This window comes from Pseudomonas sp. FSL R10-2189, assembly GCF_009600325.1.
GTDB lineage: Bacteria > Pseudomonadota > Gammaproteobacteria > Pseudomonadales > Pseudomonadaceae > Aquipseudomonas > Aquipseudomonas helleri.
This window is the reverse complement of sequence record NZ_WIVZ01000003.1, coordinates 1-115,343: the sequence shown is the minus strand read 5'-3', so window position 1 is coordinate 115,343 and position 115,343 is coordinate 1. Positions and strand designations below refer to the sequence as shown.

96 protein-coding genes (1 of these 96 running past the window's edge) are annotated in these 115,343 nt (G+C 58.4%); 33 read left to right on the top strand and 63 right to left on the bottom strand.

The genetic code is table 11. The features are described from left to right. Together nikB and nikA are read right to left on the bottom strand one after the other, a co-directional pair. Nucleotides 1–709, bottom strand: partial view of a nickel ABC transporter permease subunit NikB gene (gene nikB / locus GHO32_RS03690; RefSeq protein WP_153333002.1) — the 5' portion only. It extends 233 nt beyond the left edge of the window; 709 of the gene's 942 nt are visible here — the first part of the coding sequence; its start codon is at nt 707–709; its stop codon lies off the left edge, out of view. Nucleotides 710–712: 3 nt separating this feature from the next. Further along, complete coding sequence (gene nikA, locus GHO32_RS03685; protein ID WP_368668373.1) at nt 713–2,287, bottom strand: nickel ABC transporter substrate-binding protein; 1,575 nt, start codon at nt 2,285–2,287, stop codon at nt 713–715. Nucleotides 2,288–2,378: 91 nt separating this feature from the next. Here nikA and nikR point away from each other — a divergent pair, with 91 nt between their 5' ends. Then, nucleotides 2,379–2,795: a nickel-responsive transcriptional regulator NikR gene (gene nikR, locus GHO32_RS03680; RefSeq protein ID WP_153333000.1), complete on the top strand. Its 417-nt coding sequence runs from the start codon at nt 2,379–2,381 to the stop codon at nt 2,793–2,795. A 7-nt stretch (nt 2,796–2,802) separates the two neighbouring features. Here the strand turns inward: nikR and GHO32_RS03675 are convergent, their stop codons facing one another. Next, a complete protein-coding gene (locus GHO32_RS03675; RefSeq protein ID WP_153332998.1) occupies nt 2,803–4,014 on the bottom strand; it encodes an MFS transporter in 1,212 nt (403 codons plus the stop codon). Nucleotides 4,015–4,563: 549 nt separating this feature from the next. Between GHO32_RS03675 and GHO32_RS03670 the strand changes: the two genes are divergently transcribed. The 3 genes from GHO32_RS03670 to GHO32_RS03660 all read left to right on the top strand — a co-directional run bounded on the left by GHO32_RS03670 (nt 4,564) and on the right by GHO32_RS03660 (nt 8,108). Beyond that, complete coding sequence (locus GHO32_RS03670) at nt 4,564–5,895, top strand: MFS transporter (protein WP_153332996.1); 1,332 nt, start codon at nt 4,564–4,566, stop codon at nt 5,893–5,895. A 124-nt stretch (nt 5,896–6,019) separates the two neighbouring features. Next, the gene (locus tag GHO32_RS03665) at nt 6,020–7,246 is read left to right on the top strand and encodes an OprD family porin (RefSeq protein ID WP_123748948.1); all 1,227 of its coding nucleotides are present in this window, start codon (nt 6,020–6,022) and stop codon (nt 7,244–7,246) included. 148 nt (nt 7,247–7,394) lie between these two features. Beyond that, nucleotides 7,395–8,108, top strand: a complete 714-nt coding sequence (locus GHO32_RS03660; RefSeq protein ID WP_048370210.1) for a GntR family transcriptional regulator — start codon at nt 7,395–7,397, stop codon at nt 8,106–8,108. Here the strand turns inward: GHO32_RS03660 and GHO32_RS03655 are convergent. Further along, the gene (locus GHO32_RS03655; RefSeq protein ID WP_153332994.1) at nt 8,105–9,055 is read right to left on the bottom strand and encodes a PDR/VanB family oxidoreductase; all 951 of its coding nucleotides are present in this window, start codon (nt 9,053–9,055) and stop codon (nt 8,105–8,107) included. The genes GHO32_RS03660 and GHO32_RS03655 overlap by 4 nt on opposite strands. Then, nucleotides 9,052–10,110, bottom strand: a complete 1,059-nt coding sequence (locus GHO32_RS03650; RefSeq protein WP_153332992.1) for an aromatic ring-hydroxylating dioxygenase subunit alpha — start codon at nt 10,108–10,110, stop codon at nt 9,052–9,054. Before GHO32_RS03650 ends, GHO32_RS03655 begins: the two co-directional genes overlap by 4 nt. Nucleotides 10,111–10,477: 367 nt before the next feature. Here GHO32_RS03650 and GHO32_RS03645 point away from each other — a divergent pair, with 367 nt between their 5' ends. Beyond that, entirely contained in the window at nt 10,478–11,668 is a 1,191-nt protein-coding gene (locus tag GHO32_RS03645) for a sugar transporter (protein ID WP_153332990.1), read from the top strand. Here GHO32_RS03645 and GHO32_RS03640 read toward each other — a convergent pair. The 5 genes from GHO32_RS03640 to GHO32_RS03620 all read right to left on the bottom strand — a co-directional run bounded on the left by GHO32_RS03640 (nt 11,665) and on the right by GHO32_RS03620 (nt 18,365). After that, complete coding sequence (locus GHO32_RS03640) at nt 11,665–12,906, bottom strand: MFS transporter (RefSeq protein WP_153332988.1); 1,242 nt, start codon at nt 12,904–12,906, stop codon at nt 11,665–11,667. The genes GHO32_RS03645 and GHO32_RS03640 overlap by 4 nt on opposite strands. A 196-nt stretch (nt 12,907–13,102) precedes the next feature. Further along, nucleotides 13,103–13,984: an alpha/beta hydrolase gene (locus tag GHO32_RS03635; RefSeq protein ID WP_153332986.1), complete on the bottom strand. Its 882-nt coding sequence runs from the start codon at nt 13,982–13,984 to the stop codon at nt 13,103–13,105. Nucleotides 13,985–14,003: 19 nt separating this feature from the next. Beyond that, the gene (locus tag GHO32_RS03630; protein ID WP_153332984.1) at nt 14,004–16,244 is read right to left on the bottom strand and encodes a TonB-dependent siderophore receptor; all 2,241 of its coding nucleotides are present in this window, start codon (nt 16,242–16,244) and stop codon (nt 14,004–14,006) included. A 73-nt stretch (nt 16,245–16,317) separates the two neighbouring features. Continuing rightward, entirely contained in the window at nt 16,318–17,667 is a 1,350-nt protein-coding gene (locus GHO32_RS03625; RefSeq protein WP_153332982.1) for a sensor histidine kinase, read from the bottom strand. Beyond that, a complete protein-coding gene (locus tag GHO32_RS03620; RefSeq protein WP_153332980.1) occupies nt 17,667–18,365 on the bottom strand; it encodes a response regulator transcription factor in 699 nt (232 codons plus the stop codon). The genes GHO32_RS03625 and GHO32_RS03620 overlap by 1 nt, the downstream gene beginning before the upstream one ends. 244 nt (nt 18,366–18,609) lie before the next feature. Between GHO32_RS03620 and GHO32_RS03615 the strand changes: the two genes are divergently transcribed. Together GHO32_RS03615 and GHO32_RS03610 are read left to right on the top strand one after the other, a co-directional pair. Further along, nucleotides 18,610–19,821: a M24 family metallopeptidase gene (locus GHO32_RS03615; RefSeq protein WP_048370226.1), complete on the top strand. Its 1,212-nt coding sequence runs from the start codon at nt 18,610–18,612 to the stop codon at nt 19,819–19,821. A gap of 148 nt (nt 19,822–19,969) precedes the next feature. Further along, nucleotides 19,970–21,310: an MFS transporter gene (locus GHO32_RS03610; RefSeq protein ID WP_153332978.1), complete on the top strand. Its 1,341-nt coding sequence runs from the start codon at nt 19,970–19,972 to the stop codon at nt 21,308–21,310. A gap of 96 nt (nt 21,311–21,406) precedes the next feature. On the opposite strand, the gene GHO32_RS03605 is transcribed toward GHO32_RS03610, so the two are convergent. Beyond that, on the bottom strand, nt 21,407–22,402 hold the full coding sequence (locus GHO32_RS03605) for a GlxA family transcriptional regulator (RefSeq protein WP_153332976.1): 996 nt from the start codon (nt 22,400–22,402) through the stop codon (nt 21,407–21,409). A 267-nt stretch (nt 22,403–22,669) separates the two neighbouring features. Here GHO32_RS03605 and GHO32_RS03600 point away from each other — a divergent pair, with 267 nt between their 5' ends. Beyond that, complete coding sequence (locus GHO32_RS03600; protein ID WP_153332974.1) at nt 22,670–24,718, top strand: c-type cytochrome; 2,049 nt, start codon at nt 22,670–22,672, stop codon at nt 24,716–24,718. 99 nt (nt 24,719–24,817) lie between these two features. Here the strand turns inward: GHO32_RS03600 and mrdA are convergent, their stop codons facing one another. Next, a complete protein-coding gene (gene mrdA / locus GHO32_RS03595; protein ID WP_048370234.1) occupies nt 24,818–26,713 on the bottom strand; it encodes a penicillin-binding protein 2 in 1,896 nt (631 codons plus the stop codon). 194 nt (nt 26,714–26,907) lie between these two features. Between mrdA and GHO32_RS03590 the strand changes: the two genes are divergently transcribed. Continuing rightward, on the top strand, nt 26,908–27,831 hold the full coding sequence (locus tag GHO32_RS03590; RefSeq protein WP_153332972.1) for a 1-aminocyclopropane-1-carboxylate deaminase/D-cysteine desulfhydrase: 924 nt from the start codon (nt 26,908–26,910) through the stop codon (nt 27,829–27,831). A 75-nt stretch (nt 27,832–27,906) separates the two neighbouring features. On the opposite strand, the gene GHO32_RS03585 is transcribed toward GHO32_RS03590, so the two are convergent. Both GHO32_RS03585 and GHO32_RS03580 read right to left on the bottom strand, forming a co-directional pair. After that, nucleotides 27,907–28,452: a cytochrome b gene (locus GHO32_RS03585; RefSeq protein WP_153332970.1), complete on the bottom strand. Its 546-nt coding sequence runs from the start codon at nt 28,450–28,452 to the stop codon at nt 27,907–27,909. A 92-nt stretch (nt 28,453–28,544) separates the two neighbouring features. Next, entirely contained in the window at nt 28,545–29,501 is a 957-nt protein-coding gene (locus GHO32_RS03580) for a DUF1853 family protein (protein ID WP_153332968.1), read from the bottom strand. 99 nt (nt 29,502–29,600) lie between these two features. On the opposite strand from GHO32_RS03580, the gene GHO32_RS03575 reads away from it, so the two are divergent. From GHO32_RS03575 to GHO32_RS26430, 10 genes are all read left to right on the top strand, one after another. After that, a complete protein-coding gene (locus GHO32_RS03575; protein WP_153332966.1) occupies nt 29,601–30,491 on the top strand; it encodes an NAD(+) kinase in 891 nt (296 codons plus the stop codon). After that, nucleotides 30,491–31,462, top strand: coding sequence for a metallophosphoesterase (locus GHO32_RS03570; protein ID WP_153332964.1), 972 nt, complete (start codon nt 30,491–30,493; stop codon nt 31,460–31,462). Before GHO32_RS03575 ends, GHO32_RS03570 begins: the two co-directional genes overlap by 1 nt. Beyond that, nucleotides 31,459–32,328 carry a rhomboid family intramembrane serine protease gene (locus tag GHO32_RS03565; protein ID WP_153332962.1) on the top strand — a complete coding sequence of 290 codons (870 nt, stop codon included), beginning with the start codon at nt 31,459–31,461 and terminating at the stop codon, nt 32,326–32,328. The genes GHO32_RS03570 and GHO32_RS03565 overlap by 4 nt, the downstream gene beginning before the upstream one ends. Before the next feature lie 101 nt (nt 32,329–32,429). Then, complete coding sequence (locus tag GHO32_RS03560) at nt 32,430–32,690, top strand: YeaC family protein (protein WP_153332960.1); 261 nt, start codon at nt 32,430–32,432, stop codon at nt 32,688–32,690. Next, nucleotides 32,687–33,517, top strand: a complete 831-nt coding sequence (locus GHO32_RS03555) for a DUF2797 domain-containing protein (RefSeq protein WP_048370248.1) — start codon at nt 32,687–32,689, stop codon at nt 33,515–33,517. Before GHO32_RS03560 ends, GHO32_RS03555 begins: the two co-directional genes overlap by 4 nt. Before the next feature lie 13 nt (nt 33,518–33,530). Further along, nucleotides 33,531–36,188: an aminopeptidase N gene (pepN, locus tag GHO32_RS03550; RefSeq protein ID WP_153332958.1), complete on the top strand. Its 2,658-nt coding sequence runs from the start codon at nt 33,531–33,533 to the stop codon at nt 36,186–36,188. Nucleotides 36,189–36,462: 274 nt separating this feature from the next. After that, nucleotides 36,463–41,133: a dermonecrotic toxin domain-containing protein gene (locus GHO32_RS03545; RefSeq protein WP_153332956.1), complete on the top strand. Its 4,671-nt coding sequence runs from the start codon at nt 36,463–36,465 to the stop codon at nt 41,131–41,133. Between the two features lie 72 nt (nt 41,134–41,205). Beyond that, a complete protein-coding gene (locus tag GHO32_RS03540; RefSeq protein ID WP_153332954.1) occupies nt 41,206–41,502 on the top strand; it encodes a DUF5629 family protein in 297 nt (98 codons plus the stop codon). Then, nucleotides 41,492–42,664, top strand: a complete 1,173-nt coding sequence (locus GHO32_RS03535; protein WP_153332951.1) for a lactonase family protein — start codon at nt 41,492–41,494, stop codon at nt 42,662–42,664. The genes GHO32_RS03540 and GHO32_RS03535 overlap by 11 nt, the downstream gene beginning before the upstream one ends. Before the next feature lie 147 nt (nt 42,665–42,811). After that, nucleotides 42,812–42,982, top strand: coding sequence for a hypothetical protein (locus tag GHO32_RS26430; protein ID WP_164488144.1), 171 nt, complete (start codon nt 42,812–42,814; stop codon nt 42,980–42,982). Nucleotides 42,983–43,022: 40 nt separating this feature from the next. Here the strand turns inward: GHO32_RS26430 and GHO32_RS03530 are convergent, their stop codons facing one another. Continuing rightward, nucleotides 43,023–43,772, bottom strand: a complete 750-nt coding sequence (locus GHO32_RS03530; protein ID WP_153332949.1) for an anti-sigma factor — start codon at nt 43,770–43,772, stop codon at nt 43,023–43,025. After that, nucleotides 43,769–44,275 (bottom strand): sigma-70 family RNA polymerase sigma factor, encoded by a 507-nt coding sequence (locus tag GHO32_RS03525; RefSeq protein ID WP_153332947.1) that lies wholly within the window; start codon nt 44,273–44,275, stop codon nt 43,769–43,771. The genes GHO32_RS03530 and GHO32_RS03525 overlap by 4 nt, the downstream gene beginning before the upstream one ends. Nucleotides 44,276–44,459: 184 nt before the next feature. Between GHO32_RS03525 and GHO32_RS03520 the strand changes: the two genes are divergently transcribed. Both GHO32_RS03520 and GHO32_RS03515 read left to right on the top strand, forming a co-directional pair. Then, complete coding sequence (locus GHO32_RS03520) at nt 44,460–45,542, top strand: catalase family peroxidase (RefSeq protein WP_153332945.1); 1,083 nt, start codon at nt 44,460–44,462, stop codon at nt 45,540–45,542. Beyond that, nucleotides 45,539–46,078 (top strand): cytochrome b, encoded by a 540-nt coding sequence (locus tag GHO32_RS03515; protein WP_153332943.1) that lies wholly within the window; start codon nt 45,539–45,541, stop codon nt 46,076–46,078. The genes GHO32_RS03520 and GHO32_RS03515 overlap by 4 nt, the downstream gene beginning before the upstream one ends. Nucleotides 46,079–46,194: 116 nt before the next feature. Here GHO32_RS03515 and GHO32_RS03510 read toward each other — a convergent pair whose 3' ends face one another. From GHO32_RS03510 to GHO32_RS03465, 10 genes are all read right to left on the bottom strand, one after another. Continuing rightward, nucleotides 46,195–46,785, bottom strand: coding sequence for a glutathione S-transferase (locus tag GHO32_RS03510; protein WP_153332941.1), 591 nt, complete (start codon nt 46,783–46,785; stop codon nt 46,195–46,197). After that, nucleotides 46,782–50,423 (bottom strand): AAA family ATPase, encoded by a 3,642-nt coding sequence (locus tag GHO32_RS03505; RefSeq protein ID WP_153338135.1) that lies wholly within the window; start codon nt 50,421–50,423, stop codon nt 46,782–46,784. Before GHO32_RS03505 ends, GHO32_RS03510 begins: the two co-directional genes overlap by 4 nt. Further along, the gene (locus tag GHO32_RS03500) at nt 50,420–51,664 is read right to left on the bottom strand and encodes an exonuclease SbcCD subunit D C-terminal domain-containing protein (protein ID WP_153332937.1); all 1,245 of its coding nucleotides are present in this window, start codon (nt 51,662–51,664) and stop codon (nt 50,420–50,422) included. The genes GHO32_RS03505 and GHO32_RS03500 overlap by 4 nt, the downstream gene beginning before the upstream one ends. A 38-nt stretch (nt 51,665–51,702) precedes the next feature. Next, entirely contained in the window at nt 51,703–53,337 is a 1,635-nt protein-coding gene (locus tag GHO32_RS03495; RefSeq protein ID WP_153332935.1) for a BatD family protein, read from the bottom strand. Next, the gene (locus GHO32_RS03490) at nt 53,334–55,073 is read right to left on the bottom strand and encodes a tetratricopeptide repeat protein (RefSeq protein WP_153332933.1); all 1,740 of its coding nucleotides are present in this window, start codon (nt 55,071–55,073) and stop codon (nt 53,334–53,336) included. The genes GHO32_RS03495 and GHO32_RS03490 overlap by 4 nt, the downstream gene beginning before the upstream one ends. After that, a complete protein-coding gene (locus tag GHO32_RS03485; RefSeq protein WP_153332931.1) occupies nt 55,070–56,146 on the bottom strand; it encodes a VWA domain-containing protein in 1,077 nt (358 codons plus the stop codon). The genes GHO32_RS03490 and GHO32_RS03485 overlap by 4 nt, the downstream gene beginning before the upstream one ends. Beyond that, a complete protein-coding gene (locus tag GHO32_RS03480; protein ID WP_153332929.1) occupies nt 56,139–56,633 on the bottom strand; it encodes a DUF4381 domain-containing protein in 495 nt (164 codons plus the stop codon). The genes GHO32_RS03485 and GHO32_RS03480 overlap by 8 nt, the downstream gene beginning before the upstream one ends. After that, complete coding sequence (locus GHO32_RS03475) at nt 56,630–57,574, bottom strand: DUF58 domain-containing protein (protein WP_153332927.1); 945 nt, start codon at nt 57,572–57,574, stop codon at nt 56,630–56,632. The genes GHO32_RS03480 and GHO32_RS03475 overlap by 4 nt, the downstream gene beginning before the upstream one ends. Nucleotides 57,575–57,576: 2 nt before the next feature. Beyond that, the gene (locus GHO32_RS03470; RefSeq protein WP_016780594.1) at nt 57,577–58,536 is read right to left on the bottom strand and encodes a MoxR family ATPase; all 960 of its coding nucleotides are present in this window, start codon (nt 58,534–58,536) and stop codon (nt 57,577–57,579) included. Between the two features lie 320 nt (nt 58,537–58,856). Next, nucleotides 58,857–59,723 carry a LysR family transcriptional regulator gene (locus tag GHO32_RS03465; RefSeq protein ID WP_153332925.1) on the bottom strand — a complete coding sequence of 289 codons (867 nt, stop codon included), beginning with the start codon at nt 59,721–59,723 and terminating at the stop codon, nt 58,857–58,859. 132 nt (nt 59,724–59,855) lie between these two features. Between GHO32_RS03465 and GHO32_RS03460 the strand changes: the two genes are divergently transcribed. Further along, on the top strand, nt 59,856–60,698 hold the full coding sequence (locus GHO32_RS03460; protein WP_153338140.1) for a DMT family transporter: 843 nt from the start codon (nt 59,856–59,858) through the stop codon (nt 60,696–60,698). On the opposite strand, the gene GHO32_RS03455 is transcribed toward GHO32_RS03460, so the two are convergent. Together GHO32_RS03455 and GHO32_RS03450 are read right to left on the bottom strand one after the other, a co-directional pair. Further along, on the bottom strand, nt 60,683–61,432 hold the full coding sequence (locus tag GHO32_RS03455) for an amidohydrolase family protein (RefSeq protein WP_153332923.1): 750 nt from the start codon (nt 61,430–61,432) through the stop codon (nt 60,683–60,685). The genes GHO32_RS03460 and GHO32_RS03455 overlap by 16 nt on opposite strands. Nucleotides 61,433–61,474: 42 nt before the next feature. Beyond that, nucleotides 61,475–61,831: a hypothetical protein gene (locus tag GHO32_RS03450; RefSeq protein ID WP_153332921.1), complete on the bottom strand. Its 357-nt coding sequence runs from the start codon at nt 61,829–61,831 to the stop codon at nt 61,475–61,477. 497 nt (nt 61,832–62,328) lie between these two features. Between GHO32_RS03450 and GHO32_RS03445 the strand changes: the two genes are divergently transcribed. Then, nucleotides 62,329–67,185: an NAD-glutamate dehydrogenase gene (locus GHO32_RS03445; protein WP_153332919.1), complete on the top strand. Its 4,857-nt coding sequence runs from the start codon at nt 62,329–62,331 to the stop codon at nt 67,183–67,185. 79 nt (nt 67,186–67,264) lie between these two features. Here GHO32_RS03445 and GHO32_RS03440 read toward each other — a convergent pair whose 3' ends face one another. Further along, entirely contained in the window at nt 67,265–67,528 is a 264-nt protein-coding gene (locus GHO32_RS03440; protein ID WP_048370290.1) for a DUF4404 family protein, read from the bottom strand. A gap of 139 nt (nt 67,529–67,667) precedes the next feature. After that, nucleotides 67,668–68,069, bottom strand: a complete 402-nt coding sequence (locus GHO32_RS03435; protein ID WP_153332917.1) for a RidA family protein — start codon at nt 68,067–68,069, stop codon at nt 67,668–67,670. Between the two features lie 245 nt (nt 68,070–68,314). On the opposite strand from GHO32_RS03435, the gene GHO32_RS03430 reads away from it, so the two are divergent. From GHO32_RS03430 to rssC, 3 genes are all read left to right on the top strand, one after another. After that, nucleotides 68,315–69,004: a VacJ family lipoprotein gene (locus GHO32_RS03430; RefSeq protein ID WP_123748986.1), complete on the top strand. Its 690-nt coding sequence runs from the start codon at nt 68,315–68,317 to the stop codon at nt 69,002–69,004. A gap of 342 nt (nt 69,005–69,346) precedes the next feature. Beyond that, a complete protein-coding gene (rssB, locus tag GHO32_RS03425; protein WP_123749523.1) occupies nt 69,347–70,531 on the top strand; it encodes a two-component system response regulator RssB in 1,185 nt (394 codons plus the stop codon). Next, nucleotides 70,528–71,010, top strand: coding sequence for an anti-sigma factor antagonist RssC (gene rssC, locus GHO32_RS03420; protein ID WP_048370295.1), 483 nt, complete (start codon nt 70,528–70,530; stop codon nt 71,008–71,010). Before rssB ends, rssC begins: the two co-directional genes overlap by 4 nt. A gap of 62 nt (nt 71,011–71,072) precedes the next feature. On the opposite strand, the gene dusA is transcribed toward rssC, so the two are convergent. After that, complete coding sequence (dusA, locus tag GHO32_RS03415) at nt 71,073–72,083, bottom strand: tRNA dihydrouridine(20/20a) synthase DusA (protein WP_153332915.1); 1,011 nt, start codon at nt 72,081–72,083, stop codon at nt 71,073–71,075. 361 nt (nt 72,084–72,444) lie between these two features. Here dusA and GHO32_RS03410 point away from each other — a divergent pair, with 361 nt between their 5' ends. Beyond that, complete coding sequence (locus tag GHO32_RS03410) at nt 72,445–72,861, top strand: phosphotransferase (protein WP_368668381.1); 417 nt, start codon at nt 72,445–72,447, stop codon at nt 72,859–72,861. A gap of 146 nt (nt 72,862–73,007) precedes the next feature. On the opposite strand, the gene GHO32_RS03405 is transcribed toward GHO32_RS03410, so the two are convergent. From GHO32_RS03405 to cho, 7 genes are all read right to left on the bottom strand, one after another. Continuing rightward, nucleotides 73,008–73,763: a molecular chaperone gene (locus GHO32_RS03405; protein ID WP_153332911.1), complete on the bottom strand. Its 756-nt coding sequence runs from the start codon at nt 73,761–73,763 to the stop codon at nt 73,008–73,010. Then, nucleotides 73,760–75,058: a fimbrial protein gene (locus GHO32_RS03400; protein WP_153332909.1), complete on the bottom strand. Its 1,299-nt coding sequence runs from the start codon at nt 75,056–75,058 to the stop codon at nt 73,760–73,762. Before GHO32_RS03400 ends, GHO32_RS03405 begins: the two co-directional genes overlap by 4 nt. A gap of 26 nt (nt 75,059–75,084) precedes the next feature. Then, on the bottom strand, nt 75,085–77,724 hold the full coding sequence (locus GHO32_RS03395; RefSeq protein WP_153332907.1) for a fimbria/pilus outer membrane usher protein: 2,640 nt from the start codon (nt 77,722–77,724) through the stop codon (nt 75,085–75,087). Nucleotides 77,725–77,743: 19 nt separating this feature from the next. Next, a complete protein-coding gene (locus GHO32_RS03390) occupies nt 77,744–78,385 on the bottom strand; it encodes a molecular chaperone (protein WP_256665466.1) in 642 nt (213 codons plus the stop codon). A gap of 172 nt (nt 78,386–78,557) precedes the next feature. Further along, a complete protein-coding gene (locus GHO32_RS03385) occupies nt 78,558–79,085 on the bottom strand; it encodes a fimbrial protein (protein ID WP_123749068.1) in 528 nt (175 codons plus the stop codon). A gap of 405 nt (nt 79,086–79,490) precedes the next feature. Further along, nucleotides 79,491–79,928 carry an acetyltransferase gene (locus GHO32_RS03380; protein WP_153332903.1) on the bottom strand — a complete coding sequence of 146 codons (438 nt, stop codon included), beginning with the start codon at nt 79,926–79,928 and terminating at the stop codon, nt 79,491–79,493. 194 nt (nt 79,929–80,122) lie between these two features. Continuing rightward, nucleotides 80,123–80,962: an excinuclease Cho gene (gene cho, locus GHO32_RS03375; protein ID WP_153332901.1), complete on the bottom strand. Its 840-nt coding sequence runs from the start codon at nt 80,960–80,962 to the stop codon at nt 80,123–80,125. A 136-nt stretch (nt 80,963–81,098) separates the two neighbouring features. Between cho and GHO32_RS03370 the strand changes: the two genes are divergently transcribed. Beyond that, a complete protein-coding gene (locus GHO32_RS03370; RefSeq protein WP_153332899.1) occupies nt 81,099–81,659 on the top strand; it encodes a nucleotidyltransferase family protein in 561 nt (186 codons plus the stop codon). 70 nt (nt 81,660–81,729) lie between these two features. Here GHO32_RS03370 and GHO32_RS03365 read toward each other — a convergent pair whose 3' ends face one another. The 9 genes from GHO32_RS03365 to GHO32_RS03325 form a co-directional block, all read right to left on the bottom strand. Continuing rightward, on the bottom strand, nt 81,730–83,139 hold the full coding sequence (locus tag GHO32_RS03365; RefSeq protein WP_153332897.1) for an amidase: 1,410 nt from the start codon (nt 83,137–83,139) through the stop codon (nt 81,730–81,732). Then, nucleotides 83,136–84,416: a Zn-dependent hydrolase gene (locus tag GHO32_RS03360; protein WP_153332895.1), complete on the bottom strand. Its 1,281-nt coding sequence runs from the start codon at nt 84,414–84,416 to the stop codon at nt 83,136–83,138. The genes GHO32_RS03365 and GHO32_RS03360 overlap by 4 nt, the downstream gene beginning before the upstream one ends. 16 nt (nt 84,417–84,432) lie before the next feature. Further along, on the bottom strand, nt 84,433–85,128 hold the full coding sequence (locus tag GHO32_RS03355) for an ABC transporter ATP-binding protein (protein ID WP_153332893.1): 696 nt from the start codon (nt 85,126–85,128) through the stop codon (nt 84,433–84,435). After that, nucleotides 85,128–85,889, bottom strand: coding sequence for an ABC transporter ATP-binding protein (locus GHO32_RS03350; RefSeq protein ID WP_153332891.1), 762 nt, complete (start codon nt 85,887–85,889; stop codon nt 85,128–85,130). The genes GHO32_RS03355 and GHO32_RS03350 overlap by 1 nt, the downstream gene beginning before the upstream one ends. After that, nucleotides 85,886–86,896, bottom strand: a complete 1,011-nt coding sequence (locus GHO32_RS03345; protein WP_153330293.1) for a branched-chain amino acid ABC transporter permease — start codon at nt 86,894–86,896, stop codon at nt 85,886–85,888. The genes GHO32_RS03350 and GHO32_RS03345 overlap by 4 nt, the downstream gene beginning before the upstream one ends. A 1-nt stretch (nt 86,897) precedes the next feature. Beyond that, complete coding sequence (locus GHO32_RS03340) at nt 86,898–87,758, bottom strand: branched-chain amino acid ABC transporter permease (RefSeq protein ID WP_048371794.1); 861 nt, start codon at nt 87,756–87,758, stop codon at nt 86,898–86,900. Between the two features lie 67 nt (nt 87,759–87,825). After that, nucleotides 87,826–89,028 (bottom strand): ABC transporter substrate-binding protein, encoded by a 1,203-nt coding sequence (locus tag GHO32_RS03335; protein ID WP_153332889.1) that lies wholly within the window; start codon nt 89,026–89,028, stop codon nt 87,826–87,828. A gap of 126 nt (nt 89,029–89,154) precedes the next feature. Then, entirely contained in the window at nt 89,155–89,925 is a 771-nt protein-coding gene (locus GHO32_RS03330; protein ID WP_153332887.1) for a FadR/GntR family transcriptional regulator, read from the bottom strand. A 190-nt stretch (nt 89,926–90,115) separates the two neighbouring features. Continuing rightward, entirely contained in the window at nt 90,116–90,823 is a 708-nt protein-coding gene (locus GHO32_RS03325; protein ID WP_048371787.1) for a murein L,D-transpeptidase catalytic domain family protein, read from the bottom strand. A 142-nt stretch (nt 90,824–90,965) separates the two neighbouring features. Here GHO32_RS03325 and GHO32_RS03320 point away from each other — a divergent pair, with 142 nt between their 5' ends. Next, nucleotides 90,966–92,522, top strand: coding sequence for a murein L,D-transpeptidase (locus GHO32_RS03320; RefSeq protein WP_153332885.1), 1,557 nt, complete (start codon nt 90,966–90,968; stop codon nt 92,520–92,522). Between the two features lie 122 nt (nt 92,523–92,644). Further along, complete coding sequence (locus tag GHO32_RS03315) at nt 92,645–93,730, top strand: nitronate monooxygenase family protein (RefSeq protein WP_153332883.1); 1,086 nt, start codon at nt 92,645–92,647, stop codon at nt 93,728–93,730. A 57-nt stretch (nt 93,731–93,787) separates the two neighbouring features. On the opposite strand, the gene GHO32_RS03310 is transcribed toward GHO32_RS03315, so the two are convergent. The 13 genes from GHO32_RS03310 to GHO32_RS03250 form a co-directional block, all read right to left on the bottom strand. Continuing rightward, nucleotides 93,788–95,395 carry a phospholipid carrier-dependent glycosyltransferase gene (locus GHO32_RS03310; protein WP_153332881.1) on the bottom strand — a complete coding sequence of 536 codons (1,608 nt, stop codon included), beginning with the start codon at nt 95,393–95,395 and terminating at the stop codon, nt 93,788–93,790. Nucleotides 95,396–95,496: 101 nt separating this feature from the next. Further along, nucleotides 95,497–96,861, bottom strand: coding sequence for a UDP-glucose/GDP-mannose dehydrogenase family protein (locus tag GHO32_RS03305; protein WP_153332879.1), 1,365 nt, complete (start codon nt 96,859–96,861; stop codon nt 95,497–95,499). Beyond that, a complete protein-coding gene (gene arnF, locus GHO32_RS03300) occupies nt 96,858–97,265 on the bottom strand; it encodes a 4-amino-4-deoxy-L-arabinose-phosphoundecaprenol flippase subunit ArnF (RefSeq protein WP_153332877.1) in 408 nt (135 codons plus the stop codon). The genes GHO32_RS03305 and arnF overlap by 4 nt, the downstream gene beginning before the upstream one ends. After that, the gene (arnE, locus tag GHO32_RS03295) at nt 97,262–97,606 is read right to left on the bottom strand and encodes a 4-amino-4-deoxy-L-arabinose-phosphoundecaprenol flippase subunit ArnE (protein WP_048371776.1); all 345 of its coding nucleotides are present in this window, start codon (nt 97,604–97,606) and stop codon (nt 97,262–97,264) included. The genes arnF and arnE overlap by 4 nt, the downstream gene beginning before the upstream one ends. Beyond that, on the bottom strand, nt 97,603–99,252 hold the full coding sequence (gene arnT, locus GHO32_RS03290; RefSeq protein WP_153332875.1) for a lipid IV(A) 4-amino-4-deoxy-L-arabinosyltransferase: 1,650 nt from the start codon (nt 99,250–99,252) through the stop codon (nt 97,603–97,605). The genes arnE and arnT overlap by 4 nt, the downstream gene beginning before the upstream one ends. Continuing rightward, a complete protein-coding gene (gene arnD, locus GHO32_RS03285) occupies nt 99,249–100,133 on the bottom strand; it encodes a 4-deoxy-4-formamido-L-arabinose-phosphoundecaprenol deformylase (protein WP_048371772.1) in 885 nt (294 codons plus the stop codon). Before arnD ends, arnT begins: the two co-directional genes overlap by 4 nt. After that, nucleotides 100,133–102,124, bottom strand: a complete 1,992-nt coding sequence (gene arnA / locus GHO32_RS03280; protein ID WP_153332873.1) for a bifunctional UDP-4-amino-4-deoxy-L-arabinose formyltransferase/UDP-glucuronic acid oxidase ArnA — start codon at nt 102,122–102,124, stop codon at nt 100,133–100,135. Before arnA ends, arnD begins: the two co-directional genes overlap by 1 nt. Nucleotides 102,125–102,126: 2 nt before the next feature. Beyond that, the gene (gene arnC / locus GHO32_RS03275) at nt 102,127–103,134 is read right to left on the bottom strand and encodes an undecaprenyl-phosphate 4-deoxy-4-formamido-L-arabinose transferase (protein WP_153442772.1); all 1,008 of its coding nucleotides are present in this window, start codon (nt 103,132–103,134) and stop codon (nt 102,127–102,129) included. A 481-nt stretch (nt 103,135–103,615) separates the two neighbouring features. Next, a complete protein-coding gene (efeO, locus tag GHO32_RS03270) occupies nt 103,616–104,440 on the bottom strand; it encodes an iron uptake system protein EfeO (RefSeq protein ID WP_153332871.1) in 825 nt (274 codons plus the stop codon). 41 nt (nt 104,441–104,481) lie between these two features. Beyond that, a complete protein-coding gene (gene efeB / locus GHO32_RS03265) occupies nt 104,482–105,801 on the bottom strand; it encodes an iron uptake transporter deferrochelatase/peroxidase subunit (RefSeq protein WP_153332869.1) in 1,320 nt (439 codons plus the stop codon). Nucleotides 105,802–105,817: 16 nt separating this feature from the next. Then, nucleotides 105,818–107,011, bottom strand: coding sequence for an iron uptake system protein EfeO (gene efeO / locus GHO32_RS03260; protein WP_153332867.1), 1,194 nt, complete (start codon nt 107,009–107,011; stop codon nt 105,818–105,820). A gap of 8 nt (nt 107,012–107,019) precedes the next feature. Further along, complete coding sequence (gene efeU, locus GHO32_RS03255; RefSeq protein ID WP_153332865.1) at nt 107,020–107,862, bottom strand: iron uptake transporter permease EfeU; 843 nt, start codon at nt 107,860–107,862, stop codon at nt 107,020–107,022. Between the two features lie 165 nt (nt 107,863–108,027). Further along, nucleotides 108,028–109,029, bottom strand: coding sequence for a DNA-binding protein (locus tag GHO32_RS03250; RefSeq protein WP_153332863.1), 1,002 nt, complete (start codon nt 109,027–109,029; stop codon nt 108,028–108,030). Between the two features lie 178 nt (nt 109,030–109,207). Between GHO32_RS03250 and GHO32_RS03245 the strand changes: the two genes are divergently transcribed. The 3 genes from GHO32_RS03245 (at nt 109,208) to ahpF (ending at nt 112,570) form a co-directional block, all read left to right on the top strand. Further along, a complete protein-coding gene (locus GHO32_RS03245; protein WP_153332861.1) occupies nt 109,208–110,146 on the top strand; it encodes a site-specific integrase in 939 nt (312 codons plus the stop codon). 172 nt (nt 110,147–110,318) lie between these two features. Further along, a complete protein-coding gene (gene ahpC, locus GHO32_RS03240) occupies nt 110,319–110,882 on the top strand; it encodes an alkyl hydroperoxide reductase subunit C (RefSeq protein WP_016780891.1) in 564 nt (187 codons plus the stop codon). 125 nt (nt 110,883–111,007) lie between these two features. Then, nucleotides 111,008–112,570: an alkyl hydroperoxide reductase subunit F gene (ahpF, locus tag GHO32_RS03235; protein ID WP_153332859.1), complete on the top strand. Its 1,563-nt coding sequence runs from the start codon at nt 111,008–111,010 to the stop codon at nt 112,568–112,570. A 109-nt stretch (nt 112,571–112,679) separates the two neighbouring features. On the opposite strand, the gene GHO32_RS03230 is transcribed toward ahpF, so the two are convergent. The 3 genes from GHO32_RS03230 to GHO32_RS03220 form a co-directional block, all read right to left on the bottom strand. Further along, a complete protein-coding gene (locus tag GHO32_RS03230) occupies nt 112,680–113,267 on the bottom strand; it encodes a TetR/AcrR family transcriptional regulator (protein WP_153332857.1) in 588 nt (195 codons plus the stop codon). 145 nt (nt 113,268–113,412) lie between these two features. Further along, nucleotides 113,413–113,934 carry a lactoylglutathione lyase gene (gene gloA / locus GHO32_RS03225; RefSeq protein ID WP_123749090.1) on the bottom strand — a complete coding sequence of 174 codons (522 nt, stop codon included), beginning with the start codon at nt 113,932–113,934 and terminating at the stop codon, nt 113,413–113,415. A gap of 371 nt (nt 113,935–114,305) precedes the next feature. Next, nucleotides 114,306–115,175 carry an HD-GYP domain-containing protein gene (locus GHO32_RS03220; RefSeq protein WP_223198360.1) on the bottom strand — a complete coding sequence of 290 codons (870 nt, stop codon included), beginning with the start codon at nt 115,173–115,175 and terminating at the stop codon, nt 114,306–114,308. Nucleotides 115,176–115,343: the final 168 nt, after the last annotated feature.

The following is a 115,343-nucleotide window of genomic DNA, read 5'->3' as shown; positions in this document are numbered from 1 at the left end:
CGGTGACCAATGGCATCCAGGCGTTGCGCAGAATATGGTCGCGCCAAACCCGGCGCTCGTTCAGGCCGCGGGCCCGGGCATAGAACACATGCCGCTGCTGGCGCACATCGAGCAGGCTGGCGCGCAGCAGGCGGGCATTGATCGACATCGACATCAGGGCAATCGCCAGCACCGGCATGATCAAGTGTTGTGGGCCGCCACGGCCCATGGGCGGCAGCCAGCCGAGCCACAGCGAGAGCAGGGCGATGAGCAAAAAAGCCAGCCAGAAGTTCGGCATCGACACCCCGATAAAAGTGATGAAACGCACCACTTGATCGGGCCAGCGACCTTTCCAGCGGGCTGCCGCCAGGCCCAGCGGAATACTCATCAGCAAGGTCACGAGCAACGCCAGACCGCCCAGTTGCAAGGTGGCGGGCAGGTAATAGAGCACGTCATCCAGTACCGGGCGCCCGGTGATATACGACGTGCCGAAATCCAGATGCACAGCGTTCCATAGCCAACTGACGTACTGCTCAACCAAAGGCCGGTCGAGGCCCAGGGCATGCCGCGCCTCGGCCAGCGCCGCGTCGGTGGGCGGGATCTGTGACAGGCGCAGGTAATCCAGCGCCGGGTCGCCATTGCCCAGGTGCAGCAGGACAAAGACGATCAACGACACCCCCAGCAACACCGGAACCAGCAGCAAAAGCCGCAAAACGATATAACGCAGCATGGCTCAAGGCTTCCCGGTGGCAGGGCGCATGGCTTCAAACGGCACGTCAAACAGCGTGCTGCCGAACTGCACGTTATCAACCCCTTTGGCGCTGACACTGATGGCTGTGAGGTACGACACCGGCAGGTACACCGCTTGGTCATGCAGCGTGGTGAGGATCTCGCGGTAACCTTCGGCACGTTTGCTTTCGTCGGTTTGCCCCAGTACCTCGGCTATGGTGTGGTCGATCTGATCCTTCATCGGCAGCCCGCGCTGGGCCATGTAATCGGCATGTCCCGGGTAGCGCATGGAGCTTACAAACGAGTGCGGATCGTACGGCGCGCCCCAGGTATCAGCGAAGATCATGCCGAAGCGGCCCTCGCGTTGGCGCTGCACCAATGAGCCTTCTTCTTCGGCGCGTAACTTGATCTCGATGCCGACCTTGGCCAGCTCACCCTGAATGATTTCTGCCAGGCTTTTTTGCAGCGCGCTGGTGCCCAGAAACACCAGTTCGGTGCTCAACGGCTGGCCGTCTTTTACCCGGACGGTTTTACCGGCAGGTATTTTCCAGCCCGCAGCGTCGAGGGCTTGCCGGGCGTGATCGGGGTCATAAGGCAAGGCTTTAAGGCCGATGTTGGCGTAGGGCATGTTGCTGGAAAACAGCGCGTCGGCACGCGGCTCAAGGCCGTGCAGCACCTTGGCGATGATGGTGTCTTTGTCTACCGCCTGATTGATGGCCTGACGTACCACCAACTCGTTCGTCGGCGCCTGTCCGGTGTTCATCGCCACCGTGCGGGTGGCCAGCGGCGCGGATATGGCGGTTTTGAAACCGGCGTCGCGTAGCCGTACAAAGGTCCCGGGGGAGATTTCGCCTTCGGCACCCTGGATCAGGTCCAGTTCGCCGGTTTGCAAGGCAATGGCGCGGCTGTCCGGGTCTGAAATCACTTTGACCAGCACTGCGCCATAGGCTGGTTTGGCTCCCCAGTAATGCTCGTTGCGCTCGAAACGGTCGTACTCGCCGCGTCGGGTTTGCGCCAACACCCACGGCCCGGTGCCGACCGATGTGCCGGGTTTGGCGTCGGGCGCGGCAAAACGCAGCGGGCGCACTTGCGCCAGCTCCATCAGGGTCGGGTAGTACGGGTGCTTGAGGTGCAACACCAGGGTGTGCTCGTCGGGGGCTTCAACGCGTTCCAGGGTCGAGACCAGCTCCATCCACTGATGGCGTTTGGCATTGGCCAAAACCGCATCCAGGTTGGCCTTGGCTGCGGCCGCATTAAACGGGCTGCCATCGCTGAACTGCACATGGTCACGCAGGGTGAAGGTGTAGGTTTTGCCGTCAGGCGAGACGCTCCAGTGTGTGGCGAGCCACGGTTCGAGCGTGCCCTCGGCGGTGTAACGCACCAAGGGCTCATACACCATGGCCTGGGCGTACATCTGGTTTGGCGAGTAGCCCCTGGGGTCCAGCGGCCCGGCATTGGTGGGCCATGAATAGGTCAGGGTCGGGGCGGCAGTGGCGCTGTAGGCCGGGATTGTGCCGGTGCTCAGGCAGGCGCCCATGATCCAGAGGGCAAGCTGTTTTTTCACACTTGACTGCTTCACACTGCGTCTCCCAATGATTGATGGCCAGTAGCCTATTCACGCGTTGGGTGTGAAGTCTATGTAAAAAGCTCATAACTGCGAGGCAAATTTAATGCAAAGGGTCACAATTTCGCTGGACGATGCCTTGCTGACCGTCATTGACGAGCGGGTTGCGGCGCACGGCTATCAAGGTCGCTCCGAAGCCATCCGGGATTTGTTGCGTGCCGGCTTGCTGGAACAGGCGGCAGGCAACCCCGAGGCGCCCTGTGTGGCGACCTTGAGTTATGTCTACGATCACGCCACGCGGGAGCTGTCCAAGCGCCTGAACAACGCGTTTCATGAACACCACGACCTGACCTTGTCGACCCTGCATGTGCACCTCGACGAGGGCAAATGCATGGAGGTCTCGGTGCTCAAGGGCGCAGTAGGGGAGGTTTCAGCGCTGGCGCGTCAGGTCATGGCCGAGCGTGGCGTGCGCCATGGCAGCGCGCAGATCATTCCGCTGGAGGCGCTCGTCGCTGAACAGTGACCCGTGATCAGGCATTGGCGCACGTGGCGGTCCGTGTGCGCCACAACAGACGGCCCGCAGTGATTGACCAGTTGCACAGCGCGATCAGCAGAATGATCGACAGCAGGGTCGGGATGCCGTAACTGACGATGATGTGCCCGGCCAGCCATGGGAAACCAAACACCCCGACAAAATACGCCAGGCTGAACAGCACCAGTGATTGCGACGTATGCCCGGCGGGTGCTTCGTTGGCGGCCAGCCCGTTGATCACTGAATAGGTCAGCCCGTAACCCACCCCAAGCGTCACCGCCGCCAGCACATAGGTTGCGCTGGAAGTGACACTGAACATGAACATCAGTACCGAGAGCACGATCATGGCGGTCAATGCACAGGCCATCCAGTACGGGTCGCGCTTGACGATAAAGCTCGCGATGAACAGTCGACAGGAAATCGCGGCGCTCATGAAGCCCAGAAAGAACAGCGAATAGTCCAGCTGATTGAGCGTCGCGTAAGAGGTTTGAAAACTCGACAATCCGCCGAAAATCGCACCGCCCAAACCGACCATGACAATCGCGAACAGCGCTTTTGAGCGCAGCACCGTTACAGCCGCACGCGGTGTGATTTTGCACACGCTGACCGGGCCGACAATTGCGCTTTGCTCCTTGATTTTCGGGCCGATCAGGACAAACGCCAGGCCGCCGAGCAAGCTGGCGACGGTGGCCGCGATAAACGCGGTTTCGACTGGGTAGCCCAGCGCTTCACTGGCCCGACCGAGCAAAGGGCCGGTGCCGATGCCGGTCATCATGCTGCCCGACAGCAGGGCAAAATATTTAACCCGGCGCGCGGGTTCGATAATCATTGCCACGATGATCGGGCCCAAGGTGTAAAACACCCCCCAACCCAGGCCCAGCAGCAACCCGAACAACAGAGCCGCGACGCCGAACGTCTGCACATTGGCGAAGCCCAGGCACGCGGCGGCCAGCAGCACGGCGCCTGCCGCAATGGATTTGGGCGCGCCGAACAGATCGGTCAGGTGCCCGGAGAAAATCACCGCAGCAAACGTGCTGACCATGGCCGCCGAAATAATCGTGCCTGCATCGGACTCACTGCCACCGTGGGCGCTGAGCATCATGGCCAACAAAAACGTTGTGCCGTACGACACGGACAACAAGTAACTGCCCAGACAAAACAGGCCGAACACGCCGTTGGAAGTGCGGGTGGCAGGTGCAGAAGATGACATGGGGGAGGGAGTCCTTGGACGGCGATTGTTATTGTGAAGTGCTTAATACCAGACTTGTCCGGCCACACAGGATCCAAACCTTTGGATCCTGAGGTCGGGATGTTCTAAACAATGGGCACAATTAACGACTGTAGGAGCGAGCTTGCCTCGCGATCTTTTGATCTTTTAAAAGATCGCGAGGCAAGCTCGCTCCTACAGAGAACGGATGGTGATCGATAATCGCACAGTAATATCGGTCATGTTGTTAGCGTCTAACTATCTGATAAATAAGCAAATATTTGTTATTTGAAAAGTTTAATAGAGACGTTTTGCCCTGTCCCGCCCCGGCCCTCATCTTGTCTATGGATCCATTAACGGGTTGACTAGCGGCCAGGTGATGTCCGGGGTCTCGCCCCTGACCGTTACCCATAAAAACTACAAAAAGGGTCTCGTCATGAAAGCCTTCGCAAGGGCAAAGAACCGCCTGGGTTCTGCATGCTTTATGCCTGTGAGTCACGCCGTGTTATGCGGCTCTTTTGCTTCGGTGATGTCCGGGCAGGAGGCACGCGCATGGCTATCGATCTGAAAACCACTGTCGACACTGGCCCGATGAGTTCTTTCCAATGGCTCGCCATCGGAATTTGCATTGTGCTCAACATGATCGACGGTTTCGATGTGCTGGTGATGGCCTTCACCGCCGCCTCGGTATCGGCCGAGTGGGCGTTGAGCGGGGCGCAAATCGGCATGCTGCTCAGCGCCGGTTTGTTCGGCATGGCCGCCGGTTCTTTGTTTATCGCTCCCTGGGCGGATCGCATCGGTCGGCGTCCATTGATCCTGCTGTGCCTGGTGGTTTCCGGCGTTGGCATGCTGCTGTCTTCGATGAGCCAGTCGCCCACTCAATTGGCGCTGCTGCGCGGCCTGACCGGGCTGGGGATTGGCGGCATTCTGGCCAGCAGTAACGTGATTGCCAGTGAGTACGCGAGCAAGCGCTGGCGCGGTCTGGCGGTGAGCTTGCAGTCCACCGGCTATGCCCTGGGCGCCACGCTGGGCGGCCTGATCGCTGTGTGGTTGTTGTCGCATTGGGGTTGGCGTTCGGTGTTTCTGTTCGGCGGCATCGTGACCTTTGCGGTTATCCCGCTGGTGCTGCTGTGGCTGCCGGAGTCGCTGGACTTTCTGCTGGCCCGTCGCCCGGCAACCGCCTTGCAACGTATCAACCGTCTGGCCCAGCGCATGGGGCTGCCGACCTTGAGCCAAATGCCGCCCGTGGTGGCGAGCGTGGCAGGCGAGGGCAAGGGCTTTACCATGCTGCTGACGCCGGCACTGCGCCGCACCACGTTGTTGATCTGGACGCTGTTCTTCCTGGTGATGTTTGGCTTCTACTTCGTGATGAGCTGGACGCCCAAGTTGCTGGTGTCTGCCGGGCTTTCTGCGCAGCAGGGCATCACCGGCGGCGTGCTGTTGAGCGTGGGCGGGATCTTTGGCGCCGCGCTGGTCGGTGGTTTGGCCTCGCGCTGGCCGCTGACACGGGTGTTGTCGCTGTTCATGCTGGTGACGGCGGGCTTGCTGGTGCTGTTTGTCGGCTCGGCCTCTTCGGTCATGGCGGCGCTGGGCCTGGGCCTGTTGATCGGGATGTTCTCCAACGGCTGCGTGGCCGGGCTGTATGCGCTGTCGCCGATCGTTTATGACGCCTCGGTGCGCACCACGGGCGTGGGCTGGGGCATCGGGATTGGCCGGATCGGCGCGATCCTGTCGCCCATCGTGGCCGGTTTTCTGCTCGATGGCGGCTGGCAACCGCTGCACTTGTACGGGGTGTTCGCCATCGTATTCGTGATCGCAGCAGGCTGTTTGTTGCTGCTCAAACCGGGCGCTCCTACCGCGCAGCCGGTGCTTTCGGCAGCCTGATTTCGGGCGCTGATTAATGCCCGGCCCTGGCCGGGCACATTCCACACCTACATCTCAACCAGAGCTGGGCGGGCTTTTTCAGCTGCGGGGAGCGGCTGCGTCCAAAAAACGGAGAACAATAATAATGAAGAACACCATTGGCTTGTTGTCGTTGACCTTGTGCGCCCCTGTCATGGCACAGGATCAAGGCTTTTTTGAAGATTCCAGCACGGATCTGCTGTTGCGCAACTACTACTTCAACCGTGACTTTCGAGACCCTGGCGCGACCAAAAGTAAGGTCGATGAGTGGGCGCAAGGCTTTATCCTCAAGTTCAGTTCGGGCTTTACCCCAGGCGTCGTCGGGTTCGGGGTGGATGGCATTGCCATGCTCGGCGTCAAGCTCGACAGCAGCCGCGAGGCCAGTGGTTCGGAGCTGCTGCCGGTGCGCAGCAATGGGCGCGCTGCAGACAATTTCAGCCGTGCCGGGGTGGCGGCAAAAATGCGCTTCTCGGCCACTGAAATCAAAGTCGGTGAGCTGATGCCGGACGTGCCGGTGTTGCGCTATGACGATGGTCGCCTGCTCCCGCAAACCTTCCGCGGGGCGATGCTGGTGTCCAAAGAAATCGAAGGGCTGGCGGTACAGGCCGGTCAATACCGCAAGGTCAGCCTGCGTAACTCTTCGGACATGCAAGAGCTGTCGACGTGGGCGGCACCGGGCGTGACGTCTGACCGTTTTAACTATGCCGGGGCAGACTATCGCTTCAACGAGCAGCGTACCCAGGTGGGTGTCTGGCATTCGCAACTCAAAGACATCTACCAGCAGAGCTACTTTAACCTGCTGCACAAGCAGCCGGTGGGTGACTGGGTACTGGGTGCCAACCTGGGCTACTTCATCGACAAGGATGACGGCAGCGCGCGCATCGGCAACGTCAGCAGCCGCACGGCGTACGGCTTGCTTTCTGCAGCGACTGGCGGGCACACGCTGTACCTCGGCTTGCAGAAAGTGAGTGGTGATACCAACTGGATGTCGGTGTACGGCAGCAGCGGGCGAACCCTGGGCAACGACATGTTCAACGGCAACTTCAGCAACGCGGACGAGCGTTCGTGGCAAGCGCGTTACGACTACAACTTTGCCGCCATGGGCGTGCCGGGCTTATTGGCAATGGTGCGATATGGTCACGGTGACAACGCCACCACCAAGCAAGGCACCAACGGTAAGGAATGGGAGCGCGATACCGAGATCGGTTACACCGTTCAAAGCGGCAGCTTCAAAAACCTCAGCCTGCGGGTCAACAACTCGACCAACCGGCGCACCTTCAACAGCGACTTTGACCAAACCCGCGTAATCATCAGCTACCCGTTGTCGATGTAATACCCCGGCACTCAACCCGCCCTGTAGGAGCGAGCTTGTCTCGCGATCTGTTGATGTTGAAAAGATCGCGAGGCAAGCTCGCTCCTACAGGGTTTTGAGGTCGATCTGGGCTACTATGTTGGCCCCCTGTTTTCTGGAAGTCGCCTGGATGAGCAAGCCCGGCCAACTGGTGCTGATTGCACTGCGCAAAATGATTGCCTCGGGCGAGCTGGCCGCAGGCGAACGTCTGATGGAAATCCCTACCGCTGAACTGTTCGGTGTCTCACGCATGCCCGTGCGCATGGCGTTTCGTACGCTGGAGCAAGAAGGCTTGCTCGTGCGTTTTGGCGGTCGCGGGTTTCAGGTGCGCTCGGTCAGTGCCAATGACATCGCCGGTGCCGTCGAGGTGCGCGGGGTGCTTGAGGGGTTAGCGGCGCGTCTGACCGCTGAGCGCGGGCTTTCGCCAGAAGGCCGGGCAGCCCTTGAGCTGTGCCTGCTGCAAGGCGACGAGCTGTTCGATAAAGGCTTTGTGACCGAAGATGACCTTGAGGCCTATCACGACCTCAACATGCGCTTTCATCAGGTGATTATTGAGGGTAGCCACAACCCGGCAATTGCCGATGCGCTGGCGCGCAATGATCATTTACCGTTTGCCTCGGTGACGGCACTGGCGGTTGATCGTAAAGACATGGCCCGCGAGTATCGACGCTTCAATTACGCGCACATGCAGCACCATTCGGTGTTCGATGCGCTGGTCAATGGCCAGGGTGCTCGCGCTGAAGCCATGATGCGCGAGCACGCCAATGCCACGTTGCGCTATGCCGAGATTTTCAGCTCGGCAGTGGCCAGTGAGCGGATGCGGGTGATTTTGCGTGCCGACTAGATATCCAGCACCAGCAGCGGCGATTTAGAGCGTGAGCAGCAGGGCGTGAACTGGTTGTTGCACGCTTGCTCCTCTTCGGTCAGGAACAGGTCGCGGTGGTCAGGTATGCCTTCCAGCACGTTGGTCAGGCAGGTGCCGCACACGCCTTGTTCGCACGACATGGGGATGTCGATGCCATGGCTTTCCAGCACCGCCACCACGGTTTTGTCGGCCGGGATCTCGATGATCTGGCCGCTGCTCGCAACTTTGACACTAAAGCTGCCATCGTGGCTGCTGTCGATGGCTGCGGCGGCGAAGTATTCGCGGTGCAAGCGGTCTTCTGCCCATCCCTGGGTGCGCGCACTGTCCAGTACGTGTTGCATAAAACCAGCCGGGCCGCACACGTAGAGATGTACATCCGGTTGCGGGTTGGCCAGCACTTGGGAGGCGTTCATGAGCGTCTCGGGTTGTTCATCAAAATGCACGAACACGCGGTCCGCGAACGCTGAGTGGCGAATGCGCTCCACAAAAGCGGCGCGGTCGCTGGAGCGGGCGCAGTAGTGCAACTCGAAATCAGCATCGCTGTGGGCCAGGCGCTCGGCCATGCACAAAATCGGCGTAATGCCGATGCCGCCTGCAAACAGCAGGCTGCGCCGGGCTTCGTGGACCAGCGGGAACAAGTTGCGTGGCTCACTGATCTGCAGGCGGTCGCCAGTATTGATCTGCTCGTGCAGGTGTTGAGACCCGCCGCGTGAGGCCGGGTCCTTGAGCACGCCAATCAGGTAGCGATGGCGTTCATCCGGGTGATTGCACAGTGAGTACTGGCGAATCAGCCCGTCGGGCAAGTGCACGTCAATGTGCGACCCTGCGCTGAAAGCGGGCAGGGGGCTTTCATCGAGACGGGCCAGTTCATAACTGCAAATCCCATGGGCTTCGGTTTTGCGCGAAACAACCTGAACTTCGATCATGGCTGGATCCTCACCACGCTTTCGGTGGGCTCACGTTCGCTGGCGATGATGCGTTCCAGGACGCGACGCGACTGCACGCCGCCCGAGTCGATATTGAGCTTGAGCAAGGCGCGATGCGGGTGATCCAGCAGGTTTTGTTGCTGGCGTTCGAGCATTTCCAGGTCTTCACTGAAAATCTTGCCCTGACCCTCACGGATCGTCGCCGTGAGCGCTTGATCCTGCGGGTTGAAGTTGCGTGCCATACCCCAGAAGTACCAGATCGAGGTGTCGGTTTCGGGGGTGATAAAGTCCACCACAATGCTTGAGGCCTTGGCCTGCGCCGGGGCGTGATAACCACCTTTGCCCGCATGGGCCACGCCGACTTCGATCAGCACATGGCTGGGGGGTGTGAAACGGCAGATCTGCCAGCGGTCCACCGGTACATCATCGGCCAGGTTGTTGCCGCGCAACGCCATGCGCCAGAACGGCGGGGCCATGATGTTTTCCATGTGCCGGGCGGTGACCACTTCGTTACCTTCGACGGTGGTCACGGGCGGGGCTTCGTCAATTTCCTTCTGGCCGATGCTGGACGCGTGCACGTAGGTTTCGTGCGTCAGGTCCATCAGGTTGTCGATCATCAGGCGGTAGTCGCAGCCGATATGAAACAGCCCGCCGCCGTAGGCCCATTCATCGCTGACGGCCCACTCCAGGTGATGGATCAAGTCGGGGTCGGCTTTGTCCTGTTCGCCAGGCCATACCCAGATAAACCCGTAGCGCTCGACCACGGCAAAGGTCTTGTTGCAGGGGAAGCCGCGAACGCGCTGGCCGGGCATCTCGACGGTCTTGCCGTCGCAACCCATCACCAGACCGTGGTAGCCGCACACCAGGTTGCCGTTGTCGACATACCCCAGCGAGAGCGGGGCACCACGATGCGGGCAAAAGTCTTCGACGGCCGCGACTTTGTTTTCCAGGCCGCGATAAAAAACCATCTTTTCACCGCAAATCTGCCGACCCAGCGGCTTGTCGGCAATTTCGTCGGGGGTGCAGGCGACGTACCACGTATTTTTTGGATACATACCAATCTCCAGATCAGGTGTTATTGCTTTTATGGATCCATTAGGCGGGATTGGTCTTGGGTGAGTCAATTTGTAATAAGTGAATAGCAGTCGTTTTAGGCGATTAACGAACACAAAATTGGGTGCGGTGTGAATTTAGTGGATCCATTGAGCGGATGCTTTGTGCTGTGGCCCCCCCGTGCGGCTAAATGTCTCGCAGGCGTCACTCGATGTTCACCGTCATACCGACAAGAACGCTATAGAATGCCGCCCCGTGTGGTTCTGGCTATGCTTCTGGCACCGGGGCGTGTTGTGTGTGCAGCGCGTGACCGCCAGTGCAGCAAAAAGAACCTGTCAGCTTCCCGAATGCGAGTAGAACACCCTATAAATGAGCAGCCATGGCGCAACACCTCAGGCAAATTGGCAACCTGTCATCGCATTGGCGCTGGCCGCCTTTGTGTTCAATACCACTGAATTTGTCCCCGTCGGCTTGCTGAGCGCCATTGGCGCCAGCTTCGACATGACCACCGCCAGCGTCGGGCTGATGCTGACGATCTACGCGTGGGTGGTCTCCCTGACCTCGCTACCGATCATGCTGCTGACGCGTAACGTCGAGCGCCGAAAGCTGCTGCTGTCGTTGTTCGGCATCTTTATCGCCAGCCACTTGCTGTCCAGCGTCGCCACCCATTTCGGCATTTTGCTGCTCAGCCGGATCGGCGTGGCCTTGTCCCATGCGCTGTTTTGGTCGATCACTGCATCCCTGGCCGTGCGCATGGCCCCGGAAGGCAAGCAGGTGCAGGCATTGGGTTTGCTCGCTACTGGCACTTCGCTGGCCATGGTCCTGGGTGTGCCGCTGGGTCGTTTGCTGGGTGAGGCGATGGGCTGGCGCACCACGTTCCTGGTGATCGCCGGGTTGGCGTCCTTGTTGGTGCTGTGGTTGTTCAAGACCTTGCCGCTGCTGCCGAGCCAGAACTCGGGATCGCTGAGAAGCTTGCCGGTATTGTTCAGGCGGCCTGCGCTGGTGGCGGTTTACGTGCTGACTGCAGTGGTGATCACGGCGCAATTCACCGCTTACAGCTACATCGAGCCGTTCGTGCAGAGCGTGGCGGGCATGAGCGGCACCATCGTGACCACCACCCTGTTGTTGTTCGGTGGTGCCGGGATCATTGGCTCGCTGTGCTTCAGCCTGTTCCACAAATACAACCCGCACCTGTTCCTGCTGATCGCCATCGGCTTGCTGGCGCTGTGCCTGCTCCTGCTGTTGCCGGCCAGTGGTTGGGTCGAGTCGTTGAGTGTCCTGAGCATTATCTGGGGCATGTCGATCATGGGCTTTGGTCTGGCCCTGCAATCGAAAGTGCTGACCCTGGCGCCGGATGCCACTGACGTGGCCATGGCGATGTTCTCGGGCATCTATAACATCGGTATCGGCGGCGGTGCGCTGCTGGGCAGTTGGGTCGGCAGCCACTTGGGGTTCTCGTACATCGGTTTGATCGGCGGCACGCTGGCCGGGCTGGCCCTGGCCGCCTACACATGGACGATGTACCGGGTTGCCCGTTCAGAAGCCGCGAATGCCCCTTAATGCGCTTGAACTGAGTGGCGGGGGCGCAGGGCGAGCATTACCGCAGCACAGCCTGCCATCAACACGCAGGTGATGATGAACACGGCGGGCATGCCGAAATGCCCGCCGACAAAACCGCCGGTCAATGGCCCGAGCACCTGGCCGATGTACTGGCAGGACGTTGAGTAGCCGAGCATGTGCCCGGCGACTTTGTCGGGCACAGCGTGGCGAATGATCGCGGCGATCCCCGGCAGTAATCCGCCCAGCGCCAACCCCATCAGAAAACGCAGCCCCACAAGCTGCCACTCATTGGTCACGAACGCCTGAGGAATCAGCAGCAGGGCGGCCACGCTCATGCATCCCGTGACGACTTTCCAGTGGCCAATGCGATCGGCCAATTTACCCACCCGCGACGCGGACAAAACGCTGGCCAGCGCGGTGGCGGACATGACCACGCCCGCCATCAGGGTGACATCCTGGGTGTGCAACTGGATCAAGTACACGGTGATGATGGGTTCAATGGACATGATCGCGAACATCATCAGGCCCGCCACGACAAACATGGTCACGACCGGGCGTTTGTCCGGGATTGCGCTCCACGCGCTAGCTGCTGTCGCTTTAGGCGTACCGGCGGCAGGCTTGTTGCGGGGCACTTCTTTCATCAGGAACAACGTGGCGAGGAAGGTGATAAAGATCAGGCCGCCGGCCAGAAAGAAGGTGTTGCGGATGCCCACCAACGGCGGGAGCAAGCCGCCAATCAGCGGCCCGGTAAGGTTACCGGCCATGATCCCCGACGCCAGCATGCCCAGCGCCCAACCCGAGCGGGCTTTAGGCGTTTGCGTGGCCACCAGGATGGTTGCCCCCGACGCGTAGCCACCGAGCAAACCGGCCAACAGCCGCAAGCCGACCAGTTGGTAGATGTTTTCAGCCAGACCAATCAATGACATGGCGATGGCCATGCCCAGGCTTGCGCGAATCAGCATCAACTTGCGCCCGTAGCGATCCCCCAGGCGGCCCCACAACGGTGCCGTCAGGGCTGCCGTCAAAAACGTTGCGCCAAAGGCGATGCCAGACCACTGCACGATAGCCGCCGGATCGCTGACCCCCAGTTGCTCGACATACAACGGCAGAAAGGGCAGCAACAGGGTCATGGCAATAATCGTGGTGAACGCGCCGAACACACTCACAGCCAGGTTGCGCTGCCAGTTGACCTCGACAGGAGCTTCATTCAGCGGGTTCGAGTGTGCTTGGCTGGTCATGGCTGTGCCCGGTGATGGAGGTCAGGTGAAGATAAACAAAGGCATGCCATAAATAAAATTCATGTTTTTTATAGAGTGGATTCCGAGTAGGAATGAGTTTGCGCATATCTCTTTGTGTAGGAGCGAGCTTGTCTCGCGATCTTTTGATCTTTTAAAAGATCGCGAGGCAAGCTCGCTCCTACGGTTTGGGGAATGGTCAGAGGGCTTGCAGCACGAAACGCAACGAGGCGGGCAGGGTTTCGCCGTGACTCATGCCCTCAAAGGAGTGGTAGTCGACGCTCAGCCCCGGCAGGCCGTTCAATTGGCTTTTGAGCGTTTGCATGCGCTGATCCGGTTGCCCGACACGCGGCCCGCGCGGGTTGCCGGGTTCGGCAGTGCCACGCATCAATAGCAGGTGCGGCTGCTGCCCCTTAAGGCGCTGTTTGAAGCCCGCATCCACGTTGATGTCGGTCCACCACAAAGACGGGCTTGCCGCGGCGTAGTGTGCAAACTCGCCCGGCCGGTTGAGCAGGGCGTGCAGCACCAACAGGCCGCCATACGAGTGGCCCCACAAGGTTTGCTGTTGCAGATTGATCGGCGCCTGGGCGGCAACCGCCGGGCGCATGCGCTCGCGCAGCAGGTCGAGGAAGACGTCAGCACCGCCGCTGGGTTGCTCGGTCAGCGGGTCTGTTTGCCGGGCGGCGCCCGGTCTGTTCGGGGTGTAGTCATAGGTGCGGGCGTTGCGCTCAATGCGTAACGGCGTCTGGTAACCGATGGCCACCAGCAGCGGCGCTTTTCCGTCCGCCAACGTATTGAGCAACTGAGGATCCAGCGCGCCCATTGCGGCATTGCCATCGAGCATCCAGACCACCGGATAGCCGTCTTTGGGCGCTGCGCTGGCGGGGCGACCAATCCACAGTTGGTAGTGGCGCTGGCCATCGGCCGAGTCCAGCAGTAGCGAGCTGAAGCTGTATTTCAGGTCTTTGCGCTGCAGCAGGCTGGTGTCCATGGGCTGGTCAGGCGCAGGTCGGGCCTGAGCTGCTTGCACGGGCAGGGCCAGTGCAAGCAGTAGCGCCAGAGGGAGGATTTTCGTTCTCATCAGGCGATCTCGTTATGGCTCAGAACGACGCGGTCAGGCTGGTGAACAGCGTACGGCCCGGTTCGTTGTAAGTTGCGGCACCGGCGCCTTCGATATTGGCCACACCTTGGGCGTTGCCTTCGCGGTACAAGCGCTTGTCAAACAGGTTCTCGACGCCTGCGGTGATGCTCAGGTTACGGGTGATGGCGTAGGTGCCGCTGATCCCGGCGATGGCGTAAGGTGCCAGCTGGTTGTTGGACGTCCCCGTGACGCGTTCGCCATGGTAATCGAATTTTTTCGGCGTCTGTTTACCGTACCAGGCCACGCTGGCTTGCAGCGACAGGTCCTGGGTGGCCTGCCAGTCCAGCATCGAGTTCAGGGTGTAACGCGGGGTCACCGACAGGTAATCACCGGTCTCCTTGTTTTTCGATTGCAGCATGTAGGTGAAGTTGTTGGTCCAGGTCACTTGCGCTGACAGCGGCAAAGTCAGGGTGCCTTCAAGGCCTTCAACCAGAGCCTTGGGCACGTTTTCCCACTGATAGATTCCGGCATTGGCATAGTCGCCGGTACCGCCCACGGCGTGGCCGATTGGCGACAGGCCGGATTCGATCTTGTTTTTGTAGTCGTTGCGGAAGTAGGTCAAACCCGCGACAACGCCTTCGTTGTTGTACTCAATGCCCAGCTCTTTGTTGACGCTGGTTTCAGCCTTGAGGTCGGCGTTGCCTTGCAGGTAGCAACTGGTTGTTTGCCCGTAGCAACCCTGGCCGCGGCTATACAGCAGATAGTCCGGGTTCAACTGGTACAGGTTGGGTGCCTTGTAGGCGCGGGCGATACCGGCTTTAAGGGTTACGGTGTTGGTCAATTCGTGTGACAGGTTGAGCGATGGGCTCCAGTTGTTGCCCACGATGCTGTGGTGATCCAGGCGCAAGCCCGGGGTCAGCATGGTGCCGGGCAGCAGCTCGATATTGTCGGCCGCAAACAGCGAGAAAATCTGCGCAGAAGAGCTGGTGCTGCGGTTGGTGCTGGTCAAGCCCGGAACTGCGCCTCCTTCGGTTGTCAGTTGGGTGTTGGCGCTGGGGTCATCGAGTTTTTGCTGGGTCCACTCGGTGCCCAGGGTCAAGGTCTGATTCAGCCCCGCGTGCAATGGCAAGTTAAGCTCGCCATGGGCGGTCAGGTCCTTGAGTACGGCGGTGTAGAAACCGCTGTTGCTGAAGATGCCTTCGGTACCCCCGGCCAAGCCTTCGTTGATCCGCGTGTTGCGGGTTTTCTCGTATTGCAGGTAGGCCATGCTGCTGCCGAAATCCCATTCACCGCGATGGGTCAGCGCATAGGTCTCGCGGTAAGTTCGGTTGGTTTCATGGCCCAGCAGGCTTTTTACGTAAGCGTTGCTGTTGGTGTTTTGCGTGTCGCCGGTATAGATGTTGCCCTGGCGGCTGAAGCCCGCTTCGAACTCCAGAGTCTGCTGCGGGGTCAGGTGCCAGCTCAGCAAGCCGTTCACGTCTTTGTTGCGCACGCCTTCACGGCCAGCGGGCAGGGTGCCGACCTGGTTGCCGGTGCGCAGCGACTCGTGGCCCTGGTTGATGTCCCAGTCATCCGGGTCGGTCTTGGCGATGTTGCCGTACACCCGATAGCTCAGGTTCTCGGTCAGCGGGCCGTTGAGGCCGAAACTCATGCGCTCGGTGGCGCCTTCATCCTTGTGGGTCGGGAAGTTGCTGTAGACCGTGGCCTCGCCGTGGGTTTCAGCCCCCGGCTGTTTGGTGATGATATTGACCACACCGCCAGCAGCACCGTTGCCATACAACGCAGCGGCCGGGCCACGCAATACCTCAATGCGCTCGACCTGATCGGCCGGCACCCAGTTGGTGTCTCCACGGCTGTCCCGCTCACCGCGCCAGCCATAACGCACAGAGTTACGGCTGTTGACCGGCTTGCCATCCACCAGAATCAGGGTGTTTTCCGGGCCCATGCCACGGATGTCGATCTGGCGGTTGTTGCCGCGCTGGCCGCTGGTGGAGTTGCCCGTCAGGTTGACCCCCGGCATGGTGCGAATGATCTGTGACAGGTCATTGGCCGGAGGGCGCTTTTTGATGTCTTCTGCGGTAATGATCGACACACCGGGCATCTGCTTGGTTTCTTCCAGGGCCGTGGCGACGACGTTGGTGTTTTCGAGTTCCAGCGCCGCAGGCGTGGTGTCCTGAGTCGCAGCCTGAACGGAGCTGGTCAGCAGCCAGCAACTGGATAACACAAAAGGGGCGAAAGGGCGCAGCGCATGTAACGACATCGGGTGATCTCCGAGACAACCAGATACAAGAAGATCACGAATGATAATGACTGCTAATTGAGAGTAAAGCGCATTAACTTTCTAAACACTTCTGGGCGGGCAGTAACAGGTGCATGCACAAACCGGTCTCGCCGTTAGTCGCCCACAGGCGCCCTTGTTGTAGCTCGATGGCGCGCTGGGCAATGGCCAGGCCCAGGCCAAACCCTTCGCCGATCGAACCTTTTAGGCGCTGATAAGGCACAAACAGGTTGGGCAGGTCTTCTTCTGCCACGCCGGGCCCCTGATCTTGAAGGCACAAATGCCAGGCATCGCCTTCGCGCCAGCCGCTGAGGGTGACGTTGCTATCTGGCGGCGAATAGCGAATGGCGTTGCGCAACAGGTTTTCCAGGGCCTGAGCCAGGCTGTCGAGGTGCACTTGCACATAACACTCGGTGCCCAACAGGCAAGGCAAGCGTTCGGCTGACCAGCCACTTTCAAAGCAGGCGTCTTCGCACAAGGCTTCCCACACCGACAGCACCAGCACTGGCTCGCTGGGCAGTTGCATGCGCTCGGTGTCCATCCAGGCCAGGTTAAGGGTGTCTTCGAGCAAGCGCTGCATGTCGTCGATTTCGCGCTCCAGTCGCTGGCGCAACTGCTGCGCCGGTAACTGGCTGTCATGGGCGATGCGCAGACGTGCCAGCGGTGTGCGCAATTCGTGACTCAGGGTGCGTAACAACAAGCGCTGCTGATTCAGGCTTTGGCGCAAGCGGCTGGCCATGTGTTCGAAGGCTTGAGCCAGCTCGCCCAACTCATCGCGGCGCTTGATCAACGGCAAAGGCACTTCGCTGTCCAGATCATCTGCGCGCAAGGCATCGGCGCGATCGCGCAAGCGATTGAGCGGCACCACCAGATTTCGATACAGCAGCAGGCCGAGCAGTGCGGCGAGCAAGGTCGGCATCACGCCGTGACTGAGCACATGGGTCCACGGCGTGAGGCCGCTGGGCAACAGGCGTTCGGGCAATTGGATAACCAACTGTCCTTGCTCGGGATGCGTGGGGAACGGAATGCTGACATAAGGCAGTTCGTCCTGCAGGCGTCGGCTCATGGGCCAATGCAGTTGGCGCATAAAGGTCAGCTGGCGATAAATCTCGGGCGTCAGCGGGGTGTTGCTTAAGCTTTCCAGGTGCGGCCCCAGCACCGTGACCCAGGTGTTCTCTTTGGCGGCGACTTGACGGGTAAAGCGCTGCAGTGCGTCACGGTCCTGCTGCTGCCAAATGTCTTCGGCTTGCTGGGCATACTCGGCCAGGTAATCGCGCTCTTCAGGCGTCAGAAAGTAGGTCTGGCGTTCAGTCGACAGGCCCCAGATCCAGATGATCCAGGTCAGCAGCAAACAAAAACTGACTTGTATCAGCGCCAGCTTCCACAGCAAGGGGTGACGGCGCATCAGTGTTTTTCCGTGTCGACCAGAATATAGCCCTGGCCGCGTATCGACTGGATCTGAATATGCTGCGCGCCGATCGCCGCCAGCTTGCGCCGGACATTGCACACGTGCACATCGAGGCCACGGTCCAGTCGCGTGTAGATACGGTGCAACACCTGCTGATATAAAAACGCCTTGCTCAAGGGTTCGCCGCCGTGTTCATGCAGGGTGAGCAGCAGGCGAAACTCAGAACCGGTAAGCCCGGCCAGTTCGCCGTTGTGCAGCACATCCTGGGCGCTCTCATCAAAGATCATTGAGCCGTACTCACGCTCAACCGCAGGTGGCTTGAACATGGCCATGCGCCGCAGCAGCGCATCCGTGCGCGCGTCGAGTTCGGCCAGGCTAAAGGGTTTGGGCAAGTAATCATCGGCACCACGGGTAAAGCCGGTGATGCGGTCCTGTTCATTGCCCAGGGCCGACATCAGCATCACCGGCACATTTTGCTGGCTGCGCAGGGCTTCGAGCAGTGACAAGCCGTCGATGCCCGGCAACATGATATCCAGCAGCACCAGATCAAAAGAGCGTTGTTGCAGGGCGTTGAGGCCCTGAATGCCATCCGGGCAACTGGTGACGGCAAAGCCGCGCTGCAACAGATGACGTTCGAGGTCGTGGCGAAGCCGGAAATCGTCTTCGACCAGCAGCAGGTGGGTGGGGCTAGGCATAGGAGAAAGGTATCAATGAGAATATTTCACATTCGCGAATATCCCACTAATACCGATGCTGCGCAATTGCTATGACGGACAGGATGACCGTTGTCATCTGTCTAGCCCGGTGGATGCACAGCGGATCTGATCAACTACAGGTCGGATTCGCACAAAAAGGGCGGTCTTGCTTCTGTTCGAATGATCCTCAACGGCCGGCCCCGCAGGCGGCTTTCAAGTGCGATCAACGACAAGGGTACCTGACATGCAAATGCCTAAAACCATCCAGATCAAGAACGGCGAAAAAGTCACCCCAACGTTCTCGGCCCAGGAGTACGCCCATCGCCAGGCCAAGCTGCGTGCCTACATGGCGCAGAACAATATCGATGCCGCGGTGTTTACCTCGTACCACAACCTCAACTATTACAGTGATTTCCTGTACTGCTCGTTTGGCCGTAACTACGCACTGGTTGTCACGCAGGACCGCGTGGTGACCATCAGCGCCAACATCGATGGCGGCCAGCCCTGGCGCCGGACCATGGGCACTGACAACATCGTTTACACCGACTGGCAGCGCGACAACTACTTTGTCGCCATCCAGCAAGCGTTGCCCAAGGCCGGGCGCATCGGGATCGAATTCGATCACATGAATTTGCTCAATCGCGACAAGCTCGCCAGCCGTTACCCGCAAGCGGAGTTTGTCGACATCGCCGCACCCTGCATGCGCCTGCGCATGATCAAATCGGCCGAAGAACACGCGATTATTCGCCATGGCGCGCGTATCGCCGATATCGGCGGGGCGGCGGTTGTCGAGGCCTTGGCTGATCAGGTGCCGGAATACGAAGTGGCGCTGCATGCGACCCAGGCCATGGTCCGGGAAATTGCCCGCACCTTCCCGGACTCTGAATTGATGGACAGCTGGACCTGGTTTCAGTCCGGCATCAACACCGATGGCGCACACAACCCGGTGACCACCCGCAAGGTCAACAAAGGCGACATTCTAAGCCTTAACTGCTTCCCGATGATTGCCGGTTACTACACCGCCCTGGAGCGTACGTTGTTCCTGGATCATTGCTCTGACGCACACCTGCGCCTGTGGGAAGTGAACGTCAAGGTGCACGAGGCCGGGCTAAAGCTGATCAAGCCGGGCATGCGCTGCTCGGACATTGCCCGGCAGTTGAATGAGATCTTTCTGGAACACGATTTGCTGCAATATCGCACCTTTGGTTACGGCCATTCGTTTGGCACCTTGAGCCATTACTACGGGCGTGAAGCTGGGCTGGAGCTGCGTGAAGACATCGACACGGTGCTGGAGCCAGGCATGGTGGTCTCGATCGAGCCGATGATCATGATTCCCGAAGGCCGCCCCGGTGCCGGCGGTTATCGCGAACACGACATTTTGATCGTGAACGAACAGGGCGGTGAAAACATCACCCATTTCCCGTATGGCCCGCAGCACAACATCATCAAGAAATAAAACACTTGTATCCGCTGCCGCAGGCTGCGCAACCCATCGCAGCCTGCGGCAGCGACTACAAAGGCCTTCTCAACGCATGCGCGCCTTAGACGCGCAGTGTTTCTGACCCATTACCCCTGCCAACAAGAACACAATGAGGGTATTTGTCATGTCCACCGTCTCGTCCACGCTTTCCCTGACCGCCGAACAACAGCTCGAACTCAGCAGTGAACGCAAGGCCTTGCGCCGCGCCGCCACCGCCAGTTTTCTGGGCAATTTTGTCGAGTGGTTTGATTACGCCGCTTATGGCTATCTGGCGACCATCATCGCCTTGACGTTTTTCCCGCAGACCGATGCGGCAACCGGTCTGCTGGCAACCTTCGCGGTGTTTGCGCTGTCGTTTATCGTGCGTCCCATCGGCGGGCTGGTATGGGGCCATTTTGGCGACAAATACGGGCGTCGCAGCGCCTTGGCCTGGTCGATTCTGATCATGACTGTCTCGACCTTCTGTATTGGTTTGTTGCCGGGTTACAACCACATCGGTCTGTGGGCTCCGGCGCTGCTGTTGTTGATTCGGCTGGTGCAGGGTTTTTCGGCCTCCGGTGAGTACGCGGGGGCTTCGGCGTTTTTGGCCGAGTACGCCCCTCAGGGCAAACGCGGCTTTTACACCAGCATTGTCCCGGCGAGCACCGCCGCCGGGCTGTTGTTCGGTGCGGTATTTGTCGCGGGTCTGCATGCGCTCATGACCGTCGAAAACCTCCATGACTGGGGCTGGCGCTTACCGTTCTTGCTGGCCGCGCCGTTTGGTCTGGTCGGGCGTTATATCCGCGTCAGCTTGCAGGATTCCCCCAAGTTCCTGGAGATGGAAAAACGCCTGGAGGCCAAGGAATGCGCGACCCACGCGCCGATTCGCGAGTTGCTCACGGTGCATCGCCGTGCGGTGGTCATCGGCATCGGCGTGACGTGCTTGAATGCCGTGGCGTTTTACCTGCTGCTCAGTTACATGCCGACGTACCTGTCGACAGAAATGGGCATGAGTGAAAGCGATTCATTTATCGCTTCTACCGTGTCTTTGGCGACCTACATCGGCTTGATCTTTTTGATGGGCAAAATGTCCGATCGGTTTGGTCGCAAGACCATGCTGGTGGCGGCATCGGTACTGTTTTTGCTGCTGACGTTTCCGCTGTTCGGAATGCTCGGCAACCCGTCGCTGGTGGTGATTTTGATGATTCAGATTGCTTTCGGGGCGATTCTGGCGATGAACGACGGCACCTTGCCGTGTTTCCTGGCCGAGATTTTCCCGACGCGGGTGCGCTTCAGCGGCTTCGCTTTCAGCTTTAACATCGCCAATGCCGTGTTTGGCGGCACCGCGCCGTTTATCGCGACCTGGTTGATCCAGCTGACGGGCAACAAAATGGCCCCGGCCTGGTACTTGTTGGCGGCAGCCGCCGTGGCCTTGATCGCAATGCTCGCCAGCCGCGAGACCGCGTACAAGGCACTGCAGGATTAACAAAAACCGCGCGGGTATCTGTAGGAGCGAGCTTGCCTCGCGATCTTTTAAACAGTCAAAAGATCGCGATACAAGCTCGCTTCTACGTCTGCGGGATCAATGCAACGCCACTTGCTTACGCTCGCCAACCGGCGAGACGCCGAACAGGCGGCTGTAGCATTTGGAGAAATGCGCCGCCGAGACAAAGCCGCAGGCGAGGGCGATGTCGCGTACTTGCGACTCGCTGCGCAGCAACAAAGTACGGGCACGGGCAAGACGCAGTTCCAGGTAGTACTGGCTTGGCGTGCGTTGCAGGTGTTTGTTGAACAGGCGCTCCAGCTGGCGAACCGACACGTCATTGAATCGGGCCAGGTCTTCAAGGCTGACCGGTTCTTCCAGGTTGGCTTCCATAATCGCCACCACCTGGCTGAGTTTGGGCTGCGAAGTCCCCAGCTTTTGCCGCAAAGGCACCCGCTGTTGCTCTTGTGCGCCACGGGCCCGATCGCACAACAGCAGCTCAGCGGCGTGGGCGGCGATCTCCCGGCCACCCGGTTCACGGGCGATCAATTGCAAGGTCATGTCCATGGACGCGACGCCGCCGGAGCAGGTGAAGCGATCGCGGTCCATCTCGAACAACTGGTTGGAAATGATGATCCCGGGGAAGTGGTCCTTGAGGGTTTCAATGTCTTCCCAATGGATGGTGCAGCGATAGCCCTTGAGCAAGCCCGCACGGGCGAGCCAGTAACTGCCGGTACAAATGCCCCCCAAGGTGACTTTTTCGTGGGCCAGCTTGCGCAACCAGTTAAGCAAGGGGCGACTGCTGAGGTGAGACACAATCGGGTTTGAGCCCACCACCAGCAATATGTCCAGTTTTGGTGCATCGCCAATGGCGTAGTCGGGCAGGATGCGCATGCCGTTGCTGGCGGTCACCGGGTCCAGGTTGGGGGCGATGATCACCGAGCGGAACAACTCCCGCCGCGCCGCCATATTGGCCATGCGCAGGGTCTCAATCGCCGAGGCAAAACCGATAGTGGTGAAGTTCGGTATCACTAAAAAACCCACGGTTTTAGCCGTGGGCACATTAATCGACGAGTCTGTAACAGGTGCTGGCATTCCAAGGTTCCTTCTTACGCTCCAGGACGCGTCTAGCGTCGGGGTTTTCGCAGTTCGTTGCATTGCCCATTGCGCAACGTGTGATGCGCTGGAACCTAGCCAAGCATTTGTTATGCCAGCGGTTAAGCGTGGCTTGCGGCGTGTGGTGTGATCCGGGTCAAGCGATGTCATTTTGTTATCAGGTACAACCACCCATGAGGAGTTCATAAAAATAATGGTCCGCACCGAGGGGTCCACCCCAGGTCGGCGCCTTAAAGGAATAACGCCATGGTTTTAACCTTCCCGCGTCTGGCCATAGCCGGTCTGACGCTGATGAGTACCTTTGCAGCCTGCGCCAATGAGCCGACTCCGGCAGTTGGCAGCGCCTCCGAACCCACGCAGACCGAGCGCGGCCAGTATGTTGCCCAACTGGGTGACTGCATCGCTTGTCACACCGCAAAAGGCGCGGCGCCCATGTCTGGCGGCCAGGCGCTGAAAACCCCGATGGGGACTATTTACTCGACCAACATCACCCCTGACCGTGACACCGGTATTGGCAACTACAGCTTTGAACAGTTTGATGAGGTGATGCGCAAAGGCGTGACCCCGAGCGGGCAACACCTGTACCCGGCCATGCCGTATCCGTCTTACGCGAACATGAGCGAAGGCGATATGCAGGACTTGTATGCCTACCTGATGCAGGGCGTAACCCCGGTCAAAAACGCCAACCTGGAATCTGCAATGAGCTTCCCGTTCAATCAGCGCTGGGGCCTGGCGTTGTGGAACATGATGTTCCTCGATACCCGGCCGTTTGTGCCTGACCCGGCCAGGACTGACGTGATCAACCGTGGCGCCTATTTGGTGCAAGGGCTTGGGCACTGCGGCTCATGCCATACGCCACGCGGTCTGGCTTTCCAGGAAAAAGCCATGAGCGATGTCGGCAGCAGTGGCATGCACTACCTGGCCGGCGAGACGGTCGAAGAGTGGCAAGCATTGAGCCTGCGTAACCTGTGGACCGTGGAAGACACCGTGCAATTGCTCAAGACCGGGCAAAACCGCTTTGCCACAGTCGCGGGCAACATGGTCGATGTGATTCACCACAGCACCCAGCATTTCACCGATGCCGACCTGACGGCCATTGCCAGCTATTTGAAATCGTTGCCAGCAGGCAAGGACGAGTTGCCGATGCTCGCAGTGGCCAACGCCCCGGCCCTTGCCCCTGATACCTTGTTCAGCACCCGTGGCGGGTTGGGTTATACGCAGTTCTGCGCCGACTGCCACCGCCCGGACGGCGGCGGGGTCAAAGGTATCTTCCCGCCCTTGAATGGCAACCCGAGCATCCTTTCGCCTAACCCGACCTCGCTGTTGCATATCACCCTGACCGGCTGGCAAACCGCGCAAACGGCGGATCATCCGCGGGTCTACACCATGCCCGGCTTTGCCAGACTGAGCGATGCCGAAATCGCTGAAATCCTGAGCTTTGTGCGCAGCAGTTGGGGCAATGACGCCGCAGCCATCAAGCCTGCGCAAGTGGCCAAGATGCGCAAGCAACTGGATCCGCAGACCACAGATTCCAGCGCCTTTGAAACCCCGCGCCTGGCCAATCTGTTGAGCGCATCCAACGCCGATCAAGTGGTGCGCGGCATGCGTCTTCACCTGCAAACCAAGGCTTTGCTCCCGGACAACGTCGGCAATGCGCTCAATTGCACCAGTTGCCACTTGAATGCGGGCACTGTGGCGGATGGTTCGCCGTTTGTGGGCGTGTCCGCGTTCTTTCCGGGTTATGCGCCGCGTGCTGGCAAGGAAATCACCCTGGAGGAGCGGATCAACGGCTGTTTCCGCCGCTCGATGGACGGCAAGCCGCTGCCGGTCGCGTCCCCTGACATGCAGGCCATGGTGGCGTATTTCGACTGGATGAAAATGAACACCGCCCCCGGCGATAAAGTGGCGGGCCGTGGGGTCGGCAAGATCGACCCGGGCATCAAGCCTAATGTCGACAACGGCAAAGTTGTGTATGCGCAGCAATGCGCAGTGTGCCACGGTGATGATGGCCAAGGCCTCAAGCACGCCGATGGCAGCTATGTGTACCCGCCGTTGTGGGGCGATGATTCGTTCAATATTGGCGCGGGCATGGCGCGCACCTACACGGCGGCGGCGTTCGTCAAGCGCAACATGCCGATCGGCTTTCACGAGAAATTCCCGTTGGGGCAGGGCGGCTTGTCAGATCAGGACGCTGTGGACGTGGCCGAGTACTTCTCGCACAAACCCCGGCCAGACTTCGTCGACAAGGCCAAGGACTGGCCAAAGGGCGGTAAACCGGTGGATGCGCGCTACTGAGTAAACCCGTGTAGGAGCGAGCTTGACTCGCGATCTTTTAAAAGATCAAAAGATCGCGAGGCAAGCTCGCTCCTACAGGGTATTCGCCAGTGCGTGATGTCAAACGTGCGGGGTGGTGTGGGGTTTTTCCTGTGGGCTGGCGTATTGCGGCTTGAGCACGCCGTGGTTGTCCAGCAACCAGGCGTCCATCACTTTACGCACCACCGGGCCGGCAACACGGCCACCGGCTTCACCGTTTTCGATCATCACCGAGATCACGATTTGCGGGTCTTCTGCCGGGGCAAAACCAACAAACAAGGCGTTGTCACGGTTGCGCTCGGCGGTTTTCAGACGGTCGTAACGCTCACCTTGCTTGATCGCCACCACTTGCGCCGTACCACTTTTACCGGCAATCCGGTATTGCACGCCTTGTGCCGCCGCCCGTGCGATGCCGCGCGGGTCATGCATCACCAACTGCATCGCGTGGTTGACCTGTTCCCACTCCTTGGGGTCGTGCAGCACGATGTTAGGCATCGGGTTTTCATCGACCGGCGGGGTGCTGTCGATGGTCTTGGCCAAGTGCGGACGGTTCCACACGCCTTTGTTGGCAATCAACGCGGTGGCTTGTGCCAGTTGCAGCGGCGTGACCTGCATGTAGCCCTGACCAATGCCCAGAATCACCGTTTCACCGGGGAACCAGGCCTGGCGGCGCGTGCTGCGCTTCCATTCGCGGGACGGCATCAAGCCCGACGACTCTTCAAACATGTCCATCGAGACTTTCTGCCCCAGGCCGAACATCGACATGTAGTCGTGCATGCGGTCAATGCCCAGCTTGGACGCCAGATCATAGAAGTAGGTGTCGTTGGAACGCATGATCGCCGCATTCAAGTCGACCCAGCCGTCGCCGCTGTGGTTCCAGTTGCGGTATTTGTGGTCAACATTGGGCAACTGGAAATAGCCGGGGTCGAAGACCCGAGTCGAGGCAGAAATCACACCGCTGTCCAGGCCGGCAATCGCCACTTCAGGCTTGATCGTCGAGCCCGGTGCATACAGGCCGCGCAAGGCCCGGTTGAACAGGGGTTTGTCGACCGAGTCACGCAGGGCCGAGTAATCCTTGGAACTGATGCCAGTCACAAACAGATTGGGGTCGAAGCTGGGCTTGCTGACCATCGCCAGCACTTCACCGGTTTTCGGGTCGATGGCGATGATGGAGCCGCGACGGTCGCCCAAGGCTTCTTCGGCGGCTTCTTGCAGGTGGATATCCAGGCTCAGGACAATGTTCTTGCCCGCGACTGCGTCGTGGTGGCGCAGCACGCGCATCACCCGGCCCTGGGCATTGGTCTCGACTTCTTCAAAACCCACCTGGCCGTGCAGTTCGTGCTCGTAAAAGCGCTCGATGCCGGTCTTGCCAATCGACTGAGTGCCACGATACTCGGTGGGGTCCAGTTGCTTGGCTTCTTTCTCGTTGATGCGCCCGACATAGCCCACCGAATGGGCAAAGTGATCGCCCTGCGGGTAATGGCGTACGAACTGGGCTTCGACATCAATGCCCGGCAAACGGTACTGGTTGACCGCCAGCAGGGCGATTTGCTCTTCGGTCAACTCGTACAGCAGGGTCGAGGGATCAAACGGATGCCGGGCCTGCTTCATGGCCTTGGTGAATACCGCGCGGTCTTCTTCCGGCAAGTGCAGGATGCTCATCACGTTGTCCAGCACCTTGGCGGTGTCGCCAGCGCGTTCGCGGGTGATGGTCATGTTGAAGCTGGGCTGGTTATCCGCCAGCAGCACGCCGTTGCGGTCATAGATCAGGCCGCGTTCCGGCGGGATGGGCAGCACGTGGACCCGGTTGTTTTCAGACACGGTGGAGTTGTAGTCGAACTCGGTGACTTGCAGAAAATACAGGCGGCCGATCAGCGTGCAACTGATCGCCAGGACCAACAGGGCGCACGCAATCAGTCTTTTATTGACCAGCCGTTTCTCGGTGTCGTGATCTTTAAGAGGGATCGGCTCGGGCATGTTCCGGGTGTCTCATGTCAGTAAACAAAAGTGCAGCAGCCCGCAGGACGATAACGGGCAACAAAAGTCGGCGCACACCTTACCAAGAAGCTCGGGTTGAAGTCGGTTTATTGGTCGGTTGTTCAACCAAAGCCGACAGTCTGCTGTGGCTGCGGGCTGCTGTAAACTCGCTTCCTTTTAGGGGAACGATGGCGATGTTGCCTTTGATTGACTGGCGCCCGCGCGCAGTGTTGCAGAGCTTACACCTGGATTGGCTGCAACAGGCCGGTGTCGAGGTGGCCGTCTTGCGTCTGGACCAGATCGACCCACTGATCAGTGGCAACAAGTGGTTCAAGCTCACCGAGCACCTGACAGCCGCACACGCCGCAGGCGCACGGGGTTTGATCAGCCTGGGCGGTGTTCATTCGAACCATTTGCATGCGCTTGCGGCGGCGGGCAAGCGCTTTGATTTTGCGACAGTCGGTCTGTTGCGCGGCCATCCGCAGCAGACCCCGACCACGCTGGACCTTGAACGCTATGGCATGCAACTGCATTGGCTGGGCTTTGCCGGTTATCGGGCGCGGCATGCACCGGGCTTTTGGGCGCCCTGGCAGGCGCAATACCCGGGATTGCAGCCGGTGCCAGAAGGTGGCGGTGGGCTGCCGGGTGCGCGGGGCTGCATAACCCTGGTGCATCAGGTGCGTGAGCAACTGGCGGCGCTGGGTTGGGATGACTACGACGCCTGGTGGTTGGCTGCCGGTACGGGTACCACCCTGGCCGGCCTGGTGTTGGGTGAGGCGGGGCAGCACAAGGTGTACGGCGCCTTGGCGGTGCCGGACGATCATGGTGTCGCGCCGCAAATCGAAGCAATTTTGCAAGCGGCGGGGCATGTGGGGCGCAACTTTGAACTGACCGACGCCAGTCGCGGCGGTTTTGCCAAGGTAGATGAAGATTTGCTGGCGTTTATCCAGGCCAGCGAAGCAGCCAGTGGTTTGCCGCTGGAGCCTCTTTACACCGGCAAAGCCTTGATGGCGCTCAAAGCGGCGGTTGAGCTGGGGCGCATCGGTCGTGGTCAGCGAGTGGTATTTGTGCACACCGGCGGCTTGCAAGGCCGCCGGGGATTTGCCTTCGCTTCGTAAACACCACCCCCGCAGGAGCGAGCTTGCCTCGCGATCTTTTGATCTTTAAGACAGCTCACCCCTAAGGCGTGAAAATCAGCGTTCAGGCAGCATGCGCAGCAGGGTGTTGTCTTTGATCAGATAGTGATGGCCGAGCCCGGCGAGGGCGTGCAGGCCGATCAGCCAGTAACCGATGGTTGCGCCCAGTTCGTGCCAGCCTTTTATTTGCTTGGCGAGGTCTACGTTTTTCGCGGTCAGGGGCGGGATGTCGAGGCCATAGAAGAACACCGGCTTGTCGTTATGGCTGAGGATCAAATAACCCAGCACCGGCATGGCGATCATGAACAGGTACAGCGCCCAGTGCATCAACGTGGCCAGCGCGGTTTGCCAAGCCGGGGGCGTGGGGATGATTTTTGGCGCGACGCCCAGGGTTCGCGCCAGCAGCCGCAGCCAGACCAGTGCAAAAACCGTCAGGCCGAGCATAAAGTGGGCGTCCTTCATCATGTTGCGACCGTCGCTGTCTTTCGGGAAGATTCCGCGAAATTCAATCGAGGCGTAAATCAATACAAACAGCAGCACCATCAGCCAGTGCAGGGCGATGGAGACACGACTGTAGCGCTCAGCGGTGCTTTTCCAGGACATGGGGTTTCCTCACGGTTCAGGTTTGGCCTCCGTTCTTGTTCGACGGAGTGCTCACACTGTAATACGCCTGCGAGGGAAAAAGCTGAGGTGGGTCAGTTTTCAGGGTTGCCGGGCACGTTGGGCCACAGGTCAGCCACTAAAAACAGACGCTCGGCTTCTTCCCAGTCGCCGCTGCCGTTCTCAACCAGGCGCACCATTAGCTGTGCCGGCGCCTGCGTGTGCAGTTCGGCCAGCCACACGTCGAGTTGTTGTTTGCTCCATAACCCTTCTGGCGTTGCGTGCGCCGGGGCCAGCCAGGCGTGGCGGGGCAGGGGTTGCCAGCAACCTTCAGCGCTCTGGTGGATAAAGGCGGGCCAATCACGTTGATGCAGCCAGCGCCCGCGTAAATGCAGCGGGTGTGCGCCTGCTGGCGGCAGCGCATGTCCCGGCCACGGGTACAGCAGGTAGCCGCCCAGCCACAGGCTGGCAGTGAAGGTCTGAATATCCAGCCCGGCCAGGATCTCCCGGCTTTCAGGGCGGTTGGACATTGGCAGTTGGTGCTGGCTGAAGTGCTTGAGTTTGCGGTCCAGGCGGTCATTGCTGCCGGGGCCCAGCCAGTTGCCGGGGTCGCGGCCATCGGCCTGCTGCGGGCCAAGGTACAGCTTGATCGCCAGTTCCAGGTGGTGAACCCCGTCACGGTCGCGCAGCAACAGGTCCAGTTCACCCAAGGTGTGGCCACCCAAGCGGATCGGCAGGTTGGCCGCGAGCAGTTCTACCCCCGGCGCATGCTCGACGGCAAACTGCCAGAGCCGCTCGTAATAGCGCCCCAGTCGGCGCGTGGTGGCCAATGCCAACCACTGCTGCAGCGGCTCGCTGTGCTGGTCCAGCGTGCGCAACCAGTGTTCCAGTTGGTCCGGTGCTTGCACCCAGTCGCTGCCGGCCAGCGGGTGGCGCTGCGGCCACGGGGTTTGGCTGAGCATGGGCGGGGCGAGGATCACCCACGCCAAATCACGCACCTCAGGGTGACGTAATTGGCGGGGCAGGTTGAGCAAGTCGGGAAAGAGGATCATTGTGCGAGCATAGCTCCCGTAGCCTGAAAGGGTTTTGTCTATTGTCCTGTTTCGACCATAATCGCTGTTTTCGCACGCCTAAAACCTTGCAGGAGCCTCATGGAGCAATTTCGTAATATCGGCATTATTGGTCGTTTGGGCAGTTCTCAGGTGCTCGATACGGTTCGCCGACTGAAAAAATTCCTGCTTGAGCGGCACATGCACGTGATCCTCGAAGACACCATTGCCGAGGTATTGCCCGGGCACGGTTTGCAGACCTCCTCGCGCAAGATGCTCGGTGAAGTCTGTGACATGGTGATTGTGGTCGGTGGTGATGGCAGTTTGCTCGGCGCGGCCCGTGCACTGGCCCGCCACAATGTCCCGGTGCTGGGCATTAACCGCGGCAGCCTGGGCTTTTTGACCGATATCCGCCCGGATGAGCTGGAGGTCAAGGTCGCCGAAGTGCTCGATGGCCACTATAAGGTCGAAAACCGCTTTCTGTTGCAAGCCGAAGTTCGCCGCCACGGTGAAGCCATCGGTCAGGGCGATGCCTTGAATGACGTGGTGCTGCACCCCGGCAAGTCGACGCGGATGATCGAATTCGAAATGCACATCGACGGCCAGTTCGTCTGCAGCCAGAAGGCTGACGGTCTGATCGTCGCCACGCCAACCGGCTCTACCGCTTACGCCATGTCGGCAGGTGGCCCGATCATGCATCCCAAGCTGGATGCCATCGTGATCGTGCCGATGTACCCGCACACCCTGAGCAGCCGGCCGATTGTGGTCGATGGCAACAGCGAGCTGAAGATCGTCGTGGCCAAGGACATGCAGATCTACCCGCAAGTCTCGTGCGATGGTCAGAACCATTTCACCTGTGCGCCGGGCGATACCATCACCGTCAGCAAAAAGGCGCAAAAGCTGCGTCTGATCCACCCGTTGGACCACAACTACTATGAAGTGTGTCGGACCAAGCTTGGCTGGGGCAGCCGACTGGGCGGTAGGAGCGACTGATGCTCGATCCTGCGCGCAGTTACGATTTGATCGGTGACGTGCATGGCTGTGCTCATACCCTTGAGCACCTGCTGGAACGTCTGGGCTATCGCAAACTCGCCGGTATCTGGCGACACCCGCAACGGATAGCGGTGTTTCTCGGTGACATCATTGACCGCGGCCCGCGAATTCGCGAGTCGCTGCATATCGTTTACGACATGGTCCGCACCGGTCAGGCGCTGTGCCTGATGGGCAACCATGAATTCAACGCGCTGGGCTGGTGCACACCGGCCCCGCCAGGCAGTGGCAAAGAGTATGTGCGCGAACACAACGCGCGGCACACCCGGCTGATCCACGAAACCCTTGAGCAGTTCGCCCAGTACCCCGGCGAGTGGCACGACTTTGTGCAGTGGTTTTATGACATGCCGCTGTTTGTCGACGCCGGGCGTTTCCGGGTAGTGCACGCCTGTTGGGATGCAGATGTGATAAGCCCGCTGCGCGCCCAATACCCTGACGGCTGTATTGATCAGCCGTTTGTGCAGGCGGCCGCGTACGCAGACAGTTTTGCTCATCTGGCTTTCAACCGGCTGCTGCGCGGCACTGACATGCGCTTGCCGGATGGCCTGACGCTGACGGGTGGTGACGGCCTGACGCGGGCGTTCTTCCGGACCAAGTTCTGGGAAGACGACCCCAAGACCTACGGCGATATTGTCTTTCAACCCGACGCATTGCCTGAACGCGTGGCGCAAAAGCCGTTGTCTTCGACAGAAAAAGGCACCTTGCTGCGCTATCCCGTCGATGAGCCGATGTTGTTTGTCGGCCACTATTGGCGCAGCGGTGAGCCAGCGCCCATACGGCCAAACCTGGCCTGCCTGGACTACAGCGCGGTGCTTTACGGAAAATTAGTGGCCTACAGGCTTGATCAAGAAACCCGGCTCGATCCCGCCAAGTTTGTATGGGTGGATGTAGAGCGCCCGGAGGCTGTGCAATGAGTGTGGTGGAGGTTTTACGTTTACCTATTTCGGTCGACCTTGCGGGCTTTGTGGCGTTGCTCAAGCGCATGCAAGTGCCCCATCGGGTCAGCGAAGAGGCGGGCGAGCAAGTGTTGTGGGCGCCCTCCGAGATTGCTGGCGATGTGCGCAGACTGTATGAGCAATTCCCGCTGGGCGACCCTGATAACCAGATCCCGGTTGCCGAACGCCCGGCGGCGATGGGCCGCCCCGGCTTTGCCCAGCAATTGAAGGCCAGCCCGGCCACCGCTGTGATCTTGCTGATCTGCATCATCGTGGCGGTGATTACGCAACTGGGTGACAACCTGTCCACCTTGAGCGCATTGACCTTTGTCGGCTTCAATATTCATGGTCAGTACGTAGAATTCACGCCCTTGTCGCAAAGCCTTGCTTCCGGACAATGGTGGCGCTTGATCACCCCGATGTTTATCCACTTTGGCGTCCTGCACATTGCCATGAACGGCATGTGGTTCTGGGAACTCGGGCGCCGGGTTGAAATACGTCAGGGCAGCATCAATCTGGTGGGCTTGAGCTTGTTGTTCAGCCTGGTGTCCAACTTTGCCCAATACCTGTTTGGCGGGCCCAGCCTGTTCGGCGGGTTGTCGGGTGTGCTGTACGGCCTTTTAGGGCATGTGTGGATTTACCAGGTGATGGCGCCCAACCCGGTTTACCACCTGCCCAAAGGCGTGCTGGTGATGATGCTGGTGTGGTTGGCGTTGTGCCTGTCCGGGCTGGTGTCGATGATCGGCTTTGGCGAAATCGCCAACGCGGCCCACGTCGGCGGGTTGTTGATAGGTTGCCTCACCGGCTTGCTGGGCGGGCTTTGGGCCAGCCGCAAACAGGTTTAAGACCGTGTAGGAGCGAGCTTGCTCGCGATCTTTTGATCTTTAAAAGCTCGCTCCTGCAGGGGTTTAATTTCATGCAAATGTTCTCGAGCAGGAAAAGAACCATGTCCTCTTTCAATGAAATGATTAAAAACATCACCCCTGATATCTATCAGAGCCTGAAACTGGCGGTCGAAATCGGCAAGTGGGCCGATGGCAACAAGCTGACCGCCGAGCAGCGCGAGCTGTCGTTGCAGGCGATGATCGCTTGGGAAGTGCAGAACCTGCCTGAAGATGAGCGAACCGGCTACATGGGCCCGCAAGAATGCAGCTCCAAGTCGGCGCCCGTGCCAAACATCCTGTTCAAGTCGGATGCTATCCATTGATTGAGATTGGTCGCGGTGCAATCAGCAAAATGTCGGCAAGCCTGCAAGAGCCGACCGTTCAATATGCGTTTCGTTTGGGCGATACCGAGGTGCCGGTCAATCCGTTGATCGGGACTAAACTGCGTCTGGAGTTCCTGGGGGAGATCAATTGCACCCACTGTGGACGCAAAACCAAAAAAAGCTTCAGTCAGGGCTATTGCTACCCGTGCATGACTAAACTGGCGCAGTGCGATGTCTGCATCATGAGCCCGGAGCGCTGCCATTACGACGCAGGCACATGCCGTGAGCCGTCGTGGGGCGAGAAGTTCTGCATGACTGACCATGTGGTGTACCTGGCCAATTCGTCAGGCGTGAAAGTCGGCATTACCCGTGCCACGCAACTGCCGACCCGCTGGCTGGATCAGGGCGCGAGCCAGGCATTGCCGATCGTGCGTGTGGCCACGCGCCAGCAGTCGGGGTTTGTCGAGGACCTGCTGCGCACCCAAGTGGCCGACCGTACCAACTGGCGCGCACTGCTAAAGGGCGATGCTCAGCCGGTGGATCTGGCGGCGGTGCGAGATGAGCTGTTTGGCAGTTGCGCAGAAGGCCTGCAGATCTTGCAGGAACGTTTCGGGCTACAGGCGGTACAACCTTTGCATAGCGTCGAGCCCATCGAGATTCGCTACCCGGTCGAGCAATACCCGAGCAAGATCGTGAGCTTTAATCTGGACAAAGACCCTGTCGTTGAAGGCACGTTGATGGGGATCAAGGGTCAATACCTGATCTTCGACACCGGCGTTATCAATATTCGCAAATACACGGCCTACCAGTTGGCCGTGCATCAGTAAAAAGGATTGCAGCATGCGCACCGAACAACCGCAAATGATCTACCTGAAGGACTACCAGGCGCCCGAGTACCTGATTGACGAGACGCACCTGACCTTCGAGCTGTTCGAGGACCACACGCTGGTCCATGCGCAACTGGTGATGCGCCGCAATCCCGCCCGTGGCCAGGGCTTCCCGGCCCTGGCGCTGGACGGCCAGCAACTGGAGCTGCTGTCGGTCAAGCTTGACGATGTCGAGCTGACCGCAGCGGACTACGAGCTGACAGACAGCCACCTGACCCTGCATCCGACCACCGAGCAGTTTGTGGTCGACACCAGCGTCAAGATCCACCCCGAATCCAATACCGCGCTGGAAGGCTTGTACAAGTCCGGCACGATGTTCTGCACCCAGTGCGAGGCCGAAGGCTTTCGCAAGATCACCTATTACCTTGACCGCCCGGACGTGATGAGCACGTTCACCACTACCGTGGTCGCCGAACAGCATCGCTACCCGATCCTGCTGTCCAACGGTAACCCGCTGGCCAGCGGCCCCGATGAAGACGGCCGCCACTGGGCGACCTGGGAAGACCCGTTTAAAAAGCCGGCCTACCTGTTTGCCTTGGTCGCGGGCGACCTGTGGTGCGTTGAAGACACGTTCACCACCATGACTAATCGCACCGTGGCGCTGCGCATTTACGTCGAGCCCGAGAACATCGACAAATGCCAGCACGCCATGAACAGCCTGAAAAAGTCCATGCGCTGGGACGAAGAAGCCTATGGTCGTGAATACGATCTGGACATCTTCATGATCGTTGCGGTGAACGACTTCAACATGGGCGCCATGGAGAACAAAGGCCTCAATATTTTCAACTCCAGCGCCGTGCTGGCCCGTGCAGAGACGGCGACCGACGCTGCTCACCAGCGGGTTGAAGCGATTGTTGCCCACGAATACTTCCACAACTGGTCGGGCAACCGCGTGACCTGCCGTGACTGGTTCCAGTTGTCGCTCAAAGAAGGCTTCACGGTGTTCCGTGATTCCGAGTTCTCGGCCGACATGAACTCACGGGTTGTCAAGCGCATTCAGGACGTCGCGTTCCTGCGCACGCACCAGTTCGCCGAAGACGCAGGCCCGATGGCTCACGCCGTGCGCCCTGAGAGCTTTATCGAAATCTCCAACTTCTACACCCTGACCGTTTATGAAAAGGGCTCGGAAGTGGTGCGCATGCTGCAAACCTTGCTCGGCGCCGAGGGCTTTCGCAAGGGCAGCGACCTGTACTTTGAACGCCACGACGGCCAGGCCGTGACCTGCGACGACTTTATCAAGGCCATGGAGGACGCCAATGGCGCGGACCTCAGCCAATTCAAGCGCTGGTACAGCCAGGCGGGCACCCCGCGTCTGGCTGTCAGCGAGCATTACGACGCTGAGCAAAAAACCTACAGCCTGACTTTCGCCCAAAGCTGCCCGCAGACCCCGGACAAAGTTGAAAAGCTGCCGTTCGTGATCCCGGTCGAGCTGGGACTGTTGAATGCCCAGGGTGCCGAGTTGCCGCTGCAACTGGCCGGCGAATCGGCGGCGGTCGGCACCAGCCGTGTTCTGTCGGTGACCGAAGCAGAACAGACGTTCACCTTTGTCGGTATCAATGAAAAACCGCTGCCGTCCTTGCTGCGCGGTTTCTCGGCGCCGGTGAAGTTGCAGTTTGCCTACAGCAGTGACCAACTGGTGTTCCTGATGCAACACGACACCGACGGTTTCAACCGTTGGGATGCGGGTCAGCAGTTGTCGGTGCAAGTCTTGCAGACGCTGATTGGTCAGTATCAACGTGGCGAAACCCTGGTCATGGACCCGCGCCTGGTCGAAGCCCTGCGCAGCGTGCTGACCAACCCGCAACTGGATCAGGCGATGGTGGCCGAGATGCTGTCGTTGCCGGGTGAAGCCTACTTGACCGAAATCAGCGAAGTGGCCGATGTCGATGCCATTCACGCGGCGCGCGAGTTTGCGCGCAAGCAATTGGCCGACAGCCTGTTTGACGAGTTGTGGGCGCGTTACCAGGCCAACCGTGAAGTGTCTAAAGTCACGCCCTATGTGGCCGAAGATGAGCATTTCGCCCGCCGCAGCCTGCAAAACATTGCGCTGTCGTACCTGAGCCTGAGTGGCAAACCTGAAGTTGTGGCGGCAACGCTGGAACAGTTCGAAAACAGCGACAACATGACCGAGCGCCTGAACGCGCTGGCGATACTGGTCAATTCGCCGTTCGAGGCTGAAAAAGCCCTGGCCCTGGCCAGTTTTGCCGAGCACTTCAAGGACAATCCGCTGGTCATGGACCAGTGGTTCAGCGTGCAGGCGGCCAGCCCGCTGCCGGGTGCTTTGCAGCGTGTTCAGCAACTGATGGAGCACCCTGCGTTCACCATCAAAAACCCGAACAAGGTCCGGGCCTTGATCGGTGCTTTTGCCGGGCAGAACCTGATCAACTTCCACGCCGCCGATGGCTCGGGCTACCGCTTCCTGGCAGATCTGGTTATCCAGCTCAATGCGCTTAACCCACAAATCGCCTCGCGGCAGTTGGCCCCGCTGACCCGCTGGCGCAAATACGACAGTGCCCGTCAGGCGCTGATGAAGGCAGAGCTTGAGCGCATTCGCAGCTCTGGCGAGTTGTCCAGTGACGTATTTGAAGTGGTCAGTAAAAGCCTCGCGTAAACGCGGTGGCTGAAAAGGCGCTGGCCGGTAATTCGGTCAGCGCCTTTTTTGTGTGCATTGAACACCGGTAGTCGCTGAACAGCGGAGCCGAGTTGAGAGGCAGCCAGCAACGTTTTACTGCGTCAAGCGTCACTGCGGCGCCTCATTGCTGTTAGCGACGTCAGGGCTGTCGGTAACGGAATACCGCAGTTTTGCTTGCTACTTATTTTTAGATACCTGCGCAAGGTTGACGCAATGGCGCCGACCAACTCCTTCTATGTGCAGGTACTCCGCTATGACTGTTCCGGTCGCCCCCCCGTTATCCATCAGTCGCACTGAACTGCTTAAAGTTAGCCTTATGCATCAGTTCGATGGTCGCCCAACCTTGAGCGCGGTCATTGCTAATGCGCTGGAAAAGGCCCTTAAGCAGCACTTTGCAGGCTGGGTTTTAAAAATCCACGTACTGCAGCTGCAGATCGTCTGGGCCGTCGACGCCAATGACAAGCCTTTGCCTGCGCTGCGCTGCGTACCGTTGCTGGACGCCATGCTTGAGCACATCGCAGTCGGCACGCCTCTGAATTACAGCTACTACGAGCCAACACAATGCTATCTGGTGCAACTGTCCGAAGGTGAAGTGCTGAATGCCCAGACCCCTTCATTCCTTGATATACCCACTGTTGAACGGGCTATGCGCCATGTGTTGCAGCACTGGATCTGGTCATTTCAGCAGGCTTTGGTGGATTTCTGGAACGAGCCTGTGCCCGGCTATCAGAGCCGCACCTTATGGCTGGGGCAATGGTTGAGTGACACCTTGTTGGCGGCCGCTAATACCTCAAGCAGTTTGAGTGATGAGCAGATTCAGGTGGTGAGGGGCATCGTCAGAACCCCATTGTTAAGTGATCGGCTTCAGCAACTGCGATATCGGGAGCAGCCCAAGGTTTACTTTGCCCAAGTGGTAGTGAGCGGGGAGGGCCCTACGATCAACCTGCTGCTGCCTGATCTGCTGATTGTGCATGGCGTTAATGGGCAGGAGCAACTGTTGCAGTGTCGGCCTGGTGGGCACATCGAGTCCTATGCCTCGCTCGGAGCGTATGAGAGTGTGCTAGGCCGGACACTGCCGCGCCGTTATCCGGCCAAGTCCCTGACCTGCAAACGTTACGAACCCGCAGGTCACTGCTTGCAGGTGCAGGCGATGATCGTCTTCAACAACCAACTCGAGCGCATAGCCTCGCTGGTGGGCGGGGCAACCTCCGGCGTGCGTACGCTGGTTCAACTGGAACAGCACTTAAGGAACATCACCGACCCCGGAGCCCTCGTTGAAAACGATGAGCTGCCGGCATCCGAGTCGCTGGCTCGCGTGTATAACGCCTTACCGGCGTGGTTACGCACCGCGTCTGTGCAGGATCGCTTAGCCTACCGCTCGCACCTCACCGACCTTGCGGACATCAGCCGCAAGGCCCGAGGCCGGGTTTTCAACGAAGGCATTGCCGATCTTCACACTTGGGCCAGGCAACGGTTACAGCAACAGATGCGTCAGGACCAGCCGCTGGCTCCGGGCTATGACCCGGATGACCTTATGCTCGATTTTGCGGTGCCCTTCGGGCCGTTTGGTACGGCCGGTCAGGTACACACCGTCACGTTTACGCTGACCGAACTGGCCCTGCAAAACCTGGTGGCCTGGCCGGGTGGCCACATGACACTGCGGCATAAACGCAACCAACTGATTCAAGACTGGTGGCTCACCCCTGCCTACATCAGGCAGCTCATTACGCGAGTGAATATCGGTGAGGCCTACCCGGGTTTGATCCGTCGACTGCTGCTGGACGACGCACCCGAAGCCCTGCGTCGCGAAGGCTTGTACGTTGAGCAGTTGCGGGTGTCTTTGCCTTTGCTGGCGCTGGAAATGAAGCTGCAGGGGCAGGGGGGCATGACTGACTGGGGCTACCGGTGCGTGGCAGCCTTGATGCAGCCCCATGCCGAGGCCCGCGTGCTGGAGGGGCAAGCGGTGAACATTTGCCCGTTGGGCCTGGTGAAACACCTCCGCGCTGTGCCTGATTTTGTCAGCAACATTTACGTGATAGGCATCGGCAACCCGTTGAACGGGCGGTGCGTGCTGTACCGACCATTGTTCAAGGAGGCGTTGATTGAGTATGCCTCGGTGCAAGACATGCTGGACGCGTTCACGACCTCAGGTGCCTTGCGCGACAGCGTGCTGGACTGGTTGCCGGATGCGGCACGATCCAGCTATGCCGACAGTGCCTTGCGCCTTGCTCGGAGGCCTGCACAGGCACAGTTCTTTTCTCAGCCGCTGAGCAGTCACTACAAGCATGACCTGTTTATGAATACCGCCCGCGCGCTGGTGATGCTGGCTGACCGGCAAACCGTCTCGAATGCTGAAAGCCGTTGGGCGAGCCTTAAGGCGGGAGGCTGGTTGTTGCTGAACAGTGTGCTGGGGTCGCCGTGGATCAAAGGTCCGCTGGCGTTGCTGGGCTGGGTGTATTTGACCTTCACGGCAGTCCGACAGGATATTCATATGCTGCAAAGCGATGACGAACGTGCCCGGACACCTGCGATCATCGACCTGCTGTTCAATATTGCTCTGGTGCTGCTGCATGGGGTGCCACGCTCGCCGGTAGTCGGTGTGGCGAATGAAGAGCCTGAACCTTGGCTGGCCTCTGCCCTTGATGCCCCGATGATCGAAAAGCCCCTGGCACCTGTCGAGGTCAAGACCGGCCCGGTGTATTTTTCGGATGTGCCGGTGGGCAATAACTTCAGCGCCCTGGATTTCACGTGGTTCAACAATCCGAGAATCGACTTCACACCCGCACAACTGACTTGGCTGGATCGCAATCGGGGGCCGGAAATCGGAACGGTCGAGCCTGTTGCACACGGTGAACGCAAGGGCTTGTATGTGGTGAACAAAGCCTGGTGTGCGGTGGTGCGGGGTTTCAGTTACCAAGTGTCCCTGGAGGACGAGGGCGTTGTCACCGTTAACCCGGGCAACCCTCTGGACCCAGGGCCCTGGTTGCGCAGTGACGGGGCAGGCAAGTGGGATTTTGACAGCGGCATGCGCTTGCGCGGTGGCGGTCCCAGTCGTCGGAGGGCGCTGAATGAGCGACTGGCGCAACGCAATCGTCAGGTGGATGAACTGACGCGAAGGCTTGAAGGGTTTGTGGCGGGGGAAAAAACCACCAATGACAGGATCACTGAAGAACTGGGAAGAGCCCTGGAAGCCACGGAGGGTGAGAACAGCCACCAGTTCACTCACATGGAAAAGAACCTGCGAATCAGGTATTTACGCACCGTGCTGGACCACGCCAAGGCCGACCTTGTGATGGGGCTAGAAAGCATTCAGGCCCGTCATGCGTTAAAGCCGGACCCACAGGACCATCACATCCTGGGTGGCTTTTACCGATCACTGTGCATGGTGTCGACCAATGTGCTGTTTGTCCAAAATGTTCTGGGGGGGCTGTTGAGGCAGTTGCATCCGACGTTCAATACCCATGAGGCCCTTACGCTGGACGCCGCCGGTACAGCTCAGTTTATTGAGTTCAAACGTGACTTTCTTAAAATCCAGACCCAACAGGTCGAAGAGTTTCAGACCCTTAAACACTACCTTCAAGCGCTCAGGGATGTGCCCCGTGTGGGCGATAAAATGGCCCGCGAACAGATGATCGGGCAGTTCTTCACGGACGCCTCCGGCATGGACCGCGAGGGCACGGAAATGGACTTTCAAAACCAGGTACTAAGAACCCTGTGTGACCTGATACCCAAAGACCTGTTTGGTGAGGTCTGGGAGCGCTTGCACGCCATTACCGGGCCCTTGGGCTATACGGTTGAGGCGCACTCCCAACTGGCCGACAGAACCCTGTTCACGTATAGCGAGCGCATCGAAATTCTGGAGAGTGTACGTGAGCAGTATGCCAAGGCCCATGACGCCGTCGCGCTCTTGCAACTGGAGGTGGGCGAGCAGTTGAATATGGCTGATTACCACCGGCTGAACGAAGTGCTCGAAAGGCTCAATGTGACGGTGGAGCAGGAACTGGCCCAAGAAATCAAGGAACATGATGAATGGCTGCCTCAGCAACCTGTGGCCTCCAGCCCCCAGCGCTCTACACGCCGAATGATACGCACACGCAATCAAGGCATTCTGATCGGCGTCGCCCGTGCTCGTGCATCTGAGCAGGACCCTGAAATCGTCGATGTCATGACTTCCACGTCTACTGTCGAACGCCGTTCGCAAAGCCCTGAACCCGATAAGCCCAAGCTTGTGTTTACCCGCTCGCCCAAGAACATGTGGGACGAGGTCCAAAGGCCGTTGCCTCGACAGGATGGCCGCCCATTGGCAACTATTCGTAGTCAGTGCAATACGTTGTTGGGCAAACTCGATGAAAAAATCAGGCTGGTGAAACTGTACTCGGGCCGCTCCAGATACCCCTTGGAGATGGAAGAAACCTTGGAGAGAGAGGCGCAAAAGCTGGACGTGCTGATCGCTGAAATTGAACGCACCTTTGCCGATGAACCGGTAGTGGATAAACCCAAACCGGGTACTCCGCGTTCATTGCTCAAACGCTTGCGCGAGGGGGCAGCCAAGCTGCGCGAGCAAGGCATTTGGGTGCTGAAGTCGGTGCCGCCGACCACACCGGTGGTGGAGTTTCTGTTGAGCAAGGGCGAGGTCAGTCTGGTGCGCATTGGCCAGCGTGTGGTTTTGAAGGGAGAGCGTCGCGATGTGGTTCAAGAGTACGAGGTGCGTACTAAAAACAATCAGGTGCTGTGGTACGCGCATCTGCATTACCCCGACCTCACCACACCTGCTAAATCGCCGTCGGCCGCGCATTTCAAGCTCAAGAGCCAGCGTTACGACAGCCAGGCCAGCCTGGCTGCCAAAGGGCAAACGACGACGGTGCATTACGGCAAAATAAGCGAAAAAATGCTCAATGAGCGTTTTTGGCCCTTGGAAGGCTAAACGCTTCTGGCAAGCATAGGGTTGAAGGCTTTTATGACCTATCATTACGCCTTTCCCACAGGTGAATGATTAATGAGTGACGTAAACCAGACCTTGCGCGCAGCCCTTGAAACCAGCGATATGCTGGAAATTGACGGGTTGCATGCGTTTGAGTTTTCCCTTGATGACAAAGGGCTGCTCATTGAAGCCATGGATGGTCGGGTGAATAAGCGCTGGAGCATGAGCCCGGAGCAGGTCGATGCTGCGGTGTACGACGATAAGTTGCAAAGCTGGACGCTGGCTGGCGATGCCAGTGAACACCGCCTGGTTTGCTTCAGCGCCGTGTGCGCGAGCAACGACGATGACGACGAGGTGCTTGATGAAGCTTAAATGGTTGCCCTTGTTGATGGCCTCGAGTGTGGGGGCGATGTCGGCTCACGCCGCCTGCACCCCGGGTGCAGAGCTGCTGGTGGGCTCGTATACCCAAGGCATAAGCCAGGGTATTTACCGCTTGCAGTTTGACAGCGAGAGCGGGCGCATCACCCCTGAACCGTTGCAAGTCTTCAAGGCTGCCAACCCGTCGTGGTTGACCTTGTCCAAAGATCAGAGCCGCCTGTTTGTGGTGAATGAGAATGGGCAAGGCCAGGCTGACGTTGTCGGGCGCGTCAGCAGTCTTGCGATTGATCCAAAAACCCATGAATTGAGGCTGGTCAACCAGGTTAAAACCTTGGGCGAAGAGCCGACGCACTCCAGCTTGAGTGCTGATGAAAAATACCTGTTCATTGCCAACTACGGTGTGCATGAAGACCCGGGTGGCAGCCTGGCCGTATTGCCGATCAATGCCGACGGCCAATTGCAGCCTGTTACGCAAATGAGCAGCCATCAGCCAAGCCGGGTTAACCCTGAACGGCAAATGTCGGCCCATGTGCATTCGGTGGTGTCGTCACCTGACGGAAAATTTGTTTACGCCAGTGATTTGGGCGCAGACAAAGTGTTTGTTTACCGCTACGACCCCGCAGCCAACCCGGAACACCCGCTGGTCGCAGCCACGCCTGCGGCCATTGAGTTGCCTGCTGGCAGCGGGCCGCGTCATTTGTTGTTCTCCAAGGACGGCAAACACGCGTACCTGACCACCGAAATGAGCGCGCAGGTGTTTGTGTTTGACTATGACAATGGTCAGCTCAAACAGCGCCAGGCATTGGACCTTGCCCATGGCATGCCCGCGCAGAACCGCGCAGCAGGCGCAGTGCACGCCTCTGCCGATGGCAAGTTCCTGTACGTGAGCAATCGCGGCAAGGCCAACGAGCTTTTGGTGTTCGCCATCAACCCGGCGAATGGCGAGTTGAGCGAGATCCAGCGTCGTTCGGTTGACGGTGATCACCCGCGCGAATTCACCCTGAGCCCCAATGGCAAATTCGTGCTGATCGCCAACCAGATGAGCAATGAAATCGTGGTGGTTGAGCGTGATCCCGTGACCGGCAAGCTGGGTAAAACCCTGCAAAAGCTGGCGATGGATGCACCCTCCGATGTGAAATTCATTCACTGCCCTTAAGGCTTGAGTTGAAGGCTGCGCCTTCTATCAATCGCGCTGATACTGGTTAGTGGCGCAATGAATTTCAGTGTGAAGACCCTTGGCGTTAAGTTGGCTCCACGGCCTGAACAGGCAAGCAAGCTAACTGAATCGTCGAGGGTTACCGCAATGAACTTCAATCTTTTCTCCGTCATCGCTGCTTCCGCCATCTCTGCCACCGTGGCCCTGCCAGCCAGCGCCAACACCGTGGCCAGCGACAAAAAGTCCACGGCGTATACCCAGAAATATCTGCAGCAAAGCGCCAACTTCTATGCGGCGCTGGACCATAAGGCGCAATAATCTCCCCCCATTCAAACGCTGATCGCAGCCAGGTTCACTGTCAAAAACTCAGCGTATTCAGCAACTTTGCAGTCGGCCCTTCAGCGGGGCCGACCATGGCGTAGTTATAGCCGGGGCCTGACCAGTAGTCGGCCTGCAAGTCCCCATCGCGTCGGCTGCCTCGGGGCAGCAGACTGTTTTGCGGGCCTGGCGGGCGGATGTAAAAGCTGATTTGCTGGCCCTGCGGGTTTTCATACAACACCATTGCCGCGCCGCCTTGATCAGTGGTCAGTAAGCGGCAACTGACCGGTTTGAAGCCTGCGCGGCTCAAGTCCGGCAAACGTTCAGCGTGGCTGAAATAACGGTCCATCCAGGCTTGCATGTCGCTGCTTTGCTCGACTTTATAGTCGGCAGGCAGAAACCCCTGTTCGGCAAACATGCGATGTGCTGCCAGTGCGTCGGTCATCGGCAGCATGGCAGGGCTCAAGGTCATTTGCCGGGCCTGCCAGCCGCCGAGCCCGCCCACACTCACTGCAATCAACAAGACCGCCGCCGTAGCCCAATGACGCGTGGCATGGCGACGTTGGCGCTGGCGAATGGCCGCAGGGTCGAGTGCCGGGTTATCCGGTTGTTGCAGGGTTTGCTGCAACGCCGTACGAAGGTTTTGTGCATCTCGCTGCCAGGCATGAACCCGGGCGGCGACCTCGGGGTGGGCGTCTAGATAGCGCTCGACCTGTTGTCGTTCAGACTCGCTGAGCGCGTGATCGACGTAAGCATGCAGGTCGTGCTCACTGGGCGGGGTGGTGATCATTTAAGTCTCCGCAAAACAGGGCGGGTAATTTCGCCTTCACTGAGTGCGCGCAGGGCCTGGCGTGCGCGTGACAGACGCGACATCACTGTGCCGATCGGCACTTCAAGGATGTCGGCCACTTGCTGGTAACTCAATCCCTCCACAGAAATCCATAACAGCAGCGCCCGTTGCTCGGTGCTCAACTGGTCGAATGCTTGCAGCGTGGTTTGGGCTATTACGGTGCGCTCGGTGGAGGGTTGCGCGTCGTCGCGGCCTGTAAAGAACTCCAGCATCCGCGCATAGCGCCGGGTGCGCCGATGGTTGTCGACAAACTGGTGGTACAGAATGGTAAACAGCCAGGCCCGTAAATCACCGTCCGGGCGTTTACTGGCGACGCTGCCGAGGGCGCGCTCAAGGCAATTTTGCACCAGGTCGTCGGCATTGCTGGCGTGGCGCGTCAACGACAGGGCAAAGCGCCTGAGGCTCGGCATGAGTTCGCGCAATTGCTCGTCAAATGGATGCATGGTGACTGGCGCCGGGTGGGTCTGTTAATCGGATCAGCGTCATGAAGACGATCAGTCTTAGCCTTTATTCCCCTGGGCTTGAAAATAAATAACCTGAAAATAATTGCCTGGCGCCGGGAATAAGCCTGATCGGCCTGCGTCTCATAGGCCATCCACCTGATGGCCCGTGGCCAAGGAACACTTTATGGTAGATCAATTACCGCCCGTACGGCCCGTGAAAGCGGCATTGAGCCCCGCCAGTGTGTTGCTGCGTCTGGCGGGTATTGGCGCAGTGGTAGCGGTCATCGCCACAACCTTCTTTTACGTCAACGGCACGCTGGATGCCGAACGCTTGCGGCCCAAAACCCTGGTCAATGCCCTGGAGCGCAACAATGGCGTGCATCCGGGGTATCGGCGTAACCATGCCAAAGGCATGTGCGTGATCGGGTATTTCGAGAGCAACGGCAATGCTCAGTCGTTGTCCCGCGCACAAGTCTTTGAAACCGGTCGTACTCCGGTCGTGGGCCGCTTTGCCTTGCCGAGCGGCAACCCCTACGCGCCGGACAGCAGTGTGCCGATCCGCAGCTTGGCGTTGCGCTTTACACAGGCCAATGGTCAGCAATGGCGAACCGGGATGAACAGCATGCCAGTCTTCCCGGTGGGCACGCCTGAAGCGTTCTATGCGATGTTGCAAGCGGGGACGCCGGACCCGGCTACCGGCAAGCCGAAGCCTGACGCCATGCCGACGTTTTTTGCTGCACACCCTGAAACCGCAGCCTTTTTGCAATGGGTGAAAACCGCCAAACCCTCGGCCAGCTTTGCGACTGAAAGCTACAACGGGATTAACGCGTTCTATCTGGTGAATGCCGCCGGGCAGCGTCAGGCCGTGCGCTGGGGCGTTGTGCCGGAAGGTCAGGATGCCGCCGGGGCAACGGCCCCTAATGATGCGGACTACCTGGAAAAAGACTTGGTGCAGCGATTGTCGGCCGAGCCATTGCGATGGCAGTTCAACCTGTCCTTGGCCGACGCGGGGGACCCGGTCAACGATGCGAGTAAAACCTGGCCAGCCAGCCGTAAGGTGGTCAATGCGGGGACCTTGGTGCTGCAAAGTGCGGAGCCACAAAACGATGGCGAATGCCGTGACATCAACTACGACCCGTTGATTTTGCCCAATGGCATTGAAGGCTCGGACGACCCCTTGCTGGCTGCACGCTCGGCCGCCTATGCCAGTTCTTATTTGCGGCGTACCAGTGAAGTTGATCAGTTGTCCCAGGAGAAGCGTCCATGAGTACCTCTAACACGCATTTCGCACCTCTGGCGCGCCTGCTGCATTGGCTGATGGCGTTGATGATCATTGCCATGCTGTTTATTGGGGCGGGGCTGGCGGCCTCTGTCTCCGAGCGGCATGAATGGTTGCTCAACCTGCACAAACCCTTGGGGATTGCCATTTTGCTGCTGGTGATTGTGCGGCTGTTTGTGCGCTTTACCACCCATCAACCGGCGCTGCCTGCTGATTTGCCGGCGGTCCAGGTTCTGGCTGCAAAACTGTCTCACGTGTTGCTGTACGCGCTGATGTTCAGCCTGCCGCTTATAGGTTGGGCGATGATCTCGGCGGCGGGTGACCCGGTGATGTTGAGCAGCTCCTTGCAACTGCCATCCATCCTGCCGGCTAACCCAAGCACCTTTGCGTTCTTGCGCAAGACCCACACGTACCTGGCGTATTTGTTGTTTTTTACCGTGTTGGCGCATTTGGCGGCAGCGTTGTTCCACGGCTGGGTGCGCCGTGACGGGGTGTTGGAAAGCATGGTGCGGGGCAAGGATTGAAGACCCTGTAGTCGCTGCCGAAGCATGAGGCTGCGAATTGCCCCAGCGCGGCAGTCCTGCGGCCCGCATCGCAGCTTCGTGCCTCGTCAGCGGCTACAAGGCTGGCGAAAATCCTGTCAGGCGGTTTTAGTCATGACGGAGATAAATAGTTCCGACGCTAAAAACCGTTCCAGCCAGGCATTCAGGCGGGGGTAGGGCGCTTGTTCGAACCAGTCACGGTCGACGTGGGCGAACTGGCGCACAAACGGCGCCAGGGCAATGTCCGCCAGGCTCAAGGTGTCGCCAGCCAAATACGGCGTCTGTTCAAGTAACACTTCCAGGCGCTGCAAAAACGCCGCCCCTTGGGCGCGATAGTGTTCCATGGGCTGTTCCGGGTAGCGGATGGCGTATTTGTAGCGGTCAAGGTTGACCTTGAAGACCTGGTCGTTTTCTTCAATCAGCGCCGCACTGTCCGGACCAAGCCAGTTGTCCGGGTCATGCCGGGCCAAGGCCCAGTGCATGATCTCCAGGCTTTGCTCAATCACCCGGCCATCGGCACAGACCAATACCGGTACGGTGCCTTTGGGCGACAGCGCGAGCATTTCAGCCGGCTTGGCCTTGAGGCTGACTTCTACAATCGATAACGGCACGCCGCTGTAACGCAGGGCCATGCGCGCCCGCATGGCATACGGGCAGCGACGGAAGGAATACAGCACGTTGCCGGTCATTTGACCTCCACGGTGCTCAGGCCATTGCCTTGGCGCCGCACCTGGATTTGCACCGGAATGCGTTCATGCATTTCCTGTACGTGGGATATCACCCCAACTTTGCGCCCTTGGGCTTGCAGGCCGTCGAGGGCATCCATGGCCAATTGCAAAGATTCAGGGTCCAGGCTGCCAAACCCTTCGTCGATAAACAGCGACTCGATTTTCAGCGTGCTGGACGCCATCGACGCCAACCCCAACGCCAGTGCCAACGACACCAGGAAGGTTTCACCGCCGGATAGCGAATGTACCGAGCGCAGTTCGTCGCCCATTTCGGTGTCCATCACCAGCAAACCGAGCATGCTGCCGCCGCGCTTGAGGCGATAACGTTTAACCAGTTGGCGCAGTTGGGCGTTGGCGTGGTGTACCAGCAGGTCGAGGTTGTAGGCCTGGGCGATCTTGCGGAATTTATCGCCGGTGCCCGAACCGATCAGCTCGCTCAGACGCGCCCAGCGCTGCCATTCTTCATAGGCTTGGGCGATACGTTGCGCCAGCGCTTGATTGGCTTCCTGACGACGTTGGTCTTCTGCCTGTTGCGCCCGCAGTTCTGCCACGTGTTGTTCGCTGGCGGCGATTAGCGCGTTCAGTTCATTGAGGGCAACCTCAAGCGCTTGGGCATCAAGGTTGCCATTGGCCTGCGCTTGATGCTGGTTGAGGCGTTGCTCACGTTCCTGGAGCAAGACGCGGGCTTGCTCTACGGCTTTTTCGCTGGCTTGCAGCTGCTGGCGCAGGTCGCGAATGTGCGTGTCGTCGAAGCTCAGCAATTGTTGCAAACGGACCGTGTCGAGCGCTGAGTGCTGCCCGCGCCATTGCTCGACCTGTTCGCTCACACTGCTGTGTTCAGTTTGCAGGGCGTGCAGGCGCTCTTGTTGGGCCTTGAGCTGGGCTGCCAGTTGCACTAAGTGGTGGTCGGTGGCTTGCAGCGCTTCACTGGCGTGGGTCTGGGCGTTGCGTGCCTGCTCAAGCGCCTGCTCAAGCTGGTGCTGCCACTGTTCGGCGCTCGGGTGATCACCCAGCAATTGCTTGAGGCTTTGCTGGCCTGCCTGCTGTTGTTCGAGCAACTCAGTTACGTTGCGTTGCAGGGCATCCAGCTCTTTAGTATGGGTGGCTTGCTGATACTGCTCACGCTCGATGCGGCCGGCGCGTTCAGTCTGCTCAGTCTGTTCATCGCGCTGTTGATCCAGTTGTTCAAGGCGATGGGTGACCTGCTGATCAAGCTGCATAAAGCAGGCTGAGGCGTTTTCACGCAGTGCCGCCAGCGTGGTCTTGGGCAGCAGATTGGCAAACTCGGCCAGTTCTTCCTCAAAGCGCAACGTGTCAGCCTTGAGGTGTTGTTGCTGCTCGCTGAGTTGCTGTGTGGCTTGCTGGCTGGCTTCGGTACTGCGTTGCAGTTGTTGCTGCAATGCAGCAGCTTCTTTTTGCAGGGCGAGCAGAGCGTTTTGACGTTGTTCGTCTTGGCTGATGCTGTGCTGCAACTGGCTCAAGCGTTGAGTCAGCCAGCCTTCGCGCTTGGCCGGGTCTTGCCCTTGCCATTGCGCATACAGCGGATGGGCTTCCAGGCCAGGGGCCAGCGCCTGAGTTTCTTCGCCAAGTTGCTGATGCTGCTGTATCAGTTCGCGCTGTTGCGCGTTGACCCCGGCGAGTTGCTCACGCAACTGGTTGAGCGTTTCCTTGAGGGCATCGACCGTCTTGCGCGCATTGGTCTCTTCTTCCTCGTCAAAGCGCGACAGGCTCTGCAACAGCGCTTCAGGCTGGTGATACGGGTGTTCATGGCTGCCGCAGACCGGGCAGGGATGATCGTCCTGAAGCTGTGCGCGCAGCTCTTCGACGCTGGCGCTGCGGGCCAGGCGCTGGCGTTCAAGCAACTGCTGAGTCACGCGCAAGGCTTGCTCGGCAGCTTCAAATTCTTTTTTGGTCTGGGTGCCTTGGCCGATGAGCGTTTCGCGTTCGGTTTGCAGGTTTTGCAGTTTGACCTGCACCGCCTGTAAACGCGCTTCAAGGGCCAGCTGGCTACTGCACAGGCGCTGTAAGTCTTCAAAGGCGCGCTGTTGCTGACGGTTGTCAGCCAGCAGGCTGCCCAGGGTCTGGATCTGCTCATTGACGGCGTGGGGTTCGGCAGCGGCTTCCTGGAACAAGATTTCCAGGCTGCTGTGCAGTTCAGTGAGCTGCTGAGCTGCCTGGCTGGCGCGTTGTTCCAGCGCTGGTAATTCTTCACGGCCTTTGTTCAGCGTGGTGCTCAGGCGCACCAATTGCTGCAGGCCGCGACGGTAACCGTCCCAGGCATTGGTCAAGGGGGCCAGTTCGGCGCTGTGTTCCAACTGCGCAGCGATCTGCGCCAAGCGTTCTGTACCTTGCTGCTGGCGCTCAAGCAGGCCATTCAAGGCCTTTTGCCCTTCGGCGCAGGCGTCTTCAGCCTGATTTTTAAGCGCCTGTTGCGCGTCCAGGGCCTGAGTTAGACGCGTGAGATTGGCTTGCTCTAGATGGGCTTTTTGCAGATGCGGTGCGGCATCCCGTAGCTCGGCCTGGGCCTGATTGGCCGCCTGTTGGGCAGTTTGGAGTGCTTGTTGCAGTTGAGTCTGGCGTTGATTCAACTCCACTTGCTGTTGCAAGTGCCCGGCGATCTGTTCGGCCAGTGGGCTGAGTTGCACGTCCAATTCGGCCAAACGGGCGAACTGATGACGCTGGGGCGCCAGTTGTTCCAGTAACTCGAGGATTTGTCGCTGCTCCGCTTGGCTGTCCCACTGGGCTTGGGCCTGCTGGAGCTGTTCGGCTGCACTCTGTTGCTGTTCTTGCAGCTCGCGCAGGGTTTTGAGCCACGTGTGTTGCTGTTCTAGTTGCTTGAGCTGGCTTTGCCGGGTTTTCAGCAGTTGTTGCGCTTCACTATGGCGCTGGTCCAGCTCCGCACGGGCTTCTGGCTCCAGCGGGGTTATACCGACGGCCTGATCTTGCAGCTGCTTGTGCGCATCGCGGGCTTCTTTGGCTTTGTCGAAGGCGCGCTTGCCGAGACGGGTGTACAGCGCCGTGTCGGTGAGTTTTTCCAGCAGTTCGCTGCGCTCGTTGTCATCGGCCTTAAGAAACGCACTGAACTCGCTTTGCGCCAGCATTACGGCACGGGTGAACTGTTCGAAGTTCAGGCCCAGACGTGACTCCAGCTGCACTTTGTAATCGCTTTTCTGGCTGGCCAGCAGTTGATCGCTGTTCAGATCGCGCAGGCTCTGGCGGCTGGCTTGCAGCTTGCCATTAGCCTTTTCGCGGGCGCGGTTGGCTTCCCAGCGAGCACGATAGCGGCGGCCATCAATGCCGACGAAATCGACTTCGGCATAGCCTTCGCCGGTGCCGCGCCGCAGCAGGGTGCGCGGGTCACCGGTGGCGATCTCGCCGTCGGCATCCGGGACCTTGGCATCCCGGCCGGTGTTGTTCAGCCGCGGCACCGCGCCAAACAAGGCCAGGCACAAGGCGTCGAGCAAGGTGCTTTTACCGGCGCCGGTGGGGCCGGTAATTGCAAACAGCCCGGCACTGGCCAGTGGCTCGGCGGTGAAGTCCAGCTCAAAAGGGCCTGCCAGTGAAGCCAGGTTTTTCAGGCGAATCGCGAGGATTTTCATAGCTGTTCACCTTCCATCTGGACTTCTTGCAGCAGCACGGCAAAGTCTTTGAGGGTTTGCTCGTCGGCTTCACTGCCGTAGCTGTCCTGCCAGGCGCGACTGAACAGCTCTTGCGGGGTCAATTGGTCCAGCTCGATCAATTGCGCGGCGTCGTTGTCCCCGGCGCGACTGCCATTACCGGCGTATTCAGCAGAGATGCGCACCAGGCGCACGGCTTTGCCCAGCAGGGCGGTTTCAATTTGCTGGCGCAAGTCGGGTTGCGGCTCGTCCAGCTTGACCCGCACTTCAAGCCACGGTTGGCGCTGGGTGTCGGCCAACAGGTCAATGTCCGGCAACTCCGCCAGTTGGCCGAGAATCTCAAGCAGTGGCGCCGGGCCGACACGTTGCAGATTAACGGCGCGCGGGATCAAGCGGCTTTCGACGCTGACCAGGGCTTCGCCGTCGAGTTTGACGTCGAGAATCTGGTGCTTGTAGCCGATCTCGGAAAACGACAGCGGGATCGGCGAACCGCAGTAGCGGATGCGCTCTTCACTGTTCACCCGTTGCGGTTTGTGCAGATGGCCCAGCGCCACATAGCTGATGCTGGGGCCGAACAGGCTGGCGGGCAGGGCTTCGGCATTGCCGATGATCAGGCTGCGCTCCGAGTCTTCGGACACCGAACCGCCCGCCATGTGCGCGTGGCTGATGGCAATCAGCGCTTGCCCGGGCTTGCGTTTGGCGTTGGCCGCTTCAATCAGCCATTCGTGGACCTGGCCAATACCGCGCAGGTAATCATCCCCCAAGTGTGCGCCGGTCACTTCGGCCGGGCGCAAGAAGGGCAGGGCCAGGCACCATGCGGCGATCTCGCCTGAGGCGTCAGGCAGCGGAATCAACAGGCGTTCGGCATCCAGCTGGCCATCATCCAGCCACAACACACGACCCAGTGCATGGGTACGCAAACGGCGCATCAACGGCGCAGGCAATTCGATACGCGAGCCGGAGTCGTGGTTACCAGCGATCATCACGATGGTCAGCTTGGGTTGCTGCTCGTGGGCACTGACGATGAAGTCGTACAGGCGTTCCTGAGCTTTGACCGGCGGGTTGACGGTGTCAAAAATGTCCCCAGCAATCAGCAACACATCGGGTTGTTCAGTGGCCAGTTGGGTGAGTAGCCAGCTCAGAAAGCAAGCGTGTTCGAAGTCGCGTTCCTGGCCGTGGAGGTTTTGCCCCAGGTGCCAGTCGGAAGTGTGAAACAGGCGCATAACAAAATCCGTTTAAAAAGGGTAAAGCGTACCCGCGATTATTTGGGGTAGAGCGGCGGCAGGCTGCTGGATTCACTGGCGGTGTCCTGCTCGCGTTCGGCGGCCGGGATGCTGCGAATCGCTTTCCACAGTTCTTCACCTTGCCAGTACTGGCCGGTTTCGCTGTAGAGCGCGCCGTTGAGGCCGTCCAGTGCATCGGACAGCAGTACAAAACGTGCGGCCATTTCGGCCAGGGTTTCTGGTTGTTGCCGTGCCCAGGCGTCCAGCGCCTGGCGCGTGGCCTGCGGGTCGTTGGCCAGGCAGGCACGTTTGATGTCGTCGAGCAGTGTGCGTGGGCTCGGGCCCGTTTGTGCAGCTCGCAGAATGGCCGGTTGCCAGCGTGCGCGCCACCACAGGCCGAAGCCAATCAATGTAGAACAGGCCAGCAGCAGGGTGCTCAGTTGCCACAGCCACAGCGTTGAGTCATCGCTGTCGGCGATCGGGCCAGCGCCGGTCGGCGTATCGGCTGCCAGACTGGTATTGGCCGCTACCTGCAAGGTGCGGGCGGGCAGGTAGCTGCGCTCTAGACGGTCTTCGTGGGTGTTCCACCACACCAGTTCAACGGCGGGCAGTTCCACCTGGCCTACTCGCGTCGGCACCAAGGCTTCACGCTCTTCGCGGCTGCCGATCAGACCGTTGTCAGTGACCTGATTGCTCAGTTGCGGCAAGTCGGGGTAACGCCGCAAGCCATTCACGTCGGTGGCGGGCAGCGGCGGCAATTGGGCGCTGGACAGGCCTTCGGCCTTGAGGGTCAAGGTGCGGGTCAGCGAGTCACCCACTTTGGAGTGATCTGGCTCGGGGTTCCAGCTTTCGCTCAGGCTCAGGCTGCGGGCCGGTAGCCAGGCGGCAGTGGCCGGATAGTCTTCAGGCTTGGGCTTGACCTGCAAGGGGATCTCGGTGGAAGTCACGTGGACCATTTTTCCGGGTTTTGGCGCGCTGGGTGTCGAGGTGTTGCCGGGCTGGTTGTCCACCTGGGTCGCGCTGAAGGTCAACGCGGGGATTTGCAGCTCGCCGCTGTGTTGCGGATAGATGCCATAACGCACCTCGATCACGCCGTGGCGCACACCATTGATCAGTTTTTCGTAAGTGCGCGACTCGCCCAGTTGCTCAACGATGGCGTCTTGCAGGTGCAGCGGGGTCAGGTTGCTGTCGTCGTACAGCGCCACCGAGTGGTAAACGCGCAGGGTCAATATCGCCTGGGCTTGTACGTACACATTCGGCTGATCAAGACTGGCTTCAATGAACACGGGGGCCAATTCGGAATCACTGGCGCTGCTCTGGGTCACCGTGAGGTTGATCGGCAAACTGTGATAATCGCCCACTTGCAGGGACGGAATGGTCACGGTGCCGGTCTGCTTGGGTTGCAGGGTGATGATCCAGCGCGTGGTGGCTTTGTTGTCATCGTTCAGCGTGGTGAGTTGGTTGACCTGACGCGTGCCGCGCACTTCAAACAGGGTATCCAGCGGCGCCAGATCGGGTTTGCCGAACAACGTGGCGTCATTGGTCTCAAGGGTCAGCTCGACGGTTTCACCGGAGTTGAGCTGATCGCGGTCAACACTGGCGACCAGTCCCAGCGCATGGGCGGGCACTGTCCAGCAACAGAGCAAAAAGAGTAAAACGCAGAAGCGATTCATTGCGGCGAGTCCTGATGTTGCTGCTGTTCGTACCAAAATTTTCGTCGTAGCAATTCACTGGGGTTGTCGGGAATCTGTCTGAGCCATTGCTCCAGCGCCTGGTGGTGTTCGTCATCCAGCACATCTGTGGTCGGGGCGGGTGGACGGGTGGTGGTTTGTTCTTCCGGTTCGTTGCCGGGCTCGTTGCCAGCCGGTGGCGGTTCAACGGCGTCGTCCGGGTTGGCATGGGCGGCCGGGTCGGTGGCCGCGCTGCTTTGATCATGCTGGCCGTTTTCGCCGGTGGTTGTGGCATTACTGCTGCTGACGGACGGATCGGTGTCGTCGGGTTCGGCGGGTTTCTCCGGCACTTTGTCCGGCGGCGGTGTGTCTTGTTCGCGTTTTTGCTCAAGCACTTGCTCGACCAGCGCTTTGTTCTGCGCGGCGACTTGCAGGTCGGGTTGCAACTCCAAAGCTTGCTCGTAGGCGTCAATCGCCGCCTCGAGTTCACCACTCATGGCCAATGCGTTACCACGATTGTAGTGCGCGCTGGCACTGTTGACCTCGGCAAAGCGCTGAGCCGCCGCGCTGTAATCGCCCGCCTGATACAGCGCCAGACCTTGCCACAACGGGTCTTTGAAGTGTTCGACGGCTTGTAACGGTTTTTTCTGCTCCAGCAGGCGCTGGCCTTGTTGGTCGGGGCGCAACCACAGGTCGGTCAGGCTGAAAGCATAGCTGGGTTGAGGCAGCATAAAGAGCAGCGGCAGGCAGAACAGCCAGCCACGGCGACCCGCGCACGCGGCCAGGAGTAGCAGCGGCATCAGCAGCCAGTAGCCTTGGTCAGACCAAGTGTCCAGTCGCAGCGTCTGGCCGTCGTCGCGCAAGTGTTGCGGGCCATCGAGCAAACCCAGGCCGCGCAGGTCGTTGTCATCCAGCTTCGCTTGTCGGTAACTGCCCCCTACGTCTTCTGCAAAGGCGCGCAGGCTCGGGCTGTCGAGGCGTGGCAGGAGGATGGCGCCCTGGGCATCTTTCAGAAACTCGCCGTTTTCTTCGACCACCGGCGAGCCTTCACGGGTGCCGACACCAAGTATCAACAGCGGCGGCGTGTGGCCGTCCAGTTCCTTGCGGATACCTGCGCGCTCTTGTTCGCTAAGCGATGAGGTCACCAGCAGCAGGCGGCCTTCGCCCAGCGCGCCTTGGTCCAGCAGCTTGAGGGCTTTGTTGACGGCCAGATCGGCGCGATTGCCGGGTTGCGGCATGATCGATGGCTTGACCGCTTCGAGCAGGTTGCGGCTGGTGGCCATGTCATCGGACAGCGGCACCAGGGTGTGGGCGCTACCGGCGTAGACGATGATTGCCGTTTGCGCATCGCTGCGACTTTGCAGCAGGTCGTAGAGTTTGCGCCGTGCCTGTTCGAGGCGGTTGGGCTGGCTGTCGGTCGCGAGCATTTGCGGGGTCAGCTCAAGCATCACCACCAGCGGGTCGGCCGGTTTTTGCGCGGACTGTTCAACGCGTTCCCAACTGGGGCCGAGCAAGGCAAACAGGGCCAGCAACCAGGCCAGGCCGAGGGCAATCCACGGCAGTTTGCTGTCGCGGCCATTACCGCCGCTGAGCAAGACGCGATGAAAGGCTTCGGGCAGGATCATCTGCCAGCGCCCGGCGCGTTTTTGCCGGTGCCAGAGTTTCCATAGCAGCCAGCACAGCAGCGGCAGTGCCAGCAGCCATTCGGGGCGAAACCAATGGGGCCAGAGCGCGCTCATCGGCGCCTCCGCAAGCGCAGGCGTTTGAGCCGCGAGCGCCAGTCAGGATTTTGAGGCAGAAAGTGTTCCTTGCTCAGTAAACGTTGCAGCGGATGGTTGGGCCATAGCTCGCGGATCACCAGCAGCACGCTGAGCAGCAGTGCACCAGCCAGAGGCCAGCTGTAAAGCGCCTGCGCCGGGCGTGCCTGAGTAGGCTGCTGGGCGACAGGTTCAAGTTGGTCGAGGGTGTCTTTGATGGCGGACAATTCGTTGCCGTCGCGGGCACGGAAGTAGCGGCCGCCGGTAATGCGGGCGATTTCTTCCATGGCCGGCTCGTCCAGGTCCACGCCCGGGTTAATGCTGAACAGACCCTTGGCGGTGTTTTCTTGCGGGTCGGAGCCAACCCCGATCGGGTAGATTCTGACGCCTTCTTCAGCCGCCAGGCGGGCCGCGGTCAAGGGATCGATCTGGCCGCCGTTGTTGGCGCCGTCGGTGACCAGGATCAGCACCCGGCTCTGCGCCGGACGTTGGCGCAGGCGCTTGACGGCCAGACCAATAGCGTCGCCGATGGCCGTGTTTTTACCGGCAATGCCGATGCGTGCTTCATCGAGCCAGGTGCGCACGGTGTGCCGATCGAAGGTCAGCGGGGCTTGTAGATACGCCTGGCTGCCAAACAGGATGAGGCCGACACGGTCGCCTTCACGGTGTTCAAGAAAGTCACCCAGCAGTTTTTTCACCGAGTCGAGGCGAGTGATGTCCTCGTTGTGCCAGTGCATGTCCGGGTAGTCCATGGAGCCCGAGACGTCCACGGCTACCAACAAATCGCGGCCGCTGGCGGCAATCGGCAGCGGTTCGCCGAGCCATTGCGGACGGGCAGCGGCGGTCAGCAATAACAACCACAGCAGCACATACGGAATTTGCTGACGCAGCGAGGGCAGGTTGGATCGCGCCTTGCGCCGGGCCAGCTCTTCGAGATCGCCCAAAAAACTGACTTTAAGTGCGGGTTCGCCGCTGTCGGCAGCCGGCAGTACCAGGCGCATCACCCAGGGCAGTGGCAGTAAGGCGAATAGCCAGGGCCAGGCGAACTCAAACATGTTTGCGAATCCAGGTTTCAACCGCTTGATTGAGCCCGGCGATGGCCTTGTCGTCGAGTTTGCACTCGGGTTTGTACGCGCCTTCTACCAGCACCATCCAGCGGGTCAAACCGGCCGCCGGGCAGCGGTTATCAAGAAACGCCAACCATTTGCGGCCATTGAGCGTGTGGCTCTGGCTGTACGGGTAGTGGCTGCGGCACAAGCGTTTGAGCAGGCCGTTGAGTTGCTGCAGCCAGGCACCGGCAGGGGCGCCATCGTAAGGTTTGTTGAACCGCGCCAGCTCTTCCAGGGCCGCCAGGCGTACCGGGTCAAGGGGCTGTTCGGTGGTGGCCAACTGACGTTTGGCGGGCAGGTAACGGCGCAACCACCACAAACCCCAGCCCAGAGCTGGAATCAGGAGCAGCAGCAACCACCAGCCCGGCGCCGGTGGCCACAGGCCAATCGCCGGCGGGGTGATGAGCGGTTGCAGGTGTTCGAGCTCGGTCATGACGATTTGCCGGGGCGTTTGGCGTTCAGGAACTCACGCAGTTGTTCGATCATTTCGCTTTGCGTGCTGAGGGGCATCAGCAATACCCGCAGCTTTTGCGCGAGCAGCTCCCAGCGGGCGATACGGGCTTCGGCCAGAGCACGGTAAGCCTGACGCAAATCATAGTTGAGCGTGTCCAGTTCCAGCTGTGCACCGCGCTCGGCAAAGCGCAGCAGCCCGGCAGCGGGCAGGGCGTGGTCCAGAGGGTCGGACAACGGCAGCAGAATCAGATCGCAATGGCGTGATAACAGGCTCAGTTGCTGTTCGGCGGCGTCGGTCAGTGCCCGCTCATCACAAATCACCACAACCAGACTGCCGGGGCGCAGCACTTCGCGGGCGCGGATCAAGGCCATGCCCAGTGCGTCACGGTCTGACTGGACTTCGGTGTGCAGCGACTGATTGACTCGCACCAGGCGGTTGAGCAACTGCAGCAGGCTTTGCTTGCTGCGCCGTGGCTTGATTTCGTAATGCTCGTGGTCGCCAAACACCAGGCCGCCCACGCGGTCGTTATGGCCTAGCGCTGCCCAGCCAATCAGGCTCGCTGCTTGAGCGGCGAGCACCGACTTGAACATCAGCCCTGAACCGAAGAAAAGCCGACGGCTTTGCTCGGCGAGGATGAAGATTGGCCGTTCGCGCTCCTCATGGAACATCTTGGTGTGCGGTTCCTGGGTGCGAGCGGTAACGCGCCAGTCAATGGTGCGGACATCGTCCCCGGCCTGATAAATCCGTACCTGATCGAAGTCGACCCCGCGCCCGCGCAGCTTGGAGTGGTGCAAGCCCACCAGCGGGCTGCGGTGGCCGGGGGTGGAGAACAGCTGCACCTCGCGCACGCGATGGCGCATCTCGATCAGTTCGGTGAGGGTCACACGAATGCCGGGCTCGGCGGGCAGGAGGGCGGTCATCGTCAGGCAACGGCAACAACGTCAAGGATGCGTTGCACCACGCGGTCCTGGTCGATGCCAGCCGCCTCGGCTTCGAATGACAAAATAATACGGTGGCGCAGCACGTCGAACAACACGGCCTGGATGTCTTCCGGGCTGACGAAGTCGCGACCGGCAAGCCAAGCGTGTGCACGGGCGCAGCGGTCAAGGGCAATCGAGCCACGGGGGCTGGCGCCGTAGGCGATCCACTCGGCCATTTCCGGGTCGAACTTGCCGGGCGTACGGGTCGCCATGACCAATTGCACCAGGTATTCCTCTACCGCATCGGCCATGTACAGCCCAAGGATTTCCTTGCGGGCGGCAAAAATGGCCTGTTGGCTGACCCGGCGTTCAGGCTTGGTTTCACCGTTGAGGGCTTCGCCACGGGCCTGTTGCAGGATACGGCGCTCTACGGCCGCGTCGGGGAAGCCAATTTTCACGTGCATCAGAAAACGGTCGAGCTGGGCTTCTGGCAGCGGGTAGGTGCCTTCCTGCTCGATGGGGTTTTGCGTGGCCATGACCAGAAACAGCGGTGACAGCTCGTAGGTGCTGCGCCCGACGCTGACCTGGCGCTCGGCCATCGCCTCAAGCAGGGCCGATTGCACTTTGGCCGGTGCCCGGTTGATTTCGTCGGCCAGCACCAGGTTGTGGAAGATCGGGCCTTGCTGGAAGACAAAGCTGCCGGTTTCGGGGCGATAGATTTCAGTGCCGGTGATGTCGGCAGGCAACAGGTCGGGGGTGAACTGAATGCGATGGAACTGCGCTTCGATACCTTCCGCCAGCTCTTTGATGGCTTTGGTCTTGGCGAGGCCTGGCGCGCCTTCGACCAGCATATGGCCGTCAGCCAGCAGCGCGATTAACAAGCGGTCAATGAGTTTTTCTTGACCGAGAATCTGCGTTGAAAGAAAGGTTCGCAGCGCCAGTAGCGCTTCACGATGTTCCATCGATGACTGTTCCTGAAAAGGACTGCAATGCCGTATAAATTACGCCATTGCCGGGGGCGTTACTTTAATCCATTGCGGGGGTTTCGGACTAATCGCAGGCGGCCTTTTTGTGCAAAAAAACCAAATCAGACAGGTTGTTGAGAATGGTGTTCATTTGGGTGGGGTTGTAGCCGCTGTCGAGGTACGAGGCTGCGATCGATTGCGCAGCGATCGTAAATCCTCAGACCTCGATTTGGCGGATAAACCCAGCGGCCCATTTACGTCTGCTGCGCAGCCGATCGCAGCCTCGTGCCTCGTCAGCGGCTACAGGGTTTTGTGTGTTATGGCGCAAAGTGCTCTACCAGCAGCGCGGCAAAGGCGTCGCGTGCGGCATGCGTGCCGGTTTCGCTGTGCCAGAAAAACAGGTTGGGCATGGGCGCCAGTTCAGGGAAGCGGTAAGTGACAAGGTGTGCGCAGGCGCCAAACTGCTGAAGCATGCCTTCGGGTATCAGTGCTAAACCTGCGCCAGCACTGACACAACCAATGATGCTGCCCCAGTTGGCGTAGTCGATTTTGCTGACTTCCAGCCCGTGTTCCGCCACCCAGTTTTCCAGCGCCGCCCGGTAAGGGCAGCCGGGAGGCCACATAAACACGGTATGCCGGTGCACGTCAGCCAGTTGCGCAAGGGGTGCCAGTTTCGGGCTCGCAATCAACACTAACTGTTCGTTATAAAGCATTGTTTTAGATAGTTTTGTTTGAGTAATTGAGCCAGCAACCATGGCCCCGTCGAGTCGGTGATGTTTAACGTCATCGAGCAGTTGTTTTGATTTGCCGGTGACCAGTTCCAAGATGACCTGCGGATAGCGCTGATGGTAGTCGGCCAGCAAGGGCGGCAGGCGGCCGGTTGCACAGGACTCAATTGCGCCAATACGCAGCTTGCCGGCGGGCACGGCCTGGGGTGCAACTGCGCGTTTGGCTTGCTCGACCAGCGCCAGAATCTGCTCGCTATAGCCCAAAAACACTTGCCCGGCTGCGCTGATACGCAAGCCGCGACCGGCGCGGGTGAACAGTGCGGTGCCCAGTTCGCTTTCCAGTTGCTTGATGCGGGTGGTGATGTTCGACGGGACGCAATGCAACTGTTCGGCGGCCAGCGCAATGCTGCCGCACTCTGCCACGGCCTTGACCATGCGCAACTGGCTGAGCTCCATTGTTCACTCCTGATGAATTCTGGGCTCTTTATATCTCACTTGTGGCCCCGCGTGAGCGCGATAAACACTGAAAGCCACTTCAATGGGTTCAGGATCACTAACGTGTCGTTACCTTTCAAACTTGCCGCGGCCATGGCGGCTGTCGTGTTGTGTTGGGCCTATTCACCGATTGGTATCCATATCGGGCTGGAAAGCTACTCGCCGGGGCACCTAGCTTTGCTACGATTTTTGATTGCATCGCTGTTTATGGCGTTGATCGCGCTGTTTATCGGCATTGGCGTGCCTCGGCTGCGGGATGTGCCCTGGTTGATGCTGTTGGGGTTGTTCGCTGTGGCGTTACACCACATGGCGTTGAACATGGGCCAGCGTTGGGTCAGTCCCGGCGCATCCAGCGTGCTTGCGCAAACTGCGCCGTTGTTCAGCACATTTATCGCCGCGGTGTGCCTCAAGGAGCGCGTCAGCGGCTGGCGCTGGTTATGGGTCGCGGTTGGCTTGCTTGGGGTCGTGGTGGTGATTTGGGGCGATAAAGGCGTGGGTGAGTTCCACCCGCAGGGCCTGGTGCTGTTACTGGCGGCGTTGTCCTGGAGCATCTATTTCGTGCTGCAAAAGCACATTTCTACCCGCTACAGCCCTTTGACCATCGTCTGTTACATGGTCTGGGGCGGCACGCTGTTGCTCTGCGTGTATTGGCCAGGGCTGACGGAAGAGGTGCTCAAGGCGCCGGTCCGGGTGAATGTGGCGGTGTTGATCCTCGGGCTGTTTCCCAGTGCGTTGGCGTACTTGTTATGGGGCTTTGTACTGAATCACACCCAAGTCAGCCGTTCGGTCAGTGTGATGTACCTGATCCCACCCGTCGCCATGGCGTTGGCGGCGGGGGTTTTAGGCAGTGAGGTTTCAGCAGGAGTGGTTGCGGGGGCAGCCATTGTGCTGGGGAGCGTGATCGCGATGAATCGCGAGCCTCAGTTCAGGCGATAAAAGTCCCGGGCATTTTGCCACAGCGCCTTTTGCGCTCCGCTTTCACCCAAAGCATTAACTACAATATCTATGTCATTGTTTTCAAAGGTTCTTGGTGCGCGGGTTGACGGTAAATCAGTGCCGAACATCAAGGCGTTCGGGTTGGCCGCGTGAATGTCTTGAAGTACCTGCGGTACGTCGAAATCAACCCGGCCAAAACCGCAGGCCTTGATGCGCACCCCGTGCTCGGCAAGACGCAGTAAAGCCGGCATACCTTCGTGGCTCAGCCCCAGATGATCGATGCTCAGGGCTGGTAATCTCAACAAACGTTGGTGCAACGGGGCCAGCTCCCGTGCGTCGATGTACAGCTCTGAATGCCAGCCCACGCAGTCGTAGACGCGCTTGGCCAGTGACTCCAACTGGTCGAGTTGTTCTGAGCCGCCGCGCTTGAGGTTGAAGCGCAGGGCACGAACGCCGTGCTGGTTCAATGCTTCAAGCTCGGCGTCGGTGACGCTGGCGGGCAGTTGAGTGACGCCGACAAAGCCTGCGCCCAGGCGTTTGAGTGCGGCGATCAGGTAGGTTTGATCAAAACCCTGGAACGAGCCTGAAACCACCGCGCCCCCGACGACGCCCAGCTCGCGGGTACGCGCGAGGTAATCATCAACGCTGAAAAAGTCGGGCACGTAGCCGTTATTGGGAATCAGCGGATAAGCCTTGTCGATGATGTGGCAGTGGGCATCGAAGAGTTGGCGCATGGCGGTCATACCTGTCGGTGTGCGGGTTCGGGCTCTGGCGGGTCAGTTCAATTCGCTGATGTAGGTGCCGGTACCGTCGAGAATGTTTTTCAGGGTTTGTTCGATCTCGGCCAGTTTATCGGCATCGGCGCTATGGAGGATTTCCAGGTGGTCGCTACCGTTCAGCACGTCGGTATCGCCGGGCGCGACTTCGATCAGCAGGCGCGTCGGGCTGAGTGTGACCTTTACGCCCTCGAGGGTGGAGGGCTCATCATCCAGGGTGATTTCCAGTTCGTCCTCGTCCGGGTAGCGCGACATCAGAAACATTTCGCCCTTGTCACTGTGGCAGCACAGCATGGCCATGTTGTCTTCTTCGTCGTCACACGGGTTGGCCATGAGCAGGGCGGTGGTCATTTGCATGGTGGGGAATTCCTGGCGCTGAGCGCATCTAATCACTGAACAAGCGGCGATTTTGCCAGCCCGCGCGTTTTTGTGCTGGCTCAATCTTGGTAGGTGGCTGATGGCCTGTTATTTCGTGTCAGATATTTCTGATACTGCCGACAGAAATTAAGGCGTTTTTATGAAGTTTTATGAATCTCCACTGCTAGGGTTGTTGCTGTCCGGGTCACAAGATTGCCGCCCCATGACCGAATATGTCGCCGCACCGCAAGCAGGCCGGGCGATGCAGTCGTTAAGCTGCGTTGTTGGTGGTTATCGCTAAACATGCAGCCTGTGGACCTGGCAGTCGTTTTTACCGATAAGCATCCCGGAATAATGTTGTGACCTCAGGGTTTCAGCCAGCTTCACCTCCTTGTCACGTTGTGTTCTTGAAGGTTGAGCACAGTAGTGACAGGTCCCCCAAGCGGGAATAGCACGCGACGCTTCTCTCAATAACAAGCCCAAGCGGAGTACCACAGATGGCGTTCTTCACCGCAGCCAGCAAAGCCGACTTCCAGCATCAACTGCAATCTGCACTGGCCCAGCACGTCAGTGAACAGGCTCTGCCACAAGTAGCCCTGTTTGCTGAGCAATTCTTCGGCATCATTTCACTGGACGAACTCACCCAACGGCGTATGTCCGATCTCGCCGGCTGCACCCTGTCGGCCTGGCGGTTGCTGGAGCGCTTTGACCCGGACCAGCCGCAAGTGCGGGTGTTTAACCCCGATTACGAGCGTCATGGCTGGCAATCAACCCACACTGCGGTTGAAGTGCTGCACCACGATTTGCCGTTTCTGGTGGACTCGGTGCGTACCGAGCTGAACCGCCGTGGTTACAGCATCCACACCCTGCAAACCACCGTATTGAGCGTTCGTCGCGGCAGCAAGGGCGAGTTGCTGGAAATCCTGCCCAAAGGCACTACCGGTGAAGGCATCGCGCAAGAGTCGTTGATGTACCTGGAGATTGACCGCTGCTCGAACGCCGCTGAATTGAATGTACTGAGCAAGGAGCTGGAGCAGGTTCTGGGTGAAGTGCGCATCGCCGTGGCTGACTTTGAGCCGATGAAGGCCAAGGTCAGGGAACTGCTGGCCAGTGTCGACAACTGTCCGTATGCGGTGGACGCGGGTGAAAAAGCCGAGATCAAGAGCTTTCTGGAGTGGTTGCTGGGTAACCACTTCACCTTCCTGGGCTATGAAGAGTTTGTGGTACGTGACGAGGCAGACGGCGGCCATATCGAATACGACCCGCAGTCGTTCCTCGGCCTGACCAAGCTGCTGCGTGTCGGCTTGACCGCTGAAGACCTGCGTATCGAAGATTATGCGGTGAGCTACCTGCGTGAACCGACCCTGCTGTCGTTCACCAAGGCTGCCCACCCGAGCCGTGTGCACCGCCCGGCGTACCCGGACTACGTGTCGATCCGCCAGATCGACGCGGATGGCAAAGTGATCAAGGAATGCCGCTTTATGGGCTTGTACACCTCGTCGGTGTATGGCGAGAGCGTGCGAGTGATTCCTTATATCCGTCGCAAAGTGGACGAGATCGAGCGCCGTTCTGGCTTCCAGGCCAAAGCTCACTTGGGCAAAGAGCTGGCGCAGGTGCTGGAAGTCCTGCCTCGTGATGATTTGTTCCAGACCCCGGTGGACGAGCTGTTCAGCACCGTGATGTCGATTGTGCAAATCCAGGAGCGCAACAAGATCCGCGTGTTCCTGCGCAAAGACCCGTATGGGCGTTTCTGCTACTGCCTGGCCTATGTGCCGCGTGACGTGTACTCCACCGAAGTGCGACAGAAGATTCAGCAAGTGCTGATGGACCGTCTGCAAGCGTCGGACTGCGAGTTCTGGACCTTCTTCTCGGAATCCGTGCTGGCGCGGGTTCAACTAATTCTGCGGGTTGACCCGAAAAACCGCATCGACATTGATCCGCTGTTGCTGGAAAAAGAAGTGGTTCAGGCGTGCCGCAGCTGGAACGACGACTACGCCAGTCTGGTGGTTGAAAGCTTCGGTGAAGCCAATGGCACCAAGGTGCTGGCGGACTTCCCGAAAGGCTTCCCGGCAGGTTACCGCGAGCGCTTTGCCGCGCACTCGGCGGTGGTGGACATGCAGCATTTGTCCAATTTGAGCGAAAAGAAACCGCTGGTGATGAGTTTCTACCAGCCGCTGGGCCAAAGCGCCGGGCAGGAACTGCATTGCAAGCTGTACCACGCCGATACGCCGCTGGCGTTGTCTGACGTATTGCCGATTCTGGAAAACCTTGGCTTGCGCGTATTGGGCGAGTTCCCATACCGCCTGCGTCACGCCAACGGTCGTGAGTTCTGGATCCATGATTTTGCCTTTACTGCTGGCGAAGGCTTGAACCTGGATATCCAGCAGCTCAACGACACGCTGCAAGATGCCTTCGTGCATATCGTTCAGGGCGATGCCGAGAACGATGCGTTCAACCGCTTGGTGCTGACGGCCGGTTTGCCGTGGCGTGATGTGGCGTTGCTGCGGGCTTATGCGCGTTACCTGAAGCAGATCCGCCTGGGCTTTGATCTGGGCTACATCGCCAGCACCCTGAACAACCACACCGACATCGCTCGCGAGTTGACCCGGTTGTTCAAAACCCGCTTCTATCTGGCGCGCAAGCTGACCGCCGAAGACCTGGAAGACAAGCAACAGCGTTTGGAGCAGGCGATTCTGACCGCACTGGACGACGTTCAGGTGCTCAACGAAGACCGCATCCTGCGACGTTATCTGGACCTGATCAAAGCCACCCTGCGAACCAACTTCTACCAGCCGGATGCCAATGGCCAGAACCGTGCGTATTTCAGCTTCAAGTTCAATCCGCACCTGATTCCAGAACTGCCCAAGCCGGTGCCGAAGTTTGAAATCTTTGTCTATTCGCCTCGGGTTGAAGGTGTTCACTTGCGTTTCGGTAACGTAGCCCGTGGTGGCTTGCGCTGGTCGGACCGTGAAGAAGACTTCCGTACGGAAGTGCTGGGCTTGGTAAAAGCTCAACAAGTGAAGAACTCGGTGATCGTACCGGTGGGTGCCAAGGGCGGTTTTGTCCCGCGCCGTCTGCCATTGGGCGGTAGCCGTGATGAAGTACAGGCCGAAGCCATCGCTTGCTACCGCATCTTCATCTCCGGCCTGCTGGACATCACTGACAACCTCAAGGATGGCGCGCTGGTGCCGCCGTTGAACGTGGTGCGTCATGACGACGATGACCCGTACCTGGTGGTCGCGGCGGACAAAGGCACGGCGACCTTTTCGGACATTGCCAACGGCATTGCCATTGACTACGGCTTCTGGCTGGGTGACGCCTTTGCATCGGGCGGTTCGGCCGGCTATGACCACAAGAAAATGGGCATCACCGCCCGTGGTGCCTGGGTGGGCGTGCAGCGTCACTTCAGAGAGCGCGGGATCAACGTTCAGCAAGACAGCATCAGCGTGGTGGGCGTCGGCGACATGGCCGGTGACGTGTTTGGTAATGGCTTGTTGATGTCTGACAAATTGCAACTGGTCGCGGCCTTCAACCACCTGCACATCTTTATCGACCCTAATCCTGAGCCGGCCAACAGCTTTGCCGAGCGTCAGCGCTTGTTCGATTTGCCGCGTTCGGCCTGGTCGGACTACGACACCAGCATCATGTCAGCGGGCGGCGGGATCTTCTCCCGTAGCGCGAAAAGCATCGCCATCTCGCCTGAAATGAAAGAACGCTTTGCGATCACTGCCGATAAACTGACTCCGACCGAGCTGCTCAATGCCTTGCTTAAGGCCCCGGTAGACCTGTTGTGGAACGGCGGTATCGGGACTTACGTCAAGGCCAGCACGGAAAGCCATGCCGATGTGGGTGACAAGGCCAACGATGCGTTGCGCGTCAATGGCAACGAGTTGCGCTGCAAGGTGGTGGGCGAGGGCGGTAACCTCGGCATGACCCAACTGGGTCGTGTGGAGTTTGGCCTGAATGGCGGCGGCTCGAACACAGACTTTATCGACAACGCCGGCGGCGTGGATTGCTCTGACCACGAAGTGAATATCAAGATCCTGCTCAATGAAGTGGTGCAGGCTGGCGATATGACCGAGAAACAGCGCAACCAACTGCTCGGCAGCATGACTGACGAAGTGAGTGCGCTGGTCTTGGGCAACAACTATAAGCAGACGCAGGCCATTTCCCTGGCAGCGCGTCGTGCCTATGAGCGCATTGCTGAATACAAGCGCCTGATGAACGACCTCGAAGCCCGTGGCAAGCTGGACCGCGCCATTGAGTTCCTGCCGTCTGAAGAGCAGCTCAACGAACGCGTGGCCGCAGGTCATGGCCTGACACGCCCTGAGCTGTCGGTCTTGATCTCGTACAGCAAGATCGACCTCAAAGAGGCGTTGCTCAACTCCCAAGTGCCGGATGACGACTACCTGACCCGCGACATGGAAACGGCGTTCCCGCCGATGCTGGTCAACAAGTTTGCCGCAGCGATGCGCCGTCACCGCTTGAAGCGCGAGATTGTCAGCACGCAGATCGCCAACGACCTGGTTAACCACATGGGCATCACCTTTGTGGAGCGCCTGAAAGAGTCGACCGGCATGAGTGCGGCCAACGTGGCCGGGGCTTATGTCATCGTGCGTGACATTTTCCACCTCCCGCACTGGTTCCGTCAGATCGAGGCGCTGGACTATCAAGTGCCGGCCGAGATCCAGCTGGCCTTGATGGACGAACTTATGCGCCTGGGCCGTCGTGCCACCCGCTGGTTCTTACGCAGCCGCCGCAACGAGCTGGACGCAGCGCGCGATGTTGCGCACTTTGGTCCGCATCTGGCCGCGCTGGGCCTCAAGCTCAACGAACTGCTGGAAGGCCCGACCCGCGAAGGCTGGGAGACCCGTTATCAAGCGTACGTTGATGCGGGCGTGCCGGAGTTGCTGTCGCGCATGGTGGCAGGCACCACGCACCTGTACACCTTGCTGCCGATCATCGAGGCGTCTGACGTCACCGGTCAGAACGCCGCGGATGTGGCCAAGGCATACTTTGCTGTGGGCAGCGCGCTGGACCTGACCTGGTACTTGCAGCAGATCAGCAACTTGCCGGTGGAGAACAACTGGCAGGCGCTGGCCCGCGAGGCCTTCCGTGACGACATTGACTGGCAGCAGCGCGCAATCACCGTGTCGGTGTTACAGATGGCTGATGCCCCGGTTGAAATCGAAGCACGTGTAGCTTTGTGGCTTGAGCAGAACCAGTCAATGGTTGAGCGCTGGCGTTCGATGCTGGTCGACCTGCGTGCCGCAACCGGTAACGACTACGCGATGTATGCCGTGGCCAACCGTGAGCTGCTGGACCTGGCGTTGAGCGGTCAAACAGGGCTCTGACAGCCTGAGCAGTAAAACAAAGCCCCGGCTCAGTTGAACTGAGCCGGGGGCTTTTTTGTTTCTGGGATTCGCCGGGGCGTTAGATGCCCATGCTGCCCAAGGTCTGCACGATGTTGCGCAGAGTGACCGCCAGTGAGGGATGTTCAACTTCAAAACGCTCAACAGCGAGATTGACGTTGTCAGCCAGGCTGCTGTCGTTGGTGGCTTTTTCCAGAGCAATCTCGGCTTCAATCTGCTTGGCCAGATCGTTTAGATGCTCACGTTGTTCTTCATTGAGCGGTGGATTCTGGTCCAGTTGCTCGCGCAAGGTATTGAGTTGTTCTTGCAGTTCGCGGGCAGGCATAGCATTCATCCTTTATTGATAGGCACTGTTGTAGACCTTCGAGGAGCGCAAAAGATCTACAAGCGGGCGTCTAGATTAATCCAGTCGTGCCAAGAGTGCATGATCTGTCTCAAAATTGCAGTTGGTTGACGCCTCTGGATTAAACGGGGATCAACGCTTCTGCCTCGATCTCGATAAGCCATTCGGGCAGCGACAACCCGCTGACGATAATCCAGGAGGAGGGCGGCGGGTTATTTGGGAAGCGGTTGCGCAGCGCGCTGGCGATGGGCTCTTGCTGATCACGGGCGGACTCAACGATGTAGAGTCGCAGCATGATGACGTGCGACAGGTTGCCATTAGCATGGGCCAGGATTGACTCGATGTTGTCCAGCGCCTTTTCGGTCTGCTCAGTAATCCCCGGGCCGACAGTGTTTTCATTGACGTCCACCCCGACCTGGCCGGATAGCAGAATCCGGCGTCCATCGCGTACTTCGATGGCTTGGCTGAAGCCGTACTGCAGGGAGTTGAAAACAGTTGGCGGGTTATAAACGCGTCTGTTCATAGCGTTTGTCGGTCCTTGGCAAAGTGTTAGAGCGGCAAGTCTGCAATTTAATGGTCGAAGGTGCAGTTGCAGCCTTGTAACCGGGCGTTTCTTCGGCGTGCAGCGTTTATGTAAGTCGTCCTGCCAACCTTGTGTGGCATATGTTGCGTAGCTTGGGGGCTGCCAAAAATGCAATTGCCGTTATACTCATCGCCTGACCCCAGGGCGTAGCGCCCAAGTGATACGTATTCTCAAGGAGTTTTGCTATGCGCTGGACCAAGCGTCTTGCTCAAATTGGCCTGTGTGCCACTGTGTCAATGGCACCGTTTGCTGCCAATGCGGCCACCGAGGCTGACCCGTGGGAAGGCTTCAACCGCGCCATTTTCACGTTTAACGACACGCTTGATACCTATGCCTTGAAGCCGATTGCTCAGGGTTATCAGTTCATCACGCCGCAGTTTCTGCAAGACGGCATTCACAACATGTACCGAAACATCGGCGATGTGCGCAACCTGGCCAACGACGTGTTGCAAGGCAAACCTCACGCCGCAGCTGTCGACACCTCACGCATGTTGATGAACACCATCTTCGGTATTGGCGGCTTCTTTGATGTGGGCACCAAAATGGGCCTGCAACGCAACGACGAAGACTTCGGCCAGACGCTGGGCCGGTGGGGCCTGCCAAGCGGTCCTTATCTGGTCCTGCCGCTACTGGGCCCAAGCACCGTGCGTGACGCAGCCGGTATCTACCCGGACTCCTTCACCAAGCCATACCGCTACATGAACGATATTCCGGCGCGCAACATGGCGATCGGCATGGATGTGATCGATGCGCGTGCCAGCCTGTTGTCGGCAGAAAAACTGATCACCGGCGACAAGTACGTCTTTATTCGTAACGCGTACCTGCAAAACCGTGAGTTCAGAATCAAAGACGGCGAGATTGAAGACGACTTTTAAGTCATTCATCCTGCCCACAAAAAACGGCCTTTATGGCCGTTTTTTGCATCGTTGTTCATGAAAAAAATGCATCTTTAAGGGCGTTTAAACCAAGGTTTTAGTTGCCGTTTACGATGTTCTTATAACCCGAGGGAATTTAACCGGGTGAACACGTCAAGCCGCTATCGGCCTGAGCTTGAAACCCCCCGCAGATGGGAGTACCGTCTGCGCCTTACACGAGCACCTTTTGTAGGAATGATTAAAACAATCGTTCTGGTGAGGGATGTTCAAAAGCCTATTCAGTCGTTGGGCCCGATGTGTTCGAGCCCTGACGCAAACCTAATTCTGGCGCCGTTTGCCCACATGCAAAAAACCAGTGCCACGCTGCTGATCATTGATGACGACGAAGTAGTGCGTGCCAGTTTGGCAGCCTATTTGGAAGACAGCGGCTTCAGCGTCCTGCAGGCCAGCAATGGCGTGCAAGGTCTCAAGGTGTTCGAGCAAGAGCAGCCGGACTTAGTGATCTGCGATCTGCGCATGCCGCAAATGAGCGGGCTGGAGTTGATTCGCCAGGTCGCCCAGCGCTCGGCACAGACCCCGGTGATCGTGATCTCGGGCGCCGGTGTGATGAGTGATGTGGTCGAAGCGCTGCGTCTGGGGGCCGCCGACTATCTGATCAAGCCGCTTGAAGATCTGGCGGTGCTGGAGCACTCCGTGCATCGTGCGCTGGATCGCGCCCGGTTACTGCATGAGAACCAGCGCTACCGCGAGAAGCTGGAATCAGCCAACCGCGAGCTTGAAGCCAGCCTGCATCTGCTGCAGGAAGACCAGAACGCCGGGCGGCAGGTGCAGATGAACATGCTGCCTACCAGCCCCTGGTCGCTCGACGGGTTCGACTTTGCGCACCAGATTATTCCGTCGTTGTATTTGTCGGGTGATTTCGTCGACTACTTCAAGGTTGATGAGCGTCGGATAGCGTTTTACCTGGCAGATGTTTCTGGCCACGGAGCGTCTTCAGCGTTCGTGACCGTGTTGCTCAAGTTCATGACCACTCGCTTGCTATTTGAATCCAAGCGCAATGGCACTTTGCCTGAGTTCAAGCCGTCCGAAGTGCTCGCGCACATCAACCGTGGCTTGATCAACTGCAAGCTGGGCAAGCATGTGACCATGGTCGGCGGTGTGATTGACCAAGAGACTGGCCTGCTGACCTACAGCATCGGTGGGCACCTGCCATTGCCGGTGCTGTACACCCCGGACAGCGTGACTTATCTGGAAGGGCGAGGGTTGCCGGTCGGCCTGTTCAACGAAGCGACCTACGAAGATCAAGTGCTGAAATTGCCCGAGACATTCAGCCTGACGTTGATGTCTGACGGAATTTTGGACCTTTTGGCCGAGCCTACACTCAAAGAGAAAGAAGCTGCTCTACCTCAGTTGGTAAAAGCAGCGGGTGGCAGCCTGGATGGTCTGCGCCAGGTTTTTGGATTAGCTACGCTAGGGGAGATGCCGGATGATATCGCCCTGATGGTGTTAAGCAGGAATCTTACATGAGTACCGGTAGAATTCAGTTCGCCGAACAGGACGGCACCTTCGTCCTGAAGTTTGTCGGTGAAGTGCGTCTGACACTGTGTTCAGCACTGGATGCGACAATCGAAAGGATCTTCACGGCGCGCAACTTTACGGCCATCGTGATCGACCTCACAGAGACTCGCAGTATCGACAGCACCACATTGGGCTTGCTGGCGAAACTGTCGATTTTGTCGCGCCAAAAAATAGGCCTGTTGCCGACGGTCGTGACCACCCACGAAGACATCACCCGACTGTTGCAGTCGATGGGCTTCGATCAGGTCTTCAACATCATCAACAGACCAATACCTTGCCCTGAGTGCCTCACCGACTTGCCGTCGCAAGACGAGACTGAAGACGTGGTTCGGGTCAAGGTGCTTGAAGCGCACAAAATTCTGATGGGCCTCAATGACTCCAACCGTGAAGCTTTTCATGATCTGGTGAACGCGCTCGAGCGCCATTGATCCATGGCGCACAAAAAAGGGGCCGTCCTGAACAGGAACGGCCCCTTTTGCTTGCCCGGTTTTTAGCGGCCTTCCAGCAGCTCGGCGGCTTGATCCAGCAGCGCCAGCGGATCCTTGGCTTTATGGATATCCGCCGACAGCAACTGACGGAAGCGTCGCGCGCCAGGGAAGCCTTGACCCAAGCCCAGAATATGCCGCGTTATGTGATGCATCGAACCGCCCGAGGCGATATGCGTAGCAATATACGGCCTTAACTGCTCCAGCACCTGTGCACGAGTGATAATCGGCTCTGCGCTGCCAAACAACTGCTGATCGACCTCCGCCAGCAGATACGAGTTGTGATACGCCTCACGGCCCAGCATCACACCATCAAACACCTGCAAATGCGCGTGGCACTCCTCCAGCGTCTTGATACCGCCGTTAAGGACAATCTCCAGTTCCGGGAAATCAGCCTTCAACTGAGACACAACGTCATAGCGCAGTGGCGGGATATCACGGTTTTCTTTCGGTGAAAGCCCTTCCAGAATCGCGATACGCGCATGCACCGTAAAGCTTTCGCAACCGGCATCACGCACCGTGCCGACAAAATCGCACAATTGCGCGTAGCTATCGCGGCCATTGATCCCGATCCGATGCTTGACCGTCACCGGAATCGACACCGCATCGCGCATCGCCTTCACACACTCGGCGACCAGCGCCGGATGAGCCATCAAACACGCGCCAATCATATTGTTCTGCACCCGATCACTCGGGCAGCCGACATTCAGATTAACCTCGTCATAACCCGCCGCCTGCGCCAAACGCGCACACGCCGCCAAATCCGCAGGCGTACTGCCACCCAACTGCAACGCCAACGGGTGCTCAGTATCGTCATGCCGCAAAAACCGCTCGGCATCACCGTGCAGCAAAGCACCGGTGGTCACCATCTCGGTGTACAACAGCGCATGTTTGGACATCAGCCGCAGGAAGAATCTGCAATGGCGATCAGTCCAGTCCATCATGGGTGCCACAGAAAATCTTCTGGAGGGTTCTGAGCGCTCTAGATGAGAGGCTTTAGAGTGTTTTTCGGTCATGATCTATCGTTCAAATATGTGCTTTTCAGCCGTTTCGCCTGCTTGGAGAAGCACAGTGCAGCAAAGCCTTTTAGCTTCTGCTGAGGCGTAATGGCCGGGAGTTTATCAGGAATCCTAGTGGCAATTGACTTATGTAAACATTGAGCCTGTAGGAGCGAGCTTGTCTCGCGATCTTTTGATTTTCAAAAGCAAAAGATCGCGAGACAAGCTCGCTCCTACAATTTTGTTATGGTGGCGACTGTTATGAGTTTCATAGCCTGTCGAGTCGAGTACCGATGACCATCCAACTGCCTCGCACTATTGAACAATTCATAGGTGGCGCCACGGCTGAGAGCCGACGAGATCGGTGAATCCCCCTGCGATGTTTATAGCTTCAAACGTGGTAACGATCGTTTCTTTCTCAAGATTTGCCCGGCTATTTTTGGCACCTACCACGTATAGCGTGTTACGAGAGGCGCGGGTATTGTCCTGGCTCACAGATCGCCTGAGTGTTCCTGAAGTGGTGGCTGTCGCGGAAAACGTTGAAGGTGAGTTCATGATTACGCGTTGTGTCGACGGGCAATCCCTTCAGGCGCGTATCAATGAACCGTCTTCGAACATTATGTTTTTTTGCGAGGCGGTTCGGCAATTACAGGCTGTGCCAATCCACGATTGCCCGTTTGATTCAAGTGTTGAAGCGCGTCTGCATGAGTTGGACTATCTGCTGGCACATAACTTGGGCGAGGGAGATGAACCGGCCAAGCGCGAGTTTTTCGAGCAGTTGGACGAACTTTTCTAGAGTTCCTCGCCATGGGCTCTGCCTGTAACTCACCATAGAGCGATTTAGAAAATGCCAAACATTCAACGGTACAATTGTCTTGGCTTCCAAGCCTACCGAGTAGATGGGGCATAGACCCTGACTGCTTGACTCTCTTTCAGTCAATTCTAGGGAATTTTCACGGTTGTACTTGCGTCATGATAGTGGCCCTCATCATCAATCAACGTGTAATTCACAGTCAGCTTGCTCTGAACATCAAGGCTAAAGGAGGCCAATGAATAGGGTTTGTCGCTTAAAGGAGGGGTCATCATGTCCAGCGTTTTGGCATTGGCGCGCTCTCGACCTTCATCCATTACCCGTAGAGAGGAAAATGAGGCGTGATAAGGGGTGGGGTTGTGACATACCAAAACCCAGCCACCAGCGTGTTGCTTAAGGCTGAAGGTGAGCAATGTGGCCATTTTTTCCGGGGGAACAGGTAAGTTGGCAGGGCGGTAGAACACCTTCATTTGGGTGTTCATTGCCACAGCAACTTGAGTCGCAAGCATCGGGCCAATCGTTTTGGTGGGCGGGATCTCGTAAATGTTCAGCCAACTCACCGACTCGCGGTCTTTTGGAAGTGAGCTAGCATCTTGAACGATCCGCAAGCCTTGAATGGCGCCTGCTTGCAGCTTGAATACCGAGGGCAATGCGACCATGGTTGACACAGCATTTTCCGGGGCTTGATTACCCTCGCCGTTGTCGAGCCAGGTTTGTACAACAACCGGATAGGTATTGGTGTTGGCGAGCATCAGTGAGCGCTGTGTTTGCCCCTCGTGGAAAATCAACCGGGTCCTCTCCGGCATGACGCCAGCATAAGCGCTTTGCAAAGCGCCCAGCACTAAACACCCCCAAAGCAGCAATTGCGCACATTTTTTTTTATTCATTGTACTTTCACCAAGACATAAGCAGTTGCGTTGACTTTTCCCGGTTTGGCCGTCAAACCGGGCAGTGCACTGAGGGTGGCAGTGATGGTCTGCGAATAATTGGTGAAGTTCTGCGTGTTGCTCCCATTGCTGCTCGCCCCATCCAAGACCGGGTACCAGCCACCGGAAGCACCGGTGCCGGTGTTGGACCAACCTAAAAAATTCATGGCAGTGCCGTCCTTTGCGTTGCGCAAGCTGATCCCGACACCCGTCGCAACCGACGGATCGCTGCCATAGCCGTTGGACAATAAGTGAGTGACCGCGCCGCCACTGGTCACAAGACCCATGGATTGGGCTTGGGTATAGGCGCTTTGAGCGACTTGAATACCGAGTGCTGTTTGATTGGTTGATGTTCCGGAATTCACCGCGTTATCGCATTCAAGATCAATGGTGAAGTCGCTGCTGCGCGTGGCTCCCTGGTTAAGCTCAGCGGCGGTGACGGGCAGGAAGGTGACGACAGGTGTGACGTTTCTGGCTACACAAGTAGCCGCATAGCTGATTGACGCCGCCGAGCGCATGCCGTACCCAACGCCGTTTCGAGCGCCCCAAAATCTGTAGTATCTGCTGGAGTCTTCCCCGACCGAGTCGGACTTGATACCGCCACCCTGGAACTGGATATAACCGTTGGGTTGTGTACAGGTGTAAGGATAAACACCACTACCACTGCTGGCGGCTGTTCCAGTGCAATAATTTGAAACTGAGCCTGTCGTTGGAGGGAGGCTTGAAACTCGAACGAGCTCGGCCTGGATCAGGCTCAAGTGTTTTGCCTTAATCTGGATCTTGTTGCCTACCGTGTCGTATTCGGTGATCCGGGCTTGCTGCCAGTAACGGGTGTAAACCTGGCCGGAATTGACATGAGTCAGCCTGATTGCAACATAAGGAAACCAGGTCGCAAAGTAATTAGGCAGACCATCTGCAGCCCCAATGTCCCAGAATCCGCCCACCCGATCATCACCATTAGTGGCAAAAAGTTCGTAGAGGTCATCAGCATCAGTGATATCACATTCCCACATAACAGTTTCACTGGTCAGTCCGGGGGCGGAAGCCGGTGAAATTACGATTGAACCTAGCAGAGTGCCCACGGGCTGTAAGTGGGCTGATGTCAGGTTGATCCGGCCGAAGGTAAGTTGTGCTGTACTGTTGTCTCGTGTCTGGATGCCGGAGTAGATCCTGCTGCAGGTTGCCTGAGCGTCAGAAATGACTGCCCCGAACATCACGATAAGTGTGAGCGTTAATCGATAACGGGAAATCATCATTAGGGTGTTCTTTTTGTAAAAAGGGATCATGGGATGCGGCACTCGCTATTGATCTTGATCAAAGCCTGACTGACATCCTGTCGAGTCAGGTCGAAGTGCATGCTGCATCGTTCTTCTGGAGCGTCGCCCCAGCGTGCGACCAACGTGCCTTTGAGTTTGTCGGTCCGAAGGTAGGCCTGGCTGCCTTGGCCGACCATGCCGATTACGCTGTTGCTGTCATCCAGTACATCGGCTCCCATGGGCACTGCTTTGCCGTCACTGCGCAGGGCCTTTACCAGAATTGCGTTGCCAATCACTGTATTGAACTTGACCTTGACTGCCGCCCCCGCATATGGAGCAACGCGTTGTTGGCCATTGCCGATTTCCGTCTTTTCACTGATACCTTCCGGGTTGATAACAACGGAGTTGTAGCGGTATGGCGTTAGTGACGGCACCAGTGCATACCCTCGGCTATCGATTGTGGCTCCGCTTGCGCTCATGACTTTGGCACCACTGGCACCCTTGGCTTCGATCAGCGCAAAGGTATCGCTCAAGTACGGGCCAAAAGTGATACCCCCCTCGTGCACTGCCAGAGCACCGCGGGCACTCCCTGAGGCCTGCCAGTAATCCTGACTTTTGGAGGCTGTAGCACTCAGAGAAGCGTTGGGCAGATATTTTTGAAGGCTGGCACTAAAAACGTTGAGTTTTTGTTGGGCATCGCGAGAGGCGTCAATGCCATAGCTCAGCGACTGATCGTCGCCCTGAGTGCCTGACAACGAGGTTTGATACACATTGCCAGAGTCCGAACTATGGGTGACCGAGGTACTTAGATAGGGCGTGTTAAGGCGACCGGGGCTGCCGAGCGGGAAAGACACGGACAACAGCGTAACGGTTTCGCTTCTGCCGTCTGTACGTGCAATGCCAAGACCACCATTGGCGAATGTGTTGTCGAGTGGATCGTCGTAGTTCCCGTTGCGGCGGTTCAGATAACTGCCGGTAGTTTGCCGTGATGTCGTCAGATTAAGGCTGATATTGTTACGCAGTGTGTTGGACCAGCCAAACTGTAATTGAGTGTCGCGATCTCGACCATTGCGATAGTCTTGGGTCGAGCCCGACAGAAATACGCTGCCCATGTCATCAAGGCTTTGGTTAATCGACACTTCGAAGCGCGAGCGCTGCATGTAGCTTGTCGACTCCCAGGTTTCGTGTTTTCGAGTCGATCTGCGTACCCCCAAGACATCGCCCAAATCGCGATAGCCTTCAGTGGAATAGCGATACCCGGCTATTGATAAGGTAGTGTTGGTGGGCTGAAACGTTCGACTGTATGACAGACGTCCCATCCAGCCATCCAACTGACCGTCTCCGGGCAAGTCAGCTCGTGAGTACGTAGTATCCAGGCCGAATGCACCCAGGCTGCTGGAGTACACGCCTCCAACTACGACCGCCTGATAACGATCCGCGATTCTCAGGCCGCTGTTGGCGGTAATGCTATTGCTCAGGCCGATTTGGTAGGTCACCTCACCAAACGGATCGTGATCTCCGTTGTCTCGGGTTCGTCCCAGCGCCAAGCTGTAGCGAGACACGCCAGGGCGCAACGATTCGGGAACCGCCGAGAAGGGCACCGTAAACGTGCTGACGTTACCATCAGCTTCAATCACAGAGACTTCCAGGTCGCCGTTGTAGTTGGTTGAATAAAGGTCATTGATCTCAAATGGACCCGGCGTGACGGTAGTTTGATAAATATCATTGCCGTTCTGACGCACGATCACTTGTGCGTTGCTGGTAGCGACTCCTCGTATCGTGGGCGCATATCCGCGCTGTGACTCGGGCAACATGCGGTCGTCAGAGGCGATCTCAATACCGGTATAACTTAGCCCTGAAAAAAAACGCCCCGACGTAAACCCCTGGCCTGCAGTCAGGTCGCCCTTAATGCCCGGTAATGCTCGTTGGGCGTATGTACGGGTCGTATTCCAGTGCGATCCGTAATCGTTGTCATAACGCCAGTTTCCCTGATGGCGCAAGCGCCATAGACCCACGTTCAAGCCACTGTTCAGGGACAGATAACTCGAATCTGTACTGCTGTTGTTTTTACCGGAGCGAGTCACATGATATTGGTTGGCGCTGTAATTGACGAAGCCCATAAGGCTGCCGGCATCAAGACTCTGTGTTGGCACGTAACCCCTTGGCGTGTTGATCATCAGGCTCTGCGGGATGCTTAAATCCAGTCTCAGTATCGAAAAATCGAAAGCCGTAGAGGCGCCGTGGATGGCCTGTGAGAGGATCAGGCATTGATTGTCGTCGGTGGTATGAATGGCGCTTTTAAGCACACCTGAAGACTCCAGCAGTTTCTCTGACAGACAGGGCTGGACATCGCCATTTCCCTGGCTGGCAAAGCGCAAGTCAACCCGATCTACAAAACGCCGGTTGATAAATAGATCGACTTTGTACTGCCCTGGTTCTACTGCGTTAATACGGTTGAAACGCGATAACGAGCCATTACCGAACATCATGTTGTCGTCGAAAACGTAAGGGTCGTTAGCGCTCACTGTGGCAGGTTCTGCCAGAACCGGATCAGGACACAACAAACTGACAGTGGTTAACGCCGATGCTCCTACCAGATCGCGTAATCCATGTAAGCGTGAAACCTTAAAATCCTTTTTAAATACATAAACGCGACGCACAAGCATAAACACTCATCCCGGGCCATCAGTTAATAAGGAGGTCATTGATGACATCTGCACCGTAATCGTTGACTAACGTCAGGCGTAGCATGTCGCCTTTGCTGGCTGACGTATGAGTGGGCAGCATCCAGTTGACTTCACTCAGAGGCGGAATCATCACGGCCTGATTTAAGGGAAGTGTTTGACCGGCATGGATCACCTTCGCCTCGCGCACGGTGGCGTAGTAACCACTGCGATTGCTGGCGACGATAGACCTGCCTTGTAATTTGAAGCTGAGTGATTTACTCAGCTCATCCGGGTTACCCGCCAGTTGCTGAGGGCGGTAGAACAGTTTCATCCGGCTATTCACGCCAACCAGCAACTTGTTGGCCTGCAATTCGCTGGCCTTGATGGCCGGCATTTGCAGGAAACTAAGATAAAAGAGTGTTTCTCTATCTTTGGCTAACCTGTTACCAGTAAAGACCAAACGAACAGTCTGTCCGGCATTCGGGTTAATACGAAAAATTTGTGGATTGGCAATAAAAGGTGAAGTGGTATTTTGCGGCTCGTTATTGTCTGGATCGTTATCAATCCACATTTGCACGATATAGGGCAGTGCATTCTGATTGGTCAACTGCACGGTTTTTTCTTGCGCCTGAGCAGGGTATATCACTCGGGTGCCGGTCATGATGACACTGGCACTAACAGGATTCACTGAAAGTGCCAGGAGAGTTAGAGCGAAGGTCTGAGTTAGTTTTATTAGGCGTGACATGGCAATCCGCACACAACGTGTAAAGAGTAGGGGCGTTTGGGGGAGACAACTCTACCGGGCGTATTGCCCGGTAGAGTGGACTACTGCTTTACAGATAATCCAAAGCGTATTGCACGCTGGCTGTAACTGTACCCGCAGTGGCACCACCTGTTTCGCTGACATACTGCGCAGCGAAATCATGGCTGGTTTCAGTTTGCGCGCTGGGTAGAACCAGACCGGCCACCGAGGTGACCCCTTCAAGTACGATGGCCGTACCTGCAGGTGCGCTAAGCAATTGAATTTGTACGTTTGTGGCTGTACCTGAGCTGCCAAGGTTGCCAGCACTGGTCACGTTGTTGCCCAAGAATGCAGTTTTGATCGCCAGGGCTGTTGATGATGGGGCAGTGCAACCGCTGATGCTTACAGTGAAAGGGGTCTCTCCGGCTTTGCTGTTCGCGGCACTCAACGATGTGGCACTCACAGTGGGTAGCAGGATCATCGGGCTGGCCGCATTACCATTGACTGCAACCGTACATGTTTGATCGGTGACTTGTCCGTTAAACGTGATGGTGTTTTGAGAAGCTGCGAAAGCCATGACAGGGAATGTAGCGGCGAGGATTAAAGCGATCCGTTTCATGGTGTAACTCCTGTGTGAGGTTTAGATGTACTCCTAAAGCCGGAAAGAGTTAAGAAGGCGTTTTGTCAAAATGCAAATATAAAATAAAATTTGTGTTGTCGTTGATAGTGTCTAGGCTGTGTGATTTGGCGAGGTGTTACTGAGAGTCTGCTGTGCTGTTTTAATCATTGTTTAAAGTGGGGGTGTTGTCGTGTGGTCAGTTGGGTTTTTTTATCTAATTGCACAAGGAATGGAACTTTTGATCAGATCGGTAATACACGCTCGCGCTATGGAGCAATTCAAGACGTAGGCGATTTTTGAATATGGGGGAGTTGGTTTTAAGCTAGAAGAGTGATACTTCGTCATCTCTTTCATGGGGGCCTGTTGCGGGGCTGTATGTGTTGTGACACACAGCCCCAACCCTTTTTAATCAGGCAAGCTCATGTGCACCAACGGGAAGGGTCGTCCTTCGCCGTCCAGTGGCGAACGCCCCGTTTGTACGAAGCCGTAGTGCAAATAAAACCCTGCGGCCTGTGGGTTTTGCTCGTTGACATCCACGCTGAGCGTCGCGCGCGACGTGCGGACATGGTCCAGCAAGGCTCGGCCAATGCCTTGGCCATGCTGTTGTGGGTCTACGAAGAGCATTTCCACATGGTTGTCACTCAGTCCAATGAAACCTAGTGGCCAGTCTTTTGTATCTACCGCGACCCACAGCTCTACGGCTGGCAAGTAGATGTCACGTAACTGCGGGGTCAGTGCATCGATGTCCGATGGCTGCAAAAAGTCGTGAGTGGCCTGAACTGCGCGCAGCCAGATGTTGAGCAACTGCGGATGGTCCGCAGCGTTACCCTTGCGAATGATCATGAAATCATCCTTCTTCTCTTGATGTCTGATGATGGGTGCGCCGGGCAGTGGCGACCGATTAAGAGTCGGCTTCAGGTATGACCGCTTCGCGAGTTAACGCCTGGGCGGTGCACTTAAGAGGGGCCGAAAAAGAATGGGCGGCCAATTTGCCGGGGCACATTGAAGATGTCAATAAGGTGGGTGGGGGCCGACCGCTACCCAAGCATTATCAACTCGGCACCCTCTAGCAGTAGCGGACGTACCAGGATCTTGTAGCAATCGGCATCAAATGCCTGGCCGGTGCTTTTCGGCGCCTGTCTGGCCTCAGCCTCCGTGGCGTAGGTGCCGATGTAATGCCAGCCGTCCACGACGTGGTATTCCACATGCTCACCGTGGCGTTCGTGCAGTGCGATTGCGCAGGGGAACGGCCAGCGATGTACGGCCCAGCGGGCAAGCGCGGTTAACAAGCGTTCGGTGTGGGCAGCATGGCTTTCATCACCTCTGCAGGCGCCTGCGCATTTGCCGATTTGTGCTCTGAAGCAACTGCGGCCCATCGCTTTTTCGATGCCGAGCAGGCTGTGGCACAGGCGCTGCTCGTCAGCGATCAGCATCAACGCTTCAGTGGCCATGCGCTTGTTGCGGAACAGCCCGTACAACGGGCTGGCGCCGGGCAAGTCTGTGGTGTCGATGATGTCTACAGCACCATCGATGACGCGTATTGAACACAACCGGCGTTGCTTGCGTAATCGCTTGTTTTTGAGGGGTTGCAGTTCTTTGATCAGGCGCGATTCTAGCAGCAGCGCGCCGATTTCTCCGGCGGTTTGCACATACTCGATTCTTTGCGCTTGGCGCAGCATGCGGGCTTCTTCGGGTGTTCGCAGGTGTGCCAGCAGTCGGCTGCGGATATCGACACTTTTACCGATGTACAGCGGCATCGAGTCGTCTTGCGCATAAAAGAAGTAAACCCCTGGCGCTCGCGGTGCAGCAGCGACTTGAGCGCGCAGGTGCTCAGGGTATTCATAAACAGGGGCGAGTTGTGCAGGACGTATGGGCATGGTGGTTATAGTGCGGCATAGGTAACGGGATATGACAGCCGCCGGTCAGAATCGCTCCGGTGTGTGCGGCTAGAACCGGTCATGGAACCCGGCTAGAGTTGTGCCCAACTGGAACGCTGAAGCTAAAGGACTGCCGATGAATTTGACGCCTGAACACTTTGTCAGTCTGGCAATGAGTAACCCGATCAACGCTGAACTCATGGCCCGCTTGCCCAGGCTGGGCGTTGAACAGTGCTTGTTGACGGCGGGAAGCCTGTTTCAGGCGGTCTGGAACCATCGCTCAAACCTGCCGCCGGCGTTTGGGGTTAAGGATTACGACGTTTTTTACTTTGATCAAGACGTGTCTTGGGAGGCAGAAAACGAAGTCATCATCAAGGCACGGCAGCTGTTCGGGGATCTGGGTGTGAACGTCGATATCAAGAACCAGGCCCGGGTGCACCTCTGGTATCCCGAACGTTTCGGCAGGCCTTATCCGCAGTTGTTTACCGCCCGGGACGGTATTGATCGTTATCTGGTGGCCGGGACCTGCGTGGGGCTTTGCGTTGAAAGCGGCGAGGTGTATGCGCCTTATGGGCTGGATGATATTGCGCAGGGGCTGTTACGCAATAATCCATTAAGCCCGCAGCCTGATTTGTTTATGCAGAAGGCCAAAAGCTACCAAGCGCGTTGGCCATGGCTGACGATTATTGATCTGTAGGGGCGAGCGGTCTTTTTAAAGATCAAAAGATCGCGAGCAAGCTCGCTCCTACAGATTGGTTACCCGTTAATTAAGGCGTTATTGGCGCATGCGGGTGGCTTTGCGCGAAGTGTTTTTCATAGGCCCGGCAAACTCGCAGTACCTGGTCATCGGCAAAGCGTGCGCCGACCACGTGCAGGCCTACCGGCAGGCCATTGTCGGCCAGCCCGCAGGGCACTGATGCCGCTGGTTGTTGGGTCAGGTTGAACGGGTAGGTGAACGGGGTCCATTGCATCCAGTCGGTCAATGAGGACTCGGGCGGCACGTTGTGCCCGGCCGCAAATGCGGTGATGGGCAGCATGGGCGAGACCAGAATGTCGTAGCGCTGATGGAAGTCGTTCATGTGCGCGACCAATGCCGCCCGTGCTTCCAGCGCGGTGCTGTATTGCTCAAGGGTGATGCGCTCGCCAAGGCCGGCAATCCGTTGCAGCCCTGGGTCCATCAGCTCGCGCTGGGCACTGCTGAGTTGGCCAGCCAGGCGCGCTGCACCGGCAAACCACAGGGTGTTGAAAGTCTCCAGCGGATCGCTGAAACCTGGGTCAACCTGCTCGACATGGGCGCCGAGTTCGGCCAGACGCTGCACCGCTTGGGCCACGACGCGGGCGACGTGCGGGTCAACGTCGACATAGCCGAAGTTGGGGCTGTAGGCGATGCGTAAACCCTTGAGGTCATCACTCTGTGCCAGCCAGGGCGTGGTGCGCGGGGCGCCGATCAAACCATCGCGGGCATCGGGCCTGGCCACGGTTTGCAGCATCAGGACCGAGTCTTCAACGGTGCGGGTCATCGGCCCCAGATGCGAAAGGATGGTCATGGAACTGGCCGGCCATTGCGGTACGTAGCCGAAGGTCGGCTTGATGCCAAATGTGCCGGTGAACGCGCAAGGGATGCGGATCGAGCCGCCGGCATCGCTGCCCTGATGCAGCACGCCCAGGTTTAGCGAGGCGGCAGCGGCAGCCCCGCCGGATGAGCCGCCTGCGGTCAGCCGGGTGTCCCAGGGGTTACGGGTGATGCCATACAGCGGGTTATCGGTGACGCCTTTCCAGCCGAACTCGGGGGTCGTGGTCTTGCCCAGCAAGACCGCGCCTGCCTTGCGCATAAAAGCACTAAAAGGCGCGTCAATCTCCCATGGACCTTGCGCCGTGGTGGTGCGAGAGCCTTTGCGGGTGGGCATGCCTTGAGTCAGAGTCAGGTCTTTGATCGAGGCCGGTACGCCATCCAGCGCGCCGCAAGGCGTGCCCTTAAACCAGCGCTGTTCCGATGCCCGGGCCGCTTGCAGCGCGCCTTGCGGGTCAACATGGCAGTACGCGTTGACTGCCGAGTTGTATCGCTCAATGCGCAGCAGGGCATCCTCGGCCACTTCCACTGGAGAGAGGCTTTTATCGCGGTAACGGGCCAGCAATTCGACGGCGTTCATCTGGCCGATGTCAGGTGTATTACTCATGATTGTTTACCTCCTTGCGCGGCATTGACCATGGCCCGCAGCAGTACAGCGCAGCCGTCGGCCAAGTCTTGAGGCGCCGCGTTTTCGATTTCGTTGTGGCTGATGCCGCCTTCACATGGCACAAAAATCATCCCGGCCGGGCCCAGCTCGGCGACAAAAATCGCGTCGTGCCCGGCGCCGCTGACGATGTCCATATGGCTCAAGCCCAACTGTTGCGCGCCCTGGCGCACGGCATCGACACACGCAGGGTTGAAGTCCAGCGGCGGGAAATCAGCGGTCGGGATCAGCTCAAAACTCAAGCCGTGCTCGACACTGGCCACTTCGATGGCTTCGCGCACTTCATCCACCATGGCTTGCAGGTGATTGGCATGCAGGTGCCGCAGGTCGATGGTCATGTGCACTTGCCCGGGGATCACGTTACGTGAGCCTGGGTGCAGGGTCAGGCAGCCGACGGTGCCGCAGGCATGGGGTTGATGCTGGTGGGCGACCCGGTTCACGGCGCTGACCACGTGCGCGGCGCCGACCAGCGCATCTTTGCGCAAGTGCATGGGGGTAGGGCCGGCATGGGCTTCAACGCCGGTCAGGGTCAGGTCAAACCACTTCTGGCCGAGGCAACCCATGACCACGCCAATGGTGGTATTGCGGTCTTCCAGCACCGGGCCTTGCTCAATGTGCGCTTCAAAATATGCGCCCACCGGGTGCCCGAGCACAGGCCGGTTGCCAGCGTAGCCAATGCGCTGCAACTCGGCGCCGACTGACAAGCCTTGCTCATCGACTTTGCTCAGGGTTTCGTCCAGGTCGAATTTGCCGGCAAACACCCCGGAGCCCATCATGCACGGCGGGAAGCGCGAGCCTTCTTCGTTGGTCCAGACCACCACTTCAATGGGCGCTTCGGTGGTCAGTTGCAGGTCGTTCAGGGTGCGGATGACTTCCAGCCCGGCCATGACCCCGTAGCAACCATCGAATTTGCCGCCGGTGGGTTGGGTGTCGATGTGGCTGCCGGTCATGACCGGTGGCAGGTCGGGCTGACGGCCCGCGCGGCGGGCAAAGATATTGCCAATGCCGTCAACGGTCACCGTACAGCCGGCTTCTTCACACCAGCGCACAAACAGGTCGCGGGCCTGGCGGTCGAGGTCGGTCAGGGCCAGACGGCAGACACCGCCCTTGGCCGTGGCGCCGAGTTGTGCCAGGTCCATCAGCGATTGCCACAGGCGGTCGCGGTTGATCAGCGGCGCGTTGCTGTTGAAAAGGTCGGATAACACGATAGGGCTGTTCATGGACACGAGTCTCCCTTCAGGCGCTAAGGGCCAGATAACGGTTCTTGATCGTTGGGTTGGCGCGGAAATCGGCGGCGCTGCCTTCGTACACCACACGGCCTTGTTCAAGCACGTAATGGCGATCGGCAAGCTTGTCGCAGACCATCAGGTTTTGTTCCACCAGCAGCACGGGCAGGCCGTCGTCCTTGATCTTGCGCAGGATCTTCACCAGTTCATCGACGATCACCGGTGCCAGGCCTTCGGTGGGCTCATCGAGAATCAATAGTTTGGGATCGTTGACCAGGGCACGGGCGATGGCGAGCATTTGCTGCTCCCCGCCGGACAACGCATGGCCAGCGTTTTTACGCCGCTCCTTGAGGCGTGGAAACATGCTGTAGACGTCTTCCAACTGCCAGCGGCTGGTTTTGCGTTGGGCAATGCGCAAGTTTTCTTCAACGCTCAGCAGACGGAAGATCCCGCGATGCTCCGGCACCAGGGCCAGGCCTTCGCGGGCGATTTCGAAAATCTTGCGCCCGACCATGTTCTGGCCGTTAAAGCGGATCTGCCCTTTGCGCGGGCAGACAACCCCCAGAATGCTGCGCAACGTGGTGGTCTTGCCCGCACCGTTACGGCCCAGTAAGGTCACCAGTTCACCAGGGTTGATCTGCAGCGAGACGCCCTCGAGCACGTGGCTTTTGTCGTAGTAGGAATGGATGTTGTCGACGATTAGCATCAGGCGGTTTCTCCCAGGTAGGCGGTGCGCACACGCTCATCGGCGCGGACAAATTCAGGAGTGCCCTCGACCAGGATCTGGCCGTGGCTCATCACCGTGATGCGTTGGCTGATGGACATCACAATGCTCATGTTGTGTTCGATCAACAGCACGGTGTGATCGCGGCCCAGGTCGCTGATCAGTTGGGTCATGATCGGAATATCGTCAATGCCCATCCCGGAGGTGGGCTCGTCGAGCATCAGCAGTTTGGGTTTGGAGCAAATCGACATGCCTACCTCCAGCACCCGTTGCTGGCCGTGGGACAGTTCGCCCGCCAGGGTGTTGGCGCGCTGGGTCAGTTGTAGGCGTTCGAGCACCTGGTCTGCCATGTCCAGGTGTTCACGTTTGCTGTCTACCCGGCGCCAGAAGTTCAGTGCGGCCAGCCCGTCACGGCCCTGTGCGGCAAGGCGCAGGTTTTCCCGCACGCTGAGGTTCTGGAACAGGCTGGTGAGCTGAAAGGAGCGCGCCATGCCTAACGCAACCCGGCCATGGGACGGCTTTTTGATGATGTTTTTACCACCAAACACAATCGCCCCGTCGGTGGCCCGGCGCTCGCCGGTCAAACAGTGGAACAGGCTGGTTTTACCCGCGCCGTTGGGGCCTATCACGGTATGAATGGTGCCTTGCTCGACCTTCAGGTTAACCCCGTTTACAGCATTGAAAGCGCCATAGGACAGCTTCAGGTTCTCGGTTTCCAGCAGGTAAGGTGTTTTAGCACTCATGGCTGTTCCTCCTGAATCGGCAGGCGGCTTTTGCGCGAGCCTTTGATGCGTTCGAAAGCGCTGGTAAACCCGCCCCACAAACCGCCGCGCATAAACACCACCACGACGATCAAAATGATCCCGAGCAGCATCAGCCAGCGTGGCCACAGGTCTGACAGGAAATCACCCAGCAGCACAATGGAACCGGCCCCAAGCAAGGAGCCAAACAGCGATCCGGTGCCCCCGACAATGGTCATGATCAGGATGTTTTCGGACATCATCAGGTCGATGTTGGACAGCGGCACAAAATGCAGCAGCATGGCGTACAGCGCCCCGGCAACCCCGGTGACCGCGCCCGACAGCATGAACACCAGGATCTTGAAGTGGCGGGTGTCGTAGCCGATGGCGGCGGCACGGGTTTCGTTCTCGCGGATTGCCATCAACGTGCTGCCAAAGGGCGAGGCAATCACCCGGCGTGCGCCAATGAAAATCAGCAAAAACAGCACCGCGACAAAGCCGTAGAAGTAGCGCGCATCACTCAGCGACATCAGCAGCGTGTCGCCGATGCGGATTTCTGGCCGTGGCACATCGAGCAGACCGTTGTCGCCGCCGGTCCAGCCGCTCAGGGTGTAGGTCAGGAAGTACGCCATCTGGCTGAACGCCAGGGTCAGCATCACAAAGTAAATACCGGTACGGCGAATCGCCAGGGCGCCGACCAAAAACGCCAGCAAGGCACCGGCGATGGCCGCACCCAGCAGTGCGCTGAACAGTCCCCACTGCAGATGAATCATCAGTAAGGCGGCGCAGTAAGAACCGGCGCCAAAGAAGATGCCCTGGCCGAAGGACAGCAGCCCGGTGTAACCCAGTAGCAGGTTGCAGGCCAGCGCGGCCATGGCGAAGATCAGGATTTCAGTGGCCAGGGTGGCCGATGGCAATACCAGTGGCAGGCCGATCAGCACCGCAATCACCCACAGCAGCATCGAGCGCGACTGGGTTTTGGCGAAGGGCAGGGGGTTTTTTTCGCTCATGTCAGGCTCTCCCAAACAGGCCGTAAGGACGCAGCAAAATCACCACGGCCATCGCGCCGTAGATCATCAGGCTTGCACCCTGTGGCCAGATAGTTGTCATCAGGCTTTGCACCACACCCACCAGCAGACCGCCCACCAGTGCGCCACTGAACGAACCCATGCCGCCGATCACCACCACCACGAAGGCCACGCCGAGAATCTCCGGGCCGACAAAAGGTTGGGCGCCGCGCAATGGCGCGAACAGCACCCCGGCAATGCCTGCAAGCCCGGCGCCAAGGGCGAAGGTCATGGAAAACAGGCGGAAGATATTGGTGCCCAGCAGCGACACGGTTTCGGTGCTTTCACTGCCGGCGCGAACCAGCGCGCCGAAGCGTGTGCGCTCCAGCAGCAACCACAAGGCAAAGCCCACCAACGCCGAGAAGGCAATCAGGAACAAGCGGTAATAGGGGTATACAAAGTCGCCAATTTCCACCACGCCGCGCAGTAACGGCGGCACCGCGACACTTTTACCGACCGGGCCCCAGATCATCACGCTGGCTTCTTGAATAATCAGCGCAATACCCAGCGTTACCAGGATCTGGAACATGTGCGGCAGGTTATAAATGCGCTGAATCAGCACCCGCTCGATCACCCACGCGAGGGCGGCAACCAGTAGCGGTGCGATCAGCAGCGACAGCCAGAAGTTACCGGTCAGGCTGACGGCGGTGTAGCAGAGGTAGGCGCCCAGCAGAAAGAACGCACCGTGAGCGAAGTTGACGAAGTTCAACAGGCCAAAAATGATGGTCAGTCCGACCGCAATCAGAAAGTAGATCATCCCCAGGCCCAGGCCATTGAGAATCTGAAACATATAAAGTTCGAGCATGCAGATACCCTCTGCAGGCGGTCGTGGCTGACCGGCTGCGTGTAGCAAGTGCTAAATAGTCGGTGGTTTAGCTGAGTACGCAGCCGGTGTCGGCGACAGGGGCAAACGACTGACCGGAACTGACCACCAGCGCCAGATCGTCGTTGTCGGTCATTTCACTCTGCGGTTTGCCCAGCATCAGGTAGTAATCCTTGATCACTTGATGGTCACCGGCGCGGATGGTTTCTTTGCCGGTCGGGCCTTCGTAGCTCAAGCCCTGCATGGCTTTAGCCACGGTGGGACCATCGAAACTGCCCGTGGCGGCGATGGTGTCGAGCATGACTTTGCTGCTGATGTAGTCTGCGGCCAGCGGGTAGTTGGGATTGATGCCGTATTTGGCCCGGGTCGCCTTGACGAGTTCACGATTGAGCGGGGTGTCGACCTGATGCCAGTACTGGGCGCCGAGGTACACACCTTCAAGCACATCACTGCCCAGCTCCTGGAATTGATCCAGCCCGGCGGACCACACCAGCAGAATCTTCATGCGCTCTTTCATGCCGAAATTCACGGCCTGACGCAGGGTGTTATTGGACTGGCTACCGAAATTGAGCAGCACCAGCACGTCGGGCTTGGCTGAAATAGCATTGGTCAAATAGCCGGAGAATTCCTGCTCCTGCAAAGAGTGGTAACTGTTGCCGACAAGCTCCAGCCCGTGTTCTTTGAGCACTTCCCGGGTGCCATCGAGCAGTGCTTCACCGAACACGTATTGTGGAGTGATGGTGTACCAGCGCTTGGCCTCCGGCAGGCGTTTGATCAGCGGTATCAGGGTTTCACGCACCGCGCCATAGGTGGGTACAGACCAGCGAAACGTCGAACTGTTGCAGTCCTTGCCGGTGACTTCATCCGCGCCGACCGGGGTCATAAACACACCGCCAGCCTTGTTCACTTCCTTGGCCACTGCCAGGGCGGACGATGACAGGGTGCAGCCCTGGAAAAAGCGTGCGCCGTCCTGGCCAATGGCTTCCTGAACCTTGCGTACTGCCTTGCCGGCATTGCCTTCGGTATCAATCACCTTGTAGACCAATGGCCTGCCCAGCAACTGCGGGTATTGCTCGACGGCCAGACGCGAGCCCATGTCGGCAAACTTGCCATAACTGGCAAAGGCTCCAGACATGGACTTCAACCCATAGAAGGTAAAGGGCTCGGCGGCGAAGGCCTGGCGTATGCCAAGCGGAAGGCTTAAAGCACTGGCAGCAGCCAGGCCAGCTTTCAACAAAGTACGACGTTGCATGGGGTAACTCCCTGGTTTAATTATTGGCAGGAGTAGCAATGGCAAACGGCGGATCAGGTCCTGTGGGCAGGCCTTTTATTGGATAGGGGGGGAGCGCTTGCTAACACACGGTTACGGCTAAACGGGTCAGTGGTGGTGATCGAACTCCAGCAAGAAATGCGGGTTGACCTGGCCTTCGAGGGCGGTCATGTGATGCTCGGCGTCGCACATGTGCTCGTGCATCAAGGTGCGCACCTGCGCCTCATCCTCGGCACGCAGGGCAACCAGTAACTGCTTGTGATAATCGAGGTTGGCGGCATCAAACTGCTTGCGTTTGGGTTTGTAGGCCTTTTTCAGGACCACCAGATCGCGCAGTAAATCGTTGAGAAACTGCGCCATAAAACTTAACAGCGGATTAGGGCAGGCCCGGGCCAGCAGGGTATGAAACTCAAGCTCGGCCAAACGCTGCTCCCGCTGGCCGGCCTCGCTGTCTTCAGGGGCGCTGCACAAATCTACGTTGGCTTGCAGCGCTTGATAATCTTCGGCGCTCAAACGGCCGATAACAGAAACAGCCAACTCGACCTCAATGACCTTGCGCAACTGATAGACCTGCTCGCCATCCAGATGCTGAAAGTGCAGGTAGTTACGCAAGGCGCGGCTGGCGGGCTCAGTCCCGGCCTGGTTCAGGTAGGCACCGCCACTGGGGCCGGTACGGGTACTCACCAGACCTTCGACCTCCAGCGCCTTCAAGGCTTCGCGGGCTGAGCCTTTCGAGCATTGAAAGCTTTCCATCAGCTCGCGCTCAGTGGGCAGACGGTCACCGGGCTTGAGTGCATCAGTCACGATCGAACGCTTCACCGATTCGACAATCACATCGGACAGCTTCTGGCGTTTGCGGCGAATCGGGCGATTAAGCATGTTTTCTATTTATCGTATTAATGCGGATAAATAGTAATAAATAGATCTGCGCAGGCGCAGTCAACCATCGACCGGGCGAGGTGTCGTTTTCAGAGAAAAGGGGTCGGAAATGGATATGGCTATAGGAGCGAGCTTGCCTCGCGATCTTTTAACAGACCGCGAGGATCAGGCGTCGTAGCGCAGGCAGTTTTTACTTAGCCGATACGATGCTCGCCACCAACTGCGGCTTGCAGTTCAAGTACGCCGACGATTTGAGCCAGCGCTGGTCAGGGTACCAGGCAAACATGAACTGTCCGTTCTTGAGGTTGTCCACTACTTGGCGCGCCACTTGTGGGCGTACGGCAGGGCAGCCCTGGCTGCGTCCGATGCGGCCCTGACGTTGGCTCCACAGCGGATTCACATAGCTGGCGCCATGGATCACGATGTCGCGGTCGCGGGCCCGGTCATTGATGCCCGGCTCAAGGCCATCCATGCGCAAGGAGTAGCCGTTGGCACCTTGGTAGCTTTCGCGGGTACGAAACAGCCCGAGGCTGGACTGGAAGCTGCCTTCGCTGTTGGAAAATCGGGTGGCAAAATTTTCACCGGAGTTTTGCCCGTGAGCGACCAGCTCACGCAGGACCAGCTTTTTGGAGGTCAGGTCGAAGATCCATAAGCGTCGGGCGGTTGAAGGCATGGAGTAGTCGATGACCGCCAGGTGCCGAGCTTGGCTGGCACCGTTGTTAACGGCGCATTGCATGGCGCTAAGGGCGCTTTGCAGGACTTGCGGATTGAGTTCCGGGGCGGCCTTGGACAGGCTGTTGTAGAGCACCGGGGCGGAAGTATTGGCGGCGAACGCCGGGCTGCAGACTGAGCCCAGGGTCGCGGCGACCAGAAAAAGTCGTCGCAAAAAAATCAGCATATAAAGAAAGCTTCCACATTAAATAAACGAATGACATTGCGCTGATCCAAGGGCCACCGCGATTTAGCTGCTAGCCTGACTGTATAGCGCGACAAGCAACAAGGTGACCCTCACATAAAGGCCACGGACTGGAGTTAAGCAGTTGATCAAAAAACACGCATGTTACTTGACCCTGACCTTGCTCGCTGCGCCACTGGTCGCACTGGCTGATGAGCCGCCAGTAGAGCCGTCGAACCCGGTGCAAGTGGCGTTGACGCAACTGCCGCAAGCATGCCCGACCCTGGCAGGCAGTATTAATGAGCCCACACAGGCACTGCTTGAGGCTTTTTACCAGAGCCAGAATTACCAGCCAATCTGGGCCGACAAAGTGCGTTTGGCGACCTTGCAAGCCGCGTTGCCAACTCTGGCCGATGATGGCCTCGACCCGCAGAACTACCTGTTGCCCAAGGGGCAGGACCTGTGCGCCGATATCGACACCAGCCGCCAGTACCTGCAAGCCCTGCAAGACCTGCATTACGGGCGCCTGCCGCAAGCGCGTTTTGAGCCGGTCTGGCATGCCAATGAAGTAGTACCTGACAGGCGCGAGATTCTGCCGATTGCCGAAGCCGGGTTGAATAACATTAGTGACGCCTTCGCCAAGGCACGCCCTGCGTTTGAGCAGTACAAACACTTGCGTCAGGTCTACGCCCAGCAACGTCTGCAACCGCTACCCAAATGGCCAACCATCGGCGACGGCCCTGTGCTGCGCCCCGGCATGCAAGACTCTCGCGTCCCGGCCTTGGTTCAGCGGCTGATGAGTGAGGGTTATCTGGATCATAAAATCGCGACAACGGATAACGTCTACAGCAATGAGCTGGTGTCTGCGGTCAAAAGCTTTCAGCTCAACCATTCCTTGCAGGCCGATGGCATCATCGGGGCGGGCACGGTGAAAGAGCTGAACGTCAGCCCGGCGACCCGCCGAGATCAGTTACGGATCAACCTGGAGCGCTTTCGCTGGATGGCCCAGGACGTTGAGCCGTCCATGCTGCTGGTCAATGTGCCTGCGGCGCAGTTGACGGTGTATGAAAACGGCCAGCCGATTTGGCAAACCCGTACTCAAGTGGGGCGCGCAGACCGGCAAACGCCGCTGCTCAAGTCGCGGGTCACGCGGCTGACCCTGAACCCGACCTGGACCATCCCGCCGACCATTTTCAAGGAAGACAAACTGCCGCAAATCCGCCGCGATTCGTCTTTCCTGAGCCGGCACGACTTGCAGGTTATTGACAGCAACGGGCAGCCCGTCTCGCCGCAGAGTATTGATTGGGACCGCCCCGGCAATATCCTCTTGCGTCAGGGCGCCGGGCCAAGAAACCCGTTGGGCAAGATAGTCTTGCGCTTCCCCAACCCGTTTGCGGTGTACCTGCACGACACGCCAAGCCAGGCGCTGTTCAGCAAAGGCCCGCGGGCATTCAGCTCGGGGTGTGTGCGTGTAGAGTCGGTATTCCAACTGCGTGACGTACTGGTCACGCCGGCGGAAAAAAGCCGCACCGAAGACCTGCTCAGCACCGGCAAAACCCATGAGTTCCGCTTGTCCAACCCCAAACCGATCCTGATGACCTACTGGACGGCCCAAGCCGATAAAACCGGCAAAGTGATCTACACCCCGGACATCTACAACCGTGACCCGGCCCTGATAACGGCGCTGAGCAGCAAGCGCTGATCTAAACCCCTCTAGGAGCGAGCTTGTCTCGCGATCTTTTGCAACTTTAAAAGATCGCGAGGCAACCTCGCTCCTACACGTTACTATCCAGTTTCCGATTATTGACCGTAGAGAGAACCCCGATGGCTCAATGGCCTGACTCGCGTTTTACTGACTTGGTTGGCATTAGCGTTCCGATCATTCAGGCGCCCATGCTCGGTGCTGGCGCCGATGTAATGATCGGTGTGGCAAAGGCGGGTGGTCTGGGCTCTCTGGCCTGCGCCACATTGAGTCTTGATGCGATCCGTGAGGAGGTCGCAGCCTTCCGTGCGGTCACTGACCAGCCGTTCAATTTGAACTTTTTTTGTCACCAGGCCCCGGCATACGACGAGGCGCACATTCAGCGTTGGAAGGCGTTGTTTAAAGACTATTACGCCGAACTCGGTGCCGACTTTGACGCACCCACTCCGGTCTCCGTCCGTGCGCCTTTTGATGAGGCCACGTGTGCGCTGGTCGAGGAGCTGCGGCCTGCGGTGGTGAGCTTTCACTTTGCGCTGCCAGCCCCTGAACTGATGGCGCGGGTCAAAGCCACGGGCGCGAAGATTCTCAGTTCGGCAACCACTGTCGAAGAAGCACAGTGGCTCGAACGCCACGGTTGCGATGCCATTGTTGCCATGGGCAATGAAGCAGGTGGCCATCGGGCGATGTTTTTAACCACGGAGTGGACCAGCCAGATCGGCACCTTCGCGTTGGTCCCACAAATCGCTGATGCGGTCTCGGTGCCGGTAATTGCCGCTGGCGGGATTGCAGATGCGCGCGGTATCGCAGCAGCCTTTGCCTTGGGCGCAAGCGCCGTGCAAATCGGCACCGCGTACCTGTTTTGCCCGCAAGCGAAAATATCCAGGCCTCATCACCGTGCGCTGCGCGAAGCCAGCTCCAGTGATACGGCACTGACTAACCTGTTCACCGGGCGACCGGCGCGGGGCATTCTGAATCGAGTGATGCGAGAGATTGGCCCGATTAACCCGCAAGCCCCGGCGTTCCCGCTGGCTGGCGGCGTATTGCTGCCCCTGAAAGCCAAATCCGAGCCTGCCGGCTCTGGCGATTTCATCAACTTGTGGGCTGGCCAGGCGTTCCCGTTGAGCCCTGGGCGCACGGCTGAGCTGTCATCGTTTGAGCTGACCCGCAAGCTGATTGACGACTATCAGGCGCGTTCAACGGGTCAATAAGTTCGGGGTGATCGAGGCTGCGGCGCATATGCCGCAGCCTCTGTGCTTATCCAAGGTTCAGGGCAAATGCAGCAACACGAAGTCGTTCTTGTCGAACTGACCGGTCAATGCCGGAACAATATTGCCCAACTCGGTGCCTTGCAGTGCTTGATAGTCCTTGCGGTCCATCACGATCCATACCGGCTCTTGCAAGGCCGTCAATTCAACCGCTGACTGGGTGAATACCGGCAGCAAGTCGCGATCCACGTTAACCATGAACTTGATGGCCTTGGCGTCTTTGCCCATGCCATGCAACACCAACGGCGCGGGTGCCTGGTCGATCAGGTGCAAGGCGTTGAGGGTGAAATCGCGGGTGTTGTAGGCGTTCTGCTCAGCCGGTTCGAGCACCAGAATGTAGCTGCTCCACATCGCCACTACCGCACACGCAGCCAAGCCCACAGCGCGCAAGTGCGCTTTGAACAGCAGGCCCAGTGCGATGACCTGCAACACGCCCAAAATGATATAGATTGCGTTCAGGGGCGGCAGTTGGTCGGCGAAACGCTTGCTTGCGATCATCAACCCGGCAATCAGCAAGGCCGGCAACACCAACAAAATAGCCTGGATAAACACGCGCAATGCGGCGAATGCCCGACCTCGAACGCCTTGAAATGGGTACGCGGCAATAATCGCGGCCATCGGCAGCATCGGCAATAAGTACCGGGCTTTTTTCGCTTGCGGGACCGACAGGCCGATCATCACGATCAAGCCTGCTGCGGCGCAATACTTGACCAGATGCAAGGCCGGGCTTGACGGCTTGCGCCCGGCGATTAAGACAACAACCAGCACCAGTACGGCCAATGGATAGGCGAGGGCGTAGTTACCCATGGAACTGGTGAAGTAGTAAAAGGGGCCGCTGGCGCCTTCAGAGCCGTCGATACGCCCCGTGACCTGCATGCGGATCACGTCTTGTACAAACGCTTGCCCGCCACTGACCCAGGCCAAAAACAACAGCAGGCCAATGCACAGCAGCAAAATCACCAGCGCCTGCAAGCCCACGCTGATCATGCGTCGCCATTGGCCGCTGAGCAGGAAGTAGCTGCACAGCATGCCGGTGGGAATCACCAGGCCAATCGGGCCACGAATGGCAAAACCGAGCACCAGCAACAGCAGCAGCCAGAAGTGGCGGCGCGGTGCTTCAAAATAATCGTGGGCATACGCCAGATAGAACGCGCCAAGGCTGACGGCCGCAAGCATTTGGTCCAGCGACACGGCGCGGGTTTCGGTGATGAAGGTCATGCTGAGTAACAGCAGCGCCACACTGAGCAAGGCCCATGTCGTGGATTGCGGGGCTACCAGGCGATAGATCAGGGTCACAATGACCGAGCTGGCAATGGCGGTGGGCAGCCAGGCGGTGAGGCTGTTGACCTCGCCAAATGGCAACGACAGCAACCAGGTAAACACCGTGGTGGTGGCGTTGTAGTCGGCGTAGGGCTCGCCATAGGTGGTGGGGAAAAAGCTTGGGCCGTGACGCAGCATTTCCTTGGCAAACATCACAAAGCGCGAGTCAAAGCCGATCGCAGCCTGGTGAATATCACCCACAATAAACAGCAGTAAGGTCAACGCACCGAGTAGCAGTGACTGGCGGTGCAAGGCACGTAAAACGCTGGGAGAAGAGAAAGCCGGCATGTCGAGTTTCCTTGACTCAATAGGGGCGTGTAGGGGCAAACAGTCGAATTTCATCCATAAAAAACGCCGCCATTGTTGCCAATGGCGGCGCTGTCGAAGCGTTAAACGGCTGTAGCGCCTTGGGAAACCGGCAAGTTGATAGACTCGCCGCGCCCCATCGGGAAGTACTGCAAGCCCACGCGGGTCAGACGCTCGCTGTCGTACAGGTTACGACCGTCGAAAATCACCGGGGTTTTCAGGCGTTGTTTGATCAGGTCAAAATCTGGCGCCTTGAACTGCTGCCATTCAGTGCACACGATCAAAGCGTCGGCACCTTGCAGCACGGATTCCGGTGTGCCCATCAGGCTCAGGCGAGGCTCATCACCGTACAGGCGCTGGGTTTCTTGCATGGCTTCAGGGTCGAAGGCACGAACGTCTGCACCTGCGGCCCACAAGGCTTCCATCAGCACGCGGCTAGGCGCGTCGCGCATGTCGTCGGTGTTGGGTTTGAACGCCAGGCCCCACAAGGCAAAGGTTTTGCCCTTGAGGTCGCCTTTGAAGTAGGCATTGATACGATCAAACAGTTTGTGTTTCTGACGTTCGTTGATGGCTTCTACAGCTTGCAGCAGGTCGCTGGAGCAGTTGACTTGCTGAGCGCTGTGGATCAACGCGCGCATGTCTTTAGGGAAGCACGAACCGCCATAGCCGCAACCAGGGTAGATAAAGTGGTAGCCGATGCGGGTGTCGGCACCGATGCCCAGACGCACCGACTCAATGTCCGCACCCAGGTGTTCGGCCAGTTCGGCGATCTGGTTGATGAAGCTGATTTTGGTCGCCAGCATGCAGTTGGCGGCGTACTTGGTCAGCTCGGCGCTGCGCAGGTCCATATTGATGATGCGGTCATGGTTGCGGTTGAACGGGGCGTACAGGTCACGCATCACGTCGCGCACTTCGTCGCGCTCGCAACCAATGATGATGCGGTCCGGGCGGCGGCAGTCGCTGACGGCCGAGCCTTCTTTGAGAAATTCGGGGTTGGACACCACGTCAAATTGCAACGAGCGGCCGGCTTGTTCCAGCGCTTTATTGATGTGCGCGGTCAGTGCGTCACCGGTGCCCACGGGTACGGTGGATTTCTCGACCAGAATCACCGGTTCTACGCGGTGACGGGCTACTGCGTCGCCCACCGAGAATACCGCTTTAAGGTCTGCCGAACCGTCTTCGCTGGGCGGAGTGCCAACGGCGATAAACAGTACCTGGCCGTGCTCAACAGCGGTTTTTTCGTCGCTGGTGAAGCGCAGGCGCTTGCTTTCGAGGTTTTCACGAACCAGGCTCGAAAGCCCCGGCTCAAAAATGCTGACGTGACCTTGCTGTAACAGCTCGACCTTTTTCTGATCAATGTCCATGCAAATCACGTCGTGGCCGACTTCCGCCAATACCGTTGCCTGCACCAGGCCTACATAACCACTACCAAATACACTGATTTTCATGCGCTGTTCCTGGAACTTGGGGTACGTCGAGAGTTGATCGTCAGCACCCCCAGAATGACCAAGGCCACCCCAAGGGTTTTTGAAAGGGTGAAGCTTTCATGGAATACCGGCAGGCTGGCCGCCAGCAGGTAGACCAGAGCGTAGCTGAAGCTGAGCAGCGAATAGGCCCGCCCCAATGGCAGGTCGCGCAAGGCCAGCAACCAGCAGAGCATCGACAGCGCGTAAGCCATGATCGCGGCAAACACGACTGCCAATGCGCTGATTGAAACGTCTCCTTGGCTGATTGCCTCCAGCCACTTTGTCGGTTCCGGCAGGCGCGTCATGCTCCAGCGCATGCCCAACTGGGCGCCGCTAACCAACAACACACTGGCGCAGGCAAAGGTAAAACCTCGGCGCAGGCTCATGCGTGTTGCCCCAGCAGAACCACACCAGCAATCACCAGGCCCACGCCACACCAGTGGCGCAGGTCGATGGTTTCTTTAAACAGGTAGCGGGCTACCAGGGTGATCAGAACAAAGTTGAGGCTGAGCATCGGGTAAGCGATGCCCACTTCAAGGCGTTGTAACACCAGCAACCACACCAGCAAACCCAGGCCCAGGCAGAGCAGGGCCAGCCACAGCCAGGGAGAGCGCAACTTTTGCGCGATCCCCGACTCGGGCCCACGCCAGCTTTCGACGGCGTACTTCTGGGCCACCTGGCCTGCGCACGTCAACAGACATGCCATGAGCAACAGGGTGAGGGTCATGGAGTGGTCTGCGGGTAGATCAAAATCACCATGTTGCCTTCGTCAAAACGTTGGGCATCTTTGGGCAGCATGTCCATTTCATGGGTTTCATCGCTGTCCTTGACCCGCATCACAACACCTACCGGGCCTTTGAGACGTGCATCGGCAAGCCATTGCTGAACCTCTTCCAGACCAATGCTCTTGCCTTTGGCATCGTCATAGGTAAGGCCGTATTTGACCTCGCCCTGCGTGTTGTACAGCGTCACGTCTGGACGACGCAGGCGCCATGACAGTGCCGATGCGGCGCCCAGGTCGTTACTCAGCAGGGCAGTCGCAGGCTTCAATGCGTCCAGATGATGCAGCACAAACTGGTCAGGCATTTTGTTGTGTACCACGCTGCTTGGCATGCTGGCTGGCAACACCAGTACCAGAACGCCCATGGCGACTGCAGGCGCCGCCCACATTTTCAGCGGACGGGTCATGGCCAGCAGGCCGGTAACGATCCAGGTCAGCAAGACCACAACCAGCAAACCCATGTGCAGCGGTTCGTTGTCGTAGAACGGCTTTTTGATCTGGAAGAAGATCAGGGCCAGCAAGGCCACGGCGCCAATCAGCAGGTTAACCAGGCCATTGAGGCGCAGCGACAGGGTTTTCGCCTGATCAACGCGGTCCATCAGCGCGTGGCCCAGCAACAGGGCCAGCGGCAGCATGCACGGCATGATGTAGGTCGGCAGTTTGCCCTTGCTCAGGCTGAACAAGGCCAGCGGCAGCAACATCCACATCAGCACAAAGATCACACCGGTCTGACGCTTCTGGCTCCAGGCATCTTTGAGCGTGGCAGGCAGCAGGGCCGCCCACGGCAAGCTGGAAACCACCATCAACGGCAGGTAGAACCACCATGGGCGACCGTGTTGGGCATCTTCACCGGCAAAGCGGCGGATGTGCTCGTGCCAGAAGAAGAAGCGCCAGTAATCCGGCTCTTGTGCATGCACCGCCAATACCCAGGGCAACGACACGACGGCTGCAACCAGCATGGCGACCAGGCCGTATTTGACCAGCTCCAGAAAACGCTTTTGCCAGATCATGTAGGGCAGGGCGATCAGCACTGGCAGCAACAGGGCCAGGAAGCCCTTGGTCATAAAGCCCATGCCGCAGGCAAAACCCAGCAGCGCCCAACTGAACAGGCGCTGGCGTGGGTCCTGAGTGTCGACCGCAAACCACAGGGCAACCAAACTCAGGTTGACCCACAAGGTGAACTGCGGATCGAGGTTGGAATACCCGGCCTGGCCAGCGATGAGGCCGAAGGTCATGTACACCAGCGCACAGGCGAAGCTCTTGCGCGGGTCGTTCCACAGGCGGCGGGCGACCAGGTAGGCCAGCAACACGCTCAGGCCGGTGGCAATCGCCGAGGCAATGCGCACGCCAAACAGGTTTTCACCAAAAATGGCCTGGCCGATAGCGATCATCCAGTAACCGGCAATCGGCTTCTCGAAGTAGCGTATGTCCATGAAGTGCGGGGTGACCCAGTTACCGTCGACCAGGATTTGCTGGCCGATTTGCGCATAACGCGCTTCGTCCGGGATCCACAGACCGTGGGTGCCCAGGGGTAACAGGTAAAACGCGATAAAGGCTAAAACCAGCAGTGGAATCATCCAGCGTTGAGTCATGGCTTCTGCACTCCCAGCCAGCCTTCACGGCCTTCCAGCACGCCACGGCTCAATTGGCCTGCGGGCAGGCTGTCGATATCGGCGGGTAACAAGTCCTTAAGCGGCTGAAAGTGAATGTCGCGGGCACGGGCCTGCGTCAGCAATTGACGGAAGTCATTAGCCATTAGAATCCCTTCTACTTCTGCATGAATGGTGTACGCGTTCAGCTTTTGTGGGCTGAAGCGATCAAGAATGTATGAATTGAAGTCGGCAGCACTTAGCTCGGGCCCGACTACTTCATCGAATGTGGGCAGATCCACAGGGATTTGCGGCGCGCCCAGTCTGCCGTCGGCCAACCTTGGCCGAAACAGACTGTGCCCGCGGCAATCGCTGTTGTAACGAAAGCCAAAGGTTTCTTTGGCCTGGACTACGCGTTCATCTGCGCGCCAACCGGCGGCGGCCGAACATTCGACCGCTTGCCCGGTAATGTCGCTCAGGGTGTCAACACCCCGGCGAATCTGCTCGATCAGTTGTGCCTCGCTCCAGCGCCCGGTGTTGGCTTGCCAGCCGTGGTGATCCCACGCGTGCAAGCCTACCTCGTGGCCCGCAGCCAGGGTCTGGCGCATCAAATGCCCCAGATCCTTGCCGATCGGTTTGCCAGGCCAGGCGGTGCCGGCCAGCAAAATGTCCCAGCCATACAAACTGGCTGCCTTGGAGCGCATCATTTTCCAGAAGAACTGGGGCTTGATCAGGCGCCATAAATGGCGGCCCATGTTGTCCGGCCCCACACTAAAAAAAAACGTGGCTTTTACATCGGCTTCGTCGAGCAGTTCGAGTAACCGCGGCACCCCTTCACGGGTGCCTCGGTAGGTGTCGACATCAATACGTAGTCCAGCTTGCATTAACGTTTTTCCGCGATTTCAACCATGGCTTCACGCAGGAAGAAATCCAGAGTCTTGCCGATGGTTTCGCTCAGCTCGGTGGTCGGTGTCCAGTCGATCAGGCGACGTGCGTTCTCAACGCTTGGCTTGCGGTGGCTCACGTCCTGGTAGCCGGTGCCGTAGAACGACTGGCTTTCAACATCGCGGAAACCGGCGAACGGCGGGAAGTTGTCACGCAGCGGGTGCGCTTCGAACTGACGCAGCAACTCATGGCCCAGTTCACGAATGCTGGCTTCGTTTTCCGGGTTACCGATGTTGATGATCTGGCCGTCACACTTGCCGTCTTTGTTTTCAATGATGCGTGCCAGGGCTTCGATGCCGTCAGCCACGTCAGTGAAGCAGCGCTTCTGAGCACCACCGTCAACCAAACGGATCGGGGTACCTTCCACGAGGTGCAGGATCAACTGAGTGATGGCGCGCGAGCTGCCAACACGAGCCGAATCCAGACGGTCCAGACGCGGGCCCATCCAGTTGAACGGACGGAACAGGGTGAACTTCAGGCCTTTGGTGCCGTAAGCCCAGATCACGCGGTCCAGCAGTTGCTTGGACACGGAGTAGATCCAGCGCTGCTTGTTGATCGGGCCAACAATCAGGTTTGAAGTGTCTTCGTCGAAGTTCTGGTCCTGGCACATGCCATACACTTCGGACGTGGACGGGAAGATCACGCGCTTGTTGTACTTGACGCAGTAGCGAACCAGCTTGAGGTTCTCTTCGAAGTCCAGTTCGAATACGCGCAGCGGGTTACGGGTGTATTCGATCGGCGTGGCGATGGCTACCAACGGCAGGATCACGTCGCACTTCTTGATGTGGTACTCGATCCACTCGGTGTGGATGCTGATATCGCCTTCCACGAAGTGGAAGTTCGGGTGGCTGCGCAGGCGGTCGATGGCGTCGGAGCCGATGTCCAGGCCGTACACTTCGTAGCGGTCGTCTTGCAGCAGACGCTCGGACAGGTGGTTACCAATAAAGCCGTTAACGCCCAGGATCAGAACGCGGGTGCGACGGGCCGCACGGCCGGATTCGCTACCACGCAGACGCGAGCCGTCAACCAGACCCAGTTCGCGGGCCAGTTGCGGGCCGCTCAGGTACAGGCCGTTGTCGTTGCGCTGACCGGCGGTGATCACCAGCGAGTCTTTGCCGCAAGCGATACGCAGCGGGTCGCAGCTGATCACGTTGCCCGGTGCCTGGCCTTCGTTGCCGGCAACCACTTCACTGGCCCAGACAATCAGTTTGTGCTCGCCAACCGCGCAGAACGCGCCTGGGTACGGCTGAGTAACCGCACGGACCAGGTTGAACAATTCTTCTGCCGGGCGATTCCACTGCAGCAGGCCGTCAGCGGCTGTGCGGCGACCGAAGTAGGTGGCCTTGGATTCGTCTTGCGGGGTTTCTTTGAGCTTGCCTTCAGGTAGCACTGGCAGGGTTTCTGCCAGCAGTTTTGCAGCGGTTTCACGCAGCTTGGCGTGCAGGCTCAGCGCGGTGTCGCTGCGCTCAATGCTGATGCGTTCCTGGGCCACAATGTCACCGGCATCGGCACGTTTGACCATGCGGTGCAGGGTAACGCCGGTTTCGGTTTCGCCGTTGACCAGAACCCAGTTTGCCGGAGCGCGGCCGCGGTAGCGAGGCAGCAGCGAGCCGTGCAGGTTGAAGGCGCCTTTGCTGGAGCTGGCCAGCAGTTCTTCGCCCAGCAGGTTGCGGTAGTAGAACGAGAAAATGTAGTCGGGATTCAGCTTGCGAATGCGCTCGATCCACAGTGGGTGGTTAGCATCTTCCGGAGCGTGTACCGGAATGCCTTTACGGGCGCACAGTTGGGCCACAGAACCGTAGAAGTTATTTTCCGAGGGGTCATCAGCATGGGTGAACACGGCAGCAATGTCGTAGCCTGCATTGAGCAGGGCTTCGATGCCTGTGCAGCCAATATCGTGATAGGCGAAAACAACGGCTTTCAAACTCATGGTTAGACCTGTGTCGAAGTAGAAGAAGACGAGTTGCAAGGTGTAGCAGTTTCAGTAGCCGGTTCAGCGCGGACGATTTTCTCGATGAAGAACCGAGGGCGTGCACGCACATCGCTGTACATGCGCCCCAGGTACTCACCCAGCAGGCCCATGCCAATGAATTGGCCGCCAGTGAACACAAACAGTACGGCAAACAGCACGAAGGTGCCGTCGCCCGCCCAGGTAGCGCCAAAGATCAGGCGCAATACGATAAGCAGAATGGCGAAAATGCCGCCCAGCAAGGCCATGCTGAAACCGATGATGCTCAGCAGGCGCAGGGGGGTGGTGGTCATGCAGGTGATCAAGTCAAACATCAGGTTGATCAGGCGCATCGGGCTGTATTTCGAATCGCCGTGTTCACGCTCGGCGTGCTGCACCAGCACCTCGGTGGTGTGGCGGGCAAAGCTGTTGGCGAGAATCGGGATAAAGGTGCTGCGCTCGCGGCATGCCAGCATCGCGTCGACAATCGAACGACGATAGGCGCGCAGCATGCAGCCGTAGTCGCTCATGGCAACGCCGGTGGAACGCTGTACGGCCAGGTTGATGAGGCGCGAAGGCCAGCGGCGCCAGGCCGAGTCCTGACGGTTGTTGCGCACAGTACCAACCACGTCATAGCCCAAGGCTGCCTGGGCAACCAGACGCGGGATTTCTTCTGGAGGGTTTTGCAAGTCAGCGTCCAGGGTGATGACTACATCGCCCTTGGAGTTTTCAAAGCCGGCCATGATGGCGGCATGTTGTCCATAGTTACGGTTGAGGATCACCGCCACTACCGGGCTGTCTTCACGTTCGGCAGCGTCTTGCAGGATTTGCGCCGATTTGTCTCGGCTGCCATCGTCGACCAGTACGATTTCGTAAGCTTGGGTAAGCTGGGCACAGGCTGCTTCGGTACGGCGCAGCAGCTCAGGCAGGCTCTGTTCTTCGTTGTAGACCGGAATGACGATCGACACGCACTGGATAGGGTAGGGTTTCAAGTTATTCGTTCCAGTCAGTTTCAATGGTACAAGATGACTCGTCTGAGAAGTCGGCCTGTTCAGGCGCGCTAGACAGATTACGCCTGCAGGCATTAAAGCCTAAAACTGACGAAGGTAAAGTCATCAAACTACGTTATCTACATGATTTTTCTTACAAACTATTTTTGTTATTCCTAAAAGCTGACGCCTACGTTAAACGCAGAGGTGTGAAAAACCTATGAAAGTTGAATCAAAAGGCCATGTTTTTAGGGGGCAGACAGGTGCTATTCAGGAAACCCCGTGTAGCGCTTGGCCCGCGGCTTTATGGGTAAAAGTGTGGGGGAAATGTATCGGGTAACAAGGATGGGGTTTTGGCGATTTTAAACAATGACCCAAGTCATTCATTACACAGAAAAATGACTTTTTTTAACGGACGCAAAAAACAGCGCCAACCTGCGGATTTGTGACATGCGTCACACAGGTTGGCGCCACTCAAGCGAGCTTAATTCAAGCCCAACTTGCCGCGCAATGTAGACAGGTCTTCGGCCAGAGTGTTAACCGGGCCAACCAGTGCCTTGCGGTCGTTATCCTTGACCTTGTCGTAGGTTTCAAAACCGCCATCTTTGGTTTTGTACTTGGCCAGGATCTTGTCAACCGTGGCAAAGTTCTTGTCGACCTTATCGGCAAAGGCTTTGTCATTGGCTGCAATTTGCGGACGGAACAGGTCGAAAATCTTCTTCGCGCCGTCTACGTTGCCCTGGAAGTCATACAGGTCGGTATGGCTGTAACGGTCTTCTTCGCCGGAAATCTTGGTTGCAGCCACTTCTTCCATCAGCGCGGCCGCACCGCCCACGACTTTATCTGGCGGGAAGGTTAGACCGGCAACGCGGGTTTGCAAGTCTTTGACGTCGGTATTGAGTTTGTCGGCCAGCACATCGAGACCCTTGGTGGTGTTCTCGGAGAACAAGGTGTATTCGATGCGGTGGAAGCCGGTGAAGTCTTCAGCGGTCACGCCTTTCTCATGGTCATCAACCCGGGAGTCGATAGACGCGTCGAGATCACTGAACAGTTCGGCAATCGGCTCGATCGACTCGTAATGCACGCGGGTCGGTGCGTAGAGCTTTTTGGCGGTGGCCAGGTCGCCCTTTTTGATGGCGTCGGTGAACTTCTGGGTTTCTTGCGCCAGCGTGTCGATTTCATCGGTGACGTAAATCTTGTAGTCCGATACAGGTTGCACCAGGTCCAGTGGTGCATTCGCCGCGAATACCGAGAGCGGGGTGTGGAGCAAACCTAGAGCGATAAACAGTGCGAGCGGCGTCTTCTTCATGGGACTTTTCCGGTTTGTTTTAGGTTCAGGTTGGGGGGGAATCAAGTTCGAGTCAGTGGGGCTGCGGCATTCAGCAGCGAGCGCCCAATAAAGTCCTTGTCGTCGCGTACGCCCGGCAAGGTAAAGAAGTAACCTCCGCCAATCGGCTTGAGGTATTCCTCCAGTGGCTCACCATTGAGTCGGGTCTGTACGGCGATGAAGCCGTTTTCCAGGTTGCTCTGGTAGCAGATAAACAGCAGGCCCATGTCCAGCTGGCCGTTCTTGTTGACGCCGTTCGAGTAGTTGAACGGGCGGCGCAAGATCAAGTTTTTGCTGGTTTCGGCGGTGCGCGGGTTGGCCAGGCGGATGTGCGCATCCAGCTTGGTGACTTTGCCTTCGGGGTCTTTGCTGTAATCGGGCACGTCGGTTTCGTGATGGCCATCCATCGGTGCGCCGCTGGCCTTGTTGCGGCCGAAGATGCTTTGCTGCTCTTGCAGGGGCGTGCGGTCCCAGCGTTCAACGAAGTTGCGAATAATGCGCACCGCCTGGTAGCTGCCATCGACCGCCCATTTGGGTTCATCGCTGCCTGGCTGAACCCAGACGATGCTGTTCATCAGGGTGTTGTCGTTGGAGTCCGGGTTGGCAGAGCCATCACGGAAACCCAAGAAATTGCGCGCGCTCTGCGGGGGTACGCCCGGTTTGGTGGGCGCTTGCGGCGGTACCGTGCCTTCTTGCTTCCAGCGCACCAGCAGCAGGTCGGGCAGGTTTTTAACGATGTCGCGCAGGGCGTGAATGTTGGTGTCGGCGGTGTTGGCGCATAATTGCAGGCTCAAATCGCCATGGCAAAAGGCAGGCTCCAGCGCGTCGTTCGGAAAGCCCTGCATGCGGATCAGGTGCTTGGGCTTGACGTTGCCCAGGCCGTAACGCTCATCAAACAGCGACTCGCCGACCGATACCGTGACGGTCAGGTTGTCAGGCGTTACTACCGGTCCGAGGATCCCTGAGTCGGTAGGTGGCAGTTTGGGGTCGACTTGCGTGACCGGGCCGCCCTTGGTCAGAAACGCGATGCGTTCGTTCAGAGTGCGGAACAGGCGTTCCAGGTCTGCGCGATCAGTGGCCAGTACATCGAAGGACACCAGCATGCCGGCGGCCGGACGAGGCGTGACGATGCCATTTTGGTGCTGACCGTGGAATTCGTGGTGATCCTGGGTCTTGTCGCTGCTGGGTGCTTGAGTCACTTGCGCATTGGCTGTGCCGCTGGCGGCCATGGCCGGACAACTGAGGGCGCTGCCTGCCAGCGCGGCCCCGGCGACGCCCATGCCGAGCAGTACGCGACGACGTTGCAGGTTGATTTCATTCTGGGTTTTGTCTGAATCGCTCATGTGCGTCTCGTCTGCATTACAGGCCGGAAAGGCCGAGGGCTGGATCGATTCCATCGAGTGCATCGGCCAGAGCCTTGGCCTTGTTACTGATTGCTTGACGCTGGGCGGCGCTTACCGTGTCGTAAGTGGCATAACCCTGAGCGGTTTTAAAGGTGTCGAGTTCGGTGTCGAGTGCGGCGCTGGCGTTATCAATGTTGAGCAGGATGTCGGCATTGTTTTTGGCCAGCAGTGGGCGCAACAGGTCAACCACTTTGCGCGTGGTTTGCAGGTTGGCGGCAAAACCGTTGAGGTCGATATGGCTGTAGCGCTCTTCTTCACCGCTGGTGGCGCGGGTGTCGGCCAAGTTGTGCAGCGTGCGCGAAACAATGCTGACCAACTGCTCGGGCGGCAGGGATTGCGCCATCAATTGCTGCTTGAGTAACGCTGCATTGGCTTGCAGTTGTTCGGCCACAGGTGCCAGACCTTGGGTGCTGCGCTGATCAAATAGGCCATATTCGAGGCGATGGAAGCCGCTGAAGCCTGGATCCTGCTCGCGTTTTTCAAAATAGTCGGCGCGGGCATTCAGGGTGTTGTCCAGTTCGCCCAAGCGTTGCGCGGCGGGTGCCAGGCGCTGATAAGCCTCGCGCGCCGGTACATAGAGTGCTTGCGCCTGGGCAAGGTCGCCACTGCTGATGGCTTGCGACAGAGCTTCTACCGCCTTGATCAGCGCGTTGCTCTGGCTGCTCAAATACACCCGGAACTCAGACAGCGGGCCGATAAACGCCACCATCGACGGGCGCGCCTTGGCCTTGGCTTCAGATTCGGCGGTCGGTGTGACATGGAGCTTGCCGCGCGGGTTGCTGAGCAGGCCGCAAGTAATGGCGTAATCACCGGGGTTGAGCGTGGCATTGATCACCTGGCTCAAGCCGGGGGCAATGTTTTCGCGCTCTTCGATCACCAGCACACCGTCGAGAATTTCCCATTCCACTGCGCGTTCCGAGGCGTTGACGATGCGGAAGCTGTTAAAGCCTGCCGGGACCGTCAGCTCGTTCGGTTCGCAGCTGTGCGGGTGGATCGTTACGGTGATTTCATTGCTGTGAACCTTGCGTTTGGCGGCAGCCAGTTGCGAGGCGTAGTAGAACAAACCGCCGGCCGCGATCATAACGATCACTGAGCCGGCTACCGCCCAGCGCAATGCGCGAGGGGGTGTACCGCTTGCAGGGGTAGACATGCAGGACCTTAAGAGTTCGTCACTGAAGAGGGGTGGGCCGCCTTTGGCGCGGGCGGGGAACGGAAGAACATCACCAGGGCCACGACCAGATAAATGACATAGGCGACGAGTACGCTGACGGTGGGCGCATCTTGATAGCCGAACATACCGGCCAGGACCGAGCCGAGCGGTCCGTCCATCGGCAGCGTGCTGCTGATGTCAAACACCACGCCTTGCATGGCATTCCACAAGCCGGCTTCGTGCAGGGCCTGGACCGAGTTGGCCAGAATGCCCGCCGCTACCACCAGAATGAACAGTCCGGTCCAGCGGAAAAACAGGCCGAGGTTCAGGCGCATGCTGCCGGTGTAGATCGCAAAACCGACAAAGATCGCCAGGATCAAACCGAGCAGGGCGCCCAAAGGGGCTGCCGGACCTTCGCTTTGCTGGAAAACCGCGAGCAGGAAGAACACGGTTTCCAGCCCTTCGCGAGCCACGGCAAAAAACACCATGGCAATCAGTGCCGTGACCTGGTGTTTGGAGCCGGCAAGGGCATGATCAAGGGAGGTGTGCAGCGAGCTTTTAATGGAGCGCGCGACTTTGCGCATCCAGAACACCATCGAGCTGAGGATGCCGACGGCAATCAAGCCGACGATGCCTTCAAACAGTTCTTGTTGCTTTTGCGGGAATTCGGCGCTCATCAACTCCAGGCCGCCACCGACCAGCAGGGACAAGGCTGCGGCGAGGAAAACTCCAATCCACACGGCGGGCATCCACTGCCCACGTCCGGTTTGCTTGAGGTAACTGGCAATGATGCCGACGATAAGCGCGGCTTCAATGCCCTCGCGCAGCATGATCAGAAAAGGAACAAGCATGAAGAGAGCACCGCGTCACGAATTAGTAGTGGCTAATTTGTAACATACTGATACGTATTGCTAAACAAGAATCGATTTCATTGGCTGAACGGTTGCTGAACGCATGTTCTGGGGGCGGGCTTGCACGTGGAGTTGGTGGCGCTGACGGGCAAGCCTGCTGAAGGGTTAAAGGTCGATATCGTCTTTTGGAGTGTTGCTTAGGCTGGCAGTGAGGGTCTCCAGCGCTGCCTCGGCCTTGAGGGCTCTTAATGTCAACGCTGCGTTGGCTTCAAGGGCCTGGTTTTGCGCTTCTTTTAATGCCTGGCTTTCTTGGGTGGCGACCCGTAAGCGTTCTTGCAGCAATGTGCGTTCGCTTTCCTGCTGGTTCAGTTGGGCGGTCAGTCGCTCATTCAGGTTGCTCAGCTTGTGCTGCTGATCGCTGGCCTGATTCAGCTCTTTGCTCAAGGCGCGACTTTCACTGAGTACGCGCTCGTTGTCACGGTGCAGTTGGGTTATTTCGTCTTGGCGCACCAGCGCGCTTTGCTGCGCTTGGCGCAATTCCATTTGTAGTTGTTGCAACTGCCCTTCGTGGCGGCGCTGTTCCTGCTCGCGCTGCTCTTTGGTCGCGCTGCGGTAGTGCTCCAGCGCATCGCGGGCGTGCAGGTGTTTTTCTTCCAGTGAGCGGATCTGCTCGTCGCGGTCGTTGAGGCGCAACTCGAAATCGCTGCACGCCTGGTTGAGCGCGGCGTTGCGCGTTTGCTCGGTTTGCAGCATGGAGCGGGTGGCTTCCAGGTTCGCCGTTTCTTGCTGCAAGGCCGTGCTCTGGATGTCCAGCTCTTTCTGCAATTGCAGATGGTCTTGCTGCGCTTGCGCCAGTTGATCGCGCAACTCTGCTTTGAGCTGCTCGTAGTGCGCTTCGGCGCGGTCGATCGGCTCTTGTGCCTGCTCTTTGAGGCGCTGGGCAAGGCGGGCTACCAGTTCGCTCAGCTCATCACCTAGCTGTTCCTGCTGCACGCCGCGACGTGAGTCGGTCTCGTCAAGCTCCTTTAGGTAGCGGTGGATCGTGGTTTTTGACCCGGTATTGCCCATTTCAATTCGTACTGCATCGATGCTGGGGTGTTCGCCGCGAGCCAGTATCGCCGTGCGCGCTATTTGCACCACCGCCTTGTTTACGCCGCCACGAGCCATGGCATTCTCCTACGATTATGTACTGTGGTATGTACCCTGTAATTACGTACTATATTAGCACTTCATTTTTGTTTTTGATTGCTGATTTTGAGGCGGGATATACTGGTATTATCCCGTGTCATAGCGCCAAGTTCGATTTTTAGGCGCTATTTCAGTACGTCAACCAAGAGAACAGGGCATGAGCGAGCTGGATCGCTACTTAAACGCCGCGACCCGCGATAACACCCGCCGCAGTTATCGGGCCGCCATCGAGCACTTCGAAGTGATCTGGGGCGGATTTTTGCCCGCCACCAGCGACAGCGTGGCGCGCTATCTGGTGGCGCACGCCGGGCAGTTGTCGATCAACACGCTCAAGCTGCGTTTGTCGGCGATTGCGCAGTGGCATAACAGCCAGGGCTTTGCCGACCCGACCAAGTCGCCAGTGGTGCGCAAAGTGTTCAAGGGCATTCGCGCGCTGCATCCGGCCCAAGAGAAACAAGCTGCGCCGCTACAGTTGCAGCATCTGGAGCAAGTGATTGACTGGCTTGAAAGTGAGGCGAATATCGCGCAGGCCAATGCGGACCAGCCGGGGCTGCTGCGCGCGCGACGCGATGCAGCGTTGATCCTGCTAGGGTTTTGGCGCGGGTTTCGTAGTGATGAGTTGTGTCGCCTGCAGGTCGAACACGTGCAGGCGGTGGCAGGTTCGGGCATTACCTTGTATTTACCGCGCAGCAAAAGTGATCGCGACAATCTGGGCAAGACCTTTCAAACCCCGGCGCTGCTGAGGCTATGCCCGGTGCGGGCTTACATCGAATGGCTGAATACAGCAGCCCTGGTACGTGGCCCGGTGTTCAGGGGGATTGATCGCTGGGGCAATCTGAGTGAGGAGGGCTTGCACGCCAATAGCGTGATCCCGTTGTTGCGTCAGGCGCTGGAGCGCGCCGGTATTTCTGCCGAACATTACACCAGTCATTCGCTTCGTCGCGGTTTTGCAACATGGGCGCATCAAAGTGGATGGGACTTGAAGTCGCTGATGAATTACGTCGGCTGGAAAGACATCAAGTCAGCCATGCGCTATGTTGAGTCCACCCCGTTTGCCGGGATGAGCATGACCGCTGAAAAACGCATTGGTAGCTGATCGACGTCAACTTGAAAGCCGGCCATTCGGTCCATATTTAGTTTTTGACTATTTATAGGGTTGGCTGATAGTCAAAACCAATCGTGAGCATCAGCTTTACCAATGAGCCAGATACGAAATGTGTTGTTAGGATTCACCCCATCAACTTTTCAACCCTGACGGAGAGTCAACGATGCCTATCATCAACAGCCAAGTAAAACCGTTCAAAGCTACTGCATACAAAAACGGCAGCTTCGTGGAAGTGTCGGACGCTGACCTGAAAGGCAAGTGGTCTGTCGTGTTCTTCTACCCAGCCGACTTCACCTTCGTTTGCCCAACCGAGCTGGAAGACCTGGCTGACAACTACGAAGAGTTCAAAAAACTCGGCGTGGAAATCTACAGCGTGTCGACTGACACCCACTTTGCTCACGCTGCCTGGCACAACACTTCGCCAGCCATCGGCAAAATCCAGTACACCATGATCGGCGACCCTACGCTGACCATCTCCCGCAACTTCGACGTTCTGATCGAAGAAGCAGGTCTGGCTGACCGCGGTACTTTCGTGATCAACCCGGAAGGTCAGATCAAAATCGTTGAACTGAACGACGGCGGTGTTGGCCGTGACGCTTCCGAGCTGCTGCGCAAAATCAAGGCTGCTCAGTACGTTGCTGCTCACCCAGGCGAAGTATGCCCAGCTAAATGGAAAGAAGGTGAATCCACCCTCGCTCCTTCGCTGGACCTGGTTGGCAAGATCTAAGTCTGTGAAGACTAGGGCGGTGATCCGCACCTGAGTTGTCAGCAGCATCGCCCTCAAAACGCCCGGGCGACATTCGCTCGGGCGTTTTTTTTGACACAGAATTAAACAGTTAGGAGATCGCCCGTATGTTGGACGCCAATCTAAAAGCACAGTTGAAGTCATACCTGGAGCGGGTCACACAGCCGATCGAGATCGTTGCGTCTCTCGACGACGGTGCGAAATCCCGTGAAATGCATGACCTGTTAAAAGAAATTAACAGCCTCTCCAGCCAGATTACCTTGCTGGAAAACGGCAACGATGCGCGTAAACCGTCGTTCTCGTTGAACCGTCCAGGCGGCGATATCAGCTTGCGTTTTGCTGGTATCCCGATGGGCCACGAATTTACTTCGCTGGTGCTGGCCCTGCTGCAAGTCGGCGGCCACCCATCGAAAGCCAGTGCCGAAGTGATTGAACAAATCCGCTCCCTCAAAGGTGAGTTCAACTTCGAGACCTATTTCTCGCTGTCATGCCAGAACTGCCCAGATGTAGTGCAGGCGCTGAACCTGATGGCAGTGTTGAACCCGAACATTCGCCACGTGGCGATTGACGGCGCGCTGTTCCAGGACGAAGTCACCGAGCGTCAAGTGATGGCGGTGCCGAGCGTTTACCTGAACGGGGTTAACTTCGGTCAGGGCCGCATGGGCCTGGAAGAGATTCTTGGCAAGCTGGACACCAGCGCCATTGAGCGTCAGGCCGAAAAAATCAGCGCCAAAGAGGCCTTTGATGTGCTGGTTATCGGTGGCGGTCCAGCCGGTGCTGCTGCAGCCATCTACGCTGCGCGTAAAGGCATTCGTACCGGTGTGGCGGCAGAACGCTTCGGCGGCCAGGTGCTCGACACCATGGCGATCGAGAACTTTATCTCGGTGCAGGAAACCGAAGGGCCGAAACTGGCCACTGCCCTGGAAGAACACGTCAAGCAATACGACGTCGACATCATGAACCTGCAGCGTGCCGACAAGCTGTTGCCGGGCAAAGCGGGCGAGCTGCACGAAGTTAAATTCGCCAGTGGTGCTTCGCTCAAAGCCAAGACCGTGATTCTGGCGACCGGTGCCCGCTGGCGCGAAATGAATGTGCCGGGCGAGCAGGAATACCGCAGCCGTGGTGTGGCGTACTGCCCGCACTGTGACGGCCCGCTGTTTAAAGGCAAGCGCGTTGCGGTGATCGGTGGTGGTAACTCGGGTGTCGAGGCGGCCATTGACCTGGCCGGGATCGTGTCACACGTGACATTGCTCGAGTTTGACACCAAGTTGCGCGCTGACGCCGTGTTGCAGCGCAAGCTCAACAGCTTGCCAAACGTAACGGTGATCACTAACGCCCAGACCACTGAAGTGACCGGTGACGGGCAGAAGGTCAACGGTCTGCGTTACAAAGACCGTGCAACAGAAGCGCTGCACACCGTCGAGCTGGAAGGCATTTTCGTGCAGATCGGTCTGCTGCCTAACACCGATTGGCTCAAAGGCACCATCGAGCTGACGCCACGTGGCGAGATCGTGGTTGATGCACGTGGTGAGACATCGATACCCGGGATCTTTGCTGCCGGTGACGTGACCACCGTGCCTTATAAGCAGATCGTGATTGCGGTCGGCGAAGGCGCTAAAGCCTCTCTGAGCGCTTTCGATCACTTGATCCGCACTTCGGCGCCGGATTGATTGCTCGGCAATAGAGTCGCGTTGCATTAGCAAAGCCTCTCAGTAAACAAAAGCGCAGCCCACGGGCTGCGCTTTTTGATGTGTGCTAAAAGTATTACGCCTAGGGGTTTTAATCTTTCTGCAAACCATTGGCCAGCGCGACGAATGCATTTTTTGCTTTCTCCAGTGCGGCCAGTGGTTGTGGATCAGCGGCGATCCACAAGGCGGCGCTCAATGTGGCGCCATTCAGCAGTCTGGCTGTCGCTTCAACCTCGATGTCCTGGATGACGTGCTCGCTTTTCAGCTTCTCCAGGCACTCCATGGTGCCCTGAATGCAGGCGTTCTGGTTTGACCACAGGGCAGGGTTGCCCAGTACTGCGGGGCCATCGAGCAGCACAATACGCTGGATTTCCGGCTCTATCGCCATCTCCATGTAGGCGATGCTTTCATTGATAAAACCATCCCAGGTGGAGTTCGCCTGAGCGGTAATGGCGCGCAGGCGTACAGACGTCTCGGCGTCTATTTGCTGGATGACGGCCTCAAGCAAGCCTTTTTTGTCGCCAAAGTGGTGATAAAGCGCTCCCCGGGTCAGGCCGACATTGGCAGTGAAGTCATCCATTGAAGACTCGGCATAGCCTTTGTTCGCGAATGCTTGCCTGCCTGCTGCCAAAAGTCTGTGCCGCGTGTCTTCGATCATCTCTTTGCGTGTTCGTACCATGGAAGCGCAGATCTCCTTAATCCAACTCAACCCACACAACATACGTGGCGTATCTAATGCTACGGGCTTGATCGCTTCTGAACAATGTTCAAATGTCAGGCGTAAAAAAACCCATGAGCGAGCATGGGTTTTGTGACCTGCCAGGTTACAGCGGGGTCGGCTGAATGATCTCGACCCAGTAGGCGTCCGGATCCTTGATAAAGGCCAGAGATTTCATGCGGCCGTCAGTCAGGCGCTTCTGGAAGTCCACGCCCAAAGCTTCAAAGCGCTCGCAGGCGGCGACGATATCAGGTACCGCGATGCAGATATGGCCGAAACCGCGGGGGTCAGTGTTGCCGTTGTGGTAAGCAAAATCGGCATCGTTTTCGGTGCCGTGGTTGTGAGTCAGCTCCAGGATGCCAGGGATGGATTTCATCCACACGGTACGGGCAGCATCGTCAGCCGGGATCACGGCTTTATCAACCAGCGCCAGAAAGTACAGGCTGAATTCGGCTTCCGGGAAGTCGCGCTTTTCCAGCAGCGAGAAACCCAGGACGCGGGTGTAGAAATCGAGGGATTTCTCGATGTCTTTGACGCGCAGCATGGTGTGGTTGAAAACGAATTGTTGGGTAGCGCTATCCGGTTGTGCGGTCACGCCAGGGACGTTGTTCAGTTCTTGCAGGCTCATGAACCCTCCGAAAGTGATGCATGGGTAAACAGTCGATGCACGAATGATACGGAATGTGACGGCTTGCGCGAACCCCGCGGGAAACAAAAGATCGTTGTTTGGGGTGTTCAGCGGGAGTGCGGTGAGGGGAATTGGCAAAATTCAGGCAAAAAGAAGCCCGCCGAAGCGGGCATGGGGCGCTAGTCCTTTAGCAGCCTCTATACTGGGGATGTAAGCCGGAACCCCAGAAATTTCCGTCACCCTAGTTGGGTGGGCTCAACACTCGTGTCACCAGCTACCTTCTGGAGAATCGAGCTCGGCCATCCCTCCCTGGACGGGCATCGCTCGACGATGTTCAACGGCTCCCTCACGGGGCCGTCGTTTTGTGGGGGCTATTCCATCCACAAGTCGTCGAGGTTCTTGAAGTTCCAGAGCGTCGGGTCTTCGGGGCCAGTGATACTGTCCTTGCAACTCGTGGCCGCCAGGTCGATGGTCTGCATCGGGATCGGCTCTCTCGAGCGTAGCGAGAAGAACACGCGAACCTTGGGAGTCAGCAGTGATTCCATTCCCGGCTCAACGACAACGGCCAGACGCTGAGAGGACAGGCGAACCAAGGAGCCGACGGGGTAGATGCCCACGGCCTTGACGAAGGCGTGGAAGATGCGTTTGTCGAAATGGCCCTCCCACTTGGCCATCTGCCGCATCGCCGCGGACGGGTCCCACGGCTTTTTGTAGGCTCGCTCCGACGTCACGGCATCATAGACGTCGCAGATTGCGCCCATGCGGGCCAGGAGTGAAATGGCGTCACCGGCCAAGCGATCCGGGTAGCCGGTTCCGTCGATCTTCTCGTGATGGTGCAGGGCAATGTCCACCACCCCGGGCTCGGCCCCGCCTGCGCGCAGCATCTTTGCGCCCTCCACAGGGTGGCGCTTCATGATGGCGAACTCGGCATCGGTGAGCTTGCCTGGTTTGTTAAGCACTTCCAGCGGCATCGCGGCCTTGCCTAGGTCGTGCATCAGTCCGCCGATGCCAGCCAGGCGCGTTTGCTCCTCGTCTAGATCGAGATGCCGGGCCAGCGATAGCATCAGGGCGCAGACGGCAACCGAGTGCAGGTAGGTGTAATCGTCGTGCGTTTTGATGCGTGCGACGCTGATGAGGGCATGAGGTTGGCGCAGCACCGAGGCAGCGATTTCTCCGACCAGCGGCAACGTCGTGCTTGGGTCGACGGCCTTGCCAAGCCGGGCTTCCTGGAACATGTCCATGACTTGGGACTTGGCCGCAAGACAGAGTTTCCGTGCATAACACATTTCGCTCTCCATTGAGGTTGCGCCGTCACTTTTCTTGCTTAGTGGACTAGACGGCAGAGATTGCTCCTCCGACAATTCTCTGGGCTCTGGGCTCTGGGCTCTGGGCTCTGGGCTCTGGGCTCT

Bases quoted from the DNA above. Each gene is read 5' to 3' on its own strand.
- nikR (WP_153333000.1), top strand. From the start codon at position 2,379: ATGCAAAGGGTCACAATTTCGCTGGACGATGCCTTGCTGACCGTCATT.
- GHO32_RS03675 (WP_153332998.1), bottom strand. From the start codon at position 4,014: ATGTCATCTTCTGCACCTGCCACCCGCACTTCCAACGGCGTGTTCGGC.
- GHO32_RS03670 (WP_153332996.1), top strand. From the start codon at position 4,564: ATGGCTATCGATCTGAAAACCACTGTCGACACTGGCCCGATGAGTTCT.
- GHO32_RS03665 (WP_123748948.1), top strand. From the start codon at position 6,020: ATGAAGAACACCATTGGCTTGTTGTCGTTGACCTTGTGCGCCCCTGTC.
- GHO32_RS03660 (WP_048370210.1), top strand. From the start codon at position 7,395: ATGAGCAAGCCCGGCCAACTGGTGCTGATTGCACTGCGCAAAATGATT.
- GHO32_RS03655 (WP_153332994.1), bottom strand. From the start codon at position 9,055: ATGATCGAAGTTCAGGTTGTTTCGCGCAAAACCGAAGCCCATGGGATT.
- GHO32_RS03650 (WP_153332992.1), bottom strand. From the start codon at position 10,110: ATGTATCCAAAAAATACGTGGTACGTCGCCTGCACCCCCGACGAAATT.
- GHO32_RS03645 (WP_153332990.1), top strand. From the start codon at position 10,478: ATGAGCAGCCATGGCGCAACACCTCAGGCAAATTGGCAACCTGTCATC.
- GHO32_RS03640 (WP_153332988.1), bottom strand. From the start codon at position 12,906: ATGACCAGCCAAGCACACTCGAACCCGCTGAATGAAGCTCCTGTCGAG.
- GHO32_RS03635 (WP_153332986.1), bottom strand. From the start codon at position 13,984: ATGAGAACGAAAATCCTCCCTCTGGCGCTACTGCTTGCACTGGCCCTG.
- GHO32_RS03630 (WP_153332984.1), bottom strand. From the start codon at position 16,244: ATGTCGTTACATGCGCTGCGCCCTTTCGCCCCTTTTGTGTTATCCAGT.
- GHO32_RS03625 (WP_153332982.1), bottom strand. From the start codon at position 17,667: ATGCGCCGTCACCCCTTGCTGTGGAAGCTGGCGCTGATACAAGTCAGT.
- GHO32_RS03620 (WP_153332980.1), bottom strand. From the start codon at position 18,365: ATGCCTAGCCCCACCCACCTGCTGCTGGTCGAAGACGATTTCCGGCTT.
- GHO32_RS03615 (WP_048370226.1), top strand. From the start codon at position 18,610: ATGCAAATGCCTAAAACCATCCAGATCAAGAACGGCGAAAAAGTCACC.
- GHO32_RS03610 (WP_153332978.1), top strand. From the start codon at position 19,970: ATGTCCACCGTCTCGTCCACGCTTTCCCTGACCGCCGAACAACAGCTC.
- GHO32_RS03605 (WP_153332976.1), bottom strand. From the start codon at position 22,402: ATGCCAGCACCTGTTACAGACTCGTCGATTAATGTGCCCACGGCTAAA.
- GHO32_RS03600 (WP_153332974.1), top strand. From the start codon at position 22,670: ATGGTTTTAACCTTCCCGCGTCTGGCCATAGCCGGTCTGACGCTGATG.
- mrdA (WP_048370234.1), bottom strand. From the start codon at position 26,713: ATGCCCGAGCCGATCCCTCTTAAAGATCACGACACCGAGAAACGGCTG.
- GHO32_RS03590 (WP_153332972.1), top strand. From the start codon at position 26,908: ATGTTGCCTTTGATTGACTGGCGCCCGCGCGCAGTGTTGCAGAGCTTA.
- GHO32_RS03585 (WP_153332970.1), bottom strand. From the start codon at position 28,452: ATGTCCTGGAAAAGCACCGCTGAGCGCTACAGTCGTGTCTCCATCGCC.
- GHO32_RS03580 (WP_153332968.1), bottom strand. From the start codon at position 29,501: ATGATCCTCTTTCCCGACTTGCTCAACCTGCCCCGCCAATTACGTCAC.
- GHO32_RS03575 (WP_153332966.1), top strand. From the start codon at position 29,601: ATGGAGCAATTTCGTAATATCGGCATTATTGGTCGTTTGGGCAGTTCT.
- GHO32_RS03570 (WP_153332964.1), top strand. From the start codon at position 30,491: ATGCTCGATCCTGCGCGCAGTTACGATTTGATCGGTGACGTGCATGGC.
- GHO32_RS03565 (WP_153332962.1), top strand. From the start codon at position 31,459: ATGAGTGTGGTGGAGGTTTTACGTTTACCTATTTCGGTCGACCTTGCG.
- GHO32_RS03560 (WP_153332960.1), top strand. From the start codon at position 32,430: ATGTCCTCTTTCAATGAAATGATTAAAAACATCACCCCTGATATCTAT.
- pepN (WP_153332958.1), top strand. From the start codon at position 33,531: ATGCGCACCGAACAACCGCAAATGATCTACCTGAAGGACTACCAGGCG.
- GHO32_RS03545 (WP_153332956.1), top strand. From the start codon at position 36,463: ATGACTGTTCCGGTCGCCCCCCCGTTATCCATCAGTCGCACTGAACTG.
- GHO32_RS03540 (WP_153332954.1), top strand. From the start codon at position 41,206: ATGAGTGACGTAAACCAGACCTTGCGCGCAGCCCTTGAAACCAGCGAT.
- GHO32_RS03535 (WP_153332951.1), top strand. From the start codon at position 41,492: ATGAAGCTTAAATGGTTGCCCTTGTTGATGGCCTCGAGTGTGGGGGCG.
- GHO32_RS26430 (WP_164488144.1), top strand. From the start codon at position 42,812: ATGAACTTCAATCTTTTCTCCGTCATCGCTGCTTCCGCCATCTCTGCC.
- GHO32_RS03530 (WP_153332949.1), bottom strand. From the start codon at position 43,772: ATGATCACCACCCCGCCCAGTGAGCACGACCTGCATGCTTACGTCGAT.
- GHO32_RS03525 (WP_153332947.1), bottom strand. From the start codon at position 44,275: ATGCATCCATTTGACGAGCAATTGCGCGAACTCATGCCGAGCCTCAGG.
- GHO32_RS03520 (WP_153332945.1), top strand. From the start codon at position 44,460: ATGGTAGATCAATTACCGCCCGTACGGCCCGTGAAAGCGGCATTGAGC.
- GHO32_RS03515 (WP_153332943.1), top strand. From the start codon at position 45,539: ATGAGTACCTCTAACACGCATTTCGCACCTCTGGCGCGCCTGCTGCAT.
- GHO32_RS03510 (WP_153332941.1), bottom strand. From the start codon at position 46,785: ATGACCGGCAACGTGCTGTATTCCTTCCGTCGCTGCCCGTATGCCATG.
- GHO32_RS03505 (WP_153338135.1), bottom strand. From the start codon at position 50,423: ATGAAAATCCTCGCGATTCGCCTGAAAAACCTGGCTTCACTGGCAGGC.
- GHO32_RS03500 (WP_153332937.1), bottom strand. From the start codon at position 51,664: ATGCGCCTGTTTCACACTTCCGACTGGCACCTGGGGCAAAACCTCCAC.
- GHO32_RS03495 (WP_153332935.1), bottom strand. From the start codon at position 53,337: ATGAATCGCTTCTGCGTTTTACTCTTTTTGCTCTGTTGCTGGACAGTG.
- GHO32_RS03490 (WP_153332933.1), bottom strand. From the start codon at position 55,073: ATGAGCGCGCTCTGGCCCCATTGGTTTCGCCCCGAATGGCTGCTGGCA.
- GHO32_RS03485 (WP_153332931.1), bottom strand. From the start codon at position 56,146: ATGTTTGAGTTCGCCTGGCCCTGGCTATTCGCCTTACTGCCACTGCCC.
- GHO32_RS03480 (WP_153332929.1), bottom strand. From the start codon at position 56,633: ATGACCGAGCTCGAACACCTGCAACCGCTCATCACCCCGCCGGCGATT.
- GHO32_RS03475 (WP_153332927.1), bottom strand. From the start codon at position 57,574: ATGACCGCCCTCCTGCCCGCCGAGCCCGGCATTCGTGTGACCCTCACC.
- GHO32_RS03470 (WP_016780594.1), bottom strand. From the start codon at position 58,536: ATGGAACATCGTGAAGCGCTACTGGCGCTGCGAACCTTTCTTTCAACG.
- GHO32_RS03465 (WP_153332925.1), bottom strand. From the start codon at position 59,723: ATGGAGCTCAGCCAGTTGCGCATGGTCAAGGCCGTGGCAGAGTGCGGC.
- GHO32_RS03460 (WP_153338140.1), top strand. From the start codon at position 59,856: ATGGCGGCTGTCGTGTTGTGTTGGGCCTATTCACCGATTGGTATCCAT.
- GHO32_RS03455 (WP_153332923.1), bottom strand. From the start codon at position 61,432: ATGCGCCAACTCTTCGATGCCCACTGCCACATCATCGACAAGGCTTAT.
- GHO32_RS03450 (WP_153332921.1), bottom strand. From the start codon at position 61,831: ATGCAAATGACCACCGCCCTGCTCATGGCCAACCCGTGTGACGACGAA.
- GHO32_RS03445 (WP_153332919.1), top strand. From the start codon at position 62,329: ATGGCGTTCTTCACCGCAGCCAGCAAAGCCGACTTCCAGCATCAACTG.
- GHO32_RS03440 (WP_048370290.1), bottom strand. From the start codon at position 67,528: ATGCCTGCCCGCGAACTGCAAGAACAACTCAATACCTTGCGCGAGCAA.
- GHO32_RS03435 (WP_153332917.1), bottom strand. From the start codon at position 68,069: ATGAACAGACGCGTTTATAACCCGCCAACTGTTTTCAACTCCCTGCAG.
- GHO32_RS03430 (WP_123748986.1), top strand. From the start codon at position 68,315: ATGCGCTGGACCAAGCGTCTTGCTCAAATTGGCCTGTGTGCCACTGTG.
- rssB (WP_123749523.1), top strand. From the start codon at position 69,347: ATGCAAAAAACCAGTGCCACGCTGCTGATCATTGATGACGACGAAGTA.
- rssC (WP_048370295.1), top strand. From the start codon at position 70,528: ATGAGTACCGGTAGAATTCAGTTCGCCGAACAGGACGGCACCTTCGTC.
- dusA (WP_153332915.1), bottom strand. From the start codon at position 72,083: ATGACCGAAAAACACTCTAAAGCCTCTCATCTAGAGCGCTCAGAACCC.
- GHO32_RS03410 (WP_368668381.1), top strand. From the start codon at position 72,445: ATGTTTATAGCTTCAAACGTGGTAACGATCGTTTCTTTCTCAAGATTT.
- GHO32_RS03405 (WP_153332911.1), bottom strand. From the start codon at position 73,763: ATGAATAAAAAAAAATGTGCGCAATTGCTGCTTTGGGGGTGTTTAGTG.
- GHO32_RS03400 (WP_153332909.1), bottom strand. From the start codon at position 75,058: ATGATGATTTCCCGTTATCGATTAACGCTCACACTTATCGTGATGTTC.
- GHO32_RS03395 (WP_153332907.1), bottom strand. From the start codon at position 77,724: ATGCTTGTGCGTCGCGTTTATGTATTTAAAAAGGATTTTAAGGTTTCA.
- GHO32_RS03390 (WP_256665466.1), bottom strand. From the start codon at position 78,385: ATGACCGGCACCCGAGTGATATACCCTGCTCAGGCGCAAGAAAAAACC.
- GHO32_RS03385 (WP_123749068.1), bottom strand. From the start codon at position 79,085: ATGAAACGGATCGCTTTAATCCTCGCCGCTACATTCCCTGTCATGGCT.
- GHO32_RS03380 (WP_153332903.1), bottom strand. From the start codon at position 79,928: ATGATCATTCGCAAGGGTAACGCTGCGGACCATCCGCAGTTGCTCAAC.
- cho (WP_153332901.1), bottom strand. From the start codon at position 80,962: ATGCCCATACGTCCTGCACAACTCGCCCCTGTTTATGAATACCCTGAG.
- GHO32_RS03370 (WP_153332899.1), top strand. From the start codon at position 81,099: ATGAATTTGACGCCTGAACACTTTGTCAGTCTGGCAATGAGTAACCCG.
- GHO32_RS03365 (WP_153332897.1), bottom strand. From the start codon at position 83,139: ATGAGTAATACACCTGACATCGGCCAGATGAACGCCGTCGAATTGCTG.
- GHO32_RS03360 (WP_153332895.1), bottom strand. From the start codon at position 84,416: ATGAACAGCCCTATCGTGTTATCCGACCTTTTCAACAGCAACGCGCCG.
- GHO32_RS03355 (WP_153332893.1), bottom strand. From the start codon at position 85,128: ATGCTAATCGTCGACAACATCCATTCCTACTACGACAAAAGCCACGTG.
- GHO32_RS03350 (WP_153332891.1), bottom strand. From the start codon at position 85,889: ATGAGTGCTAAAACACCTTACCTGCTGGAAACCGAGAACCTGAAGCTG.
- GHO32_RS03345 (WP_153330293.1), bottom strand. From the start codon at position 86,896: ATGAGCGAAAAAAACCCCCTGCCCTTCGCCAAAACCCAGTCGCGCTCG.
- GHO32_RS03340 (WP_048371794.1), bottom strand. From the start codon at position 87,758: ATGCTCGAACTTTATATGTTTCAGATTCTCAATGGCCTGGGCCTGGGG.
- GHO32_RS03335 (WP_153332889.1), bottom strand. From the start codon at position 89,028: ATGCAACGTCGTACTTTGTTGAAAGCTGGCCTGGCTGCTGCCAGTGCT.
- GHO32_RS03330 (WP_153332887.1), bottom strand. From the start codon at position 89,925: ATGCTTAATCGCCCGATTCGCCGCAAACGCCAGAAGCTGTCCGATGTG.
- GHO32_RS03325 (WP_048371787.1), bottom strand. From the start codon at position 90,823: ATGCTGATTTTTTTGCGACGACTTTTTCTGGTCGCCGCGACCCTGGGC.
- GHO32_RS03315 (WP_153332883.1), top strand. From the start codon at position 92,645: ATGGCTCAATGGCCTGACTCGCGTTTTACTGACTTGGTTGGCATTAGC.
- GHO32_RS03310 (WP_153332881.1), bottom strand. From the start codon at position 95,395: ATGCCGGCTTTCTCTTCTCCCAGCGTTTTACGTGCCTTGCACCGCCAG.
- GHO32_RS03305 (WP_153332879.1), bottom strand. From the start codon at position 96,861: ATGAAAATCAGTGTATTTGGTAGTGGTTATGTAGGCCTGGTGCAGGCA.
- arnF (WP_153332877.1), bottom strand. From the start codon at position 97,265: ATGAGCCTGCGCCGAGGTTTTACCTTTGCCTGCGCCAGTGTGTTGTTG.
- arnE (WP_048371776.1), bottom strand. From the start codon at position 97,606: ATGACCCTCACCCTGTTGCTCATGGCATGTCTGTTGACGTGCGCAGGC.
- arnT (WP_153332875.1), bottom strand. From the start codon at position 99,252: ATGACTCAACGCTGGATGATTCCACTGCTGGTTTTAGCCTTTATCGCG.
- arnD (WP_048371772.1), bottom strand. From the start codon at position 100,133: ATGCAAGCTGGACTACGTATTGATGTCGACACCTACCGAGGCACCCGT.
- arnA (WP_153332873.1), bottom strand. From the start codon at position 102,124: ATGAGTTTGAAAGCCGTTGTTTTCGCCTATCACGATATTGGCTGCACA.
- efeO (WP_153332871.1), bottom strand. From the start codon at position 104,440: ATGAAGAAGACGCCGCTCGCACTGTTTATCGCTCTAGGTTTGCTCCAC.
- efeB (WP_153332869.1), bottom strand. From the start codon at position 105,801: ATGAGCGATTCAGACAAAACCCAGAATGAAATCAACCTGCAACGTCGT.
- efeO (WP_153332867.1), bottom strand. From the start codon at position 107,011: ATGTCTACCCCTGCAAGCGGTACACCCCCTCGCGCATTGCGCTGGGCG.
- efeU (WP_153332865.1), bottom strand. From the start codon at position 107,862: ATGCTTGTTCCTTTTCTGATCATGCTGCGCGAGGGCATTGAAGCCGCG.
- GHO32_RS03250 (WP_153332863.1), bottom strand. From the start codon at position 109,029: ATGGCTCGTGGCGGCGTAAACAAGGCGGTGGTGCAAATAGCGCGCACG.
- GHO32_RS03245 (WP_153332861.1), top strand. From the start codon at position 109,208: ATGAGCGAGCTGGATCGCTACTTAAACGCCGCGACCCGCGATAACACC.
- ahpC (WP_016780891.1), top strand. From the start codon at position 110,319: ATGCCTATCATCAACAGCCAAGTAAAACCGTTCAAAGCTACTGCATAC.
- ahpF (WP_153332859.1), top strand. From the start codon at position 111,008: ATGTTGGACGCCAATCTAAAAGCACAGTTGAAGTCATACCTGGAGCGG.
- GHO32_RS03230 (WP_153332857.1), bottom strand. From the start codon at position 113,267: ATGGTACGAACACGCAAAGAGATGATCGAAGACACGCGGCACAGACTT.
- gloA (WP_123749090.1), bottom strand. From the start codon at position 113,934: ATGAGCCTGCAAGAACTGAACAACGTCCCTGGCGTGACCGCACAACCG.
- GHO32_RS03220 (WP_223198360.1), bottom strand. From the start codon at position 115,175: ATGGACATGTTCCAGGAAGCCCGGCTTGGCAAGGCCGTCGACCCAAGC.